This window comes from Devosia submarina (genome assembly GCF_003056345.1).
GTDB classification, from domain to species: Bacteria; Pseudomonadota; Alphaproteobacteria; order Rhizobiales; family Devosiaceae; genus Devosia; species Devosia submarina.
The window spans coordinates 1-110,176 of record NZ_PYWB01000008.1 but is presented as its reverse complement, the minus strand read 5'-3'; the positions used below and the strand labels follow the sequence as shown (position 1 = coordinate 110,176).

General features: G+C 60.5%; 111 protein-coding genes, 1 tRNA gene, 1 other RNA gene, 3 pseudogenes and 1 riboswitch (1 of these 117 cut by a window edge). Of the genes and pseudogenes, 59 read left to right on the top strand and 57 right to left on the bottom strand.

Annotated features, from left to right (window positions below; genetic code table 11):
- On the bottom strand, positions 1 to 965 hold the 5' portion of the coding sequence (locus DDE77_RS13235; protein ID WP_108397949.1) for a GH1 family beta-glucosidase. 352 nt of this gene lie to the left of the window's left edge; the window shows 965 of its 1,317 coding nt (coding positions 1–965); its start codon is at positions 963 to 965; its stop codon lies beyond the left edge, outside the window.
- Between the two features lie 161 nt (positions 966 to 1,126).
- Between DDE77_RS13235 and DDE77_RS19495 the strand changes: the two genes are divergently transcribed.
- The gene (locus tag DDE77_RS19495) at positions 1,127 to 1,384 is read left to right on the top strand and encodes a hypothetical protein (RefSeq protein WP_157959823.1); all 258 of its coding nucleotides are present in this window, start codon (positions 1,127 to 1,129) and stop codon (positions 1,382 to 1,384) included.
- A 42-nt stretch (positions 1,385 to 1,426) separates the two neighbouring features.
- On the opposite strand, the gene DDE77_RS13230 is transcribed toward DDE77_RS19495, so the two are convergent.
- On the bottom strand, positions 1,427 to 2,911 hold the full coding sequence (locus DDE77_RS13230) for a sigma-54-dependent transcriptional regulator (protein ID WP_108397948.1): 1,485 nt from the start codon (positions 2,909 to 2,911) through the stop codon (positions 1,427 to 1,429).
- A gap of 241 nt (positions 2,912 to 3,152) precedes the next feature.
- Between DDE77_RS13230 and DDE77_RS13225 the strand changes: the two genes are divergently transcribed.
- The 5 genes and pseudogenes from DDE77_RS13225 to DDE77_RS13205 all read left to right on the top strand — a co-directional run bounded on the left by DDE77_RS13225 (position 3,153) and on the right by DDE77_RS13205 (position 8,548).
- Entirely contained in the window at positions 3,153 to 4,955 is a 1,803-nt protein-coding gene (locus tag DDE77_RS13225) for a M3 family oligoendopeptidase (protein ID WP_108397947.1), read from the top strand.
- A gap of 49 nt (positions 4,956 to 5,004) precedes the next feature.
- Positions 5,005 to 5,172 (top strand): aa3-type cytochrome c oxidase subunit IV, encoded by a 168-nt coding sequence (locus DDE77_RS13220; protein WP_108397946.1) that lies wholly within the window; start codon positions 5,005 to 5,007, stop codon positions 5,170 to 5,172.
- 64 nt (positions 5,173 to 5,236) lie between these two features.
- Positions 5,237 to 6,478: pseudogene (locus tag DDE77_RS13215) on the top strand (Re/Si-specific NAD(P)(+) transhydrogenase subunit alpha); the annotation flags it as partial.
- 296 nt (positions 6,479 to 6,774) lie between these two features.
- On the top strand, positions 6,775 to 7,137 hold the full coding sequence (locus tag DDE77_RS13210) for a proton-translocating transhydrogenase family protein (RefSeq protein ID WP_108397944.1): 363 nt from the start codon (positions 6,775 to 6,777) through the stop codon (positions 7,135 to 7,137).
- Positions 7,138 to 7,141: 4 nt separating this feature from the next.
- Positions 7,142 to 8,548, top strand: a complete 1,407-nt coding sequence (locus DDE77_RS13205; RefSeq protein ID WP_425430754.1) for an NAD(P)(+) transhydrogenase (Re/Si-specific) subunit beta — start codon at positions 7,142 to 7,144, stop codon at positions 8,546 to 8,548.
- A gap of 8 nt (positions 8,549 to 8,556) precedes the next feature.
- Here DDE77_RS13205 and DDE77_RS13200 read toward each other — a convergent pair whose 3' ends face one another.
- Positions 8,557 to 8,763, bottom strand: coding sequence for a SlyX family protein (locus tag DDE77_RS13200; RefSeq protein ID WP_108397943.1), 207 nt, complete (start codon positions 8,761 to 8,763; stop codon positions 8,557 to 8,559).
- Positions 8,764 to 9,033: 270 nt separating this feature from the next.
- Between DDE77_RS13200 and DDE77_RS13195 the strand changes: the two genes are divergently transcribed.
- From DDE77_RS13195 to DDE77_RS13185, 3 genes are all read left to right on the top strand, one after another.
- Entirely contained in the window at positions 9,034 to 9,594 is a 561-nt protein-coding gene (locus DDE77_RS13195; RefSeq protein WP_108397942.1) for a hypothetical protein, read from the top strand.
- A gap of 77 nt (positions 9,595 to 9,671) precedes the next feature.
- Positions 9,672 to 10,310 carry a DsbA family oxidoreductase gene (locus DDE77_RS13190; RefSeq protein ID WP_108397941.1) on the top strand — a complete coding sequence of 213 codons (639 nt, stop codon included), beginning with the start codon at positions 9,672 to 9,674 and terminating at the stop codon, positions 10,308 to 10,310.
- Positions 10,311 to 10,367: 57 nt separating this feature from the next.
- On the top strand, positions 10,368 to 11,177 hold the full coding sequence (locus DDE77_RS13185; RefSeq protein WP_108397940.1) for an alpha/beta hydrolase: 810 nt from the start codon (positions 10,368 to 10,370) through the stop codon (positions 11,175 to 11,177).
- A gap of 23 nt (positions 11,178 to 11,200) precedes the next feature.
- On the opposite strand, the gene DDE77_RS13180 is transcribed toward DDE77_RS13185, so the two are convergent.
- Together DDE77_RS13180 and rpsU are read right to left on the bottom strand one after the other, a co-directional pair.
- Positions 11,201 to 11,470 carry a hypothetical protein gene (locus DDE77_RS13180; RefSeq protein WP_157959822.1) on the bottom strand — a complete coding sequence of 90 codons (270 nt, stop codon included), beginning with the start codon at positions 11,468 to 11,470 and terminating at the stop codon, positions 11,201 to 11,203.
- 68 nt (positions 11,471 to 11,538) lie between these two features.
- Complete coding sequence (gene rpsU, locus DDE77_RS13175; RefSeq protein WP_108397938.1) at positions 11,539 to 11,811, bottom strand: 30S ribosomal protein S21; 273 nt, start codon at positions 11,809 to 11,811, stop codon at positions 11,539 to 11,541.
- Between the two features lie 223 nt (positions 11,812 to 12,034).
- Here rpsU and DDE77_RS13170 point away from each other — a divergent pair, with 223 nt between their 5' ends.
- On the top strand, positions 12,035 to 12,721 hold the full coding sequence (locus tag DDE77_RS13170; RefSeq protein WP_108397937.1) for an alpha/beta fold hydrolase: 687 nt from the start codon (positions 12,035 to 12,037) through the stop codon (positions 12,719 to 12,721).
- 158 nt (positions 12,722 to 12,879) lie between these two features.
- On the opposite strand, the gene DDE77_RS13165 is transcribed toward DDE77_RS13170, so the two are convergent.
- The 3 genes from DDE77_RS13165 to DDE77_RS13155 form a co-directional block, all read right to left on the bottom strand.
- Positions 12,880 to 13,968 (bottom strand): 5-(carboxyamino)imidazole ribonucleotide synthase, encoded by a 1,089-nt coding sequence (locus tag DDE77_RS13165; protein WP_281261305.1) that lies wholly within the window; start codon positions 13,966 to 13,968, stop codon positions 12,880 to 12,882.
- Between the two features lie 3 nt (positions 13,969 to 13,971).
- Positions 13,972 to 14,436, bottom strand: coding sequence for a 5-(carboxyamino)imidazole ribonucleotide mutase (gene purE / locus DDE77_RS13160; RefSeq protein ID WP_425430757.1), 465 nt, complete (start codon positions 14,434 to 14,436; stop codon positions 13,972 to 13,974).
- 104 nt (positions 14,437 to 14,540) lie between these two features.
- Complete coding sequence (locus tag DDE77_RS13155; protein ID WP_108397934.1) at positions 14,541 to 14,756, bottom strand: YdcH family protein; 216 nt, start codon at positions 14,754 to 14,756, stop codon at positions 14,541 to 14,543.
- A gap of 152 nt (positions 14,757 to 14,908) precedes the next feature.
- On the opposite strand from DDE77_RS13155, the gene DDE77_RS13150 reads away from it, so the two are divergent.
- On the top strand, positions 14,909 to 15,082 hold the full coding sequence (locus DDE77_RS13150) for a YdcH family protein (protein ID WP_108397933.1): 174 nt from the start codon (positions 14,909 to 14,911) through the stop codon (positions 15,080 to 15,082).
- Positions 15,083 to 15,142: 60 nt separating this feature from the next.
- Here DDE77_RS13150 and DDE77_RS13145 read toward each other — a convergent pair whose 3' ends face one another.
- The 4 genes and pseudogenes from DDE77_RS13145 to DDE77_RS13135 form a co-directional block, all read right to left on the bottom strand.
- Positions 15,143 to 15,910 carry a sulfite exporter TauE/SafE family protein gene (locus DDE77_RS13145; protein WP_108397932.1) on the bottom strand — a complete coding sequence of 256 codons (768 nt, stop codon included), beginning with the start codon at positions 15,908 to 15,910 and terminating at the stop codon, positions 15,143 to 15,145.
- A 195-nt stretch (positions 15,911 to 16,105) separates the two neighbouring features.
- A pseudogene (locus tag DDE77_RS20225) lies at positions 16,106 to 16,195 on the bottom strand (DUF1013 domain-containing protein); the annotation flags it as partial.
- Between the two features lie 116 nt (positions 16,196 to 16,311).
- Positions 16,312 to 16,834: pseudogene (locus DDE77_RS13140) on the bottom strand (DUF1013 domain-containing protein); the annotation flags it as partial.
- A 131-nt stretch (positions 16,835 to 16,965) separates the two neighbouring features.
- Positions 16,966 to 17,979, bottom strand: coding sequence for an NAD(P)H-quinone oxidoreductase (locus tag DDE77_RS13135; RefSeq protein ID WP_210204392.1), 1,014 nt, complete (start codon positions 17,977 to 17,979; stop codon positions 16,966 to 16,968).
- An 81-nt stretch (positions 17,980 to 18,060) separates the two neighbouring features.
- Between DDE77_RS13135 and DDE77_RS13130 the strand changes: the two genes are divergently transcribed.
- Complete coding sequence (locus DDE77_RS13130; RefSeq protein WP_108397930.1) at positions 18,061 to 18,243, top strand: DUF1192 domain-containing protein; 183 nt, start codon at positions 18,061 to 18,063, stop codon at positions 18,241 to 18,243.
- 306 nt (positions 18,244 to 18,549) lie between these two features.
- Entirely contained in the window at positions 18,550 to 19,068 is a 519-nt protein-coding gene (gene rcdA, locus DDE77_RS13125; RefSeq protein WP_245895248.1) for a protease adaptor protein RcdA, read from the top strand.
- 228 nt (positions 19,069 to 19,296) lie between these two features.
- Here rcdA and rpmE read toward each other — a convergent pair whose 3' ends face one another.
- Positions 19,297 to 19,518: a 50S ribosomal protein L31 gene (gene rpmE, locus DDE77_RS13120; protein WP_108397929.1), complete on the bottom strand. Its 222-nt coding sequence runs from the start codon at positions 19,516 to 19,518 to the stop codon at positions 19,297 to 19,299.
- A gap of 222 nt (positions 19,519 to 19,740) precedes the next feature.
- On the opposite strand from rpmE, the gene DDE77_RS13115 reads away from it, so the two are divergent.
- Entirely contained in the window at positions 19,741 to 21,558 is a 1,818-nt protein-coding gene (locus tag DDE77_RS13115) for an ABC transporter ATP-binding protein (RefSeq protein WP_108397928.1), read from the top strand.
- A 150-nt stretch (positions 21,559 to 21,708) separates the two neighbouring features.
- Here DDE77_RS13115 and DDE77_RS13110 read toward each other — a convergent pair whose 3' ends face one another.
- The 7 genes from DDE77_RS13110 to DDE77_RS13080 all read right to left on the bottom strand — a co-directional run bounded on the left by DDE77_RS13110 (position 21,709) and on the right by DDE77_RS13080 (position 28,328).
- Positions 21,709 to 22,734 (bottom strand): peptidoglycan -binding protein, encoded by a 1,026-nt coding sequence (locus tag DDE77_RS13110; RefSeq protein WP_108397927.1) that lies wholly within the window; start codon positions 22,732 to 22,734, stop codon positions 21,709 to 21,711.
- A 3-nt stretch (positions 22,735 to 22,737) separates the two neighbouring features.
- Positions 22,738 to 23,724, bottom strand: coding sequence for a flagellar motor protein MotA (locus DDE77_RS13105; RefSeq protein WP_108397926.1), 987 nt, complete (start codon positions 23,722 to 23,724; stop codon positions 22,738 to 22,740).
- Between the two features lie 205 nt (positions 23,725 to 23,929).
- Positions 23,930 to 24,724: an inositol monophosphatase family protein gene (locus tag DDE77_RS13100; protein WP_108397925.1), complete on the bottom strand. Its 795-nt coding sequence runs from the start codon at positions 24,722 to 24,724 to the stop codon at positions 23,930 to 23,932.
- A gap of 2 nt (positions 24,725 to 24,726) precedes the next feature.
- On the bottom strand, positions 24,727 to 25,293 hold the full coding sequence (efp, locus tag DDE77_RS13095; protein ID WP_108397924.1) for an elongation factor P: 567 nt from the start codon (positions 25,291 to 25,293) through the stop codon (positions 24,727 to 24,729).
- A gap of 118 nt (positions 25,294 to 25,411) precedes the next feature.
- Positions 25,412 to 26,545 carry a tetratricopeptide repeat protein gene (locus tag DDE77_RS13090; protein ID WP_108397923.1) on the bottom strand — a complete coding sequence of 378 codons (1,134 nt, stop codon included), beginning with the start codon at positions 26,543 to 26,545 and terminating at the stop codon, positions 25,412 to 25,414.
- Positions 26,542 to 27,144 (bottom strand): thiamine phosphate synthase, encoded by a 603-nt coding sequence (locus DDE77_RS13085; RefSeq protein WP_108397922.1) that lies wholly within the window; start codon positions 27,142 to 27,144, stop codon positions 26,542 to 26,544. The genes DDE77_RS13090 and DDE77_RS13085 overlap by 4 nt, the downstream gene beginning before the upstream one ends.
- A gap of 155 nt (positions 27,145 to 27,299) precedes the next feature.
- The gene (locus DDE77_RS13080; protein WP_108397921.1) at positions 27,300 to 28,328 is read right to left on the bottom strand and encodes a class I fructose-bisphosphate aldolase; all 1,029 of its coding nucleotides are present in this window, start codon (positions 28,326 to 28,328) and stop codon (positions 27,300 to 27,302) included.
- A gap of 181 nt (positions 28,329 to 28,509) precedes the next feature.
- Here DDE77_RS13080 and DDE77_RS13075 point away from each other — a divergent pair, with 181 nt between their 5' ends.
- Complete coding sequence (locus tag DDE77_RS13075; protein ID WP_108397920.1) at positions 28,510 to 29,340, top strand: aldo/keto reductase; 831 nt, start codon at positions 28,510 to 28,512, stop codon at positions 29,338 to 29,340.
- Between the two features lie 9 nt (positions 29,341 to 29,349).
- Here the strand turns inward: DDE77_RS13075 and DDE77_RS13070 are convergent, their stop codons facing one another.
- From DDE77_RS13070 to tkt, 4 genes are all read right to left on the bottom strand, one after another.
- Complete coding sequence (locus DDE77_RS13070; RefSeq protein ID WP_108397919.1) at positions 29,350 to 30,552, bottom strand: phosphoglycerate kinase; 1,203 nt, start codon at positions 30,550 to 30,552, stop codon at positions 29,350 to 29,352.
- Between the two features lie 68 nt (positions 30,553 to 30,620).
- Entirely contained in the window at positions 30,621 to 31,151 is a 531-nt protein-coding gene (locus DDE77_RS13065) for a putative glycolipid-binding domain-containing protein (protein ID WP_157959821.1), read from the bottom strand.
- Positions 31,152 to 31,200: 49 nt separating this feature from the next.
- Positions 31,201 to 32,208, bottom strand: a complete 1,008-nt coding sequence (gene gap / locus DDE77_RS13060) for a type I glyceraldehyde-3-phosphate dehydrogenase (protein ID WP_108397917.1) — start codon at positions 32,206 to 32,208, stop codon at positions 31,201 to 31,203.
- 45 nt (positions 32,209 to 32,253) lie between these two features.
- On the bottom strand, positions 32,254 to 34,227 hold the full coding sequence (gene tkt, locus DDE77_RS13055) for a transketolase (RefSeq protein WP_108397916.1): 1,974 nt from the start codon (positions 34,225 to 34,227) through the stop codon (positions 32,254 to 32,256).
- Positions 34,228 to 34,405: 178 nt separating this feature from the next.
- Here tkt and DDE77_RS13050 point away from each other — a divergent pair, with 178 nt between their 5' ends.
- Positions 34,406 to 34,696, top strand: coding sequence for a DUF4164 family protein (locus tag DDE77_RS13050; RefSeq protein ID WP_108397915.1), 291 nt, complete (start codon positions 34,406 to 34,408; stop codon positions 34,694 to 34,696).
- 1 nt (position 34,697) lies between these two features.
- Positions 34,698 to 35,075, top strand: coding sequence for a cell division protein ZapA (locus tag DDE77_RS13045; RefSeq protein ID WP_108397914.1), 378 nt, complete (start codon positions 34,698 to 34,700; stop codon positions 35,073 to 35,075).
- On the opposite strand, the gene DDE77_RS13040 is transcribed toward DDE77_RS13045, so the two are convergent.
- The gene (locus tag DDE77_RS13040; RefSeq protein ID WP_157959820.1) at positions 35,072 to 35,971 is read right to left on the bottom strand and encodes a lytic transglycosylase domain-containing protein; all 900 of its coding nucleotides are present in this window, start codon (positions 35,969 to 35,971) and stop codon (positions 35,072 to 35,074) included. The two genes, DDE77_RS13045 and DDE77_RS13040, sit on opposite strands and share 4 nt — an antisense overlap.
- Positions 35,972 to 36,093: 122 nt before the next feature.
- Here DDE77_RS13040 and DDE77_RS13035 point away from each other — a divergent pair, with 122 nt between their 5' ends.
- The 7 genes from DDE77_RS13035 (at position 36,094) to DDE77_RS13005 (ending at position 40,653) form a co-directional block, all read left to right on the top strand.
- Positions 36,094 to 36,351, top strand: a complete 258-nt coding sequence (locus DDE77_RS13035) for a type II toxin-antitoxin system ParD family antitoxin (protein ID WP_108397912.1) — start codon at positions 36,094 to 36,096, stop codon at positions 36,349 to 36,351.
- A gap of 19 nt (positions 36,352 to 36,370) precedes the next feature.
- Positions 36,371 to 36,628, top strand: coding sequence for a type II toxin-antitoxin system RelE/ParE family toxin (locus tag DDE77_RS13030; protein ID WP_210204391.1), 258 nt, complete (start codon positions 36,371 to 36,373; stop codon positions 36,626 to 36,628).
- A 35-nt stretch (positions 36,629 to 36,663) separates the two neighbouring features.
- Positions 36,664 to 36,820, top strand: a non-coding RNA gene (gene ssrS / locus DDE77_RS13025) — 6S RNA.
- Between the two features lie 23 nt (positions 36,821 to 36,843).
- A complete protein-coding gene (locus DDE77_RS13020) occupies positions 36,844 to 37,431 on the top strand; it encodes a 5-formyltetrahydrofolate cyclo-ligase (RefSeq protein WP_108397910.1) in 588 nt (195 codons plus the stop codon).
- Positions 37,428 to 38,252 (top strand): TIGR00282 family metallophosphoesterase, encoded by an 825-nt coding sequence (locus DDE77_RS13015; RefSeq protein WP_108397909.1) that lies wholly within the window; start codon positions 37,428 to 37,430, stop codon positions 38,250 to 38,252. The genes DDE77_RS13020 and DDE77_RS13015 overlap by 4 nt, the downstream gene beginning before the upstream one ends.
- A gap of 142 nt (positions 38,253 to 38,394) precedes the next feature.
- Complete coding sequence (locus DDE77_RS13010; RefSeq protein WP_108397908.1) at positions 38,395 to 39,810, top strand: alanine/glycine:cation symporter family protein; 1,416 nt, start codon at positions 38,395 to 38,397, stop codon at positions 39,808 to 39,810.
- A 96-nt stretch (positions 39,811 to 39,906) separates the two neighbouring features.
- Positions 39,907 to 40,653, top strand: a complete 747-nt coding sequence (locus tag DDE77_RS13005; RefSeq protein WP_108397907.1) for a YebC/PmpR family DNA-binding transcriptional regulator — start codon at positions 39,907 to 39,909, stop codon at positions 40,651 to 40,653.
- A 46-nt stretch (positions 40,654 to 40,699) separates the two neighbouring features.
- Here the strand turns inward: DDE77_RS13005 and DDE77_RS13000 are convergent, their stop codons facing one another.
- Complete coding sequence (locus tag DDE77_RS13000) at positions 40,700 to 41,482, bottom strand: GGDEF domain-containing protein (RefSeq protein WP_108397906.1); 783 nt, start codon at positions 41,480 to 41,482, stop codon at positions 40,700 to 40,702.
- A gap of 334 nt (positions 41,483 to 41,816) precedes the next feature.
- Between DDE77_RS13000 and ruvC the strand changes: the two genes are divergently transcribed.
- The 17 genes from ruvC (at position 41,817) to serA (ending at position 60,565) form a co-directional block, all read left to right on the top strand.
- Positions 41,817 to 42,323, top strand: coding sequence for a crossover junction endodeoxyribonuclease RuvC (gene ruvC, locus DDE77_RS12995; protein ID WP_108397905.1), 507 nt, complete (start codon positions 41,817 to 41,819; stop codon positions 42,321 to 42,323).
- Positions 42,320 to 42,940, top strand: a complete 621-nt coding sequence (ruvA, locus tag DDE77_RS12990) for a Holliday junction branch migration protein RuvA (protein ID WP_108397904.1) — start codon at positions 42,320 to 42,322, stop codon at positions 42,938 to 42,940. The genes ruvC and ruvA overlap by 4 nt, the downstream gene beginning before the upstream one ends.
- On the top strand, positions 42,937 to 43,980 hold the full coding sequence (gene ruvB, locus DDE77_RS12985) for a Holliday junction branch migration DNA helicase RuvB (RefSeq protein WP_108397903.1): 1,044 nt from the start codon (positions 42,937 to 42,939) through the stop codon (positions 43,978 to 43,980). The genes ruvA and ruvB overlap by 4 nt, the downstream gene beginning before the upstream one ends.
- Positions 43,977 to 44,783, top strand: coding sequence for a metallophosphoesterase (locus DDE77_RS12980; protein ID WP_245895246.1), 807 nt, complete (start codon positions 43,977 to 43,979; stop codon positions 44,781 to 44,783). Before ruvB ends, DDE77_RS12980 begins: the two co-directional genes overlap by 4 nt.
- Positions 44,780 to 45,178 (top strand): tol-pal system-associated acyl-CoA thioesterase, encoded by a 399-nt coding sequence (gene ybgC / locus DDE77_RS12975; RefSeq protein WP_108397902.1) that lies wholly within the window; start codon positions 44,780 to 44,782, stop codon positions 45,176 to 45,178. Before DDE77_RS12980 ends, ybgC begins: the two co-directional genes overlap by 4 nt.
- 213 nt (positions 45,179 to 45,391) lie before the next feature.
- Positions 45,392 to 46,093, top strand: a complete 702-nt coding sequence (gene tolQ / locus DDE77_RS12970) for a protein TolQ (protein ID WP_108398099.1) — start codon at positions 45,392 to 45,394, stop codon at positions 46,091 to 46,093.
- Position 46,094: 1 nt separating this feature from the next.
- Positions 46,095 to 46,541 carry an ExbD/TolR family protein gene (locus DDE77_RS12965; protein ID WP_108397901.1) on the top strand — a complete coding sequence of 149 codons (447 nt, stop codon included), beginning with the start codon at positions 46,095 to 46,097 and terminating at the stop codon, positions 46,539 to 46,541.
- A gap of 10 nt (positions 46,542 to 46,551) precedes the next feature.
- Positions 46,552 to 47,793, top strand: coding sequence for a cell envelope integrity TolA family protein (locus DDE77_RS12960; protein WP_108397900.1), 1,242 nt, complete (start codon positions 46,552 to 46,554; stop codon positions 47,791 to 47,793).
- Positions 47,794 to 47,853: 60 nt separating this feature from the next.
- Positions 47,854 to 49,164 (top strand): Tol-Pal system beta propeller repeat protein TolB, encoded by a 1,311-nt coding sequence (gene tolB, locus DDE77_RS12955; protein WP_108398098.1) that lies wholly within the window; start codon positions 47,854 to 47,856, stop codon positions 49,162 to 49,164.
- A gap of 352 nt (positions 49,165 to 49,516) precedes the next feature.
- Positions 49,517 to 49,972, top strand: a complete 456-nt coding sequence (gene pal / locus DDE77_RS12950; protein ID WP_108397899.1) for a peptidoglycan-associated lipoprotein Pal — start codon at positions 49,517 to 49,519, stop codon at positions 49,970 to 49,972.
- Positions 49,973 to 50,147: 175 nt separating this feature from the next.
- Positions 50,148 to 51,113 (top strand): tetratricopeptide repeat protein, encoded by a 966-nt coding sequence (locus tag DDE77_RS12945; RefSeq protein WP_157959819.1) that lies wholly within the window; start codon positions 50,148 to 50,150, stop codon positions 51,111 to 51,113.
- Positions 51,098 to 52,372 carry a tRNA lysidine(34) synthetase TilS gene (tilS, locus tag DDE77_RS12940; protein ID WP_108397897.1) on the top strand — a complete coding sequence of 425 codons (1,275 nt, stop codon included), beginning with the start codon at positions 51,098 to 51,100 and terminating at the stop codon, positions 52,370 to 52,372. The genes DDE77_RS12945 and tilS overlap by 16 nt, the downstream gene beginning before the upstream one ends.
- Before the next feature lie 856 nt (positions 52,373 to 53,228).
- Positions 53,229 to 55,157, top strand: a complete 1,929-nt coding sequence (gene ftsH, locus DDE77_RS12935; RefSeq protein WP_108397896.1) for an ATP-dependent zinc metalloprotease FtsH — start codon at positions 53,229 to 53,231, stop codon at positions 55,155 to 55,157.
- Positions 55,158 to 55,291: 134 nt separating this feature from the next.
- The gene (glmM, locus tag DDE77_RS12930; RefSeq protein ID WP_108397895.1) at positions 55,292 to 56,635 is read left to right on the top strand and encodes a phosphoglucosamine mutase; all 1,344 of its coding nucleotides are present in this window, start codon (positions 55,292 to 55,294) and stop codon (positions 56,633 to 56,635) included.
- 143 nt (positions 56,636 to 56,778) lie between these two features.
- The gene (locus DDE77_RS12925; RefSeq protein WP_108397894.1) at positions 56,779 to 57,519 is read left to right on the top strand and encodes an outer membrane protein; all 741 of its coding nucleotides are present in this window, start codon (positions 56,779 to 56,781) and stop codon (positions 57,517 to 57,519) included.
- Between the two features lie 191 nt (positions 57,520 to 57,710).
- Positions 57,711 to 58,892, top strand: a complete 1,182-nt coding sequence (locus DDE77_RS12920; RefSeq protein ID WP_108397893.1) for a phosphoserine transaminase — start codon at positions 57,711 to 57,713, stop codon at positions 58,890 to 58,892.
- An 89-nt stretch (positions 58,893 to 58,981) separates the two neighbouring features.
- Complete coding sequence (gene serA / locus DDE77_RS12915) at positions 58,982 to 60,565, top strand: phosphoglycerate dehydrogenase (RefSeq protein WP_108397892.1); 1,584 nt, start codon at positions 58,982 to 58,984, stop codon at positions 60,563 to 60,565.
- A 46-nt stretch (positions 60,566 to 60,611) separates the two neighbouring features.
- Here the strand turns inward: serA and DDE77_RS12910 are convergent, their stop codons facing one another.
- Positions 60,612 to 61,556, bottom strand: a complete 945-nt coding sequence (locus DDE77_RS12910) for a DMT family transporter (RefSeq protein ID WP_170116521.1) — start codon at positions 61,554 to 61,556, stop codon at positions 60,612 to 60,614.
- Positions 61,557 to 61,710: 154 nt separating this feature from the next.
- On the opposite strand from DDE77_RS12910, the gene DDE77_RS12905 reads away from it, so the two are divergent.
- Both DDE77_RS12905 and DDE77_RS12900 read left to right on the top strand, forming a co-directional pair.
- Positions 61,711 to 63,000: an adenylosuccinate synthase gene (locus tag DDE77_RS12905; RefSeq protein WP_108397890.1), complete on the top strand. Its 1,290-nt coding sequence runs from the start codon at positions 61,711 to 61,713 to the stop codon at positions 62,998 to 63,000.
- Positions 63,001 to 63,048: 48 nt separating this feature from the next.
- Positions 63,049 to 65,001 carry a RodZ family helix-turn-helix domain-containing protein gene (locus DDE77_RS12900; protein WP_108397889.1) on the top strand — a complete coding sequence of 651 codons (1,953 nt, stop codon included), beginning with the start codon at positions 63,049 to 63,051 and terminating at the stop codon, positions 64,999 to 65,001.
- Here DDE77_RS12900 and DDE77_RS12895 read toward each other — a convergent pair.
- The 3 genes from DDE77_RS12895 to thiB all read right to left on the bottom strand — a co-directional run bounded on the left by DDE77_RS12895 (position 64,995) and on the right by thiB (position 68,309).
- Complete coding sequence (locus DDE77_RS12895; protein ID WP_108397888.1) at positions 64,995 to 65,633, bottom strand: ATP-binding cassette domain-containing protein; 639 nt, start codon at positions 65,631 to 65,633, stop codon at positions 64,995 to 64,997. The genes DDE77_RS12900 and DDE77_RS12895 overlap by 7 nt on opposite strands.
- On the bottom strand, positions 65,620 to 67,218 hold the full coding sequence (locus DDE77_RS12890) for an ABC transporter permease family protein (protein ID WP_157959818.1): 1,599 nt from the start codon (positions 67,216 to 67,218) through the stop codon (positions 65,620 to 65,622). The genes DDE77_RS12895 and DDE77_RS12890 overlap by 14 nt, the downstream gene beginning before the upstream one ends.
- A gap of 83 nt (positions 67,219 to 67,301) precedes the next feature.
- The gene (thiB, locus tag DDE77_RS12885) at positions 67,302 to 68,309 is read right to left on the bottom strand and encodes a thiamine ABC transporter substrate binding subunit (protein ID WP_108397886.1); all 1,008 of its coding nucleotides are present in this window, start codon (positions 68,307 to 68,309) and stop codon (positions 67,302 to 67,304) included.
- Positions 68,310 to 68,378: 69 nt separating this feature from the next.
- A riboswitch (TPP riboswitch) is annotated at positions 68,379 to 68,477 on the bottom strand.
- A gap of 26 nt (positions 68,478 to 68,503) precedes the next feature.
- Between thiB and DDE77_RS12880 the strand changes: the two genes are divergently transcribed.
- The gene (locus DDE77_RS12880) at positions 68,504 to 69,208 is read left to right on the top strand and encodes a thiamine diphosphokinase (RefSeq protein ID WP_157959817.1); all 705 of its coding nucleotides are present in this window, start codon (positions 68,504 to 68,506) and stop codon (positions 69,206 to 69,208) included.
- Positions 69,209 to 70,121: 913 nt separating this feature from the next.
- On the opposite strand, the gene rpoH is transcribed toward DDE77_RS12880, so the two are convergent.
- The gene (rpoH, locus tag DDE77_RS12875) at positions 70,122 to 70,991 is read right to left on the bottom strand and encodes an RNA polymerase sigma factor RpoH (RefSeq protein WP_108397885.1); all 870 of its coding nucleotides are present in this window, start codon (positions 70,989 to 70,991) and stop codon (positions 70,122 to 70,124) included.
- 278 nt (positions 70,992 to 71,269) lie between these two features.
- Entirely contained in the window at positions 71,270 to 72,298 is a 1,029-nt protein-coding gene (locus DDE77_RS12870) for an RluA family pseudouridine synthase (RefSeq protein ID WP_108397884.1), read from the bottom strand.
- Between DDE77_RS12870 and DDE77_RS12865 the strand changes: the two genes are divergently transcribed.
- Positions 72,297 to 72,647 carry a hypothetical protein gene (locus DDE77_RS12865; RefSeq protein ID WP_108397883.1) on the top strand — a complete coding sequence of 117 codons (351 nt, stop codon included), beginning with the start codon at positions 72,297 to 72,299 and terminating at the stop codon, positions 72,645 to 72,647. The two genes, DDE77_RS12870 and DDE77_RS12865, sit on opposite strands and share 2 nt — an antisense overlap.
- Positions 72,648 to 72,650: 3 nt before the next feature.
- Here DDE77_RS12865 and DDE77_RS12860 read toward each other — a convergent pair whose 3' ends face one another.
- Together DDE77_RS12860 and DDE77_RS12855 are read right to left on the bottom strand one after the other, a co-directional pair.
- A complete protein-coding gene (locus DDE77_RS12860) occupies positions 72,651 to 73,598 on the bottom strand; it encodes a hypothetical protein (RefSeq protein ID WP_157959816.1) in 948 nt (315 codons plus the stop codon).
- A 191-nt stretch (positions 73,599 to 73,789) separates the two neighbouring features.
- Positions 73,790 to 74,359, bottom strand: a complete 570-nt coding sequence (locus DDE77_RS12855; protein WP_108398096.1) for a DUF1134 domain-containing protein — start codon at positions 74,357 to 74,359, stop codon at positions 73,790 to 73,792.
- 108 nt (positions 74,360 to 74,467) lie between these two features.
- Here DDE77_RS12855 and DDE77_RS12850 point away from each other — a divergent pair, with 108 nt between their 5' ends.
- The 3 genes from DDE77_RS12850 (at position 74,468) to DDE77_RS12840 (ending at position 76,181) form a co-directional block, all read left to right on the top strand.
- Positions 74,468 to 74,965 carry a YHS domain-containing (seleno)protein gene (locus DDE77_RS12850; protein ID WP_157959815.1) on the top strand — a complete coding sequence of 166 codons (498 nt, stop codon included), beginning with the start codon at positions 74,468 to 74,470 and terminating at the stop codon, positions 74,963 to 74,965.
- A 94-nt stretch (positions 74,966 to 75,059) separates the two neighbouring features.
- Positions 75,060 to 75,752, top strand: a complete 693-nt coding sequence (gene chpT, locus DDE77_RS12845; protein WP_108397880.1) for a histidine phosphotransferase ChpT — start codon at positions 75,060 to 75,062, stop codon at positions 75,750 to 75,752.
- A gap of 69 nt (positions 75,753 to 75,821) precedes the next feature.
- Positions 75,822 to 76,181 carry a response regulator gene (locus DDE77_RS12840; RefSeq protein ID WP_108397879.1) on the top strand — a complete coding sequence of 120 codons (360 nt, stop codon included), beginning with the start codon at positions 75,822 to 75,824 and terminating at the stop codon, positions 76,179 to 76,181.
- Positions 76,182 to 76,316: 135 nt separating this feature from the next.
- On the opposite strand, the gene DDE77_RS12835 is transcribed toward DDE77_RS12840, so the two are convergent.
- The 3 genes from DDE77_RS12835 to ctrA all read right to left on the bottom strand — a co-directional run bounded on the left by DDE77_RS12835 (position 76,317) and on the right by ctrA (position 79,756).
- A complete protein-coding gene (locus tag DDE77_RS12835; RefSeq protein ID WP_108397878.1) occupies positions 76,317 to 77,597 on the bottom strand; it encodes an RNA polymerase sigma factor in 1,281 nt (426 codons plus the stop codon).
- 153 nt (positions 77,598 to 77,750) lie between these two features.
- Complete coding sequence (locus DDE77_RS12830) at positions 77,751 to 78,893, bottom strand: coiled-coil domain-containing protein (RefSeq protein ID WP_108397877.1); 1,143 nt, start codon at positions 78,891 to 78,893, stop codon at positions 77,751 to 77,753.
- A 155-nt stretch (positions 78,894 to 79,048) separates the two neighbouring features.
- Positions 79,049 to 79,756 carry a response regulator transcription factor CtrA gene (ctrA, locus tag DDE77_RS12825; RefSeq protein ID WP_108397876.1) on the bottom strand — a complete coding sequence of 236 codons (708 nt, stop codon included), beginning with the start codon at positions 79,754 to 79,756 and terminating at the stop codon, positions 79,049 to 79,051.
- A gap of 420 nt (positions 79,757 to 80,176) precedes the next feature.
- Between ctrA and fliI the strand changes: the two genes are divergently transcribed.
- Both fliI and fliJ read left to right on the top strand, forming a co-directional pair.
- Positions 80,177 to 81,505 (top strand): flagellar protein export ATPase FliI, encoded by a 1,329-nt coding sequence (fliI, locus tag DDE77_RS12820; protein WP_108397875.1) that lies wholly within the window; start codon positions 80,177 to 80,179, stop codon positions 81,503 to 81,505.
- A 52-nt stretch (positions 81,506 to 81,557) separates the two neighbouring features.
- Positions 81,558 to 81,971, top strand: coding sequence for a flagellar export protein FliJ (gene fliJ, locus DDE77_RS12815; protein ID WP_108397874.1), 414 nt, complete (start codon positions 81,558 to 81,560; stop codon positions 81,969 to 81,971).
- A 224-nt stretch (positions 81,972 to 82,195) separates the two neighbouring features.
- Here the strand turns inward: fliJ and DDE77_RS12810 are convergent, their stop codons facing one another.
- The 4 genes from DDE77_RS12810 to DDE77_RS12795 form a co-directional block, all read right to left on the bottom strand.
- Positions 82,196 to 83,128 (bottom strand): PRC-barrel domain-containing protein, encoded by a 933-nt coding sequence (locus tag DDE77_RS12810; RefSeq protein WP_170116520.1) that lies wholly within the window; start codon positions 83,126 to 83,128, stop codon positions 82,196 to 82,198.
- A gap of 75 nt (positions 83,129 to 83,203) precedes the next feature.
- Positions 83,204 to 83,893, bottom strand: a complete 690-nt coding sequence (locus tag DDE77_RS12805; RefSeq protein ID WP_157959814.1) for a PRC-barrel domain-containing protein — start codon at positions 83,891 to 83,893, stop codon at positions 83,204 to 83,206.
- A gap of 315 nt (positions 83,894 to 84,208) precedes the next feature.
- Complete coding sequence (locus DDE77_RS12800; protein WP_108397871.1) at positions 84,209 to 84,664, bottom strand: GNAT family N-acetyltransferase; 456 nt, start codon at positions 84,662 to 84,664, stop codon at positions 84,209 to 84,211.
- Between the two features lie 46 nt (positions 84,665 to 84,710).
- Positions 84,711 to 85,769: a zinc-binding metallopeptidase family protein gene (locus DDE77_RS12795; RefSeq protein WP_108397870.1), complete on the bottom strand. Its 1,059-nt coding sequence runs from the start codon at positions 85,767 to 85,769 to the stop codon at positions 84,711 to 84,713.
- Between the two features lie 173 nt (positions 85,770 to 85,942).
- Between DDE77_RS12795 and DDE77_RS12790 the strand changes: the two genes are divergently transcribed.
- Positions 85,943 to 86,647 carry a glutathione S-transferase N-terminal domain-containing protein gene (locus DDE77_RS12790; RefSeq protein ID WP_108397869.1) on the top strand — a complete coding sequence of 235 codons (705 nt, stop codon included), beginning with the start codon at positions 85,943 to 85,945 and terminating at the stop codon, positions 86,645 to 86,647.
- A gap of 12 nt (positions 86,648 to 86,659) precedes the next feature.
- Here the strand turns inward: DDE77_RS12790 and DDE77_RS12785 are convergent, their stop codons facing one another.
- Genes DDE77_RS12785 through fliF form a run of 7 tightly spaced genes read right to left on the bottom strand, consistent with a single transcriptional unit; the run spans position 86,660 to position 94,188 of the window.
- The gene (locus DDE77_RS12785) at positions 86,660 to 86,959 is read right to left on the bottom strand and encodes a putative quinol monooxygenase (protein ID WP_108397868.1); all 300 of its coding nucleotides are present in this window, start codon (positions 86,957 to 86,959) and stop codon (positions 86,660 to 86,662) included.
- 2 nt (positions 86,960 to 86,961) lie between these two features.
- Complete coding sequence (gene flhA, locus DDE77_RS12780; protein WP_108397867.1) at positions 86,962 to 89,100, bottom strand: flagellar biosynthesis protein FlhA; 2,139 nt, start codon at positions 89,098 to 89,100, stop codon at positions 86,962 to 86,964.
- A 7-nt stretch (positions 89,101 to 89,107) separates the two neighbouring features.
- Positions 89,108 to 90,475 carry a sigma-54-dependent transcriptional regulator FlbD gene (gene flbD / locus DDE77_RS12775; RefSeq protein ID WP_108397866.1) on the bottom strand — a complete coding sequence of 456 codons (1,368 nt, stop codon included), beginning with the start codon at positions 90,473 to 90,475 and terminating at the stop codon, positions 89,108 to 89,110.
- Between the two features lie 11 nt (positions 90,476 to 90,486).
- Positions 90,487 to 90,792, bottom strand: coding sequence for a flagellar motor switch protein FliN (gene fliN, locus DDE77_RS12770; RefSeq protein ID WP_108398095.1), 306 nt, complete (start codon positions 90,790 to 90,792; stop codon positions 90,487 to 90,489).
- 38 nt (positions 90,793 to 90,830) lie between these two features.
- Positions 90,831 to 91,490 (bottom strand): FliH/SctL family protein, encoded by a 660-nt coding sequence (locus DDE77_RS12765; RefSeq protein WP_108397865.1) that lies wholly within the window; start codon positions 91,488 to 91,490, stop codon positions 90,831 to 90,833.
- Positions 91,487 to 92,554, bottom strand: coding sequence for a flagellar motor switch protein FliG (gene fliG, locus DDE77_RS12760; RefSeq protein WP_108397864.1), 1,068 nt, complete (start codon positions 92,552 to 92,554; stop codon positions 91,487 to 91,489). The genes DDE77_RS12765 and fliG overlap by 4 nt, the downstream gene beginning before the upstream one ends.
- A 5-nt stretch (positions 92,555 to 92,559) precedes the next feature.
- The gene (fliF, locus tag DDE77_RS12755; RefSeq protein ID WP_108397863.1) at positions 92,560 to 94,188 is read right to left on the bottom strand and encodes a flagellar basal-body MS-ring/collar protein FliF; all 1,629 of its coding nucleotides are present in this window, start codon (positions 94,186 to 94,188) and stop codon (positions 92,560 to 92,562) included.
- A 160-nt stretch (positions 94,189 to 94,348) separates the two neighbouring features.
- Here fliF and DDE77_RS12750 point away from each other — a divergent pair, with 160 nt between their 5' ends.
- The gene (locus tag DDE77_RS12750) at positions 94,349 to 94,966 is read left to right on the top strand and encodes a glutathione S-transferase family protein (protein WP_108397862.1); all 618 of its coding nucleotides are present in this window, start codon (positions 94,349 to 94,351) and stop codon (positions 94,964 to 94,966) included.
- A 243-nt stretch (positions 94,967 to 95,209) separates the two neighbouring features.
- Here the strand turns inward: DDE77_RS12750 and sciP are convergent, their stop codons facing one another.
- From sciP to DDE77_RS12735, 3 genes are all read right to left on the bottom strand, one after another.
- Positions 95,210 to 95,488 carry a CtrA inhibitor SciP gene (gene sciP / locus DDE77_RS12745; RefSeq protein ID WP_035102845.1) on the bottom strand — a complete coding sequence of 93 codons (279 nt, stop codon included), beginning with the start codon at positions 95,486 to 95,488 and terminating at the stop codon, positions 95,210 to 95,212.
- A gap of 190 nt (positions 95,489 to 95,678) precedes the next feature.
- Complete coding sequence (locus tag DDE77_RS12740) at positions 95,679 to 96,365, bottom strand: flagellar hook assembly protein FlgD (protein WP_108397861.1); 687 nt, start codon at positions 96,363 to 96,365, stop codon at positions 95,679 to 95,681.
- Positions 96,366 to 96,377: 12 nt separating this feature from the next.
- Positions 96,378 to 97,877 carry a flagellar hook-length control protein FliK gene (locus tag DDE77_RS12735; protein WP_108397860.1) on the bottom strand — a complete coding sequence of 500 codons (1,500 nt, stop codon included), beginning with the start codon at positions 97,875 to 97,877 and terminating at the stop codon, positions 96,378 to 96,380.
- A 268-nt stretch (positions 97,878 to 98,145) separates the two neighbouring features.
- Between DDE77_RS12735 and mnmA the strand changes: the two genes are divergently transcribed.
- Positions 98,146 to 99,297: a tRNA 2-thiouridine(34) synthase MnmA gene (mnmA, locus tag DDE77_RS12730; protein WP_108397859.1), complete on the top strand. Its 1,152-nt coding sequence runs from the start codon at positions 98,146 to 98,148 to the stop codon at positions 99,295 to 99,297.
- 125 nt (positions 99,298 to 99,422) lie between these two features.
- Here the strand turns inward: mnmA and DDE77_RS12725 are convergent, their stop codons facing one another.
- Positions 99,423 to 99,623, bottom strand: coding sequence for a hypothetical protein (locus tag DDE77_RS12725; protein ID WP_108397858.1), 201 nt, complete (start codon positions 99,621 to 99,623; stop codon positions 99,423 to 99,425).
- Positions 99,624 to 99,730: 107 nt separating this feature from the next.
- Between DDE77_RS12725 and DDE77_RS12720 the strand changes: the two genes are divergently transcribed.
- Both DDE77_RS12720 and DDE77_RS12715 read left to right on the top strand, forming a co-directional pair.
- The gene (locus DDE77_RS12720) at positions 99,731 to 100,285 is read left to right on the top strand and encodes an RNA polymerase sigma factor (protein WP_108397857.1); all 555 of its coding nucleotides are present in this window, start codon (positions 99,731 to 99,733) and stop codon (positions 100,283 to 100,285) included.
- Positions 100,282 to 102,309 (top strand): vWA domain-containing protein, encoded by a 2,028-nt coding sequence (locus tag DDE77_RS12715; protein ID WP_108397856.1) that lies wholly within the window; start codon positions 100,282 to 100,284, stop codon positions 102,307 to 102,309. The genes DDE77_RS12720 and DDE77_RS12715 overlap by 4 nt, the downstream gene beginning before the upstream one ends.
- On the opposite strand, the gene DDE77_RS12710 is transcribed toward DDE77_RS12715, so the two are convergent.
- Together DDE77_RS12710 and DDE77_RS12705 are read right to left on the bottom strand one after the other, a co-directional pair.
- A complete protein-coding gene (locus tag DDE77_RS12710) occupies positions 102,302 to 102,613 on the bottom strand; it encodes a hypothetical protein (RefSeq protein ID WP_108397855.1) in 312 nt (103 codons plus the stop codon). The genes DDE77_RS12715 and DDE77_RS12710 overlap by 8 nt on opposite strands.
- Positions 102,614 to 102,679: 66 nt before the next feature.
- A complete protein-coding gene (locus DDE77_RS12705) occupies positions 102,680 to 103,630 on the bottom strand; it encodes a ring-cleaving dioxygenase (protein ID WP_108398094.1) in 951 nt (316 codons plus the stop codon).
- A gap of 216 nt (positions 103,631 to 103,846) precedes the next feature.
- Here DDE77_RS12705 and DDE77_RS12700 point away from each other — a divergent pair, with 216 nt between their 5' ends.
- The 3 genes from DDE77_RS12700 to DDE77_RS12690 all read left to right on the top strand — a co-directional run bounded on the left by DDE77_RS12700 (position 103,847) and on the right by DDE77_RS12690 (position 106,689).
- Positions 103,847 to 105,082: a putative DNA modification/repair radical SAM protein gene (locus DDE77_RS12700; protein ID WP_108397854.1), complete on the top strand. Its 1,236-nt coding sequence runs from the start codon at positions 103,847 to 103,849 to the stop codon at positions 105,080 to 105,082.
- The gene (locus DDE77_RS12695; protein ID WP_108397853.1) at positions 105,082 to 106,533 is read left to right on the top strand and encodes a UdgX family uracil-DNA binding protein; all 1,452 of its coding nucleotides are present in this window, start codon (positions 105,082 to 105,084) and stop codon (positions 106,531 to 106,533) included. Before DDE77_RS12700 ends, DDE77_RS12695 begins: the two co-directional genes overlap by 1 nt.
- Before the next feature lie 79 nt (positions 106,534 to 106,612).
- Positions 106,613 to 106,689: transfer RNA gene (locus DDE77_RS12690), tRNA-Met, on the top strand.
- A 757-nt stretch (positions 106,690 to 107,446) separates the two neighbouring features.
- On the opposite strand, the gene DDE77_RS12680 is transcribed toward DDE77_RS12690, so the two are convergent.
- Together DDE77_RS12680 and DDE77_RS12675 are read right to left on the bottom strand one after the other, a co-directional pair.
- Positions 107,447 to 107,818: a hypothetical protein gene (locus tag DDE77_RS12680; RefSeq protein ID WP_108397851.1), complete on the bottom strand. Its 372-nt coding sequence runs from the start codon at positions 107,816 to 107,818 to the stop codon at positions 107,447 to 107,449.
- 574 nt (positions 107,819 to 108,392) lie between these two features.
- Positions 108,393 to 108,683, bottom strand: coding sequence for a hypothetical protein (locus DDE77_RS12675; RefSeq protein ID WP_108397850.1), 291 nt, complete (start codon positions 108,681 to 108,683; stop codon positions 108,393 to 108,395).
- 394 nt (positions 108,684 to 109,077) lie between these two features.
- On the opposite strand from DDE77_RS12675, the gene DDE77_RS12670 reads away from it, so the two are divergent.
- Positions 109,078 to 109,776 carry a hypothetical protein gene (locus DDE77_RS12670; protein ID WP_157959813.1) on the top strand — a complete coding sequence of 233 codons (699 nt, stop codon included), beginning with the start codon at positions 109,078 to 109,080 and terminating at the stop codon, positions 109,774 to 109,776.
- Positions 109,777 to 109,922: 146 nt separating this feature from the next.
- Here the strand turns inward: DDE77_RS12670 and DDE77_RS12665 are convergent.
- Positions 109,923 to 110,176: rhodanese-like domain-containing protein (locus DDE77_RS12665; RefSeq protein WP_281261304.1), on the bottom strand; the 254-nt coding region annotated here is incomplete at its 5' end.

The window sequence follows — 110,176 nt, the reverse complement described above, 5'->3', positions numbered from 1 at the left end:
TCGGTTTTTTCGAGATCGCCCTTGACCTGTTCCACAACGTGACCGCCCGGGGTGGTCGGCGCACGATAAAGGCTGCGTGTGTAATAGTTGATGCCGAGCCAATCGAGCGGGCGGGACACGACAGCCATGTCGTTCTGGTAGTTAGCCGGCAGGTGATCGCCAAGCCAGGCAGTCACTTCCTCCGGGTAGGCGCCTTTTAGGACGCCGCCCAGATACCAGCGGTTGAATATCGCATCGCCCATATTCATAGCCGCAATGTCTTCGGGTGCGTCCGAAGCTGCTTCAGCCTTTTCGAGGTTGAGAACAATGCCCAGATTTCTCGCACCATTGGCCCGCAGGGCGTCAATAGCAGTGCCATGAGCAAAGAGAACATGATGCATCGCGCGTGCCGCTGCGCGCATATCGCGATAGCCGGGCGCATGGATGCCAAGATAGTGGCTGAGGAAGGCGACGCACCAGGGCTCGTTGATCGTGGCAGTGGCCTGTAGACGATCGCCGAATTTTTGCGCAACAAGGGCCGCGTAATCAGCGAACCACCCGGCAATATCGCGGTTCATCCAGCCGCCGCGGTCCTGTAGAGCCGAAGGCAGATCCCAATGGTAAAGCGTGGCATAGGGTGCAATGCCGCGCTCCAGCATGCCATCGATCAGGCGATCATAGAAATCAACGCCAGCCTGGTTCACAGCGCCTGTTCCTTCGGGAAGGAGGCGTGGCCAGGCAAAGGAAAAACGATAGGCGTCAAGGCCGGCATCTCGAATAAGGTCGAGGTCCTGCGGCCAAAGTTCGTAGTGATTGCAAGCGATCGCGCCAGTGTCGGCGTTCTTGACGTTGCCGGGCGTGGCGGAGAAGCTGTCCCAAATGGAAGGACCGCGTCCGTCGCGCTGGCCACCCTCGATCTGATAGGCGGCTGTGGCGGCGCCGAAGGTGAATCCTGGGCCAAAATCCTTGCGATCAACAGTAAACATTTAAGCTCCTCCGCCCCGCCCTTTTCGCGCTCAAAGCGGGCAATACCGCAGGTTGTTAGTCAATGCAATCGATTGCATAGATGAGTATGGGTTGTAGCGGCTTAACTTAGTTAACGGCGGACGCAGCTGAATTTTGGTAGGAAAGGCGGTGGGGAGCCCACATGATCACCTCCCGCATAGTCGATTGCCAAAGCAGGATTATCAATCCCAGCAAAATCGTTATTTCGCGCGCGAGTTCGCCGGAGGATGCGGCTTTTAAGGCGTTGGGTGAAACGCTGGTTCGCAGTGGTAGACGAAGCGATCTGCGAGCGCGCGTCTATTTACAGCGTTCCAACCAGCCGCTGACCATGGTGCGTCTTTACGCCAACACGAACGACCCGAGCAGACCTGCCGGCCCCTCGCCATCTCTAGTTTTCTGAGCAGGTGGCTTGCCTAGACGAGCCGGGCAGTAACGCGGCTGGCTAAGCCGCGTCGTGAATCATTTCCTCGGCCAAGCCATATTCATGCAGCTTGCGGTAAAGGGTCGAGCGGCCGATCTTGAGGGCACGGGCAACGCGGGACATGCGCCCGCCATGGTGCTCGATGGCAAAGACGATCGCGGCGCGCTCGATTTCAGCAAGCGCTGCGATCTCCCCAGAGGGATCAAGGAACCGGTCATGGTGGATGGGTTGTTCCGCAGCCAAACGGGGGCGGGATGGCGCCGTGTCGATATGGGTCGGGGCGGTTGCGACGGGTACGTTCTCGATAGCTTTGGCGGCGATCTCGCGACCATTAGCCTGGGCCACGATCTGAGGGAAATCGACGGGCTCAAGAAAGGCGCTGTCGGTCAGCACGACGGCTCTATACACGGCGTTTTCGAGCTGGCGCACATTACCGGGCCAGCTATAGGCCATCAAAAGGGTAAGGGCGGCTGGGGAAATGCCCAACACGCGCTTGCCGACTTCTGCGGCGAAGCGGGCGATGAACATCGAAACCAGTGCCGGCACGTCTTCCATGCGTTCGCGCAAAGGGGGCGTGTAGATGGGGAAGACGTTGAGGCGATAGTAAAGGTCTTCGCGGAACTCGCCCGTTTTCGCCAGATTGAGCAGCCGCCGGTTGGTGGCCGAAATCAGCCGCACATTGATGCGCTCAGGGCGGGTGGCGCCGATCGGCACAATCTCGCCTTCCTGGATCACGCGCAAAAGCTTGGCTTGCGTGTCGAGCGGCAGTTCCCCAACCTCGTCAAGGAAGAGCGTTCCATTGTGCGCTTCGGCGAACTTGCCAGAATGGTCTGCAATGGCACCACTAAAGGCACCCTTCTTGTGCCCGAACAGCACGGATTCAATGAGATTGGGTGGAATCGCGCCGCAGTTGACGGTGATGAACGGCTTGCCGGCGCGTTCGCCTGAGCCCTGGATGATGCGGGCGATCAGTTCCTTGCCCACACCGGTCTCGCCTTCGATGAGGACCGGGATGTTGTTCTTGGCCGCCTTGCCGCAGAGCGAAAGCACGCGCGCCATGGAAGGGGCCCTGGCGATCATGTCGGCTGATGTGTAAGTGCCAGACTTGCGCGCATGTTCTGCACGTATCGCCGCTTCGAGTGCATCAAGCTTCATGGCGTTGCGCAGCGAAATAATCAGACGCTCGGGGGAAACGGGTTTGACGAAATAGTCGGCAGCGCCATTGCGCATGGCCGAGATAACCATTTCGAGCGAGCTATTGGTGGTCTGGACGATCACTGGCGTTGTCAGGCCTTCCCGTCGCATGATGTCCATCACGCCCATGCCGTCGAGGTCGGGCATGACAAGATCGAGAATCATGGCGCCGATGTTGCGATCGTCGCGCAGGATCGTCAGCGCCTGTTCGCCGCTCATGGCCAGCACCGGCTTGAAGCCGGCACGATTGGCCACCTCCGCGGTGAGGCGCAATTGAACCGGATCATCGTCGACTACGAGAACGCGCGTCATCCAAACTCCGAAAGTAATATTCACGGCACGATTCGTGTGCCGTTTTGGGAACAGCATGGGGGGACGGTCTTAAGACGGGATTAATCATGGAGATTTGTGTGGCCGAGACACTCGCCCGATACTCCATCGCAGCGAGAGGTTAGGTGGCGGCTTTCCCAAACAGCGATTGATCCAAAATGCTTTCCATCGCTTGCCTGCCTCGCTAATGTCCGCGCGCCCCTTGACCAGCCGGAGATTTGTGATGACCGAGACCGACCAGAGGAGCCACAACCAGTTCGGCGCCCTGCCTGTTTGGGACCTCAGCGACCTTTATCCCGGCAGGGATAGCGCCGAATTCAAGGCGGATCTGGACAAGGCCAAAGCGGATGCCGCCCGGTTCGAAGCGGCGTACAAGGGCAAGCTTGTTGAGCTGACTAGGGCCGGCAAACTCATCACGGCAATCAAGGACAGCGAGAAGCTGGGCGACCTTACCGGCAAGATCGGCTCGTTCTCGTTTCTGCAATATGCGCAGAAATCGACTGACCCGGACCGCGCCAAGTTCATGGGCGATACCAACGAGGCGCTGACGAACCTTTCAACCCGTGTGCTGTTTTTCGAGCTTGAACTCAATCGGATCGACGATGCCGATCTTGAAGCAGCCTTCTCGGCTGATCCGGAATTGGCGCGCTATCGCACGTGGTTTGCCGAGTTGCGCAAGGCCAAGCCGTACCAGCTCGACGACAAGCTCGAAGAACTGTTCCACGACAAATCTGTAACGGCCTATTCCGCCTGGAACCGGCTGTTTGACGAAACACTCTCGAGCCTTGAGTTCGAGGTGGATGGCGAAACGCTCAATATGGAAGCGACCCTCCACCTCTTGAGCGAAAAGGACGAGAAGAAGCGCGAGAGCGCCTTCAAGGCTCTAGGTAAAACCCTTAGGGCCAATGGGCGCCTGTTCACGCACATCACCAATGTGCTTGCCAAGGACAAGGAAATTTCTGACCGCTGGCGCGGCTATGAGGACATCGCCGATAGCCGGCACATGGCCAATTCGGTGGAACGCGAAGTGGTGGATGCGCTGCAAAAGGCGGTCACTGACGCCTATCCGCGCCTCAGCCATCGTTACTACACCATGAAGGCAAAGTGGTTTGGTAAGGATAAGCTTAACGCCTGGGACCGTAATGCGCCTCTACCAACGAGCGACGAGCGCGTTTGGGACTGGAGCAGCGCCGTGTCCACGGTAATGGAAGCCTATGGGCAGTTCTCGCCCAAGCTGGCGGAAGTCGCGGAGCCTTTCTTCAATTCGGGCTGGATCGATGCGCCAGTGGGCGAGGGCAAGCTGTCCGGCGCTTTTGCGCACCCAACCGTGCCCAGCGCCCACCCCTACCTCATGCTCAACTATATGGGCCGTTCGCGTGACATAATGACCCTAGCGCACGAGCTGGGTCATGGCGTGCACCAGCGGCTGGCGGCAGCGCAGGGACCCATCCTCAGCAACACGCCTCTGACGCTTGCCGAAACAGCGTCGGTATTCGGCGAAATGCTAACCTTCCGCTCGCTGCTCAACAAGACGACCGATCCGCAGCAGCGCTTTGCCCTGCTTGCGAGCAAGGTCGAGGACATGCTCAACACCGTGGTGCGGCAGATCGCCTTTTATACCTTTGAGCGGCGGGTGCATACTGCTCGCCGGCAGGGGGAATTGCGTACCGAAGAGATCAACCAGATCTGGCTTGATGTGCAAAAGGAATCGCTGGGCGACGCGATCGTGCAGAACGAGGGATATGAGACCTTCTGGGCCTATATCCCGCACTTCATACACTCGCCCTTCTATGTCTATGCCTATGCCTTTGGTGACTGTCTTGTGAACTCGCTATATGCACAGTATGAGAAGGCTAACGAGGGCTTTGCAGAGCGATATTTCGAGCTGCTCAAAGCAGGGGGCAGCAAGCATCATTCCGAACTTCTGGCGCCATTTGGCCTTGACGCAAAGGACCCGCAATTCTGGTCCCTCGGCTTGTCGATGATCGAAGGTTTGATTGATGAACTGGAAGCCACAAGCCCTTGATCGGCGTTGAACAAGCAACGCACGGAAAAGCAGATTTGACGAGGATATAATGGCCCATACAAACCAAGCTGAACACCATGCCGAACCTGTGCAGGAATCGCCCATGGATTATGCGCAGCACGAGCGGACCTATCGGGGGTTCCTTACCGGAGTAAAGTGGACGGCTATCTCGATGGCGGTGCTGATCGTCATCCTGTACTTCCTCGTCCAGCCCTGATCGCGGCACATAAGCAGGCATTCGAAACAAGCCTGTCCGTCTGACAGGCGGGCAGGAGAGTTCCATGAAAATCGCTGTTCTTCGCGAGCGTTTTGCGGGTGAAAACCGGGTTGCGCTTACGCCGGAGACAGCGGGCAAGCTGATCGCGCTCGGTGCTAGCCTCGCGGTGGAAACCGGCGCGGGTTCTGGCTCCCGGATCATGGATCAGGACTATATGGCGGCCGGTGCCAATGTCGTGCTCTCGGCCGACGCTGCGCTTGCTGGCGCCGAGATCGTACTTACGGTGCGGCGGCCCAGCGCCGCTTCACTTGCCGGCGTCGCTACCGGTGCCTTGGTGATCGGCGCCCTTGATCCTTATGGCAATGAAGCTGACATCCTGGCGCTTGCGCAGGCGGGTGTAACAGCCATGTCCATGGAATTGATGCCGCGTATCACCCGCGCGCAGGTCATGGATATTCTTTCCTCCCAGGCCAATCTTGCGGGCTATCAAAGCGTGATCGAAGCGGCCGCCGTGTTCGAGCGTGCCTTTCCCATGATGATGACGGCAGCCGGCACGGTGCGACCGGCCAAGGTTTTCGTGATGGGTGCCGGCGTGGCGGGTCTACAGGCGATCGCCACGGCCAGGCGCCTGGGAGCGGTTGTTTCGGCGACTGATGTGCGCCCCGCTGCCAAGGAACAGGTGGAGTCACTAGGCGGCAAGTTCATCGCGGTGGAAGATGACGAGTTCAAGCAGGCGGAAACGGCAGGCGGTTACGCCAAGCAGATGTCGGCTGAATACCAGGCCAAGCAAGCCGAGCTGACGGCGCAGCACATCGCCAAGCAGGACATCGTTATAACAACCGCGCTGATCCCTGGGCGCCCGGCACCGCGGTTGATCACCCGTACCATGGTCGAGTCCATGGCGCCTGGATCTGTCATCGTTGATCTAGCCGCCGAGCGCGGCGGCAATGTGGAGTTGACCCAACCCGACCAGATCATCGAGCACAATGGCGTTCGTATTGTGGGCTATACCAATGTCCAGGGCCGCATCCCTACGACGGCCAGCCAGCTTTATGCCCGCAATCTTCTTGCCTTTGTATCCACGCTGATCGATCCCAAGAGTAAGACCCTTGCTGTTGACTGGGATGACGAACTGGTCCGCGCTGTTGTCTTGACACGTGGCGGGCAGGTGGTTCATTCCAGCTTTGCTCAACTAGCCCAAGCTGAGCCAATTGGCGGTCCAGCCCCCATGGATACTGCTGAAGTCAAGCCCTTGCGCAAGGCCACCGCCCGCAAGACGCAAGTGCCCGCAATGGCTGATACCCCCAAGAAGGCCGCTCCAGGTGTCGAGCAGTCGATTCCGGCGGCGGCCGACCCCCAGCCTACGCCAGCCAAGAAGGCCGCCACCAAGAAGGCTACCGCCGTTATCAACGCAGCTCTCGCGGCCAAGAGTGACAATCCCAAGCTTTTGTCGACCTTGCCCGAGCCCGCCGTCGTCAAAGCGCGGTCGCGCACGCGAAGGGTGATCGAGGCCACTGCCTTGGCTCCCGAAGCTGGCCAGGGCAGTTCTGCAGCGGTGTCGCGAAAGGTCCGCAAATCCATAGCGCCAAAGGACCCAGAGTAATGGAAAGCACTGCCGAACAGAGCGCGGAAATCTTGGCTACAGCCGCGCATGCAGCCACAGGCGGCGCCATCGATCCCTTCACCTTCCGGCTGGCTATTTTCGTGCTGGCCATCTTTGTTGGCTATTTCGTCGTTTGGTCGGTTACTCCAGCCCTGCACACGCCCTTGATGAGCGTCACCAACGCCATTTCTTCGGTGATCGTCGTTGGTGCGCTGCTGGCCGTTGGCGTTCATCTTGCGACAGATGCGAGCTGGATCAGCAAGCTCTTTGGCTTCATTGCCCTGGTTCTGGCAAGCGTGAACATTTTTGGCGGGTTCCTCGTCACCCAGCGCATGCTCGGCATGTACAAGAAAAAGGGCTGAGCTGATGATCTCTGCAGAATGGGCAGCCCTGCTTTATCTGGTTTCCGGCGTCCTGTTCATCCTCGCCCTGCGCGGCCTGTCCAGCCCACGATCAGCCCGGCAGGGCAATCTCTTGGGCATGGTTGGCATGGGCATCGCCATTGTGACGACGCTGGCCGTCGCTGCGCCGTCCGATTGGATCAGCTGGCTCTTGATCATTGCCGGCCTGGGCATTGGTGGGGGCGTCGGCGCGTATATGGCACGCACGGTCAAGATGACCGACATGCCGCAATTGGTGGCCGCTTTTCACTCGCTTGTCGGCCTGGCAGCCGTGTTTGTTGCCGCAGCCGCACTCTATGCGCCTGCCTCGTTCGAGATCGGCGTTCCGGGTGATATTCATGCCCAAGCGCTGATCGAGATGAGCATCGGGGTGGCGATCGGCGCCTTTACCTTCACCGGTTCGGTAATCGCCGTCGCCAAGCTCAACGGCAATATGAGCGGCAAGCCCATCATCCTGCCGGCCCGTCACTTCATCCACATCGCGATAGGTATAGCTATCCTGCTGCTGGTCTGGGCATTCACGACCTCAGCCGATCCCTGGCTGTTCTGGGTCATTACTCTGTTGGCGCTGATCTTGGGCGGGCTCATGATCATTCCGATCGGCGGAGCGGACATGCCGGTGGTAGTGTCCATGCTCAATTCCTATTCCGGCTGGGCAGCGGCGGGCATCGGTTTCACGCTGGGCAATACGGCACTCATCATCACCGGAGCCCTGGTCGGCTCATCCGGCGCGATTCTGAGCTACATCATGTGCAAGGCCATGAACCGCTCTTTCGTCTCGGTGATCCTCGGCGGCTTTGGCGGTGACAGCGACGCTGGAGCAGGAGCTGCGGAAGATAATCGTCCGGTCAAGCAAGGCGCAGCAGACGACGCAGCGTTCCTGATGAAAAACGCGGGCAAGGTCATCATTGTGCCCGGCTATGGCATGGCCGTAGCGCAGGCCCAGCATGCCTTGCGTGAAATGGCCGATTTGCTGAAGCATGAGGGGGTGACGGTGAAATACGCCATACACCCGGTTGCGGGCCGCATGCCGGGGCACATGAACGTGCTGCTGGCCGAAGCCAATGTGCCCTATGACGAGGTCTTCGAACTTGAAGACATTAATTCCGAATTCGCCCAGTCCGACGTGGCCTTCGTTATCGGCGCCAATGACGTGACCAACCCCTCAGCCAAGACCGATAAAAGCTCGCCCATTTATGGCATGCCGGTACTCAATGTCGAAGACTCAGGAACAGTGCTGTTCATCAAGCGCGGCATGGCAGCTGGCTATGCGGGCGTACAAAACGAATTGTTCTTCCGCGACAACACCATGATGCTGTTTGGCGACGCCAAGAAGGTCACCGAGGAAATCGTCAAGGCGCTCGGGCACTAAGGCAGGCATCAGTAATGTGGTGGGGGCGGTTCTGTGCCGGGATCGGCGATATGCACGCCTGATCGCACCTGCTCTTCAACAATCTCGAGCTTGCGGGTCAGCAGATCAATCTGCCGCCATTGGGCAGTGATCGTTGCGTTAAGTTCTTCAATGGTTTGGTCCTGAAAGGCGATGCGTGTTTCAAGAGCTTCAAGGCGTGTGGCGAACTCTGTCATGATCAGCTCCGGGCATTGCTGAACGCCTTATAAAATCCGTCTTTACGGTTTGACCAGAGCCTGGCTGCAGCCAAGGCGCGCACCTCCCCACCAGCCGATGTCCTAAATACATAGCGCGACCACCCATTAAGGTGGGTGCGTGAGCGCTGCAATTGCATAGGTCAGGGCAACTTCCCCAGCGTCAATCCCCAAGTCGTGAATTAACGCTTACGGAACCGATGGGCCGCTCGGGCTCTTACTCCCACAGTTCTTCTAGTTCAGGTGCCGAAAATGGCGACCATCACTGCAGCAAGCTACGCTACAAAATCGCAGTCAGTTTTGGATGTCAACCGGCACGATGTGCTCGGTTTTCTTCTCAGTGCTGTGCTGCCAGTCGCTGCTTACATGGTGTTTAATGGTGTCGCTCAGCTCAACGCTGTGACGCCGCTGTTCTTTGCGCCATTTGGCATGCCCGGCTGGATGGGTGCTGCGCTGTACCTGATGGCTCTTCCATTGTTTGGCATTGCCCGCTGGATGGTTGCCCCAAAAGGTGAGGCTGGTGCCAATGCTGGTTGGTGGCTCGTGGCCCTGATGGCCGGAACAATCGTGTTCCCATTCATTGTTGCCCCGCTCGACTCATTGATGCTCAGCATCATGTCTATGAGCCTGCTAATCGTGGGTCTGGGCGCAGCCATTCGCACGGCCAAGGTGTCGCATCTGGCAGGCGTGGTCATGCTGCCAGGCCTTGCTTGGCTGGGGCTTAGCGCCTTTGTCGGCCTTAGCTTTGTTGCCGGCTGGACGCCGCCTTTTGGTCTCACCAATGCCAACGCCAATGTGAATGCACCGGCCTGAACCTAGGCCGGTTACTATCAGGTGCGTTCTTGCGATTACCGTTTGCGCGAGCCATGTGATGGCAAAGAGGATTTGCCATGACCAAACAGCTCAAGATCGACGTATTCACAGATGTGGTTTGTCCCTGGTGTGTGGTTGGTTCAGCCCGACTTGACGCCGCGGTCGCCAAACTGGCTGATGACATCGATGTGATCATCGAGAACCATCCCTTCTATCTCGATCCTAACACACCGCCTGAAGGCGTTGTTGTCGCGGATATGCTGCGCGAGAGATATGGCAATGAGCCCAGCGAAATGTGGGCGCGGGTAGAGGGCGAAGCCCGCAAGGCTGGTGTTGAGCTCGACCTATCCAAGCAGCCGCGCATGTTTCCAACCAAAAAGGCGCACACCATTACACGCCTTGCCAAGCCCCTTGGCATTCAGCACGAACTGGCCAATGCGATCGCTAACGCGTATTTCCTGGAACATCGCCAGATCAATGATGACAATGTCCTAGCTGACATCGCCGTCGAGTTCGGTTTCGATCGCGGCGATGCGCTCGACGCCATGAACGATGAGCATGAGTTGGCCATCACCGAACAATTGGCCAATGACGCAGCAGCCCAAGGCATTCGCGGCGTACCCTTCTTTGTATTCGGCGAGAAATATGCGCTTTCGGGCGCACAGCCGGCAGAAGTGTTTGATCGAGCCCTGGCGCAGGTCATCGAAGAGCTTTAGCAAGGCACCGGCTTGCCTTAAACAGGACGTTCTCCGTCCCACCTGCCGAGGTTATCGTTGAAGCTTATTGTTCGTCTTCTTGTTGGCTTGGCCTTGGTTGTGGCCGTTCTGTATGCGGCCGTCGTGGGGTACATGTACTTCAATCAGCGGGCGCTGCAGTACTTTCCCGAGGGCGAAATCGTCGCGCTTTCAGAAGCCAGCTTGCCGGGAGCTGTGGTTGTAAGCATCGTTTCCGGCGATGGCATGATCAACGGGTGGTACCAGGCGCCCCATCCTGGAATGCCGTTGATCATCTACTACAAGGGCAATTCAGGCAGTTTCAGCGCCGAGCATGAGCGGTTCGAGCAGTTTGTTGCGGACGGATACGGTTTTCTGTCCTTCGACTACCGCGGCTTTCCCATGTCCCCAGGTGAAATCACGCAGGACAATATTCTGGAGGATGCCGTCGCGGCTTTCGACTGGGCTCAAGCAAGGGGCGTCCCCATCATGATTTGGGGGAGGTCGCTGGGTTCAGGGCCTGCGGCGTATGTTGCTAGTGTGCGCGATGCAGAGGCCTTGTTGCTGGAAACCCCGTTTTTGTCGGCGGCCAATGTTGCTAGCGAGCGCTATCCTTATCTGCCCGTCAGCGCGGTGATGCAGGATCAGTTTCCAGTCAAGCAATGGATCGTCGATGTTGGCGAACCCGTGCTGGTGGCGCATGGCACGGCGGACACGATCATCGATGTCAGCAATGGCGAGCGCCTGTTTCCCCTGGTGCCCAACAAGGGCGAGCTCTGGATCGAGCCCGGTGCAGACCATGGGGATCTCTGGGCCCGCGGGATCTGGAGCCACGCAGCGTCCTTTTTCGCACAGGCCATGGCGCGTTAAGTCGGGCCCTTCAAACCACAGGATTACGGTGAAGGCTGCGGCTGATCCGGTGCTTCCCCGCCTACAGCATCAGGAGTTACTTCGGTCGCGCCTGCAGAAACATTGTCCACTTCTGTCTGACCGCTTCCAGCATCGGGTGTGTTGTTGATGTTGGTGAAGACAAGGACTGCCACCAACAGGCCGACAACCAAAATAGCAATGCCGATCAGGGTGCTTCTGTTTCTCATAAGGGGCTCACCAGTTTGCAGCGTGTGCCAGAACAACGAGAAACGGCGCGTTCGGTTCAACAGCAAGGCCTATGTTCCCTGAGCAAACAAAAACGCCGCCCCGAAGGACGGCGTTTTGATTGATTGCCGGAAGCTTAGCTGCGCGGTGCCGCTGCAGCCGGACGGCCAGCCTGGCCGGGACGTGCAGCCGGCGTTGGGGCGGGCAAACCGCCTTCACGCTGCGCACGCTTGCGAGCCAGCTTGCGGGCACGACGAACGGCCTCAGCCTTCTGACGAGCCTTCTTTTCGGATGGCTTCTCATAGTAGTTGCGCAGCTTCATTTCACGGAAGACGCCTTCGCGCTGCAGCTTTTTCTTAAGCGCGCGCAGCGCCTGGTCTACGTTGTTATCGCGAACGACTACTTGCAAAGGTCAACCGCCCTTTCGAAGCTTGGACATGTGGGTTTGGAACTAAGCGCCGGAGCCAAAAGGAACCGTCGCCGACCAGCAAAGCTAGTCACCGTGGCCCGCTCTATAGCCCAGCGCGGGGGCGGGGGCAAGAGAAAAACCACAGATCTCCCGGATCCGGGCTTGCTCGCTGCACCCGGGGATAAGAATGTCGCATCGGTCGATTTGTTGCGAGGGAGCGAAAATGGCTGATGATCTTATTCTTTTGCCCGGTTTGCTGTGCGACGCGCGCTTGTGGCGCGATGTTATGAGCGGTCTCGCGGTTCGCTCCCACATTGCTGACCTGACACAGGATCAATCCGTTCCTGCAATGGCCAAGCGCGTGCTGAAAACTGCACCGGCACGATTCGCCTTGGCTGGGCTTTCGATGGGCGGCTATGTAGCCTTGGAAATCATGCGGCAAGCGCCGGAGCGGGTGACGCATCTGGCCTTGCTCGATACCTCCGCCCGGCCTGACGATGACGCGCGAAAGGAAACAAGGCGCAAGGGCATAGCCATGGTGCAGCAGGGCCGCTTCATTGGCGTGTCACGTGGCCTACTCGGCACCCTCATCGCACCGCATCATATGGGCACGCCGCTTGCGGCAGAAGTGCAGGCCATGAGCGAGCGCGTGGGCGCGCAGGCCTATGTGCGCCAGCAGGCTGCGATCATGGGCCGGGTCGACTCCCGACCCATGCTTGGGACGATACAGGTGCCCGCGCTTGTTGGAGTGGGGGAGATGGACAAGCTGACACCGCCTGAACTGGCAGAGGAAATGGCAGGGGCAATTCAGGAAGCAGAGCTGGTGCGTTTTCCCGACAGCGCCCATTTGCCGACTATGGAGAATCCGGAGGTGGTGGTTGAGGCGATGCGGAGATGGTTGGAGCGGTAGGCTAGGCTAGGCTAGGCTGGTACCATTACCTCGTCCTTTGACGGATTCAGGATGAGATCTCCTTTGGCCTCTAGCGTGAGGTCTCTGGACAACCATTGACCGTCCTGCGCTCTCATGAGCCTAGCAAACTGAGGCGGCAGGCGAGTGGAGCCCCGTCTCTAAACCCGCCGGGTAATCCGGTTCACATGGCCCATCTTGCGCCCAGCGCGCGCTTCGGCCTTGCCATAAAGATGAGGCTGGCTATCTCCATCGAGATCCTCTGGCACCCTCATCACATCATCGCCGATTAAGTTCTCCATAACCACGTCGGCCATCCGTGCTGGGTCACCCAAAGGCCACCCCAGAACCGCACGAATATGCTGTTCGAATTGATCGGTAAGGCACACGGCTTCCGTCCAGTGGCCGGAATTGTGCACGCGTGGAGCGATCTCGTTCACCAGCAGGGCTGGTCGCTCGCCTGGTACCACAAAGAACTCGACTCCCAATACGCCGACATAATCCAGTGCCACCACAATGACCTTGGCCAGCATGGCAGCGTGCTTGGCGACGCCGGGCGGGACATTAGCCGGAACCGTACTGGTATGAAGAATATGGTGCCGGTGCACGTTTTCCGCCGGGTCATAGGCGCGCACTTCACCTGCGGCATTGCGCGCTACAACGACCGAGATTTCTGATTCAAACGGTACAAAGGCTTCCAGCACCAGGGGCTTGGGTTCAAGTGCCGCAAACGCCGATTCCGCATCGGCGCGCTCGCGAAGGACGCGCTGCCCCTTGCCGTCATAGCCCAGCCGGGTTGTTTTAAGCACCGCGGGTAGCCCAAGGGCGTCGATCGCAGTTTCGAGCTCTTGAAGGCTTGTGACGGCACGATAGGGTGCCACAGGAATGTTCTTGGACTCCAGGAACCCCTTCTCGGCCAAACGATCCTGCGAAATCGCCAGGGCATTTGCACTAGGGCAAAGGGGCTTGCGCGCTGCAAGAAAAGACGTGGTTGCCGCAGGAACGTTCTCGAACTCGTATGTGACCACATCAACCGCGTCAGCGAAGGCCGCTAGCGCCGTCTCGTCGTCGTAGGCAGCAATTGTCTTGTGTGGCGTCACCTCGAAAGCAGGGCTTTGCGGATCCGGGCAGAAAATGTGCGTGCGCATGCCCAGTCTGCTGGCGGCCAGCGACAACATGCGGCCGAGTTGGCCACCCCCAAGAATGCCGATCATGCTGCCTGGGGGCAGGGCGGATACGTCTTGGGGCAAGGCTTACTCTGTATCTGTTGGAAATTGCGGGACGGCGGCAGTCTGGCGCGCGCGAAACGCGTCGAGCCGATCGGCCAGATCATCATCGCTGAGCGCCAGCACGGCGGCGGCAAGTAGCGCCGCATTAATAGCTCCGGGTTCTCCGATGGCCAGGGTGCCGACAGGAACTCCCCCCGGCATCTGGACAATGGAAAGCAGGCTGTCCTGGCCGTTGAGCGCCTTGGAGCGGACTGGAACGCCAAACACCGGCAGGGGCGTCATGGCAGCGATCATGCCCGGCAGATGAGCCGCTCCGCCGGCGCCTGCTATAATAATCTTGAAGCCCTCGGAGCGAGCGTCGGTGGCAAATTCCACCAGCCGTTCGGGCGTCCGGTGAGCCGAAACAATGCGCGCTTCATATTCGATCTCGAGCGCTTCAAGCGTCTCAGCGGCGAGCCGCATGGTGGGCCAATCGGATTGGCTGCCCATGATGATGGCGACGACTGGTTTGGTGAGCACGGCCGATTCCCCCATCGGTCTTTGCAAAGCGCGGAACTAGCCCAATTGTTGCCACACATCAAGGCGCCTCAGCGTCATGCAATGATGTCGGGCAGCAAAATATTTTCCAGCTGAACGATGCGATCCTTGAGCGCCAGTTTGCGCTTTTTAAGCCGCTGCAGCAGCATGCGATCGGCCACATGCGACTGGGTCAATGTATCGATAGCTGCGTTCAGATCACTGTGTTCCTGGCGTTTTGTAGCCAGTTCCAGTCCCAGAGCAGCTTCCTCTTCCCTGGTGAGCGACATCATGATTTGGAGCGCACCCCACGCTTTTCCGTTAGCTCTGGTTAACCGATCGGCACCGGTTTTGCATCACATTTCCAGAGCTGTGTTTAAGGGCGTCGACAAAGCGTGAATTATTTGTGACGATACCGACGTCCACCAATCTTCTAGGAGTTGTTATGACGACTGAAGGCCATGTTGCGGCGCTTGAACGGCGCCATCAGGAGTTGGATCGGCAGATTCAGAACGCAATGCAGAACACGCGGAAAGACGATCTGGCGATAGCCGCCTTGAAGCGGAAGAAACTCGAAGTGAAGGACGAACTCTACAAATACTCGAGTAACACACAGTAGGCGTAAGTTCCCGGTGGGAATAGAAGGGTCTCAGCATAGGCTGCGGCCCTTTTTTGTTGCCTAGAGGCCGAGGAAAACACCGCGAACACCGTCCCAAACCAGCTTGAGGGCGAGCAGGAAAACCAGCCAATAGGCAATGCGGTAGAACCACTTCATGGAAATGCGGCGCACCAAATAGATGCCGAGGAACACGCCCGCGATCCCGACGGGGGTCATCGCTGCCGATAGCTGCAGATTGTGGACATTGAGCTGCCCCAGAAAGAAATAGGGGATCAGCTTTGCCGAGTTGACGATGGCAAAGAACACGGCCGAGGTGCCCGAATAGGTCGCGGGCGGCAGACGGCGGGGCAGGACATAGATCTGGAACGGTGGGCCGCCTGTGTGGCTGATAAAGCTGGTAAAGCCCGCAAAGCCGCCCCAGAACACGCCCCAAGGCTTCGACGGCGGAAGGCCCTCGAGTTTTTTGCGCAAGGGCAAGAGGGCGTCGAGGATAAACAAAAGGGTAATAACGCCCACAAACAGCAACACAGCTGCATCCGACACAAAGGCCCACAAGCCCCAACCCAGCAGCGTGCCTGCGGCCGCGCCGGGCAGCATGATACGGATAATGCCCCAGTCCACGTCCTTGCGGTAGGCGTAGACGGCGATGACATCCATGGCGAGCAGGACTGGCAGCATCATGCCTGCCGCGTCACGTGCCGGCATGACAAGGCTCAGCAGCGGCACCCCGACCATGCCCAAGCTCCCGAGCAGACCGGCTTTGCTCAGGCCAACAATAAGCACGGCGATCACGGCGATCGCGACAAAATAGGGATCAAAGATGGGCATGAAAACAGTCCGGGGGTAACGTACCCTTGGGTACGCCTTGTGGCGGACTTGTCAACTGGAATGGAAGACGAACGGCGCTATGCGGATTAAGGTAGACATCCTAAGCGCGTCAAAGGACGAGTTCGTGTCCCTGGCGACTGCCGGTGCGACCCCGTGGGGCGCAAAGCTCACCACGAGGTCATCAAAGCTGGTCGATTATTCGTCGTCGTTGTTCTTGAGCGACTTGAGCTTGGCAAACACTGAATCGGCGTCGAATTCGTCCTGCGCTTCGGCTGGACGATGATCGTTTGCCGCGAATTCCCCATCAGGGCCTTCGGAGTGGCCGCGAGCACCAGCGCGTTCAAGTGCCTCTTCGGCCGTCATCAGCGTGGTGCCTTCTGGAAGCTCGTCAACGCCTGGCCCGCCCTTGGAGGCGCGCTTCACCTCAAGGTCGAGGTCGATCTGGCTGCAGAGGCCCAAGGTCACCGGGTCCATGGCGGTAAGGTTGGCGGCGTTCCAGTGCGTTGATTCACGCACGGAATCGATGGTGGACTTGGTGGTGCCCACAAGACGCATGATCTGGGCGTCCTTGAGTTCGGGATGGTTGCGCACCAGCCATTTGATGGCATTGGGGCGCTCGTTGCGGCGCGAGATCGGAGTGTAGCGAGGACCCTTGCGCTTCGCGGCTGCAACGCGAACCTTGGGTTCGCTCAGCTTCATGCGATAATTGGGATCCTTTTCGGCCTTTTCGATCTCTTCCTTGGTCAGCTGGCCGTTCTGGATGGGATTCACACCCATGATGCCGCCGGCAACATCGCCATCGGCAATGCCCTGAACTTCAAGCGGGTGCAGAGTGCAAAAGGCAGCGATCTGCTCGAATGACAGCGCAGTGTTGTCGACGAGCCAGACGGCAGTAGCCTTGGGCATCAACAGGGGCTGGCTCATGATAAATTTCTCCTGCAGGCGCGGCCGGTTTTCCTCCGGACCGCTCCGCCTCTTTGCTTCATGCTGAGGGGGAACATGCTTAATATACGGCTTCGCCTGCCGATCCGCAATAACGATATGCGATTTGCCCCTTACTGTTCACGGCCGAAAGAGGTGACCAGCACCAGCTTTCCGCTGTGGCCGCGGCTCTCCATGAGAGCATGAGCCGAGGCTGCCTCTTCAAGGAGGAAGGTAGCGATCTCAGGCCTGGGGCACTCGGGATCATCTAAGGCGGGAAGTAGAGCGGAGCGGATGCGGCTAGCGATGCGGGCCTTGGTTGCGCCTGGCTGAGGACGCAGGGTTGAGCCGGAGAGCGTCAATTGCTTGGCCATGATGGTGCGGAGTGAAACCGTGGCTGTATTGCCGCCCAGCGTGGCGATCTGAACAATGTGCCCGCCGCGCGCCGACATTTCGATGTTGCGCGCCGCCATCTCGCCGCCGATCAGATCGACTACGCGATCGACGCCTCGCCCGTCGGTCAGTTTCATGATTTCTGCAACAAGGTCTTGTTCCCTATGATTGACCACCGCTGCCGCGCCAAGCCTGCGAGCATATTCGGCCTTTGCTGCGGAGGAGACAACGCCGATCGCCTTGGCACCCAGGATCGCGGTGATCTGGACAGCCGCTCCGCCAATGCCGCCAGCTGCGCCGTGGACGAGCACGGTCATGCCAGCCTCTAGTTCGGCGCGCATCACCAGGGTTTGCGTCACCGTGAACCATGTTTCAGGCAGAGCCGCTGCCTCGGTCATGCTCCAGCCGTTCGGCATCGGCAGCACCTGCCCAGCGGGAACGGTAACGAACTCGGCATAGCCGCCACCATTGACCAGAGCCATCACCGGGTCGCCCACCTGCCACTCCCGGACATCTGTGCCGATTGCTGCAATTTCCCCAGCCACTTCCAGGCCGGGCAGGGGAGAGGCGCTTGGCGGGGGATCGTATTGACCGCGTCGCTGCGCCAGATCGGGACCATTGACCCCTGCGGCTGCAACACGGATGAGCACCTCGTCGACGCCGCAATCGGGAACGTTCCACGACTGGGCTTGCAACACTTCGGGGCCGCCCGGTCTTGTTATAGCGATGGCTTGCATGCTGGCTGGTATGGTCATCTTGCCATGCTGCCTGCAACGGCCTTGCCGGGCAAGCCTGCAGCGCTAGGTTGTGTGTCGTGTTTGGTGCGGAGGCTTTAGATGGATGATGATCTGATCAAGAAACCCAAGGCTCATGAGGTCGGCATGCCGCTCTACGCGATGTCGGTTGAAGAGCTTGAGGGCCGCGTGCGCCTGCTGGAAGCCGAGATTGCCCGGATCCATGACGCAATCGAAGCGCGCGGCAAAACCAAGAAAGCCGCCGAGTCGGTGTTCAAGTTCTGACCGTTAGGGCGCTTCACGGAGCTGGAAAGCACAGGGTTAAGATTCTGCGTCCGCTTAACCCGCAATTAATACCTTGGCGGTAAGGTCTCATTATTCAGATTGTTCTGGATTTGGCAGAGCGATTTCTCCCTCTGTTTGACGCCTCCCTGTTGACTTCGAGAGCGGTCCCTGCCGCTCTCTTTTTCTTTATGGGTGCTGTTTCAGCCAGTGTGCTGTTCTTAAAGCTCTTTTCAGATTAGTCGCGGCGCGATGGTGACGCTGGTGCGAAATCAGCCTATTCTGCAAGCAGGGTAAGGAGCGCGTTCATTGTCCAATTGGAATGACACCGAAACGGCGATTGCCATTGGCCCGCGTATTGTGGCCTCGGGCGGGTTCGACCTGCTTTACCGTGAAGGCATGAGCCTGATCGAAGAGGTTGCCTCCTATCTGGACGGCGATGGGCGCGCTGAAAGTCGCATTCTCAGCCGCGAAGCTTCCTTCATCTACGCAACCGAATCGATGCGCCTGACCACCCGGTTGATGCAACTGGCCTCCTGGCTGCTGCTGCAACGCGCCGTTAACGAAGGCGAGATCACAAAGGAAAATGCGCGTTCGGAGAAGGAGAAGGTCAAATTCTCGGCGACCCCATCCGAGCGGGGCGGGCCGGGATATGATCAACTGCCACAAACCCTTCGCGACTTTATCGACAAGGGTGACCGCCTGTTTGACCGCGTGATGCAGTTCGATACGCTGGAGCGCGGCAAGATGCCGGTGCTGGATGCGGGTGTGGCCAATGGCATTGCGGACCAGTTGGCCCGGCTCAAGGCTGCGTTCGGGCGCGTCTGAGGCTCCCAAACGCCGCTGAACTTACCCGGAATCTCCAGTAGACCTCATGGTGAGCACGTCGAACTACGAGGTCAAACGAGTGGAGCTATTGTGCTACGCCCTCCTGGTTCGACAGGCTCACCATGAGGTCTATTGGTAGATCGCTCGAGCCGATCGGACGTGACCCTGCCCCAAAGCAAAAAACCCGGCACAGGGCCGGGCTTTTCGAATTCTCGCAAGAGGATCGGCTTAGATGCCGAGGCCCTTAAAGCGCTCCTTGAAGCGGGAAACGCGACCGCCGCGATCCAGCAGCTGGCCCGTGCCGCCGGTCCAGGCCGGATGGGTCTTGGGATCGATATCGAGCTGGAGGGTGTCGCCCTCTTTGCCGTAGGTCGAATAAGTCTGGTATTTGGTGCCGTCGGTCATAACCACGTTGATCAAGTGGTAGTCCGGATGAGTATCAGCCTTCATCGGTGTTCGCCTCAAATCAAACGGGCGCCGCAGCGCCCGGAGAGCATCTAAAACTGGTGTTGGCCGCTTCATACAGAAAGGTACGCCGGTCCGCAAGAGCATGGGCGCGGCAAATTCACGCCGGACAAAGCGGTTGCCCGCTGCTTGCGCAGTCCTTATATCGGGCGCGGAGCACGGCCCGGCTGATCCGGACCCTCTTAACGAGTGGCGAAACCCCGAGCGATGACAGACCAGGCCGTTCCGGTTCAGGCCGAATCCCCCAAGATTGCCCCCAAGGCCGAGCAACCCAAGCGCAAGCTGCAGCCCTTGCGGCGCCTTTTGCCGTTTGTGCTGCGCTATCCCGTCCGGCTTTCCCTAACGATCCTGTTCCTGCTGGTCTCGACCATTGCGTCGCTGGCTATTCCAGCGTTTTTAGGCGGGGCGATCGACCAGGGGTTCGTGGCGCGAAACCTGGAAAATGTCGGCCGATATGGCTGGGTGATCATTGGCATTGCGGCCGTGATGGGCCTTGCCAGTGGTGCCCGCTTCTACTTCATCTCCGTGGTGGGTGAGCGTGTCCTGGCCGATCTGCGACAAGCCGTGTTCGTGCATCTGCTGCAGCTCGATGCGCGCTATTTCGACACCAACCGCGTGGGTGAACTCACCAGCCGGCTTAATGGCGACGTCGGGGTGATCCGGGCCGCTGTGGGCTCGAGCTTTTCCCTTGCGCTGCGCTCGATCGTGACCATCACCGGCGCGCTGATCATGATGTTCTTGACCAGCCCGACGCTGACTTTGGCTGTGGTGATCATCGGGCCCTGCTTGGTGCTGCCGATTGTTGCTTTCTCCCGCCGCTTGCGCCGCATGTCCCGCCGCACGCAGGACGCCCTGGCCGATCTCTCCGCCATGGCAACCGAAATGCTGGGAGCAACGCGTACTGTTAAGTCCTTCACCCAGGAAGATGTGCAGGCGAGCATTTATGGCGCCCGCACCGAGGATAGCTATCAGGCGGAGATCAAGCGGCTGGGTGCACGATCCATCCTGGTTGGCATGGTCATTTTCTTGGGAACAGCCGCCATCGTGTTCCTGGTGTGGTGGGGCGCCCGTGCGGTGTTCGACGGCACGGTTACGGCAGGCCAGCTGGCACAATTCATGATCTATGCCCTGATGGCCTCGAGCTCGCTCACCAATTTCAGCGAAGTTCTTGGCATGCTGCAGACCATTGCCGGATCCACCGAACGGCTGACCGAAATCCTTGATACCGAAGCTACCATCAAGGATCCCGCTCATCCGGTTGCACTGCCAAACCCGCCCCTGGGCACCGTCACGTTCGAGCACGTGCACTTTGACTATGATACCGGAGGCTCCGAACAGGTGCTGACGGATCTAAGCTTTTCTGTCGGCTCAGGGCAAACCGTGGCCCTTGTCGGTCCATCGGGATCGGGCAAGTCGACGACCCTCTCGCTACTGCAGCGCTTCTATGATGTGACAAGGGGCTCCATCAAGGTTGATGGGGTGGATATCCGGGATGTCCGCCTACTCGATCTGCGCCAGCGCTTTGCCTATGTCGAGCAGGAGCCCACCATTTTCGCCGGGACCATTGCCGAGAACATCTTGTTTGGCAAACCCGGCGCGGGCATGGCGGAGATCGAAGCCGCGGCGCGGGCCGCGCTCGTGCATGATTTCGTAGTGGAACTGCCACAGGGCTATGACACGCTTGTCGGTGAGCGCGGCGTTATGCTCTCCGGAGGACAGAAACAGCGCCTCGCCATCGCCCGTGCCATCCTCAAGGATGCCCCAATCTTGCTTCTGGATGAAGCCACCAGCGCGCTAGACGCGCAAAGCGAGCGCCTCGTGCAGATTGCGCTGGAACATCTAATGCGTGGCCGGACGACCTTGGTGATCGCCCACCGCCTGGCAACAATCCGCGACGCCGACAAGATCCTCGTGCTCGATGCCGGACACATCATCGATCAGGGCACGCATGACGAGCTGGTCGCCAAGGGCGGGCGCTATGCGGAACTCGCGAGACTGCAGTTCCGGATGGATGATCTGGGCTAGATTTGCATTCGAACGCGGGTGGGTCGTGCCCTCATGGCGCGCTATCGCGCCACGAGAGCTAAGCGCCGGTTGTTGCCATCGCCTTGTCCTCCGACAAGCTCAGGATGAGGCGTGATTCACCTCTGAGCGAATGCGGCTAAAGCTCCTTGATCATCCCTCTGTCAACTTGAACTCGATGCGCCGGTTGCGCCGGTAAGCTTCTTCGGTCGTGCCCGGGTCGATTGGTGTGAATTCGCCAAAGCCTGCTGCAACCAGCCGGCTCGGCGCTACGCCCTTGCTGACCAGATATTGGGCCACCGAAATGGCACGGGCAGCTGACAGCTCCCAGTTGGAGGGGAAACGTTCATTGGAAATCGGGCGGCTATCGGTATGTCCATCAATGCGCAGCACCCAATTGATGTCCTCGGGAATTTCGTTTTCCAGTTGCAGAATGGCCTCCGCCAGAGCGTCGAGATCCGGCAAGCCGCCCTCCTGCACATCGGCCTGGCCGGGGTCGAACAACACTTCGGACTGGAACACGAAGCGGTCGCCGACGACACGCACATCAGCACGGCCTTCGAGGATTTCCCGCAAGCGGCCAAAGAAGTCCGAACGATAGCGCGAAAGATCCTGCACGCGTTGGGCGAGCGCCAGGTTCAGGCGGCGGCCGAGGTCTGCGATCTGGGTGCGAGACTGTGTGTCACGTGCCTCTGATGCTTCCAGCGCAGCTTCCAGGGCGCCAATTTGCGTGCGGAGCGCCGCCAGCTGCTGGTTCAGCAAGGCGACCTGCGCGTTAGCTTCGTCCGACAGTTCCTGGGCTTCGGCAAGATCGTTCTGAAGCCCGGCTATGGCTTGGTCCTTGCCGTCTATTCCGGCGCCAATGCCAGCCAGTTGTGAGCTCAGGCTAGCGTTTTCCTGCTGAGCGCTGCCCAAGGTCGCCGTGAGCTGCGCGATCTGGGTATTCAGATCCTCTGAATTGCTGCGCTCCAGCTGCAGCGATTCGGTTAGTTCAGCGATCTGGCTGTTGAGCCGCGCCAGCGCGGTGTCACGTCCTTCGAGTTCCTGCCCCAGGAAAAACTGGGTCAGCATGAACAGCGAGAGCATGAAGATGATGACGAGCAGGAGGCTCGACAGGGCGTCCACAAAGCCCGGCCAATAATTGGACTCGATGCGCCGCCTGGAACGCGCTCCGGGCATGGGCTAGTTCCGCCGCTCGGTATCGGCCTGGGTCAAAACGGCTTCTATCAACTCGCGCAGCTTTTTGTTGGTTTCGCCCTGCTCGTCGATATAGCGACGCAGATCGTCCTGCTCGGTTCGCATGTGCTTGACAAGACCGTCAATGCCACGCGCCAGTTCGGCCATGGCGCGGATGGCATTCTGGCTCGAGTTCTGATTCTGCATGGAATTGCCGAGCTTGTCGAACATGGCCTGCATGTCCGGTCCGCCCGCATTAGCCTGCATGGCCGAGACGGGATGATCGAGCTCAGTCATGGAAGTCATCCAGTCTTCAAGGTCGGTATAAAAGGCATTCTGCGCCTGGCTGGTCTGCAGGTCCAAGAAGCCCAGCACCAGTGATCCGGCGAGGCCGAACAGGGATGACGAAAAGGCTGTGCCCATGCCTGCCAGCGGCGCCGCTAACCCTTCGCGCAGGCTTGCAAACTGCGAAGCGGTGTCCCCACTTGAAACATCGAGCGTGTTGATAACTGCGGCGACGGAGGTAACCGTTTCGAGCAGGCCATAGAACGTACCCATCAGCCCAAGGAAAACCAAAAGGCCCGTCAGATAGCGGGACGTATCCTTGGCCTCGTCCAGGCGATTGCCGACGGAATCAAGAATGGAGCTCATTGAGGAAGGGGTAATCACCGCCTCCCCGATCCGCTCGCGCAGAAGGCCTGCCACCGGTGCCAAGAGAATGGGCGGCCGGACAGACGAGACATTGCCTTCCTGAAGCGAATTGACCCATTTCACCTCGGGAAACAGGCGGATGACCTGCCGGAAGCTGAGGAAAATGCCAATAAACAGGGCAAAAAAGATCATCGAATTGATGAACGGGTTCGCCCAGAAAAATGTCACGATGGTGCTGAACAAAATGGCGGCGACCAACGCCACCAGCACCAAAAAGATCAGGATTTTAATGAGGTAAACGAGAGGGCTGGCGAGGTGGTACGGGTCATAGCCTTGCGTCATCTTGCCTTAAACCTTGCCCCCGAACTTCAAATCACTCCGGCGCAGACTAAAGAGAGCGCCGTGCCAAGACAATCCCTAGGGTTAATGGGCAATAACGCCCAAATTCTCCTCAATAGCTCATCAAAAGCCGGGCCAGAATGGCCACCCGCGCACCGGCGCAGGCTCGGCATGTGGTCGCTTGAGCGCGCGGCATTGGCCGGCCACCTTAATTGATCGGGCGCAGTTCCTTGAGCAAGGCTGGCTGGAGAATCTCGTTGCCAGCAACAATCTGGCCGTTCCACACCGAGCCCGTGCTGCCCGCGAAATCGGAAACGAAGCCACCGGCCTCCTTGACAGCTAGGAGCCCTGGCGCCACGTCCCAAGGTGCAAGGCCGGCTTCCCAGAGGGCATCGAAGCGGCCGGCTGCGAGCCAGGCCATGTCCATGGAGATCGAGCCCGAGCGGCGAATGCCGGCAACGGCCGGATTGATATGGGCAAGCTGGCGCAACTGCAGGCCATCATTGGCTGTGCCCTGCGTCTTGATGCCGGTGGATATCACGGCCTCGGACAGCGAGCGGCGGCTTGCGACGCGCAGGCGCCGGCGATCGTTGAGCCAGGTGCCGCCGCCTTTTTCAGCGGTGTAGAGCTCGTCCAGCACGGGATTGTAGATCACCGAAGCAACGATCTCGTTGTTGCGTTCGAGCGCAATGGCTATGGCAAACAGCGGGATGGAATGGAGGAAATTGGTCGTGCCATCGAGCGGATCGATGATCCAGCGATGCTGTCCGTCGGTGCCGGCAACCTCGCCGCCTTCTTCCATGAGGAAGGCATAGGTTGGGCGTGCCTTTTGCAGTTCGCTGAACACGATCTGTTCGGCGCGCAGATCCGCCTTGGAGACGAAATCGGCCGGGCCCTTGCGGGACACCTGCAGATTTTCGACTTCGGCGAAATCCTTGGTCAGCGACTTGCCGGCCTTGATGGCCGCGTTGACCATCACATTGAGAAGTGCAGAACGTGCCATGATCAATCAGCCCGGCGCATGTAAGTGGCTTCAGTGGTGTCGACGACGATGCGCTCGCCCGTCGCGATGAAAGGGGGCACCATGACCCGCAAGCCATTGGCCAGAATGGCTGGCTTGAACTGGTTGGATGCCGTCTGGCCCTTGACCACGGGATCGGCCTCGGTGACTTCCAGAACCACGTTGGGCGGAAAGCGGATGCCCAAGGGCGTGTCTTCGTGCATTTCTAGCGTGATCTTCATGCCGTCCTGGAGGAACGCGGCGCGCTCGCCCACGAACTCCCTGGGAAGTTCCACCTGCTCGTAGCTGTCCTGGTCCATGAAAACGAGGCTCTCACCCTGCTCGTAGAGATAGGTGAAGTCGCGGAATTCGAGCTCCACTTGTTCCACCGTTTCAGCCGAGCGGAAGCGCTCGTTGAGCTTGGTGCCGCCCAAAATTGCCTTGAGTTCGACCTGGGCATAGGCGCCGCCCTTGCCGGGCTTGACGTGATCAACCTTTACGGCCACCCAGAGGCGGTCCTGGTGGTTGATGACGAAGCCGGGACGGATTTCGTTGCCGTTGATCTTGGCCATGAATGCTGCTTTCGATGTCGGCTGCAAAGCGCCGCTAGAAACTCACCACAAGAAGGGGCGTTGTGGTGATGCGCTGAACCGCGCTTGGCGGGCTTATTGCCTCAGAACGCCTGCCCGTTCAAGGATTTTCCGGGGGTGGTGGAGGCTCGACTACTGCGTTGGGCGGCGCCTCCCCAGCATCGGTTGGCGCCGGCAGAACATTCGGCTCGGCAACTTGGGGAGTGGTGGCGGGTAGTTCGACGTCCGCTTCAGCTGCCTGCGTGGGTGGTTCGGACGGCCAGAAACGGGCGCGCTCCTCGGCACGAGCTAGGCTCTCGGGCGGAATGGATACGAGTAACCGATCCAACGATGGGTCGGACAAGCCTTGTCGACGCGAAAGCGAGCGCCACATCGCGGCGGTTTCAAGGTCGAGGTCAACGCCTTCACCCACTGCAAGCAGCTTGGCATAGCGGTTCTGGGCAACGGCGCTGCCCGCTTCAGCGGCACGCTGGTACCAGAGGGCGGCATCTTCGACGTTTTTTTCGAGACCCTGACCCAAATAGAGGAGCGTAGCATAGTCCACCTGCGCCGCGACCAAACCCTGCTCGGCCGCCAGCCCGATATAGCGCGCCCCTTCGGCGGGATCGGGTGTGAGCCCCGCGCCTTCGATCAGCATGGTGCCATAATCATACTGGGCCTCTGGCAGCTCGGCATCGGCCGCCTCCTTCATCAGGGAAGCAGCATCCGTGAGGCTCGGCGACGCATAGACACCTTCAACATGAAGAAGCGCCATGTTGTACTTGGCGGGGGCATAACCGGCTTCGGCAGCCTTGCGGAACAGTTCGGCCGCCCGGGCGCGGTTTTTGGGAACGCCAATGCCGTCCTGATAAAACAGCGCTAGCGCAAAGGTCGCAAGGTGATCGCCATTATTGGAGGCGAGCTGGTACCAGCCAGCGGCTCGCTCGTCGTTCTGGGCGACACCGAGTCCCTTGGCATAGATCTCGGCGATCAAGGTTTGCGCTGCGGCATCGCCCTTTTCGGCTCGGGGCAGGGCGAATTCGAGCGCGGTCAGGAAATAGCCGCGCTGAAAAGCACCAAAGGCATAATCAGCAGGCGCACGAGGCCCAAGGTTCTCGGTGCTTCCTGGCTCGGCAGGTTCTGCGGTTTCTGACGGAGCTGGCACCTCATCGGCAGGAGGCGGGGCCTCCACCTCTTGGGCCAGGGTCGGGCCGGCGAGCAGCGCCAGCAGCAAAAGAGGGACGGACGCCTTCATGCCGAAACCTTGAGGGCATCAGCAATGGCACCCAAGGCCTCGCCGGGGGATGACGCAGACCAGATGCTGCTCGAAAGGCCAAGAAACTCGGCGCCAAGGCTGTCCGCGTTTTCGGCGCTGGCCCCCGGATCACTCAGCACGGCCGGGATCTCGAAGGTCGCCGCCCACCATTGCGCCAGTTCGGCGCCTTTCGGGTCGCTCGCGCCCTCAGTTGGGCCGAACATGAGGTAATCCACATCCATCTCGCCCAGCGTCATGGCATCGTGCCTTGTGGTGCCAGCGTTGGCACCCACGATCATCTTTGGCTTGAGCGCCGCGATGGCCCTGGCCACCGCTTCGGGCCCATCGGTGATGTGGACGCCGTCGGCGCCCAGCTTTTTGGCAAGTGCCGCATCGTTTTCCAGCAAAACGGCGCAGCCTGCCCCTTGCCCGATATTGATCACCTGCGAGGCCAGTTGAGAATAAGCGGCGTCGTCGGCCTGCCCCCGGCGCACCAGCAAAGCGGCTACTTCAGCGCTGTTGAGCACATTCATCAGCACGGTCGCGAACTTCGCAGGATCAGGATCAGCAGGGGTAACAAGATAGAGCTGGGGTGCCATAGGGGTCCGGGCAATAGCGAAGCGTGGGCTCTTCTGTCGTCCTATTTGGGCGACAAAGAGGAAGTTTGAAGCAATAGCGGGTGTGGATGGTGTGGCGCAAAGAAAAAGCGCGTCCTGCGGGGAGGACGCGCCTGATCTTGAGAGTTTCTGGGTCTTCAGGCGGCGCGGTCCAGTTCGCCGCTCCACTCGCCAAGGGCTGCCAGGGAGTTCATGTGCGCCCGGTGCGTAAATGCCGCCTGTGCTGCGGGGAAGTTCTCGCGCCGGCCTGCCCAAGTGCGCAGCGCGACATTTTGCAGCGCGCGACCGTAAGAGAAGGTGAGCGGCCAAGGCTTGCCTGGGATTTTGTTCATGGCCGATAGGTGCGCAGTGGCTTCCTCGTCGGTTTGCCCGCCCGACAGGAATGCAATGCCGGGGACGGCCGCTGGCACATGCGCGCGCAGCACTTCCACCGTGCGCTTGGCAACATCCTCAAAGGACGGGCGCTCGCGTGAATTGACACCGGGCAGCACCATATTGGGCTTGAGCAGCATGCCCGCAAGATCCACGCCAGCGAGGCGCAATTCCTTGAACGTGTTTTCCAGCACATCCCCGGTCACGGCAGCGCACCGCTCCATGGAATGGTTGCCTGGGTCACCATCGCCGACGACTTCGGGCTCAACCACCGGCACAATGCCCGCTTCCTGGCAGAGGATTGCGTAACGGGCGAGCGCATGGGCGTTGGCGCGAATATTGTTCCGGGTCGGGGCAACATCGTTGATGGTGATTACCGCACGCCACTTGGCAAAGCCTGCGCCCAACTGGGCATAGCGCTCGAGCCGCTGGCGCAAACCATCGAGCCCCTCGGTGATCTTTTCGCCGGAGTCGCCGGGCATGGGGAAAGCGCCACGGTCCACCTTGATGCCGGGGATGACATCGGCATCCGCAAGGATCGCGCGGAACGAAGTTCCGTCAGCGGCAGATTGTTCCAGCGTTTCCTCGGTGAGGATAACGCCCGAAATGTAGTGTGTCATGGCATGGGTGGAGCGGAACAGCATCTCGCGATAATCGCGGCGCAGATCCAGCGAATTGGGCAGGTTGATCTTGGCGAAGCGCTTGGCGATGGTGCCCTCGGATTCGTCTGCGGCCAGGATCCCCTTGCCGGGCTCCATGAGTTTCTGGGCGATGGCGTTCAGCGATTTTGTCATGGATCTGCCTCCTCAATGGGGTGTTAACCGGCAGATTAGACTTTCGTTCGCGGCGGATCGATTAGACCTGTGGTTATTAGACGAAAGACGGAGCTTGTATGGAAGATGAGGTGAGGGTGGGGAACACTTGCGCAGCACAGGACGTTCTCTTCGCTCCTTCCCCCCGATCGACGGATAGACCATGAGCAATCAGCCTCTCATCACCTTCAATGACGGCCATACCATTCCCCAAATTGGGCTGGGTGTATGGCAGACCCCCAACGAAGATACCGCAGAAGTGGTGAAAACAGCGCTGCAGGCAGGCTATCGCCACATCGACACAGCAGCAGGTTATCAGAATGAGCAGGGTGTTGGCGAAGGCATCAAGGCTTCAGGGTTGAAACGGGAAGACATTTTCGTCACCACCAAGGTGCGAAATGAAGACCAGGGTTTTGATACGGCGATCGAAGCGGTCCACAAGAGCCTAAAGCTGCTGGACACGCCCTATCTCGATCTGTGCCTGATCCACTGGCCTTCGCCCTGGCGCGACAAGTATCTTGAAACCTGGAAGGCGCTTGTTCAGCTCAAGGGCGATGGCAAGATCCGATCGATTGGCGTCTCCAACTTCGAGGCCGAACATCTCGAAAAGATCATCGGCGAAACCGGCGAAACACCGGTGCTCAATCAGATCGAGCTCCATCCCCGCTTCCAGCAAAAGGCCCTGCGCAAGGTCAATGCGCGCCTCGACATCGCAACGGAATCCTGGAGCCCATTGGGGCAGGGCCAGTTGCTAGAAAACCAGGTTATCACGGCGATTGCCAAAAAGCATGGCCGCAGCGCCGCGCAGATCATTATCCGCTGGCACCTCGACAGCGGCCTGATCGTCATCCCCAAATCCGTGACGCCAAGCCGGATCGTGGCCAATTTCGATGTTCTGGACTTTACTCTCGACGCCGAGGACATGAGCAAGATCGAGGCGCTGGATGAGGCAGGCGGCCGCATCGGACCGGACCCGATGACAGCCACCTTCTAAAACCCGATCCTATTTCTTGAGCGCATCGACGCCGGGGAGAGGCTTGCCTTCCATCCATTCAAGGAAGGCGCCCCCGGCGGTCGAAACATAGGTGAAGGCGTCCTTGACACCGGCATGGGCAAGAGCGGCAACGGTATCACCGCCCCCCGCAACAGAGACCAGCTTGCCGTCATGGGTGCGCTTGGCGACATGTTTGGCTACGGCGACCGTGCCAGCATCGAAGGGGTTCATCTCGAAAGCGCCCATCGGGCCATTCCACACCACGGTGTTGGCATCGTCGATGGCACCCTTGATGCGTTCGATCGAGGATGGACCGATATCAAGGATCATCCCGTCGCGGTCGATGGCATCAACACCATAGAGACGGGTAGGCGTGTCGGCCTTGAAGTGCCAGGCCACTACCGCGTCGATTGGAAGGATAATGGCGCAGCCGCTGTCGATCGCCTTGTCCATGATGCGCAGGGCGGTTTCGGCCAATTCCTTTTCGGCCAGCGACTTGCCGACGCCATAGCCTTGAGCATGAAGGAAAGTGTTGGCCATGCCACCACCGATCACCAGCGCATCGACCTTGGTTACGAGGTTTTCCAGCAGATCGATCTTGGAAGAAACCTTGGCGCCGCCGACGATGGCGACAACGGGCTTTTTGGGCTTGCCCAGGCCTGCTTCGAGCGCCTGAAGTTCGGCTTCCATGGCCAGACCCGCAGCTGCCGGCAGCAGGCGGGCCAGCGCTTCCGTCGACGCATGGGCGCGGTGGGCAGCAGAGAAAGCGTCGTTCACATAAACATCGCCAAGGCTTGCCATGCGCTTGGCAAGCTCGACGTCATTGGCTTCTTCGCCGGGATGAAAGCGCGTGTTTTCCAGGATCAGCACGCAGCCGGCACGCGCGGACTCGATTGCCCTCTGTGCGCCCGAAATGTCGGTCCAGTCGGTTGCCACAAAGCCCACAGGGTGGCCTGTGGCGTTCGCCACGGCTTCGCACACCTGCTCCAGGGAAAACTCGGGATCGACTTTGCCCTTGGGTCGGCCGAAATGAGAGAGCAGGATTGCTTTGCCATCCTTCTTGACGATCTCACGGATGGTGGGCACCAACCGCTCGATACGGGTGGCGTCGGTCACCTTGCCGTCTGCTACGGGAACATTGAGGTCGGCCCGCAGCAGTACCCGCTTGTTGGTCAGGTCGAGTTCATCAAGCGTCTTGAAGGTCGCGGTCATTGAAGGAGCCTCCCCGTGGATCTGTGTTCGCCGTGGCGTAGCAGAGAGGGCTGCCAGGGGGAAGGGGCTCAGTCGGCGCGTTCGAACAGGCCCGGGTAATTGAGGACGATCATATCGGCGTCAACTTCCAGAATGCGTTCGAATTCTGCAGTCTGGAAGCGGAAGTGCGTCAAATCGATCCTGCAATAGATCTGCTCCTGGCGAACAACGCTCATCTCATCAGCGTCGATCCAGGCCATGGCGAAACGCTGCGGCTGGTTATCACTCCACTCCGTGCGCCAGAGGGGTAGTGAATTGGTCAGTGGCGTTGGCCAGATATCAATATCACTGCAATTACGCAGGGCAGGCAGGGGCTCGGCCCGGTCATCCGACCAATTGCCGGCGCCATCAGAGAAAAGCTCCAACACTGCGCCGTCGGTGCGCTCAAGCTTGAGGGTGCGGATATGTTCCCGGTCATCAAGTTTGATGCGGTAGAACAGGCCATATTCGGGGGTGATGATCGTGCCACGGATACGCGTGTCGCGCTCGGTCGAGATGATGTGGCAATGCTCGAGCGTTATTGGATCAAGGCCGCGCCAGCGAATGGATCGATCAAGCACCTTTGCCCCCAAAGCAGAACCGGCGGGGAGTGCCCGCCGGTTCAGGAGATCAGAGCGTCTTGCCCAATGCAACGGCCGTATCGGCCATGCGGTTGGAGAATCCCCATTCATTGTCGTACCAGCTGAGCACTGACACGAAATTGCCGTCCATGACCTTGGTCTGGTCCAGCGCCATGGTCGAGGAATGCGGGTCGTGGTTGAAGTCGATCGACACGTTTGGATGCTCTGTGTAGCCCAGCACGCCTTTGAGTTCGCCATCGGCATAGCGGCGCACGGCATCGTTGATTTCCTGCGCTGTCACATCGCGTTTGGAAATGAACTTGAAGTCCACGCAGGACACGTTCGGCGTCGGTACGCGGATCGACACGCCATCGAGCTTGCCCTTGAGTTCGGGCAGCACAAGGCCGATGGCCTTGGCAGCACCGGTCGAGGTCGGGATCTGCGAGAGCGCTGCCGCGCGGCCGCGATAAAGGTCCTTGTGCATGGTGTCGAGCGTGGGCTGGTCACCGGTATAGGAATGGATGGTGGTCATCATTCCCTTTTCGATGCCGAACTCCTTGTGCAGCACATAGGCCAGCGGCGCCAGGCAATTGGTGGTGCACGACGCGTTGGAGATGACGACGTGATCCTTGGTCAGCTGCTGGTGGTTGATGCCATAAACCACCGTCAGATCGGCGCCATCGCCGGGGGCCGAAATGATCACCTTCTTGGCGCCGGCCTTGAGGTGGGCCGATGCCTTTTCCTTGGATGTGAAGATGCCGGTGCATTCGAGAGCGATGTCGATGCCCATCTCGCCATGCGGCAGTTCTTCGGGGTTGCGGACGGCCGTAACCTTGATCGGACCGCGGCCCACATCGATGGTGTCGCCGTCAACGGTCACAGTGCCGGGAAAGCGGCCATGCACGCTGTCGAAGCGCATCAGGTGGGCATTGGTCTCGACCGGACCGAGGTCGTTGATCGCAACGACTTCGATGTCGGTGCGGCCGGATTCGATGATGGCGCGCAGGATGTTGCGGCCGATGCGGCCGAAACCATTGATGGCGACGCGGACTGCCATTGGAGGCTCCTTGAAATGGGAGGAGGGAGGAGGGCTGGCGCTCTCTTACAACTGTGCGGTGACCGCTTCAACAACGGCCTTTGCCGTAATGCCGAAGTGGGCATAAAGGTCATCGATCGGGCCTGAGGCACCAAACGAGCTCATGCCAACAAAGCGGCCCTTGTCGCCAAGGAGCTTGTTCCAGCTCATTTCGATGCCGGCTTCAACCGCAACGCGGGCCTTGGCCGAACCCAGCACTTCGGCCTTGTAGGCATCGGACTGCTTGGCAAAGAGCTCCATGGACGGAACCGAAACAACACGCGCCGAGATACCCTTCTCGGTCAGCTGCTTTTGCGCCTCGACAGCGATGGCAACTTCCGAACCCGTGGCGAAGATGATCGCATCGGCATTGCTTTCACCCACAAGGGTATAGGCACCCTTAGCCGACTTGTTCTCGGATGTATACTCGGTCCGGACGGTCGGCAGGTTCTGGCGCGACAAGGCGAGGATCGACGGATGGTTCGCCGTTTCCATGGCGATCTGCCAGCACTCGGCGGTTTCCACCGCATCGGCCGGGCGGAACACGAGAAGGTCCGGAATGGCGCGCAGAGCCGACAGGTGCTCCACGGGCTGGTGCGTCGGGCCGTCTTCGCCCAGGCCGATGGAATCGTGTGTCATGACATAGATCACGCGCTGGCCCATGAGCGCCGATAGGCGGATCGACGGACGGGCATAATCGGTAAAGACCATGAACGTGCCGCCATAGGGGATCAGCCCGCCATGCAGCGCCACCCCGTTCATTACGGCAGCCATGCCATGCTCGCGAATGCCGTACATCATGTAGCGGCCGGAACGATCATCTGCGGTGAAGGGCTTGGTGTCGGGCGTATTGGTCAGATTGGAATGCGTCAGATCAGCCGAGCCAGCCAGTGCCTCGGGCACCGCCTTGGTGATGACTTCGAGCGCCAGCTGCGAGGCCTTGCGCGAAGCGACCTTTGGCTTTTCCTCGCTCAGCTTCTTTTTATGCGCATCCATGGCGGCGGCGAAATCGGAGGGCAGGGTGCCGGCCATGCGACGCTCGAACTCGGCACGGTTCGGAGAAGCGGCCAGGCGCGACTGCCATTCGCCACGCACGTTCTGCGAACGGGTGCCAGCAGCGCGCCATGCGTCCAGCGTTGCCGCGGGGATCTCAAAAGCCGGGTAGGTGATGCCCAGGGCGGCCTTGGCGCCGGCCAGTTCCTCGGCACCGAGCGGAGCGCCATGCACTTTTTCGGTGCCGGCCTTCTTGGGCGCGCCGAAGCCGATCGTGGTCTTGGCAGCAATCAGCGTCGGCTTGTCGGAATTCTTGCTGTCGAGCAGCGCCTTTTCGATCGCGGCCTGGTCATGCCCGTCGATTTCCACGGTGTTCCAGCCAGAGGCCTTGAAGCGGGCGATCTGGTCGGTGGAGTCGGAGTTGGACACCGCGCCATCGATGGTGATGGAATTGTTGTCCCAGATCAGGGTCAGCTTGTTGAGCTTGAGGTGACCGGCCAGCGCGATAGCTTCCTGGGAGATGCCTTCCATCAGGCACCCGTCGCCAGCAAGGCACCAGGTGTGGTGGTCAACAATGTCCGAGCCGAATTCGGCGGCGAGCTTGGCTTCGGCAATCGCCATGCCCACGGCATTGCCGACGCCCTGGCCCAACGGACCGGTGGTGGTTTCAATCCCTTCGGCGTAGCCAAATTCGGGGTGGCCAGCAGTCTTGGAGCCGAGCTGGCGGAAGTTCTTGACCTGGTCGATGGTCATGTCCTTGTAGCCCAAGAGGTACAGGGAAGAATAAAGCAGCATGGAGCCGTGGCCGGCCGAAAGCACGAAGCGGTCGCGATCAGCCCATTTGCTGTCGGCGGGATCAAACTTCATCACCTTGGTGAACAGCACGGTGGCGATGTCGGCGCATCCCATGGGCAGGCCCGGGTGACCAGAATTGGCTTTTTCGACCGCGTCCATCGACAGCGACCGGATTGCGTTGGCCAGTTCGTTTTGCTCAGCTGTGTTGGTCATCGGATGCGCTTTCTCGGGCTGGTATCTGGGGAGAAGAGGCTCTCAAACCCTGCTCCCAAAGGCGAGTTGGAGGCATAACAGGTTCGGATTGCCTGTCAATGACGGCAGGTTGCATTCACCTGTCTGGTAAGGCACCCTGAGGCGCCGCAGGTGTTCGGCATGAAGGACCGTAAGTGCAATGAGTGACACGGAACCCCAGGATGGGCTGGCCGCGGCGCAGGCGCGGTTCGAGGCTGCCATGGCGCGGCTCGATCGCAGCGTGAGAGATCTGGGTGCCCGCATGCGCCAGCTCAACCGCATTGAGGTCGATACCCAGCGCCTCGTGCATGAACGGGCACGCCTTGCCACTGAGCTGGACAAGACAGCTGCCCGGGCCAAGCGGCTCGACGACAGCGCCCATGACGTGTCGCGCCGGCTGGTCGAGGCGATGGAAACCGTGCGCGAAGTTTTGGCCAAAGCGGAGAGCTGACATGCCTGAAGTCAATGTCGAGATCAATGGCCGCAAATACCGCATGGCCTGCGAAGAAGGCCAACAGAAGCATCTGATCGGCCTTGCCGAGCGTTTCAATGCACAGCTCGAGGGTCTCAAAGGCGCCGTGGGCGAGATCGGCGACAATCGTCTGACCGTTATGGCCGGCATTGCCGTTGTAGACGAATTGGCCGAAGCCGAGCGCCGGATCAAGGAGCTAGAAGACGAGGTTGGCATGTTGACCCGTGCCGGTCAGGAAGTTGCTGCCGAGATCGAAGCGCTCGAAACCAAGTTCGCTGACAGGTTCAACAGCGCCGCCCAGACGCTGGAGAGTGTCGCGGGTATCCTGGATGAGACGGCCCCGCTACCACACAGCTAGCCGCCGTTTTTCTGAACAATGCAATTGCCGCCTGCGGCGAGGAGCTTGTTGCAGAATTCTTGTGCGGCCTTCCTTTCGGGAAAGCCGATCTGCGCCGAGTAGCGCGTGCGCGTGCCAATGCTCAAATTGCGCGTGGTGATCAGCAGGAGGTCTTTGCCCTCCAGCAAATCGGGAAAGCGCCCTTGCGCCCGCACGAAAGCGGCACGCGCGATGTCGGGCGAGAAATTCTGCGCGAGGAGCACGCCCCAGGGCTGCCATTGAGCAGCCTTGGGCCCAAAGGTTGGCATTGGAACGGCCCTGGCCATGTCAACGCAGGCGTCCTGGAACGGCTCTTCGGGGTTGAGCGCGTAATCGGCGGGCTCGATCTCTTCGCCAAGCCAGTAATCTACCGGTCGGCCCGTGATGATCGAAACATAGGCCCGTGTTTCTCCCGCAACGCCTCCGCCAGTGACAAAGCGAGCGACACGGCCCTCGCCTCCATTGTAGGCAGCAGCCGCCAACCCCAAATTGCCGAATTTTTGTTCCAGGAAGCGCAGATATTCCGCAGATTTTGCCAAGGCTTCTGCCGGATCAAATGGATCGCCGAGTTTACGCAAGCGGGCGGTGCCGGGCATGAACTGAGCAATGCCTTGCGCCCCCACGGGGCTGATGGCGCGTGGATCGAAGCGGCTTTCCTGCCAGATCAGGCGCGCGAAAAAGCCTTCGGGCAGGCTGAAATGCTTGGCATAGGTCTCGATCGCGGCGCAGACATCCTCCGTGTAGCTGGCTTCGCTGATACAGATCTCCTGTTCGCCAAGCCGGTGGCAGGTCGTGGCTGGTTCCTCCTCCTTTTCTTGAGCGATCACCTGCAGGGGATGAAGAAACAGGATTGCCACCAGGGCGATCAGCCATCTCATGATTTTGTCCCGTGCGTTCGGCATGTTGCTTGCAACAAACCTCCCATGACGCGCCGGTTCCTTGAGGATTGTTGGCAAAGTTTGCCAAAGGTGTAAGATCGGGGCATCAAGGGAGTTCCGCCATGGCTACAATGAATGTCTCGCTACCCGATCAGATGAAAGAATGGGTCGAGGAGCAAGTCAAAACGGGGCGATATGGCAACAGCAGCGACTACGTCCGTGATCTCGTACGCAAGGATCAGGAGCGCGCCGAAGCAGTCGAGGAGTTCGACCAACTCATACAGGAGGGTTTGGACAGCGGGATAAGCGAGCTAACAGTGGAAGAGGCTTTCACTCAGGCGCGTCAGCGCGCCATGAAGGGCCTCAAGAATGAGGATTAGGCTCACCTCAAGGGCTGCAGTGGATATCGAAAGGATCTATCTGGAGAGCGCAAGGCAGTTTGGCGTTGCACAGGCTGACTTGTATCAGCGCGGATTGATGGATAGCATCGCGGTGATTGCTGATCATCCTTTTCTGGCGCATGAACGAACCATGTTCCGCAAACCAGTGCGCATCCACACCTATCAGTCCCACGTCATCGCTTATCTGGTGGACGATTCAGGCGTGCTCATTGTGCGTATTTTGCACGCTCATCAAAATCTTCGCAGAATACTCTGAGCGGCTTTGCACTAGCGCACGAACACCCTATATTAGCCTTGCTGCCCGGTGCGTGAGGATACCAATATCCCCGGGGCCTTAATCGATCCTAAGGGAGCTGTCCCTGACCGGACCCGTGGGTCCGGACACACGGCGCCCACCTACGTGAGTAGGTTCCCGGGATCGTCATCCCACGGCCAGGGTGGCACCTTATTTTACGCAGGTAGCGACACTGCATGGTGGACGTCGACATCGGGCAAGCCAAATCAGCCTTGCGCCTCCAGGCTCATGCTGCCCGTGCGGCGCTATCGCCGACAGAACGGGCCGAGGCCTCTGCCGCAGTAGCCCGTTTGTTTTTTGATAACATCAAGCCGTATCCCGAGGACGTTATTGCGGCCTTTTGGCCCATTCGAGACGAACTCGATTGCCAGCCCATCATGGTGCGCCTCATGGAGGCCAATTACACATTGGTGTTGCCTGCTGTGCTTGAGCGCGAGCAGGCGCTGGAGATGAGGGTGTGGGAGCAGGGCGCTTCGCTCTATGCAGCTGGCTTCGGGACGCTTGCGCCTTCCCCCTTGGCTCCGACGGTGGTGCCCGATGTAGTTCTGCTTCCGCTGCTCGGATTTGACGCTTTGGGCACGCGCCTGGGATATGGTGGGGGTTATTACGACAGGACACTGGCGTCATTGCCAAAAAAGCCTAAGCTTGTTGGCCTCGCCTTTGCCGCACAGGAACTGCCCTTGATCCCGCGTGAACCGCATGATGTAGCCCTTGATATTGTGATCACCGAAGCCGGTGTGCGCCAGTTTGGCCCCTCCGCATGAGGCTTTTGTTTCTGGGCGATGTTATGGGCCGCGCCGGCCGTGATGCCGTTGCCGAGCGACTGCCGGGCATTATCGAGCGCTATGGCTTTGATTTCGTGGTGGTGAACGGGGAGAACGCCAGCCATGGCAAGGGGCTGACCGAAGCCCATTTCAATGCCATTCGTGCTGCCGGCGCTGATATCGTGACCCTTGGCGATCATGCGTTCGACCAGCGCGAGACCATTTCCTTTATCGAGCGCGAAACGAGCCTGGTCCGCCCCATCAACATGCCGCCGGGCACGCCAGGGCGCGGGGCCATGTTTGTTGAAAGCCGCGGCGGCTATCGCGTCCTTGTCATCAATGCTCTGGGCCGGGTGTTTATGCCACCCATGGACGATCCCTTCCGGGCCGTTGAAGCGGCCGTTGCCGCTTGCCCCCTGGGTGAGCAGGCTGATGCGATCATCGTTGATTTCCATACCGAGGCTACTTCGGAAATCCAGGCCATGGGCCATTTTCTTGATGGCAAGGTCAGCCTTGTTGTTGGCACCCATACCCATATTCCGACGGCCGACCAGCGCATCCTCCGCGGCGGAACGGCTCTAATGGCGGACGCCGGCATGTGCGGCGACTTCGACTCTATTATCGGCACCGATACCGAGGAGCCGCTCAACCGTTTCCTGACCGGTATTCCCAACAGCCGCTTCAGCCCAGCCGATGGTGAAGCGACCCTTTGTGGGGTCGCGATTGAAACTGATCCGCGCACCGGCCTTGCGCGCAAGGTCCTGCCGGTTCGCCTCGGCGGCTCCTTGGCCCAGGCGGAACCCGATTTCGACCAAGCCTAGAACAAGCGGCAAGAATCCCCTGCCGGTGGAACACCTTCCGCCTCTTACGACTTAGGTTGACACGTCGACCGGCTCAGTGCAGTTCCAACACCCGCCTCACCCGAGCATTGTCGTGCGCACAAGCCTCGGGAGTTGGCACGCCATGGACAGCATCATCAATTTCATCAATGAAATTTTGTGGGGCTATGTCCTGATCTATGGCCTCCTGGCGGTGGGCCTGTTTTTCACCATTCGCCTCGGCTTCGTGCAGTTCGTGCACTTTCCCGAAATGTTCCGATCCGTGCTGGGATCCAAGCAGAACGACAAGGCCGGCATCACCCCGTTCCAGGCCCTGTGCACCAGTCTTGCCTCTCGCGTCGGCACTGGGAATCTGGCTGGCGTTGCGGTGGCACTTTACCTGGGGGGACCTGGCGCCCTGTTCTGGATGTGGGTCGTGGCCTTGGTCGGCATGTCGACGGCCTATGCTGAATCCACCCTTGCCCAGCTCTACAAGATCAAGAACGAGAATGGCGACTATCGCGGCGGCCCCGCCTTCTATATCGCGCGGGGCCTCAGGGCGCCCTGGGCCGGCGCTGTATTTTCCGTTTGCCTGATCCTGGCCTTCGGGCTCGTGTTCAATGCCGTTCAGGCAAATTCCATAGCCGATGCGTTCCAGGGGGCCTTTGGCGTCGACAAGCTCTGGGTCGGCATAGCGTTGGCGGTGGTCACTGCCGCCGTGATCTTTGGCGGTATCAAGCAGATCGCGCGTGTCGCTGAATTCATCGTGCCCTTCATGGCGGCCATCTATCTGCTGGTCGCGCTCTATGTTGTTTTCACCAATATTGCCGAAGTCCCCGCGCTGCTCGGCATGATCGTACAGGAGGCGTTCGGGCTGGGTGCAGCGACCGGCGGCATAGCGGGCGCCATGCTCAATGGGGTCAAACGAGGCCTCTTCTCCAACGAAGCTGGCATGGGCTCGGCGCCCAATATCGCAGCCGTCGCGACGCCCCAGCCGCATCATCCATCCTCGCAAGGCTTTGTGCAGGCGTTGGGCGTGTTCATCGATACCATCCTGATCTGTACCGCCACGGGGCTGATGATCCTGCTCTCGGGCGTCATGGTGCCTGGGAGCGAGCTCACCGGCACGCCGCTGACCCAGGCAGCCATGACCGTTCATATTGGCGGCATGGGGCATTACTTCATTGCCATCGCCATCCTGTTCTTTGCCTTCACCTCCATCATTGGCAACTATTCCTATGCCGAGAACGCCATGACCTTCCTCAAGCTCGGCAACCGCGTCGGCCTTACGGTCCTCCGGATCGGCGTTCTCGTCATGGTGGTCTGGGGCGCCTATGAGAGCGTTGCCACGGTGTTCAACGCCGCCGATGCCTCGATGGGCCTCATGGCAACGGTCAACCTTGTTGCTATTGTCCTGCTGTCAGGCACGGTGGCCAAGCTAACCAGGGATTATGCGACCCAGCGACGCTCGGGCAAGTCACCGCTCTTTCATGCTGCCGATTATCCCGAGCTCAGTGGCAAGATCGATCTCGACATCTGGAACCGCAAGGACCCGGGTTAAGCAGCTTCGATCCGCGTAAGCCGCCGCTTCACAAGCGCCCTGCGCTTGCCTATAACGCGCCACCGATCCAGATTTTCATAGACGAAGGGGTGACCGATGGCCGGCCATTCACATGCCAAGAATATCATGCACCGCAAGGGCAAGTCCGACGCGGCGCGCTCCAAGGTTTTCTCCAAGCTTGCCCGTGAAATCACAGTGGCTGCCAAGATGGGCATGCCCGACCCTGCGTTCAATTCGCGCCTGCGCCTGGCTGTTGCCAATGCCCGCTCCCAATCCATGCCCAAGGACAATATTGACCGCGCCATCAAGAAGGCGATGGGCTCGGACGGTGAGCACTATGACGAAATCCGCTACGAGGGCTATGGCCCTGGTGGTGTTGCAATCATCGTCGAGACCCTGACCGACAACCGCAACCGCACCGCGTCCAATGTGCGCTCCTATTTTTCCAAGAATGGCGGCGCCTTGGGCGAAACTAATTCGGTCGGCTTCATGTTCGACAAGGTCGGCGAGATCACCTATCCGCTGAGCGCCGGCTCGGAAGACAAGGTCATGGAAGCGGCCATTGAAGCTGGCGCCGACGATGTCGAGAGCGACGAGGAGTGGCACTATATTACCACCTCTTTCGAGGCGATGGTGGATGTTGCGGCAGCCCTCGAGAAGGTTCTGGGCGAAGCCGAGTCGGTCAAGGCCGTATGGAAGCCGCAAACCAATACGCCGATCGATGCGGAAAAAGGCGCGACGCTGATGAAGCTGATTGCAACGCTTGAAGAAGACGATGACGTGCAGAACGTTTATTCGAACTTCGAAATGAGCGACGAAGACGCGGCCAAGCTCGACGCCTAAGTTCCGGCGCTCCAATCAAAAGGCAGCACGCGAGTGCTGCCTTTTTTCATGCGCTGTATTTGAGCTCGATATAGGGATGATCGTTCATGTGGACGATGGTGACGCGATTCCGGCCCGTTTGCTTGGCGCCATAGAGCCGCTGGTCCGCGACGCGGAACAATTCCGAAAAGCTCGCCGTGCCCTGGTAAACCGCGCCGCCAATACTCACCGAAAGGCTCCGTTTCCGCCCGTTTGGCGCAAAATCCGCAAGGCCCACGGCGCACCTGATCCGCTCGGCCACGATCTCGGCGTCCTGCCTATCGACGCGGGGCAGGTAAACCGCAAATTCCTCGCCACCCATGCGACCTACAAGATCGCCGGCGCGCAGGGTCGAGCGGATCGACTGGGCGATCAGGGTCAGCGCTTCGTCGCCGACATCATGGCCAAACATGTCGTTGATGGCTTTGAAATTATCGGCATCGATCATCAGGAGCGCGCCGGTGCTCTCCGGATCCTGTTCGGCCAGCAGGGCCGAAACCTTGGCGGTGAAGGCGCCGCGGTTCATGCACGAGGTCAGGCTGTCAGTCCGCGCCACCAGGCCCAACCGCCGATTGGTTACAGCCAGTCCCCGCATGCGCAAGCTGAGATAGAAAAACAGCGGCACGCCCATCAGCGTGGGCAGCACGACGGCGCTTACCAGGGACCGATGCAGCGCCTCCGCGCCAAGGTCGCCGAAATAAACAGCGTTGAATCCCACTGCGACAAGGATGCAGCCGAATGTTCCGAACAGCGTCCAGCGCGCCACGCTGGAGCGGCTCTGGAGCGAATTGATGGATTTGGCAGAGAGCATTGCATTCGGTACCTGTGGCTGAAACAATTTCTACCTCGCCCGAAAAGGCTAGGGGCGTTCCCGAAGAGGCTTCAGCTCTGTCCGACCGAGCCTCCGAAATGTTCTCCTGTCAGGATTGTTTCGATGTGTCGTATCGGCAAGCCTAGGGTCCATGAGCTGGCTGTCATGTTTATCTTCTCCTGCAATCCCGAGCGGCAAGCTACCCAGCCGTATTGAAGATGGCCTTGCCGCATCCCCTGCAATTTTAACGATCGGCTGTTATCCCCAGCTTCTTGTTGCCTTTTTGTTCACATATGGCTTTGTAGTTTCGGCGTCCTGGAGGTAAGGACACGGCATGAACGCAACAACGCGAATCATCGGGATCGACCCTGGGCTGCGCCGTTGCGGCTGGGGCGTCATCGAAACCTTGGGCAATCGGTTGAGCTATGTCGCCTCCGGCACGGTGACGCCGCCTCATGAAGGCTCGCTGGCCGAGCGGCTGGCCATTCTCTTCGCAGATCTGGGCGACGTTCTGGATCGGTTTGCGCCCTCGGAGGCCGCGGTCGAGGAAACCTTTGTGAACTCGGGTCCGCGCTCAGCGCTGATCCTGGGACAGGCGCGCGGCGTGGCGCTGCTGGCCCCCGCCGTCCGCCGCATCGATGTGTCCGAATATGCCACTAATCTTGTTAAAAAATCTGTGGTCGGAACGGGCCACGCCGACAAGACGCAGATCCAGCTGATGGTGAAAACCCTGCTGCCTGCCGCTGACTTCAAGGGTGCGGACGCCGCCGACGCGCTGGCCGTTGCCATCTGCCATGCCCATCATCGCGTCGCCAATATGCGGCTGAAAGCTCTCACATGATCGGCAAGCTTAAGGGCCTGGTAGACAGTTTCGGCGATGATTGGGTGCTGATCGACTGCAATGGCGTCTGCTACGAAGCCTTTTGCTCCGGCCGCACCCTTCAATCCCTTCCGCGAGCGGGCGAGGCGGCGGTTGTGTTCATCGAAACCATTGTGCGCGAAGACATGATCCGGCTCTATGGCTTTGCCACGCAGAGCGAGAAGGCCTGGTTTAACCTCCTGATGACCGTTCAGGGCGTTGGCGCCCGGGTAGCCCTTTCCATTCTATCGGTCCTCTCGCCTACGGAATTGTCGAGCGCCATTGCCTTGCAGGACAAGGCCATGATCGGGCGCGCCAATGGCGTTGGCCCCAAGCTCGCCGTTCGCCTCATCACCGAGCTCAAGGGCAAGGTCCCCGAGGGCGGAGGCGCCATTGATGCTGGCACGCTTGGCTTGCAGGCAGCGCTTGGGGAGGGTGTTGCGCCCAGTACCGTAGCGGACGCGGTTTCCGCGCTCACAAATCTGGGCTATTCCAGCGCCCAGGCGTCGGCCGCGCTGGCGCGGATCGTGGCGCGGGACGGGGAAGGCATGCCAACCGAAAAGCTTATCCGGCTGGGCCTGCGGGAGTTGAGTAGTTGACCGACCTGACCTCCCCATCCGCCGGTCGCGACGAACCGCTCGACGTTTCGCTGCGCCCCTCCGGCTTTTCCGAATTCGTCGGCCAGGCCGCCGCACGGGCAAACCTTGAAGTCTTCATCAAGGCCGCCAAGCAGCGCGGCGCGGCGCTGGACCATGTGCTTTTCGTTGGTCCCCCAGGCCTTGGCAAGACCACGCTGGCGCAGATCATTTCGCGCGAGCTGGGCGTCGGCTTTCGCGCCACGTCGGGCCCGGTGATCGCCAAGGCCGGGGATCTGGCGGCGCTCCTCACCAATCTTGAAGATCGTGACGTCCTTTTCATTGACGAGATCCACCGGCTCAATCCCGCCATCGAGGAAGTGCTTTATCCCGCAATGGAAGACTTCCAGCTCGATCTGATCATCGGGGAGGGGCCTGCCGCCCGTTCCGTGCGGATCGACCTGGCGCGGTTCACCCTTGTGGGCGCCACCACGCGCGCGGGCCTGCTGACGACCCCCTTGCGCGATCGCTTCGGTATTCCCGTGCGGCTCAATTTCTACACGCCCGAAGAACTGGTGCAGATCGTTACCCGCGGCGCACGGCTCCTGGGCATGCCCATGGCTGCCGATGGTGCCCTAGAGATCGCCCGCCGCTCCCGTGGCACGCCGCGTATTGCCGGCCGGCTCCTGCGCCGGGTCACCGACTTTGCGCTGGTTGAAGGAGCAGGGGAGATCACCCGCGCCATTGCCGACAAGGCGCTCTTGCGACTCGATGTTGATGCTCGTGGGCTCGACCAGTTGGACCGCCGCTACCTCACTACCATTGCCGATTTCTACAATGGCGGCCCGGTTGGCATTGAAACCATTGCCGCAGCTTTGAGCGAGCCGCGCGACGCCATCGAGGAAATCGTCGAGCCCTATCTCATTCAGCAGGGCTTCATCCAGCGCACGCAACGCGGCCGTATGCTGACTGGGCTTGCCTTCCAGCATATGGGACGAATCGTGCCGCAGGGCTTTGTCGGCCTTCAGACATCGCTTTTTGAAGATGGGGAGAGTGACGCGTGAAGCCAGCGGTGCATGTCGCACGCTACGCTCCGCAAATCGGCCGCTGGGCGGATCAATTGCGCCTGCGCATCGTGATCCTGACCGATTTTCACCTGTGCGAGCCGTTCATGAACGCGCGGCGCCTTGGCGCCATCTGCGCCCAGGCCAATTCCTTGGGCGGCGATCTGATCCTGCTGCTGGGGGATTTCCTTTCCGGTCCGCGCTTCAGCAGGCCAGTCAAAGGAGATTGGACGGCCCCGCTCAAGACCCTGTCGGCGCCCCTGGGCGTTCATGCGATCCTGGGCAATCACGACTATGATCGCGAGGCTGAACGGGGCACCACCGCCGTCGAGCGCGCGCTCATTGCAGCCGGCATTCCAGTCTACGTCAATCATGCCAAGCGCATCGCACATGGTGGCCAAGGCTTCTGGCTGGCAGGCCTTGGCGATCAATACGCCTTCTTGCCCGAAGGTTCATCGCACCAACCCGGCTATGGCGCCGATGATCTTCCCGCCACCCTGGCGCAGGTTACAAGCGATGAGCCCCTTCTGCTGATGGCCCATGAGCCCGACATCTTTGCCGAACTCCCCGACCGCGTCGCCCTGACCGTGTCCGGGCATACTCATGGTGGTCAGGTGAAACTCTTTGGCCATGCCCCCGTGGTCCCTTCGCGCTTCGGCAAGCGGTTTCTGCATGGCCATATCGTGGAAGACGGCCGCCATTTGATTGTGTCAGCCGGACTTGGTTATTCCAACCTGCCGATCCGTTTCGGCGCACCTGCCGAGATCGTGGTCGTGGAACTGGGCGGCGGGAGAGGCGCATGAGCGCGCATAGCTTTCCTGTCCGCGTCTACTACGAAGACACGGATTTTTCGGGCAATGTCTACCATGCCGCCTATCTGAAATTCTTGGAACGTGGCCGCACCGAATGGCTGCGGGAAGCTGGGATCCACCATCACGAACTGGCTCAGAAAGGCATAGCCTTTGCCGTTCGCTCCATGGAGATCCAATTTGATGGCGCGGCCCATATCGACGATCTTCTTGTGGTACAGACTGTGATCAAAACCATCACCGGCGCTCGCCTGCTGCTCGCGCAAACCATCTTGCGCAGCGACAAGGTGCTCACCCGCGCCGAGGTTACGGTTGTCGCCATCAAGACCAGCGGCGGTCCCACGAGAATGCCGCCCGAGATCACGACGCGCTTTGCAAACCTGGCATAGCGCTCTGCCCGGCAGCGCATGCCTGCCGGAGTGGGTTTATTAACCTCTCCTTGACCATAATTGCGGCAAAGCGAACACGTGTCCGGCAACAGCCCCTTCAAGGGCCCTTCTGCGGGACATTTCTCTTAATTTTGACAGATTTCGACCCCATCGGCGTAAAGCTAAGGGGTCGGTCATGAGAACCGGGCCGAAAAGGATCACTTCATGGAAGCAATGGATGCTGTAGGAGCGGCCGCTCCGCATGCTGACTTGTCCATCTGGGGCTTGTTCTGGGCTGCTGACTGGATCGTGAAATCCGTCATGCTTGGCCTGTTGGGCGCTTCGATCTGGTGCTGGGCGATCATCATCGACAAGACCATCACCTATCGGCGTACCGCCGCCGAGATGAACCGCTTTGAGCGGACATTCTGGTCCGGTCAGTCGCTGGAAGAGCTTTATCAGCAGCAATCCGAGCGCACTTCAGGCGGTCTTGGTGCGGTATTTGTCGCTGCCATGAAGGAGTGGAAGCGCAGCCACGAGCAGAATGCGGCAAGCTTTGTGGGCATGCAGCAGCGTCTGGACAAGGTGCTTGATGTCGCCATCGCACGTGAAAGCGAAACGCTTGAAAAGCGCCTGGGTTTTCTCGCCACCATTGGCTCAGCCGGCCCGTTTATCGGCCTTTTTGGCACCGTGTGGGGCATCATGAATGCCTTCACCGCCATTGCGGCCTCGTCCAACACCAGCCTTGCCGTTGTGGCGGGGCCGATCGCTGAAGCGCTCTTTGCAACCGCGATTGGCCTTGTTGCCGCTATTCCTGCCGTTATCGCGTACAACAAGCTGAGCGCCGATGCCGGCAAGTTGATTGGCCGGCTTGAAGGCTTTGCCGATGAATTCTCGACCATTCTGAGCCGCCAACTCGAAGCCCGGAGCCGCTAGAATGGGGATGGGTGTTTCAACTGGTGGTGGCGGAGGCGGCGGACGTCGTCGGCGCGGCCGCAAGAAAGCGGTCATGAGCGAAATCAACATTACGCCCATGGTGGACGTGATGCTGGTGCTGCTGATCATCTTCATGGTCGCCGCTCCGATGATGACGGCTGGCGTGCCGATCGACCTGCCGACCTCCTCGGCCGCGGCGATGCCGAACCAGGCCGATCCGGTGACCGTCGGCGTAACGCCTGAAGGCGCGGTCTTCATTGGCGAGAACGCTGTGGCGGAAACAGAACTTGTGGCGCAATTGACGGCCATGGGCGTTGATGGCGCCGCGGATCGCATCTTCCTGCGCGGCGATACCAGTGCCAATTATGGTGCAGTGATGCGCGTCATGGGTCTGCTGTCGGCCGGTGGCTTCAGCAAGATCGGCCTCATCACGCAGCCGGACCAGTAAGGTCAGCCCGATGCGCACCGGCGTTACCGTTTCGATTGTTGCCCACCTTGCCCTGATCGGCATCGGCCTCGTCAATCTTGGCTTTGCCGAGCCGATGGTCACGGTGGAAAACGCAATCGCGGTGGATTTGGTGCCCATCAGCGATTTCAACAATATCCGCATGGGCTCGCTGAACAGCGAGATCGTGGAAACCGACACGCCCTCGATTGTGGAGGACGATCAACCGGCCGAGCTCGCCCAGCCCACGGGCAATACCGAGCAGGACCAGCCCGAGCCGTCTGAAGCCGATATCCCGACCCCCGCGCCCGTCACCAATTCCGCGCCAGAGCCGGAAGCTGCTCCCCCACCGGAGCCCGAGCCCACGCCCGAACCAGCGCCTGCTCCGGAGCCTGCTCCGCCACCCGAGCCGGCGCCTGAACCCGAGCCCGTGCCCCAACCAGCGCCGCCTCCTCCACCTGCACCCACACCTCCACCGCCACGCGAAGCACCAACGCCTGCTCCGCGGCCGGCCCCTGTTGCAACGCCCACGCCGGCGCCTGAACCCGCCCCCGCTCCTCCACCAGAACCCGAGCCGGAACCAGAGCCCGAGCCTGAGCCAGTACCAGAGCCCACCCCGGCAGAGCCCGAAACCCCTCAGGTTGCGGCACCGGCGCCTGCCGCCCGTCCCAGCAATCTTGCTCAGCTGCGCGAGCGCTTTGCTGCCGCCGAAGCCGATCGCAAGAAGCGTGAGGAAGAAGAGCGCAAGCGCGTGGCCGACGCCAAGGCTGCAGCGGAAGCTGCCGAGCGCAAAAAGGCCGAGGAAGCCAAGCAAGCCGAACGCACCGCCGAGCGAGCAGCACCGGCGCAGCTGGATGCCTCCCTGGCTGACGACATCTCCTCGATCATTAACCGGGACAACAGCACCGGCGCCACCACTGGGCAGGGGGGCTCCCCCACCCTGGGCGACACGTCCGGCGCTTCGGCTACGCTGAGCCAGACCGAGATCGGCGCGCTTGTTGCCAAGATCAAGCAGTGTTGGGCCCTGCTGCCCAACGAGCAGACCAGCGGCGTCGAGGTCACGGTCAATATGCGCCTCAACCAGGATGGTTCGCTCGCCGACGTGCCACGCCTGGTCTCGGTCAGCCAGCAGCCCGAGGCGATCACGATTGCCCAGAAGGCGGTCAGCGCCGTTGCCGGCTGCGGTCCCTACAGCATGCTGTCGGCCGCCAGCTACGACCAATGGCAGAACATCAACGTCACGTTGCGTCCGTGACTTATTGGAAGCACGTTCATGTGGCAGCAATGTCCGTGAATGGCAGGAATGGAGACTGAAATGACTCTTCTTACTCGGCGCAACGCCATCAAGCTTGGCCTTGCCGGCGGGATTGCCATGGCCGCGGCCTCCAGGGCCAGCGCCCAGCTCAACATCACCGTGGAAGGCGCCAATTTCCGGCCCCTGCCGATCGCCATCCCTGATTTTGCCTCTGCCGACCCAAGCTTCGGGCGTGAGATCGCCGAGATCGTGCGCAATAATCTACGCCGCTCGGGTCTGTTCCTGCCGCTCGATGCAGCGTCTCTCCCCATTCAGGTCGGCGACGTCAATGCAACGCCCGATTTTGCCACCTGGCGCACCGTCAATGTCGACGCCCTCGTGATGGGCAGCGTCGAGCGCGGCGGCACCATAGCTTCCTCCGTGCGCGTCTGGGACACGCGCCAGGGTGCGCAGGTCGTGGGCCAAAGCTACAACACCGATCCCAACTCCTCCCGCCGTGTCGCGCATATCATTTCGGACGCGATCTATTCCTCGCTGACCGGCGGCTCGGGCTATTTCGACACGCGCGTCATCTACACTGCCGAGAGCGGTCCCAAGGCCAATCGCGTGCGGCGCCTGGCCATCATGGACCAGGACGGCGCCAATGTGCAGTACCTCACCGACGGCAGCACCATGGCGCTTACCCCGCGGTTTTCGCCCAATGGCGACATGGTCACCTATATGAACTTCGCCGATGGCAATCCGCAGGTTTATCTGCTCCAGCTGTCGACCGGTCGCCAGCAGCGCCTCGCCAATGTTGGTGCCATGACCTTTGCCCCCCGCTTTTCACCCGATGGCGGCACGGTTGCCTTCTCGGTGGAGCAGGGCGGCGCGACGAATATCTATGCCGTAAGCGCCGGCGGCGGGCAGCCCTATCAGCTGACCTCGGGCGCCGCGATTGACACCGGCCCCTCCTATTCGCCCGATGGCTCGCGCATCATCTTCGAAAGCGACCGCGGCGGCTCGCCCCAGATCTACATGATGAGCTCGGGTGGCGGTAACGCCAACCGCATCAGCTTCGGCCAGGGCAGCTATTCTACGCCCGTTTGGTCTCCCAAGGGCGACCTCATCGCCTTTACCCGTCAGTCCGGCGGCCAGTTCAACATCGGCGTCATGAACCCCGATGGCTCGGGCGAGCGGATGCTGTATTCGAGCTTCCATGCCGAAGGCCCCACTTGGGCGCCCAATGGCCGCGTCATCATGTTCTTCCAGGATCCGGGTGGCAATGACGGCCCCAAGCTGCAAAGCATCGATATCTGGGGCCGCAACCTGCTCACCATTCCCACTGAAAGCTACGCCTCCGACCCAGCATGGTCAGGCCTGCGCAGCTAATCGCTCACACGAGATCTTCGTTTAGCCGTCACCACCCGGCTTGTCCGGGTGGTCCATCTGCACTGCAGAATGGATGCCCGGACAAGCCGGGCAATGACGTTCCTTCATGTCGTGTGCAGTGTGCAAGCTTAACCTTAACACCCACCTGTGGTCATCTGTTGCCCATCTGCATCAGCGGCAAAACTCCCGCATTTCCGCCACATTCCAGCCGCGTTGAGCAAACATTAACCACAACCGAAAACCCCGCCTTAAGATTAAGAGCGGTAAATACCCTCCCTAAGATTGTTGCCTTTCAGGAGCCTCCACCGTGGTCATCACCGCACCCCTTAACACTGTATTGCGCGCTGCCGCGATGCTGCTTTTCGTCGTGGTCGTGGCGGCCTGTTCGCGCACGCCCAACAGCAATGTCGGCATGACCGGCGTCGGCAATATTGGCCCGGGCGGCGGTGCCCCCGGCAGCCAGCAGGAATTCCTCGTGTCGGTCGGCGACCGCGTGTTCTTCACCACCGACTCCAGTTCGCTGACCCCCGAAGCTATGGCAACCCTCGACAAGCAGGCTTCCTGGCTCAACCAGTACCAGAACTACCGCATCATGATCGAAGGCCATGCCGACGAGCGCGGCACCCGCGAATACAATATCGCCCTGGGCGCCCGCCGTGCTTCGGTGGTGGTCAACTATCTGGTCTCGCGCGGCGTCAACCAGCAGCGCATCACCTCGCAGAGCTTTGGCAAGGAACGCCCCGTCGCGATCTGTAACGACATCTCCTGCTGGTCGCAGAACCGCCGCGCCGTCACGGTCGTGCAGTAAGGAAAACCCGGTGGCGCCCTCCCGCGCCGCCGCTACCAGCCAGCGCAAGCTGGACCCGAAGCGCCCGGAGCCACCAATTGGCCCGGGCGCTTTGTTTTGACCAAAATTTGCCGCTATTGGCTGGCTTCCACAAATCGGTGGCTCTCGCCCTTGCGAGATTGTCGGAGGCTCGTAATTGTTCAGCATGAAATTCGATGGCGGCCGCAAGGCGCTTGCGCTCGCCGCTGTATTGGCGCTCGGCGTGTCCATGCCTGCCCAGGCGCAATTGTTTAAGTTCCCGTCCACCGAGTCCGCGCCCGCCGCACAACAAGCAGGGCAGGGCGATGCCGCACAGCTCGTGGTTCGCGTCCAGCAGCTCGAGGAGCAATTGCGCAGCGTCAATGGCCAGGTGGAAGGCCTCACCTTCCAGCTCACGCAGATGCAGGAGCTGCTGACCAGTACCACGCAAGCCTATGAAGCGCGCCTCAAGGCCCTTGAAGGCGGCTCAAGCGCCCCCACCCCGGCGCAACCCGCGTCCACGCCACAGCCCCAGGCTGTCCCCGAAACGGAAATTCCACCTCAGGGCGTACAGCCCCTGCCGGGCGAGGCCGAGTTCGACCCCACCTTTGATGATGGCAGCGCACCGGCTGGCGACCTTGGCAATTCGGCCGATCCCCTGGTCGGCACGGGTGCTGCGGGCGGCGTTGACCTTGCCACCGGCCAGCCGATTGATCTCAACTACAATCCCCAAAGCGCAAGCAGCGGCGACGCGGATGCCGATGCACAATTCGCCGCCGGCGCCGATGCCTTGGCCAGTGGCGACTATGCCTTTGCCGAGGATCAGTTCAGCCAGTTCCTTTCGCTTTATCCAGACAATCCCCAGGCGCAGGACGCGGCAAATCTTCTGGGTGAGGCGCTCCTCCAGCGTCAGGCCTATAACGAAGCTGCCGATGTGCTGCTCAAGGCCTACCAGCAAAAAACCGACAGCGATGTGGCTCCCGAATTGCTGCTCAAGCTCGGTGTTTCGCTGGCCGGAGTAGGGGAGCGTGACGTGGCCTGCCGCACCCTGGCCCAGGTAGACGCCAATTATCCCGATCTCGAGCCGGAAATTTCCGCACGCCTCGCCCGGGAGAAGGCCAATGCTTCATGCCCACCCGCCTGAGCTTTGACCTCGAGAACCCCGCCGATCTCGAACGGCTCTTTGCGCCGGTCCGTAGCGCGCCCGCGCTTGCCCTTGCCGTTTCCGGTGGCGCTGATAGCCTCGCTTTGATGCTGCTGGTCAAGCGCTGGGCCGACACGCTTGCCGCCAAGCCGCGCCTCCATGTTTATTCCCTCGATCATGGCCTTCGTCCCGAGGCCGCCGGGGAGGTTGCCCTGGTGCTCCAACTTGCCCAACAATTGGGCCTTGAGGCGACGGGGTTACGCTGGTCCGGCAGCAAGCCTCACACCGGCGTGCAGGAAGCTGCCCGCAGCGCTCGTTACCGCCTGATTGGTCAGGCCATGGCCGCCGACGGCATTGGCGTCTTGCTCACCGCCCACCATGTGCAAGACCAGGCCGAAACGGTCCTTATGCGCATGGCCCATGGCAGCGGCATTGAGGGCCTAAAAGGCATGATGCCTTGGTCCGAGATCGACGGCGTCAAGATTTTCCGCCCCCTTCTTCCTGTGGATCCCGCAGCCTTGCGTAGCCTCGTGATCGATGCTGGCCTCACCCCGGCAGAAGACCCGTCCAATAGCGATCTACACTACGAGCGGGTGCGCTGGCGCCAGGCCATGCCCATGCTCACAGAACTTGGCCTCGACGCCGCAGCGCTGGCCTCGTTTGCCGAACGCATCGGCGAAGCGGATGCCGCCATCGCGCAAATGGCCGACCATTGCTTTGTTGAACTTGTTCGCCTTGACGGCTTTGGTTCGGCCCGCATCGAGCTGGAATCTTTCGCGGCCCTGAGCCCCGCCATTTCCACAAGGCTCCTCAGCCGGGTTCTTAACATCGTCGGCGGCCGCCAAAAGCCGCGCGCCCTGGGTCAGGTCGAACGGCTCCGCCAGCAGATTGCCGAGGGGAGCCTGCCCAAATCCACCACGGTTCTGGGCTGCGTCGTGCGCCTCAAGGGCAATGCCGTCGCCATTGCCCGCGAACCCGGCCGCACCGCGCCCCCCGACGCGATCTTGCGCCCCAATAGCGAACTCATCTGGGACGAGCGATTCCTGATCATCAACGGCTCCGACCACGCCGACCTTACCGCCAGCGTCGCCGACTACCTCCCCCGCCACCGGCTCGAAGATTTCCTGGGCTTCAAAGTCACCGCCCCCGCCGAAGCCATCCGCACCGCCCCCATCGTGCGTGATTCGGCTGGCGGCGTGCTGTCTCTCGGCGGCTGGTCATTTGATGAGCGCATCAAGGTGCAGCTGCTGATCGATTGAGGGTGGGGCCGGCCCAAGGGGGACCGGGCTATCGCACCATCTTGCCAACCCATCAATTGTCACTCTCGGGCTTGACCCGAGGGCTCTATACTTAACAATTGCTCCGCAAGTGCAGTCTCCTCGGGTCAAGCCCGAGGATGACGACCGGGGAAGTGGCACCATCTCACCCCACCCCCGATGTCACCCCGGGCTCGACCCGGGGCCCATCCCGAGTTCCCTCCCAGCCGCAACGTGGTCAGAACGGACCACCTCCACCAACGCACCATCTCAGGATGGATCCCGGGTCAGGCCCGGGATGACACGGTGCGTGTGGCTAATCCACCGCACCAGTCCCTCCCCCTCCCAGGGGGAGGCTAGGTGGGGGTCCTCTCCCACGCACAGGGACAAAGATATCCCCCTTCTCCCCCCACCATTCCCCTGCGCTAATCTCCCGTCACTGCCTTCACTAACCAGCGGGTCGCGCGAACCGGCTTGTGAAGGGGCAGATGGGGCGGGGATGTCGCGATCCCCGTAGGACGGCGGAAGTGATTGTGGGGGCTATTGACGCCTCTCGTCCAGAGTCGCGCCGGGATCAGCCTAAAATCCCATCTGATGTGGCGAGGCTTTGTCTCACTACACTATCTACCTCCGAGGCAGGGCCTCGCCACATCAACGCTGTTCAAAACGCACAAGGGGCGGCGCTTCTGCACGCCTTTGTGGAACCTCCGATTCCATCCCGTATTAACCCAAACGTGACAATAAGGCTGGACGGCAATGGCAAAGGACCGCAGGTCTTGCCCTTGTAACGCCCTATTGCCGGGCATACATTCGGCGCACGTACCGGCTTGTTGGCCGGCTTCTCCGGGACAGAATTTTAATGAACGGAAATTTCCGCAACTTCGCCATCTGGCTGGTCATCCTGTTTATGCTGATGGGCCTGTTCCAGGTCTTTCAGTCTTCGACCCGCTCGGTTTCCGTTTCTGACAAGAGCTATTCCCAGTTCGTCAACGACGTTGAAGCCGGCTCGGTCACCTCCGTCACGATCACCGACAATGTTGTTTCGGGTTCGCTGCGCGACGGTACGCGCTTTGAAACCGTGCTGCCCGATGGCGCCGACGTAATCTCGCGTCTCGAGGAGCGCAATGTTGCCATCACCGCTCGTGCACCCGAATCGAGCCCCTTCTGGTCGATCCTCCTTTCGTCCTGGCTGCCGTTTATCGTCATTATCGGCGTCTGGTTCTTCTTTATACGCCAGATGCAGGGTGGTGGCCGTGGTGGCGCGATGGGCTTTGGCAAGTCGCGCGCGAAGTTGCTCACCGAATCGCACGGCAAGGTGACGTTTGAGGACGTTGCCGGTGTCGACGAAGCCAAGCAGGATCTTGAAGAGATCGTCGAGTTCCTGCGCGATCCCGGCAAGTTCCAGCGCCTGGGCGGACGTATTCCGCGCGGCGTGCTGCTTGTCGGTCCTCCCGGCACCGGTAAGACGCTTCTTGCCCGTTCGGTTGCGGGCGAAGCCAATGTGCCGTTTTTCACCATTTCGGGTTCGGATTTCGTTGAAATGTTCGTCGGTGTCGGCGCGTCCCGCGTCCGCGACATGTTCGAGCAGGCCAAAAAGAACGCCCCCTGCATCATCTTCATCGACGAAATCGACGCCGTCGGTCGCCAGCGTGGCGCCGGCCTTGGCGGCGGTAACGACGAACGCGAGCAGACCCTCAACCAGCTGCTGGTCGAGATGGACGGCTTTGAGGCCAATGAAGGCATTATCCTGATCGCTGCCACAAACCGTCCCGACGTCCTTGACCCGGCCCTGCTGCGTCCCGGCCGTTTCGACCGTCAGGTTGTTGTGCCGAACCCCGACGTGTCGGGCCGCGAAAAGGTGCTCAAGGTCCATGTTCGCAAAGTGCCGCTGGCTCCCGATGTGGATCTCAAGGTCCTGGCCCGGGGTACGCCCGGTTTCTCCGGCGCGGACCTCATGAACCTCGTCAACGAGGCGGCCCTGATGGCTGCACGCAAGAACAAGCGCTTCGTCACGCACCAGGAGTTCGAAGACGCCAAGGACAAGATCATGATGGGCGCCGAGCGCCGTACGATGGCCATGTCCGAGGACGAAAAGAAGCTGACCGCCTACCACGAGGCTGGCCACGCCATCATCGCGCTGAAAGTTGCCGGCATCGATCCGATCCACAAGGCCACTATTATTCCCCGCGGCCGTGCGCTGGGCATGGTGATGACCCTGCCGGAAAGCGACAGCTATTCGTTCTCCAGGGAAAAGGCCCTCGCGCGTCTCACCATGTTGTTTGGTGGCCGTGAAGCCGAGATCATCAAGTTTGGTCCCGAAAAGGTCACCTCTGGCGCCTCGGGCGATATCCAGATGGCCACCAATCTGGCCCGCTCCATGGTGATGGAATGGGGCATGAGCGAAAAGCTCGGTCGCGTGCGCTACAAGAGCAATGACCAGGAAGTATTTTTGGGTCATTCGGTGACGCAGTCGCAGCACATGTCCGACGATACCGCGCGTATTATCGATCAGGAAGTGCGCAAGCTGATCGAGGATGGTGAAGCTTCCGCCCGGGAAATCCTCACCACTTACCATGACCAGTGGGAAGCCATCGCCCAGGCGTTGCTCGAATACGAGACCCTGACCGGCGACGAATTGCGTGCCCTCATGGAAGGCAAGCAGCCGGTGCGCCCCGACGACAGCGGCCCAACCACCAAGGCCAGTGGCGTTCCATCTGCCGGCAAGCTGGGCAAGAAGCGGCCCGACGCGCCACCCGAAGGTGGCCTCGAGCCCCAGCCCAATAGCTGAGCCCACGAGAAAGATTGAAAGGGTCGCCGCAAGGCGGCCCTTTCGTTCTCTCCACTTATCCGCTATTTCGCCGAAAATCCCTCTTAACGCTTCGGCGCTAAGCTAACGGGCAGCGGTCACAGGAGAGGCTCACCATGGCCAGGAAATATTTCGGCACCGACGGGATTCGTGGACTCGCCAATGGCGACAAGCTGACGCCCGAACTCGCCATGAAAATCGGCATGGCCGCCGGCAAGAGATTTGTTCGTGGCGAGCATCGCAATCGCGTGGTGATCGGCAAGGATACGCGCCGCTCCGGCTACATGATCGAAACTGCCCTGACCGCTGGTTTCACCGCCGTAGGCATGGATGTTTACCTCCTCGGCCCTATGCCCACCCCCGCCGTTGCCATGCTCACCCGCTCGCTGCGTGCCGACCTCGGTGTGATGATTTCGGCCTCGCACAATCCTTATGACGACAATGGCATCAAGCTGTTCCGTCCGGATGGCTACAAGCTTTCGGACGAGGTCGAAGCCGATATCGAGCGACTGATCGATGGCGACAGCCGTTCGCTTCTGGCGCATGGCATGCAGATCGGCCGCGCTCATCGCGACGAGGAAGCCCGCACGCGCTATATCGAATATGCCAAGCGCACCTTGCCACGAAACATCGACCTGTCCGGGCTGCGCGTCGTGCTCGATTGCGCCAATGGCGCTGCCTACAAGGTTGCGCCCATCGCATTGTGGGAACTGGGTGCCGAGGTCATCACCATCGGTGTCGAGCCGGACGGCTACAATATCAACCACAAGGTGGGCTCTACTGCCCCCGAAGCCGTTTCCGCCAAGGTGCGTGAGATGCGTGCCGATATCGGCATTGCCCTAGATGGGGACGCTGATCGCGTCATCATCATCGATGAAAAAGGCAATGTAGTCGATGGCGACCAGTTCATGGCGGTGATCGCCGAAAGCTGGTTACAGCGCGAAATGCTGCAGGGCGGGGGCATTGTCGCTACTGTCATGTCCAATCTGGGCCTTGAGCGTTATCTGAGCTCGTTGGGGCTCACCCTGGAGCGCACCCAGGTTGGTGATCGCTATGTACTCGAAGCCATGCGCGCCAAAGGCTTCAATGTTGGCGGCGAGCAGTCGGGCCACATCATCCTGTCCGATTTCACCACAACGGGAGACGGGCTGGTGGCGGCGCTGCAGCTGCTGTCCGTGCTCAAGCAGCAGGAACGCCCGGTATCGGAAATCTGCTCGCGCTTCGCCAAGGTGCCGCAATTGCTTCGCAGTGTGAAGTTCAAGGCCGGCAAGCCGCTCGAGCACAAGCAGGTCATCGCGGCCATCGCCGACGCTCAAGCCATGCTAGGGCAGGGTGGCCGGCTCGTGGTTCGCGCCTCAGGGACCGAGCCCGTGATCCGGGTCATGGGCGAGGCAGATGATGCTGCACTTGTCTCAACAGTTGTTGGCCAGATTGAAGCTGCAATCTTGGACGTTGCTTGAGCAACTTGCCGCTTAGGCAAAGCGGCAAGTAAAACGCTGAAGAAGGTTATTAGGGTTAAGCGTTTAGGTTAAGCGGGCTTTAAGGAACTAGGCGCATATTCGTCCCCAATCGACTGGTGTCGTGGCAACCAAAGGACTTATTCATGCGCAAGCTCATCGCTGCGGTTATGGTGGCAGGAGCCACTCTCATCGCCGGTCAGGCAATCGCCGCCGACTTCCCCAAATACCCACCGGTAATCGAAATCCCGGAAGTCGACTACGGCGTCCAGGGCTCTTTCTACCTGCGCGGCAGCGCTGCATTCAACGGCCTGTGGACGGAAGAGGGCGAAGGCTACGAATGTATCGGTTGCAGCCCCGTCGAAACCACGTTCCCCTTTGAAGAAATGGGGTATGGCTATAGCGTTGGCGCCGGCTTCGGCTATGAAACCGGAACCGGTCTGCGTGCTGACGTGACCGTCGACTACATCAACAATGAAGGCATTGAGCTCTCCAGCCCCTCTGGTCTCGGCAACTATTCGGCCAATCTGCGTTCAACCATTGCTCTTGCCAACGTCTACTATGACTTCTCGCTTGGCGGCGAATACGGCTATGGTGCTGCCGGTGGTGCATTTGGCTATGTTGGCGCTGGTGCCGGTGCGGCCTTCAACCGGATCGAAGTCTCTGCACCCACAGGCGACGATGTTCCGTCGGGCACCAATACAAGCTTAGCTGCTGCAGCAATGGCTGGCGTTGGCTATGACTTTGGGTCGGTAGTCACCGACATTGGCTACCGCGGCGTCTATATTGCCGAAGTCAGCAATGGTGCGGCAGCCCCTGGCTCGGTGTCGGCTGACAACAACTGGCTGCACGAAGTGCGCGGCACCGTCCGCTACCGCTTCAACTAAGCAATATCCCCGCTTGCTCATCGATCGGCGCCCTGGTGGCGCCGATTTCCTTTTCACGCATGAGGCCGCAAGGACTTTCTTTACGGTGCTCGTTCCGCACCCATTGACGGGAATGGGCCTGTCGCTGTATTTCCCATCTCAGGACATCTCGCCCTAACGCGAGACGCATAGACCTGGGAGGGTCGCTGAAGATGGCTGATACGCCCCAAACCGCACCGGCGGTAAAACCGGCTAACCCCAATTTTTCGTCGGGCCCATGTGCCAAGCGTCCCGGATGGACCGTTGAAGCGCTGAGCAATGCGCTGGTCGGCCGTTCGCACCGCTCCAAGCCCGGCAAGGCGCGCATCCAGCAAGCAATCGATCTTACACGCGAATTGCTCCAAGTCCCCGCTGACTACCGGATCGGTATTGTGCCGGCTTCGGACACAGGTGCGGTGGAAACGGCCATGTGGTCCATGCTGGGAGAGCGGGGCGTCGACATGCTGGCTTGGGAGTCATTTGGGGAAGGGTGGGTTACCGACGTCGCCAAGCAGCTCAAGCTCCAAGACGTCCGCATCATCAAGGCACCCTATGGGGAGCTTCCCGACCTTGCGCAGGTCGATACCGACCGTGACGTAGTGTTCACATGGAATGGTACTACATCGGGCGTGCGCGTCCCCAACGCAGACTGGATCAAGGCTGACCGTAAGGGTCTGACCATCTGCGATGCGACTTCTGCCGCCTTCGCTCAAGATCTCGATTTCCCCAAGCTCGATGTGGTGACCTTCTCCTGGCAGAAGGCGCTGGGTGGTGAAGCGGCTCATGGCGTGCTGATCCTGTCCCCCCGAGCTGTGGAGCGGCTAGAGACTTTCAAGCCCGATCGCCCCTTGCCCAAGATCTTCCGCCTCACCAAGGCCGGCAAGCTGCTCGAGGAAGTGTTCCAGGCCGCAACCATCAATACGCCCTCTATGATCTGTATCGAAGACGCGATTGATGCCATGGAATGGGGCAAGTCCATTGGCGGGCTCTCGGCCATGCAGGCGCGGGCCGATGCCAATTTCAAGGTGCTCGCTGATTGGGTCGCCAAGACCGATTGGGTCGATTTCCTTGCAAAGGACCCGGCCAACCGCTCCAACACATCGGTTTGCTTCTCGATTGTTGATCCGGCGGTCACCGTGCTGGACGATGCTGCACAGGCCGCGTTCGCCAAGGCTATGGTTTCGCGCCTCGACAAGCTCGGCGCGGCCTATGACATCGGCGCCTACAAGGACGCCCCTTCGGGCCTGCGCATCTGGGCAGGGTGCACGATCGAAGCATCCGATCTCGCAGCGCTGATGCCATGGCTTGATTGGGCTTTCGCTGAAGAGCTCCAGGCGCTCAAGGCAGCTGCCTAGGCCATTTTGAATGGCGCTGCCGCGCCATTCACTTCACCCAAATTCCATTCGCAAGCCTTTACAGGCGCAGCGAACACAAGGAGGGCGCTATGCCCAAGGTTCTCGTTTCCGACAAGCTCAGCCCAACTGCCGTCCAGATCTTCAAGGACAACGGCGTTGACGTCGACTACCTTCCCGATCTTGGAAAAGACAAGGACAAGCTTCTTGAAGTCATCGGCCAATATGATGGCCTGGCTATCCGCTCGGCTACCAAGGTGACCGAAAAGATCATCGCCGCTGCAAGCAATCTCAAGGTCATTGGCCGCGCCGGCATCGGCGTCGACAATGTCGATATCCCCGCCGCCACCAAGAAGGGGATCATCGTGATGAATACCCCCTTTGGTAATTCCATCACAACTGCGGAACACGCCATCGCCATGATGATGGCCCTGGCACGCCAATTGCCCGAAGCCGATGCTTCGACCCGCGCTTCGAAGTGGGAGAAGAACCGCTTCATGGGCGTCGAGGTCACCAACAAGACGCTGGGCCTGATCGGCGCAGGCAATATCGGCTCGATCGTGGCCGACCGGGCCCTTGGCCTGCGCATGAAGGTTATCGCCTTTGATCCATTCCTTACGCCGGAGCGGGCGCAAACGCTGGGCGTGGAAAAGGTTGAGCTGGACGAACTTCTGGCGCGCGCCGACTTCATCACGCTCCATACGCCGTTGATCGACGCTACCCGCAACATCATCAATGCCGAGGCTCTCAAGAAGACCAAAAAGGGCGTACGCATCATCAATTGCGCCCGCGGCGGCCTGATCGATGAAGCAGCCCTCTATGACGCGCTCAAGTCCGGCCAGGTTGCGGGTGCTGCGCTCGACGTGTTCCTGGAAGAGCCAGCGCAGAACAATCCCCTGTTCGAACTGCCCAACGTGATTTGCACGCCGCATCTGGGTGCCTCGACCACTGAGGCGCAGGAAAATGTGGCCCTGCAGGTTGCCGAGCAGATCTCGGCTTATTTGATGACTGGCGAGATCACCAATGCGCTGAACTTCCCATCCATCTCTGCCGAAGAAGCGCCCCTGCTCACGCCATGGGTGAAACTGTCCGAGGCACTTGGCTCCTTTGCCGGACAACTCACCGAAACGGCGATCACCGGTATCCGGGTTGAGTTCGAGGGCAATGTCGCCCAGCTCAACGTCAAGCCAATGATCGCGGCTGCGATCAACGGCGTCTTGAAGCCTTTGCTGGGCGACATCAACATGGTTTCGGCGCCGCAGATCGCCAAGGATCGGGGCATCGTGGTCGAGACGACCACGCGCAACCAGCAGGGTGCCTATGAAGGCTATGTGCGACTGACGGTAACAACGGAACGTCAGGAGCGCAGCCTTGCCGGAACGCTGTTCGCCAATGGCAAGCCGCGCATCATCCAGGTCAAGAACATCAACATGGAAGCGGAACTGACCCCGTCCATGCTTTATGTCACGAACGAGGATAAGCCCGGCCATATTGGTCGCCTGGGCACGCTTTTGGGCAAGCTTGGCATCAACATTGCCAACTTCAATTTGGGCCGTGCAGATATCGGCGCGGACGCCATTGCCTTGGTCTCCATTGACGGTACGCTGACCGAAGCACAATTGGCCGAAATCGCGGCGCTGGAAGGCGTCAAGCAGGCCAAAGCCCTGCGCTTCTAAGGCCGTAAACATGCCGAGAGGGGCCGGTGCGCTGCGCCGGCCTTTTTTATTTAAGTCGCCGCGCAGCCCATTCGGCAAGAACGATGCCGCCGATGATGATGGCGGCTGCAGCGTAATGATACAGATGCAAGCTTTCACCGAGGATGATCACCGAGCCGAGCGCGCCGAAAACCGGGATTAGATTATGGCTGGGCGCAGCACGATTGGGCCCCACCAGCTCCACCCCACGGGCATAGAAAACCTGGCTGAACATGGATGGAAAGATCATCACATAAACCAGCACGGCCCACACGCGCGGCGACATGGCCGGAAGTTCCGCGAAGCTGCCAATACCGGGTCCGAACATCTGCAGCATGACGACCCCGGTGATCGCCGCACCGGTGAATGCCACGGCCATGAAGCTCATCATATGGATCTGCGGGCGAAATTTCAGGGCCAGGGTATAGGCGGTATAGGTGAGGCAGGCGAGCAGCACGAAACCATCGCCAATGTTGATGTCCAGGGTCAGAAGCCGCGCCGGATTGCCATGGGTCGCTGTAAGCATGACCCCCGAGATGGCGATGATCACGCCCAGGATCTGCAGCCAGTTCGCCCGCACCCGGAACACGATAAAATTGGCCAGCAGAATCATCATGGGCAGGGCGCCCGTTTCAATGGACGAATTGACGGCGGTTGTGGTGGTGAGGCCGACATAAAGCAGAACATTGTAAAGCGCATAGCCGAGCGCGCCATACCCCATCACCAAGGGCCATGTACGCCGGATCACTGGCCAGTCGGCGGCAAGGAACCGCCAGGAAAAGGGCAGGATGAAGAGGGTCGCGCCGACGCAACGCGTTGCCAGCAAGAGGAAAGGGTCGATTTCCCCAACCACGAGCTTTGCGGCGACCACGTTTCCACCCCAGAACAGGGGCGCCAGGATCAGCAGCAAATAAGGTTGATTGAGCAGGCGGGCAATTAAGCCGTGATTTTCGGCCACGAGCGGCTTGGTCATATCGGCCTTGGTGATGTAAGGACAGTCGGACTTAGCAGTTATTCGGCCCCGATCCAACATTCCCGGAGCGGGCCGGGAAGGCATTTGTCCGATTTAAATAGGGTGCGGCACCATCGCCGGACCTCTATGTCGCGCCTGTCTGGAGAGAAATTATATGGCTAACGTGGTTGTCGTCGGCTCGCAATGGGGTGACGAGGGCAAGGGCAAGATCGTTGACTGGCTCTCGGAGCGCGCCGACGTTGTGGTGCGCTACCATGGCGGCCACAATGCCGGGCACACGCTGGTCATTGATGGGGTAAGTTACAAACTCGCCTTGCTGCCGTCAGGCCTTGTGCAGGGCAAACTCTCGGTTATCGGCAATGGCGTAGTTGTTGATCCTCACCATTTCGTTCAGGAAATGGCCAAGCTGCGCGGGCAGGGGGTAGAGATTACGCCCGAAATCCTGCGCATTGCCGACAATGCGCCGCTGATCCTGTCGCTGCATCGGGAGCTAGATGCCATCCGCGAGGATTCAAATTCAGGCCTCAAGATTGGCACCACCAAGCGCGGCATTGGTCCGGCTTATGAGGACAAGGTTGGTCGCCGCGCCATTCGGCTGATCGATCTAAGCGAACCAGACACACTGATGGTCAAGATTGAGCGTCTGCTCACCCACCATAATGCCCTTCGTCGCGGCATGGGGCTGGTCGAGATCGAAGCGCAGAAGATCTATGACGAGCTTACGGAAGTGGCCGACGAGATCCTGCCGTTCATGGATCAGGTTTGGAAGGTGCTCGACGACAAGCGCAAGGCTGGTGCGCGCATTCTGTTCGAAGGAGCCCAGGGCGCCTTGCTCGACAACGACCATGGCACCTATCCCTTTGTGACCTCGTCCAACACTGTTGCGGGGCAAGCCGCGGCAGGTTCGGGTTTGGGACCGACGGCTATCGGCTATGTGCTGGGCATCACCAAGGCCTACACAACCCGTGTGGGTGAAGGCCCCTTCCCCTGCGAACTCGATGATGAAATTGGCCAGCATCTCGCCAGCGTTGGTCGCGAAGTCGGCGTCAACACAGGTCGTCCGCGCCGCTGTGGCTGGTTCGATGCCGTGCTGGTTCGCCAGACGGTCAAGACCTCGGGCATTTCGGGTATCGCCTTGACCAAGCTCGACGTGCTGGATGGCCTCAAGGAGATCAAGGTATGTGTCGGCTACGAGCTTGATGGATCACGCATAGATTATCTGCCTGCCTCAATGGGAGCACAGGCCCGGGTTAAGCCGATCTATGAAACGCTTGAAGGCTGGTCGCAAACGACAGCCGGAGCGCGTAGCTGGGCGGATCTTCCGGCCCAGGCGGTCAAATATGTCCGCTATATCGAGGAGCAGATCGGGGCGCCGGTGGCCATGCTGTCGACGAGCCCGGAGCGGCTCGACACCATCCTCGTGGTTGACCCATTCCAAGACTGAATTTTTTTGTTACAACACGTCGCTGAAATCGTGAGTATCAAGTAACCAATGGCGGACTACAAAGAGCTGTTGCGCCGGGCCATCTCCGCGCTGCCGGAAAATAACGGGGCTGCACGTCGTGCAGTTTACGAGAAGGCGCGTTCAGCTCTGGTCGGGCAATTGCGTGCGATTCAACCGCCACTGCCGGCGCGGGATATCACGCAACATCGGCTGCAGCTCGAAGATTGCATCCGCCAGGTTGAGCAGGAAGCGAGCGAAGCGATCATTTCGCTCGGCCGGGACGCAGGTCTTACGCAGCGCTTTGCCGTAAAGCCCCCAACCAGCCCGTCTGAGACGCTCAAGGCTCCCTTGATCCCGCCCGTGACGGCCAGCGCAGAACCTGCACCGCAAGAAACGGAGGCAGTTGCGCCGGCTGAGCTTCCGCAAGCAGACGCACCGGCCCCGGAACCTGCTCCCGCGCAGGCCGAAAAGGTCGTGTCGATCGAAGACATCATTGCTCAAGCCGCCGAGGCGTCTGGAACAAGCGTGGTTGCGGTCGACGAGCCAGTCCAAGCGCCGCCTGAGCCGATTATTGGTCCGAAGACTGAGCTGCGTGGACCGATCAGCGTCGTCAAGAGCGGTCCGACCTCGCTGATTGCTGCCAAACCTCGAAGTGCCGATGCACCGGCAAATGTTCCAGCCTTTGAGCCGCGACGCGATTTGCTGCAGCCTGCGGTCGGGCGCAACCAGGCCGTGGCGCGGCAACAGGATGTTGTTCCCCTGATCTTGCCGGGAACGCAACCTGCGGAAACGGCTCTGTCTACTGTGCGAGAGGTGGAGCTCGAAAGCCCGCAACCTGATCCGAGCGAAGCAGAAAGCGTTATTGAGCGCGCTATTGAAACTCTGGACCGCGAGGCCCGGGGAGAGACAAGCGAGCCAACTGAAAGCGCCCACGAGGCCGCCACCCGCATGTTTGCGGCACCCAAGGCGCCCATACCTGCCGAGCCCGATGCGTCGGTGGTCGCCGCCGCTCCAACAGCACCACGCTCCGGCGCCGGGGTGACCATTTTCCTTATTGTTTTCGCCGTCTTGCTGCTGGGTGCTGGTGGCGCTGGATTCTGGGCCTGGCGCGAAGGCTATATCAATCTGGACCAGATGTTCGGGCAGGCGGAACCCGTCACCGAAACTGCTGCGGTATCTCCCAGCACAACTCCCACCCTCGATCCAGCCCAGCCGGAAGACTCGGTGCCAGTGGATGGTCCAGGCAATACGGCCACCGCGCCCGAGCCTACACCTGCATCCACACTTGAGAGCCTCCAGACCGAGGAGCGCCTGGCACCCACGCCGCAGCCGGCGCCGCCTGGAGCCGTACCAAGCGTGTTGCCCGATATTAGCGCCTCGAGCGATCCCAAGGGTGAGGAGCGTCTGCCCGGCGGCGATGCCGCCTTGGTTGATGCGGCCGACCCTGCGGCTTCCGTTGATCCGGCGGTTCTCGCCGGTAGCCAGTCTCTGTTGCTCGAGGCCAGCGCTGATGGCCGCACGGGTGCTGTGCCTTTCTCGGGCACGATTGAATGGACCAAGGGCGAGGATGAATTAGGTCTGCCTACCATTGTAGGCGATGCCAGTATTCCTGCGCGCAATCTTGGGGTGCAGGTCACCATTCGAAAAAATTCAGACCCGAGCTTGCCCGCTAGCCATTTGATGGAAGTGGATTTCGACGTCAGCGATACCTTTATCGGCGGCACCATCGCCAATCTGCCTGGGGTGTTGCTCAAGGACGAGGAATTGGTGCCCGGAACGCCGCTGGTTGGTGCTTCGGCGCGCGTCGTCGGCAATTCGTTCCTGTTCGCCCTCAGTGCTTCACCCAATGATCTGGCTACTAATGCCGATCTGCTCGGGAGCCGGAAGTGGATGGATCTGGCCGTGGTTTATGGCACAGGCCGGAATGCGATTATTACGCTGGAAAAAGACGAAGAAGCTCAGACCATGTTTGACGAGGTGTTCACGGCTTGGGCTCAGTAGAGTTCAAGCCGTCCCTCGTCGAGGCGGTAGCGCCTTTGAGCGAGTTGCTCCACATCGTCGGCATGATGGCTTACCAGAATTGTGTACCAGCCATGACTCCGTGTGAGTACGCCAACCAAGTCCCGGATCGTGCCGCGAGTCTCGTCGTCTAGCGCTGAAAACGGCTCGTCCAGCAGCAGAACGGGCCGATCGCGCAACAGCGTGCGCGCCAAGGCTACACGTTGCTTTTGCCCGCCCGAGAGAGTCGCAGCGATTTGATGCTCAACGCCGCTCAAGCCGACTTCTCCAAGCGCCTGGTCAACCTTCTGGCGGATGATCTCCTTGGCTGTGCGAGGTGGCAGGCCCAAAGCAATGTTGCGACCGGCACTTAAATGTTCAAAAAGGCTTTCTGACTGGAGCAGGAGCGAGATCGGGCGCCGCTCGGGTGGAAGCGACGCCAGGTCAGCACCGTCGAGCTTGATCTGGCCCGATCGAGGTTCGAGGAAACCGGCGATAAGATCCAGCAAGGTCGATTTTCCCGATCCGCTTGCGCCCGAGATGGCGGTCACTTCACCAGCCTGGCCAGTGAAGTTGAAACAATACTCCAAGGGCTGACCGGGGTGGATAAATCGGAGATCTTCAACGTGCAGCATCGGCGATTTTTCCAAAGAGTTTAGGCAGGCCGGCAAAGGCCAGGACGGTGCCGATCAGCAGGATAGCGGCGATCGCTCCGGCATCATTGTTGCGGTAGGAGCCCATGGCGCGGAACATCATCAGTGGCAGGGTCTGTAAATCCTGCGTGCCGAAGAGTGCAATTACGCCAAGGTCGCCGAGCGAGAAGCAGAAGGCAAGCGCCAGCATGACCCCGAGGTCCCGGCCAATCAGGGGCAGCTCCACCAAGCGGAACTGCCGCCAGCCGGAAAGACCAAGCGAGCGCATGAGCTTGCCCCGGCCGCGCGTAATGGCCTCAAGCGGAGGCCCCAGGGTCGCTATGGCAAAGGGGAGGGCGAGGAGGCTGTTGGCCACAATCACCACGAAGGGTGCGGCTTGTGCGGGGGCAGCGCCCAGGGAGCGGACCAGCAGGAAAAAGCCAAGCGAGAGCACCACGGCGGGAACGGCGAGGTAGGCGAAGGCGGGCATGCCCAAAAGCGTCCGCAGCGGTTTGTTTCCTGTTGCCCCCCGGCCCATGGCCAGAGCCAGCGCCAGCACCAGGGTGAGGAGGGCGGAAGCGCTGCCGACGGCGAGACTGGTCACGGTGGCCCACCAGAATGTCGGCTGTGCAAGAACGCGACCTATGCTGCCAAATCCATCGATCAAAACGGATAGAAGCGGCGCGACGAAGCCCAGGGTCGCAATGGCGAGGACCAGGGATTGCAGCATCCGGGCCGCGGTTGAGTCGCGCCAGAGTGGCGACGCCGAAGCGCCGAAGCTTGTTGGCACCGGAGCAAGGGCCGAGGCGATGAGAATGACGACAGAGCAGACCGCGATCTGCGTTGCTGCCAGGCGAACAGCGCCACTGAGGTCGAAGTCCTGGCGGACGGCGGCGTAGATAGCCACCTCAAGCGTCTGATTGGCGGGCCCGCCACCCAGGAGCAACACGATGGGAAAGCTTGTAAACGCCAGGAGGAAGATGATGGCGCCAATACCCGGAATGCTGCCGCGCAGGGCAGGCCAGTCGATCAGGGCGAACCGCTGCCAGGCCGTAAGGGCAAGGGACTGTCCGGTCTTGAGCCGGTTGGTCGGGATAGCATCAAGACGCGCCAGGAGGATGCGCGCGGCGAAGGCCGCGTCGAGGACGACATGGGCGAAGAGGATGCCAGAAAGGCCGAAGGCTGGATTGCCGATGGAGACACCAAACAGGGCATTGCTGGCCTGGTTGATCCAGCCATTGCGACCCCAGATGGCAAGGAGCCCGAAGGCGACCACCATGCCGGGGGTGACGATGGCAGAGGCGAACAGTCCGACCAGGAGGTCGCGTCCTGGGAAGCGAAGGCGGTTGAGGGACCAGGCGAGGGCCGTGCCGACTGCGAGGGAAAGTATCGTGGTAAGACCGGCCTGAATGGAGGTCATCCGCAGCAAATGGGGAATGTCGACGCGTGAAGTGCCGCTGGCTTCGGTTGCCGCGGCGAGGATGGCCCAGAGCACCAGCGCGATCAGGACGGTGATGGCGACGGCGAGAGCGACGGCAGCGGCGATGCGGAATGGGCGGTGGGGAAGGGTCAGCATGCGACCTGCCATGATGTCGTGGCTCTCGCCAGCTCCTCCCATCCTCCCCCTACGAGGGGGAGGTGCCGTTTTGTGCATGCCGACATTCTTGTGCCTTACTGAACGGCTGTCAGCATTTCGTCGATCCAGCGCTGGGAATTGGCGGCGATCTCTTCGTCGCTGACCGTGAGGGTCTTTTCGGGCTGTGGCAGGCCAGCAAAGGCCGGGTCCAGATCGGCGCCGAGGTCGGTTACCGGAAACATCCAGTTGGTGGTGGGGATGATCTTTTGACCCTCGGCCGAGGCGAGATAGTCGAGGAACTGGCGAGCCAATTCCGGCTGGTCCGAGGACTTGAGCATGCCGGCAACTTCGGTCTGGGCGAGGTGGCCCTCCTCAAACAAGGCGGCGTGGATGGTTTGATCGTCCTCCGAGACGATGTGGTAGGCGGGCGAGGTCGTGTAGCTCAGCGCCATGTCGGCCTCCCCTTCAAGGAAGAGGTTGTAGCTCTCGCTCCAGTCGCGTGTGACGGTGAGGATATGAGGCTTGAGGCCAGCCCAGATTTCAGGAGCACGGTCGCCATATGCAGCGGCGATCCAGAGCACGAGCCCAAGGCCGGGGGTGGCCGAGCGTGGGTCCTGCACAACGATCTTGAAGTCCTCGGGGAGGGCGATCAGCTCTTCGAACGATTTGGGCGGGGTCGTGACCGTGTCTGTATCGTAGACAAAGGCGAAGTGGGCGTAGTCAACCGGCACGAAGGTCGCGTCCGTCCACTCGGTCGGCAGGGTCAGGCCGGTGAGATCAAGCCCGTGCTCGGCAAAGAGGCCGGTGGCGCGGGCTTCGCCGGCAATGGCGGTGTCGAGACCGACAATGAGGTCGGCTTCGGTTGTTTCGCCTTCGAGCTGCACGCGGCGCAGGGTGCCGATGGAGCTGTCGGCCGCAATGAAATCCACCGTGCAGCCACCGCAAATGGCTTCAAAGCCTGCCTTGAGGCCAGGGCCGGGGCCCCATTCGGCGGCAAAGCCGTCATAGGTATAGATGGTGAGCTTGGGTGCGTCCTGGGCGACAGTTGGCGCAGCGAACAATCCAAGAAGGACCGCAAGCGCAATGGATCCAGATTTGACCATGGGTCAATCCCTTCAATGGTTGCGGTCATGAGTGAAGGGCTGGTGTCAATGGCCGGGCGCATCGAGACGCACTTGCCATCTCGAACTTCCTCCGCCAGCATGACCTGGTTCAGGTTCAATGGGTAATTCTCAGCTCCGCACATGTGCGGAACACCCCAGCGAGACGCCCCACATCTAATGAGAGCTGTATTGCAGTGCAAGAGACTTCCGTAGCGGCAGCGGATGGGCCGATCCTCGCTTTTGACACACCGCTCGCCATAGTGGGCGGTGGCGCTGTGGACCAGGCGTTGCTGGTGGAACTCGACCAGCGCGGCGTGGCGTTGGTGGGCGCCGATGGCGGCGGAGACACGATCGGGGCCGCAGGTCTTGTGCCCAAGGCGATCATCGGGGATCTCGATTCGCTGGTCGACCGCATGGCCTGGGAGCGGCGGACGCAGGTGATCCACCTTCCAGAGCAGATCACGACCGATTTCCAGAAGGCGCTTTATTCCACAAAGGCGCCGGTGACGCTGGCTTTGGGCATGACCGGCAAGCGGCTGGACCACACGCTGGCGGCGCTGAGCGCAGTGCTGCAGTACGCGCCTAAGCGGCGGCTGTTGCTGGTGGATGAGGTGGATGTGGCGCTGGCTGTGGTCGGCCCGATAGTCTTCGGAGCTGACCAGCGCGAGCGGGTTTCGATCCACCCCCTCCAGCCGATCCGGTTCGAGCGTTCACATGGCTTGTTTTACCCCATGGACGGATTGACACTGGAGCCGGGTGGGTTGATCGGCACGTCTAATGAAGGGGTAGGCGGACGGGTCGAAATCTTGCCGTCGGACCGAACGCCATGGCTGCTGATCCTGCGCCGCGAGCGGCTCTGGGATTTGATTGAGGCGAGCCAAAGCGCCGCCTGGGCATGAAGCCGTGCGGTGATCAACAGCGTTGATGTGGCGAGGCCCTGCCTCGGAGGTAGTTTAGTGTAGTGAGACAAAGCCTCGCCACATCAGATGGGATTTTAGGCTGATCCCGGCGCGACTCTGGACGAAGGGCTTCAATAGCCCCCACAATCACTTCCGCCGTCCTACGGGGATCGCGACATCCCCGCCCCATCTGCCCCTTCACAAGCCGGTTCGCGCGACCCGCTGGTTGGTGAAGGCAGTGGGGAGAGATTAGCGCACGGGAATGGTGGGGGGAGAAGGGGGATATCTTTATGCTGTGCGTGGGGATGGGACCCCCACCTAGCCTCCCCCTGAGAGGTGGAGGAACATCAGTTCACCGGATCAGCCACAGCCTCGGTGTCATCCCGGGCTCGACCCGGGATCCATCCTGAGGTGGTTGGGTGGGTGGAGGTGGACCGTCTGAACCACCTTGCGGCTGGGGTGGGATCTCGGGATCGGCCCCGGGTCGAGCCCGGGGTGACATTGTGGGTGGGGTGGGATGGTGCCATACCTCCGATCGTCATCCTCGGGCTTGACCCGAGGGGACTGCCCTTGCGGGACGCTGGTAAAGTGCAGAGCCCTCGGGTCAAGCCCGAGGGTGACAATGAGTGGGTGAGGGCTTCGGTTACGCAGTGGCCCTTATGGTAAGCCTGTCGAACCAGGAAGGCGTGGCACATGAGGTTGCTACTCGTTCGGCCTCGTAGTTCGACAGGCTCACTATGAGGCCTTGAGGAAGCTTGGCGGCGGCGAAGGGCAGAGCCCTCGGGTCAGGCCCAAGGGTGGCGATTGGTGGCGGGGCGAGATGATGCCGGCCCTCTCGTGAGTGGTCCGCACTAGCCTCTCGCAACAAAAAAGGCGGGCACTGGGCCCGCCTTCGGTATCATTTAATCCCGGCCTAGTTGGCGCGGGCGGCTTCCTTGACGGCGTCTTGCACTTTTTCAAAGGCGCGCACTTCGATCTGGCGAATGCGTTCGCGGCTGACGTCGTATTGCTGGGCCAGTTCTTCCAGGGTTGATGGATTCTCCTGGAGGCGACGGGCATGGAAGATGGCGCGTTCGCGATCGTTCAGCACGTCCATGGCGTTGTTGAGCAGGCCCATGCGTTCGCTGTATTCCTCGCTCTCGCCCAGCCTGGTTTCGGCGCTCGGCGTGTCATCCACGAGCCAGTCCTGCCATTCGGAAGAGCCTTCGTCGGCTCGCATGGGCGAGTTGAGCGAGGCGTCACCGGACAGGCGCGCGTTCATAGAAACAACGTCGTCTTCGGTGACGTTGAGCGTAGTCGCGATCTGCTTGATCTGGTCTGGATGGAGCGATCCGTCGTCCAGGGCAGCAATCTGGCCCTTCACCTTGCGCAGGTTGAAGAACAGACGCTTCTGGGCGGCAGTCGTGCCGATCTTGACCAGGCTCCAGGAGCGCAGGACATATTCCTGGATTGCAGCGCGGATCCACCACATGGCATAGGTTGCCAAGCGGAAGCCCTTATCAGGCTCGAAGCGCTTAACGGCATGCATGAGGCCGACATTGCCCTCCGAAATGACTTCAGAAATAGGCAGGCCATAGCCGCGATACCCCATCGCGATCTTGGCCACGAGACGCAAATGCGAGGTGATCAGCTTCTGGGCAGCGCCCGGATCGGCGTGTTCCTTGTAGCGCTTGGCCAGCATGAATTCTTCATCCGGTTCCAGCATCGGGAACTTGCGGATTTCCTGAAGATAGCGGCTGAGGCCGCCTTCGGCTGAGAGGACTGGAAGATTGGTCTGGGCCATTTATTGCACCCCTTTCATGTTCCCCCAAGCAGGCCGGTCAAGGAACGGCAGTACCCCACAGCCGCTCCGGTACCCCTCGAGGGTAGCTAGCTTCGCCGCGGTCCATCCAACCCATCGGCAAACTACGATGAATATATAATCGGCAATTTGGCGAATGTAAGAGCACCGGATCGCCAAAATGGTTACAAATACGCAAGGCTTGCTCAGGGCCTTAGCGTGCACTCAATACACTCTACGCCCATGTAGACCCTCGGGTTCATTCACCATGCGGTGAATCGCTAGCGGGCAAAAGCCTTGTTGTAGCCTTCAAGCGCATCCTGGAGTGCTTGAAGGTCCGGCGGCAGGGGAGCCTCGAAGAACATTTCTTCTTGCGTGACAGGATGTTCGAAGCCCAGCTCGGCCGCATGAAGGGCTTGGCGACCGAGCGACTGGATAGGCCCGACGACATCAGGAGGCAATTTGTTGATCTTGGTAGCGTAACCTGAAGCATAAACGGCATCGGCCACCAGGGGATGGCCGATATGGGCCATGTGGACGCGGATCTGGTGGGTGCGGCCGGTTTCAAGGTGACACTGGACGCGCGTAATGTCCCAGCCGGCATCACCGAAACGCTGCTCGACAAAATAGTGGGTGATGGCTTCGCGGCCATCCTTGCGCACGGCCTGCTTGAGGCGATTGTTCTGGTCGCGCCCGAGCGGGGCGTCGATACTGCCCTTGCCGGTTTCGGTGGAGCCCCAAACAAAAGCGATATAGGCGCGATGGAGTGGGCCGGTGCGGCCATGGTCGGCGAATTGCTCGGAAAGGTGCCTATGCGCCGTCTCAGTCTTGGCCGCCACCATGACACCGGATGTGTCGCGATCCAGGCGATGGACGATGCCGGGGCGCTTGACGCCACCAATGCCCACGAGGCTATCGCCGCAATGATAAAGCAGCGCATTGACCAGCGTACCGTTGGGCGAGCCGGGGGCAGGGTGAACAACCATGCCGACAGGCTTGTTGACGACGATCAACTGGTCGTCCTCGTAAAGGATGTCGAGCGGGATATTCTCGGGATGGGGCTCGGCATCTTCAGGCGGCGGGGCAAGAAGAATGATTGTCTCGCCGGCGTTAAGCCGGTATTTGGGCTCGCTGACGGTTTGGCCGTCGATGGTGACGGCGCCGGACAGGATCAGATCCTTGATCCGGTTGCGGCTTAAAACGGTGTGGGCCTTTGCCAGGGTGGCGTCGAGCCGACCGCCGGCCATTTCGCTATCGACGACGAGTTCAACTTCGTCGCCCTCGAACTCCAATGCGGTATTTTCGGCCATGAGCAATCCTAACGAGACCGGGCCCGGCGGCCCCAAAGCGGACGAGCCTTTATCCCCCGAGGCGCTGGCCGTGTTCAGCAAGGCGCGCCGTTCATTCGGGATATCGATCGGCATCCTGTTGCTGGGCTTTATGGCGATTGCCTTCGCCCTTGTCTATCGGGTGATGCGCGACGCACCGCCGCCTGCGGTGGCGGAGATCGTTTCGGTGCCCGCCGGGGCGGAAGTGATCTCGGCCGTGGTCAGCGAGGGGGCGATCAACGTGACCTATAGCATGAACGGGGTGACGACGCTTGCTTTGTTTGACCAGGCCAGTGGCGAGCTGACGCGCAGTGTGGTGATCGGGGAGTAGGGGCTAACGCCCCTGAATTTCCCGGATCGCGGCCATGCGGTCCGAAACGCCGCCCTTGCGTTCGCTCCGGGCGGGTTTGGCTGGGACGTCGGTGAAATCACCCGTATCGGCAAAGCGCTGCACGCGGTCAAACAGACTTTCGCCTTCGTTGGTGTGGACGGGCGTTTCGGTTTCCGCGGCATAAACCAGCCGGCTAACGCTGCCGGCGATGTCCTTAAGCCTGTCGCGCATAGCGGCTTCTTCTAGCCGGTCGGTGTCCCAATCGGCCAGGATGGAGCTTTCCACATTGGCGACCTTATTGCGCAGGCTTTCGAGCTCGGCTTCCTGCGTCAGCTTGTCAGCGAGGGGCTGTTCGGCGCCGCCGGCGCTGATCTCGACCGTGCTTCCGGTTTCGGAGAGAAGGGCATTGAGGCGGCTTTCGGCGCTGGCGATGCGCGCCTGGGCAATCACAAGATCATCGCCGTCGACGTTCTTGGCTCCGTTTTCCCCATCAGCCGCTTCGGGCATGTCGGCCAGGGCCACCGCATTTTCGGCGCTCGCCTGGTTGGCGCCTTCCAGCTGTTCGGCAGCTTCTCGCTCCAGTTGGGCGACGCGGTCGCGCAGTTCGCCATGCTGCTTTTCAAGCTCGGCGATCTGGCGCAAATGCCCGTCGCGCTCGGCCTGTAGCGTGGCAATGTCGGCGCGCTTCTGGTTGACCTCGGCGAGGCTTTCGGTGAGCTTGGCGCGCAGGGTCTCGATGTTGACTTCAAGGCGCCGGGTGGTGAGGGCGAACTCGGCGCGGAGCTGATCCTTGTCGGCCCGGAACTCGGCCATGGTGATGGGAGTCGCGGCTTCGATGCGGCGCTTGGTCAGGCGCACCGCCCGCTTCCAGACGGCCGGCAGGATGATCAGGGCCAGAAGCCCCGCCACCAGCACGCCCATCGCGAAATACATCATGTTTTCGATCAGCATCTGCCGAACTCCAGCACCGCGCAGCAGACAGGCGCGGGTTTTGCAATTTTCCGGCAGCTCAGGCGGCCCATCGCCGTCTTCGCCAGCCACTATCCCTAACGCATGAGCAGGCCAGATCGGGCCAAATCCTATGCGTGAGCGCGGCTGTTATTTCACAGGCGTGTCAACAATGCATCAATGGCTTTTGAGGCCTAGAAGGGGTTCCAGGTGGGCTCGTTGGTGAAGTTGAGGTAGCCGATATTGACTCCAAGGCGGGCGCCGACGCCCGAGCGGATGGGGACCATCACGACCGGGCCGCGCTTGATCACCGTCATGCCAAAGCCACCCACCACATAAGCCGAACCATTGACGCCGGCATAGCGGCCCAGGACGTCGCCGATCTGGTTGAGATTGTAGACCAGCATCATGACCTTGGAGCCATCGCCGCCGACGTCGAAGCCCAGGGACGGGCCCTGCCAGTAAACGGCATATTGGCCGGCATTGCGGGTATAAACCGTGCCTTCGCCATAGCGAGCACCCGCAAAAAGGGCGCCGCCGGCATCTTCGCCCAAGATATAGCCATTGGGCAGCCCGAATTCGCTCACCGCGCGTTCAACGAGGGACGCCAGGCCCTGCGAGGCGCTTCCGAAGAATTCGCGGCCACTTTCGACCAGCTCTTCGCCCGAATAGGTTTCGCTCAGCGAGCCTTGGGCAAAAGCCGTGGGCAGGGGTGCAACAATGGCTGCCAGCAGCGTGACGAGAATGGCAAGGCGCTTGATCATCTGGATCTCCTCCGGCAGCAAGGCGGTGGTTACGGGCTCGTTAAGGCTTGGCGACTAGCTTTGCCCCGGCAAATCCCGATGCCCGTCCTGCCGATCATTGGATCAATGATGACGCAAACCTCTAAACAAATCTTAACCATGCTCGCCTTTGTTTTGCCCGTTTTTGGCATGGTTTGTGCCGCAATCGCGCCGGTGCGGGCGCAATCGGTGGTGACGTTGATCGTCACCGACCCGCTCACCGGCATTGCCATTTCGGGCTATGATCCGGTGAGCTATTTTACCGAACCGGCGCCGCTTCCCGGCCGGGCTGATTTTGAATTGGTTTGGCAGAATGTGCCCTGGCATTTCGCGAGCGCGGCCAATCGCGATGTGTTCCAGCGAGCGCCCGAAGTTTATGCCCCTCAATATGGTGGGCATGACGGGATGGGCGTTTCGCGCGGTTTTGTGGCCGACAGCGATGCGCGGATCTACGCTGTGTTCAAGGAGCGGCTTTATCTGTTTTATTCAGCCGCGAACCGCGAGGCGTTCCTGCTTGCGCCTGATGCTGCGGCGCGCACGGGAGCGGAGAAGTGGCCCGAATTGTCCAGGCAGCTATCGGTGAACTGACGGGTCGGGTTTTTTAGGCTCACTTTAAACCATGTGCCTTTAAGGTCGGACCCAAATTGATTCTGGCGGTGCACCGCCCTACGGAGATTTTCCCATGGCCGATATTATCGAGCTCCAGGCAACCGATCTTGCGGCGATGCTGTGCAGCCGGGTTTGCCACGATCTGATCAACCCCATTGGTGCGATCGGTAATGGCCTTGAAGTTCTGGCTGACCCCAACCAGGGCGAAATGGCCGAGGGCGCGCGCGACCTGATCGCCAGCGCCGCCAAGCAGAGCCGCGCCAAGCTCGAATTTGCGCGCCTGGCCTATGGCGCCTCCTCGACAGCCGGTACCGACATCGACACGCGTGAATGCGAGCGCGTGGCGCGCATCCTGTTCGAGATCGAAAAAGCCGATCTTGAATGGAATGTGCCGCTTATCCTTCTTCCCAAGCACAAGGCCAAGCTCTTCATGAACATGCTGCTGATTGCAGCCATGTCCGTGCCGCGCGGCGGGCTGGTGACGGCGTCGATTTCGGGCGAGGCGGGGAGCGAAAAGTTTGAGTTCAGCTCCAAGAGCGATCCGGAAAAGCGGCAAAAAACGCTTGTGCCATCGGGTGCCGCGGGCCTTTTGTCGGGAATGCCCGAAGAAGGCGCCGTCGACGCGCGGGGCATACAGCCGTTCTATACGGGGCTGCTTGCCCGCATGACAGCAATGGAACTCGCCATTGGGATCGAAGACGGCAAGTTCTTTTTCACGGCCAATCCCAAGGTGGCCGAAGAGAGTGCTGTCGAAGTGTCTGCTTGACGCTAACCAATCCGTAGGATGTCGCTGGTATGATCGGTTCCTGCGTCAGCCTCTGCGGAACCGGGTACGATGAAATCCTGCTTGATCGTCGATGACTCCACCGTCGTGCGCAAAGTCGCACGGCGCATCCTGGAAGACATGGACTATATTGTCGAGGAGGCCGAAGACGGGCAGGAAGCGTTCGATAAATGCCGCCAGGAAATGCCCGACGCCATCCTTCTGGACTGGAGCATGCCCATCCTGAGCGGGCTGGAATTCCTCAAGCTCCTGCGCGGCTATGTCGGCGGGGAAAAGCCCTGGGTCGTTTATTGCACGGTTGAAAACGACATCGGCACCATCGCCATGGCGCTCAAGGCAGGCGCCAGCGATTATATGATGAAGCCGTTTGACCGGGCTATTCTGGAAGCCAAATTCGAGGCTGCCGCTTAGAGGCGAGGCTTGCCCGGTTTCCGCGGACTTGATCCGCGCGTCCTCCTCCACACGGCACAAGCGGAGCGTAACCCCGGATCAGGTCTGGGGCAATTGTGGTGGGGCGGGCTCGAGCGGATAATCTACCTAGCGGCTCTAGGGCGCTGGTTGATCCCTGCTATTTTCCTCCGCTCGCGCGGTGAGATACGCCCGCTCACGCTGGTTGCGGGTGAGTTCTGACGCGCGTCTGAATTCCTGTGACGCTTCGGCATAGCGGCCCAGCTTGCTCAGCAAATCACCACGGACGCCATAGAGCAGGTGATAGTTTCTGAGCGCGGAATTGTTTTTGATGCCGTCGATCACAGCAAGCCCAGCGGCCGGACCTTGGGCCATGGATATCGCTACGGCACGGTTGAGCTCGACCACGGGGGAGGGGGTCTGCTGGTTCAAGCGGGCATAAAGCCCCGCGATCCGGTTCCAGTCGGTCTCGGCCGTGCTCCTTGCCCGCGCATGACAGGCCGCAATGGCTGCCTGAAGGGCGTAGGGCTGATCCTCGCCGCCGCGCCTTATGGCCTCGTCGAGGGCCGCCAGGCCAGAACTGATTTGCGCGTGGTCCCATCTGGAGCGATCCTGATCGCCCAAAAGAATCGGTTGGCCCTCCCGATCGGTTCGCGCCGCATTGCGGGAGGCCTGGATTTCCATGAGGGCAACAAGGGCATGAACCTCGCTGTCATCGGGGGACAGCCGCATCAGGATGCGGCCGAGGCGGATAGCTTCGTCGCAGAGCTGTGGGCGGATCCAGTCATCGCCCGATGTCGCGGAATAGCCTTCGTTGAAGATGAGGTAGAGCACGCCCAGCACGGACGCGAGACGCTCGGCACGTTCAGGGCCGCGCGGCACTTCAAAGGGGATGCCGGCTTCGGCAATGGTTTTCTTGGCACGCACGATCCGCTGGCTGATCGTGGGTTCGGCAGCAAGGAAAGCGCGGGCAATTTCTTCTGTGGTAAGCCCGCCAAGCAGGCGTAGGGTCAGCGCGACCCGGGACTCGGCCGGCAGGATCGGGTGGCAGGCGGTGAAGATCAGGCGCAGGAGATCGTCACCGACGTCATCGTCGAGGGCGTCGTGCAGATCGGCTTCGTGGTCGAGCCTATCAGTTTCGATGATGTGGCCGACCTGCGCGAGCTTCTCGGCCGCCATCTTGCGGTGACGAAAGAGGTCGATTGCGCGGCGCTTGGCAGTTTGCATGAGCCAGGCGCCAGGATTGTGCGGCACGCCGGCTTGGGGCCAGTTCTTGAGCGCGATGACCAGCGCGTCCTGCGCCAGCTCCTCGGCCAGTGTGATATCGCGCACCATGCGCGTGAGGCTAGCGATCAGCCGAGGCTGCTCGGTTTTCCAAACATCGGTGATGGTGCGTTGGACATTGTTTGCTGCGGCCATGGCAGCAGAAAAGCAGGGCCGTGGCGGAAAGGCAATGGTTCTGCCTCCCAGGTGGTGTTCGACGGGCCCGGTGGGCGGCGACATCTCGGGATGGGCCCCGGCTCAAGGCCGGGGTAACATCGCGTGTGGGTGAGGTGGTCCGGGACGCCTAACTTACGGGGCGCGGTCGAACTGCAGGCCGGACAGGGCGCAACCAGGGGCATCGCCTATGGTGAAGCCGTTGTCGTTATTGGCGATGGGGCAGGTCATGGGGAATTGCGCATTGCCCACCGCGCCTTGCGCATTAGTGAGCTGCAGCTCGGTTTCGGTCAGGACGTAGTCGCCGGAAACCGAACGGTTGCCGCGACCTGTGAGGGTGAACTTGCCGGCAGGGTCCAGGCTCAAGGCCAGCCCTTGAGCCTCGCCTTCGCCCGCAACCGTGTAGCGGCCCATGGTGTCGGCGGTGGCGATTGCGCCAGCAATGCGCTGTTCAAGGGCCGTGAGTTCTTCACCGCGCTGGGTAATGGTGCGGCTGAGCTCATCAACCTGGGGCTGCAGCTGGTTGCGCTGGTCCTGATAGTTCTGCACTTCGGCGGTCAGCTGGTCCCGGCGGGTCTGCAGGTCGGCGACCTGTTGCTGGAGAGTCTGGAGGTCAGCGCCCGCCGCCTGCGTCTGGGCGGCAAGATCGGTCATCTGCCCCTGGGCGGTGGTCAGCTGTTCGCGTGTGCTTTGCAGCCGGCTCTGAAGATCGGCCAGATTGCTGGTTGCCGTTGCTGCCTCGCTGGTCAGCTGGGCTGCATTGGAAGCTGCTGCGGCTTCGATCTGGCGGGCTTCTTCAAGGCGAGCGCCAATATCGGTCAGCTGCTGGTTGGCAGTGTCGATTTGCGCTTGCAGCTCCTCTTGCCGTCCGGTGAGCTCGGCTGTCTGCTGGGTGGCGGCTTCCGCCTCCTGCTGCAGCGTGGCTGTTTCGGTGCGGCGGGCCTCGAGGTCGCCGGTCAGGGCTTCAAGTTCAGCCTGGCGTGCTGTTAGGTCATTGCGCACGGTTTCCAGCGATGCCGTATTGGCGGCAAGGTCCTGCTGGGCAGTGGCGATCTGTGCCTGCAGGTCAGTTAACTGGCCTTGCGCCTCTTCCTGCGCGGCAAGGCGCTGGGTAACATCATCGCGCTCGGCGGTAAGGGTTGCGATGGTCTCCTGTTGCTGTCCCGATTGGCTCGCCGAATTGATCCACATGGCGAAAAAGGCCAGCCAGCCGGCCACGGCGATCACGAGAATGATGATCACGAGCGGCTCGCGCAGGCGCTGCGACAGGTCTGACATGGCTGATTATCCCCCAAAATACCTCGCATCGATAACGCCTGTGCCCGGGGTCAGTTCCGGGCTCTTGCGCAGCCTGTAGAATGGGGAAAACGAAAGCCCCGCGTGACGGTGTCACGCGGGGGCAAATGGTTGATGACAAAGGGTCCTGAAGGGGATCAGGCGACGTTGTCGGCGTAGACTTCGCTTTCGTCGGGTTCACGCAGGACGTAGCCGCGGCCCCAGACGGTTTCGATGTAGTTCTTGCCACCCGTGGCCACCGAAAGCTTCTTGCGCAGCTTGCAGATAAACACGTCGATGATCTTGAGTTCGGGTTCGTCCATACCGCCATAAAGGTGGTTGAGGAACATTTCCTTGGTGAGCGTCGTCCCCTTGCGCAGGGACAGCAGCTCGAGCATCTGGTATTCCTTGCCCGTGAGGTGCACGCGCTGGGACTGCACTTCAACGGTCTTGGTGTCGAGATTGACCGTGAGTTCGCCCGTGGTGATGACCGACTGGGCGTGACCCTTGGAGCGGCGCACAATGGCGTGGATGCGAGCAACCAGCTCGTCCTTGTGGAAGGGCTTGGTCATGTAGTCGTCGGCGCCGAAGCCGAGACCGCGCACCTTGTCCTCGATGCCGGCGAGGCCGGACAGGATCAGGATTGGCGTCTGAACCTTGGCAACACGCAGGGTGCGAAGCACCTCGTAACCGCTCATGTCGGGCAGGTTCAGATCGAGAAGGATAATATCGTAGTCGTAGAGTTTGCCGAGATCGACGCCTTCCTCACCAAGATCGGTGGTGTAAACGTTGAAGCTCTCGGACTTGAGCATCAGTTCGATGCTTTGCGCTGTTGCGCTGTCGTCCTCAATAAGGAGTACCCGCATTTTATTCCCCTTGTCATTCGTTCCTGCTGGAACCGTGGGACCTGGCCTGCCCACGCCAACCCTACTGGATATGACTGAACCCTAAGTCCAAATAGTTAACAAAGTTTAATTCAGTTGGGCAATACGCAAACGACGTTAGGATGAATTAAGTCTAACACATTGAAAAATAACGGTTAATCTTATTTATTTTTCTTAAGAAAATGGTTTAAGTTGGCCGCATAAACGACTCTGCGGACTCAGGCAATGCAATGTCTGGCAAGGGTTTGGAGCAGGGTCGGCGCAAAGCAGCGGACGGAGTGCTCCAGTGCCTGGAATAGCGCTTTTACCTTAAGGATCGGTTACCATCTGATTCGAGATTGTTCCCGATAATGGCCGTCGGGAAACCATAGTTTAGCCATTGCAGTAAACGGATGCTGACCGATGAAGGCGCTTATATCGGCAATCGAGGCGATCGACGATGTGGAGGTCTATGGCCGCGTCAAGTCGGTGCAAGGGCTGCTGATCGAGATCGTGGGTCCGGTGCGCGAGCTTCGCGTGGGCGGCCGCGTGCAGATCGATACGGTCAACGACGAGCAGGTCGCGGCCGAGATCATCGGCTTCAAGGACGGGCATGCCCTGTGCTTGCCATTCGGGCAATTGGGCGGGGTGCGGCTGGGCTGCAAGGCGGTGTTCCAGCGCAATGACGGCTCGGCCTTTCCTTCGGAGGGTTGGCTCGGGCGTGTGGTCAATGCCAATGGCGAACCGATCGATGGCAAGGGGCCATTGCCGCGCGGCGCGACGCCTTACCCCTTGCGGCAGAACCCTCTGCTGGCGCATGACCGGGTCCGCGTGGGCGATCCGCTGGATCTGGGCGTGCGGTGCCTTAATACCTTTACCACCGTGTGCGAGGGGCAGCGCCTGGGCATCTTTGCCGGCTCGGGCGTGGGCAAGTCGGTGCTGATGAGCATGCTGGCGCGCAACACCAATGTGGATGTGGCCGTGATCGGGCTGATCGGCGAGCGCGGCCGCGAGGTGCACGAGTTCATCCAGGAATATCTCGGTGAGGCGGGGCTCGCCAATGCCGTGGTGGTGGTCGCGACCTCGGACGAGGCGGCGCTGATGCGGCGGCAGGCGGCTTACATGTCGCTGGCTTTGAGCGAATATTTCCGCGACCAGGGCAAACGCGTTCTTTGCATGATGGATAGCCTGACCCGCTTTGCCATGGCGCAACGCGAGATCGGCCTCGCCATTGGGGAGCCGCCGACTGCAAAGGGCTATCCGCCAACCGTCTTTACCGAGTTGCCGCGCCTTTTGGAGCGTGCCGGACCTGGAACGCCTTCTACCGGTTCTGTTACCGGACTTTTTACCGTTTTGGTGGAAGGTGATGACCACAATGAGCCCATTGCGGATGCCGTGCGCGGGATTCTTGACGGGCACATTGTGATGGAGCGTGGCATTGCCGAACGGGGACGTTACCCCGCCGTCAATGTGCTCCGGTCCATTTCGCGCACCATGCCTGGGTGTGTGCCGGTTGATTTCCGGCCCACCTTGCAAAAGGCGCGAGAGCTCATGTCCATCTATTCGGACATGGAGGAACTGATCCGGCTGGGGGCTTACCGGAAAGGGTCAGATCCGAAAGTGGACCGCGCGATCGCTATCAACCCGCAACTTGAGGCTTTTTTAAGCCAGAGCCGGGAAGAAACGACAACGATCGCCGAGGGCTATAAAATGCTCGAGGCGATCGTGGCCGAGGCGGGCGCGGCAGGCTGATGGGGCCGTGTATGGGCCCCGGAACTGACTTGGTGTGTAAGGAGTACAGGTCTTGAAATCGCGCAGCGAGAGCCTCATTCGGCTCAAGAAGTTCCAGGTGGACGAGAAGCGCCGGCAGGTTGCGCAGATCGAAATGATGGTCCGTGATTTCGAGCGCATGGCAGCCGAACTCGACCAGCAGATCGAAATCGAGCAGACCAAGACCGGTATTTCGGACGTGGCGCATTTCGCCTATTCCACCTTTGCCAAGGCCGCGATTACCCGGCGCGATAATCTGCTGGCATCAGCCAATGACATGCGCAGCAAGCTCGAGACAGCCCAGGATGCGCTGGCCGAGGCGCTGGAGGATCTCAAGAAGGTGGAATTGCTAGACCAGCGCGAACATCAGCGCGACCGGGACGAGCAGAACAAGGCCGAGCAGGCCGACTACGACGAGATTGCCCGCTTGAGGTTTTCGCGGCAGTAGAATGCGGGCCATTTGGCCTTGCGGCACAGAACGTGAGGCGCCCGCGGGTTGACCCCGGGGTGACGATTGGAACCAATTGTCCGCCCACAGCCGCTTCCCGCGGACTTGATCCGCGGGTCACTCTTCATCTGGCACAAGCGGCAAGAGACCCCCGGATCAAGTCCGGGGGAGGCGCCGGTGTTTGTTGGGCGGCCTTAGGCTCCCTTGGGGCACGCGCCAATCCCTCAGGGGCTAATCACCATACGCTGCTGGTTCCGCTCCGCCTGATAGGTCTGCGGGTCGTATTCCGTTTGCGCTTCGAGCTGCTCGCGCGTGGTGTTGAGGAATAAATAGCGGTTGCCGAAGGTGTCGGCTGAAAAGGTGAGATTGTCGAACCCCACCGCAACGGGCTTGGCGCCCAGGCCAAGGAAGCCGCCAACGTCGACGATTACGGCATCGAAGCTGCCATCCTGGTTGGTCAGGACATCACCGATGCTGCCGATCAGCTCGTCATTGATGCCATAAACGCCAATGCCGCGCAGTTGTTCGGCCGTGAGGCCGGTTTCGTCGAACTCGGAAAAGCCACTCCGGTCAAGTGCGGAAGGAGTACCCTGTGCTTCGGGCTGGTCGGTCGTGAGGGCCGGATCGATCGGGGCGGCATTGGGGTCACCGTCGACGAGCTGTTCTTCTTCCTCTTCAGGCGTAAGAGCTGGTTCGCCCGTAGTCTCTTCGCTTTCGCCCCAGATAAAGGCCGGGGCATCGGCGAGGGATTCGGCGGTAGCCGCAAGCACCCAGCGGCGCGAGCCATCCTCGCGTTCAGCCCATTCGAGTTGGCTGAAGTCGACCGCAACGTCCTTGGAGCCAACGCCCAGAAAGCCGCCCACGCCGATTACCACGGCTGAAAGCCCTTGGCCCGCAGTCACGACCATGTCGTTGATGGTGCCGATTTCCTCGGCGTTATCGGCGGTGGACGAATAAACGGTCTGCCCCAGCAATTGGGTGACCAGGATATCAGTGCCGTCGGCCGTAAAGCCTTGCGAGAGCACGGTGGGAGGCGTGAGGCCGCTCTGCTCCAATTGCGTTGATCCCCCGCCTGTGCCGACGCCCGATGTGCCCTGCCCTAGGGCAGGTGCTGCAGCCAAAAGCGCAAGGGTTGAAAGGAGGGTGAATAGCCGCATCATGGATCTCCGGAAGTCGTACATGCAAAAAAGGCCAGCCCTAAGGCTGGCCCTCGTTGTGGCAATCCTTGCGGATTAGTTGGTTGCGGGAGCCATTGCGCCGCCCTCAGCCGGGGCCATTGCCCCACCCTCAGCGGGAGCCATCGCGCCGCCATCGGCCGGAGCCATGGTGTCGCCTGCGTCAACCGGTTCATCTTCTTCCCAGACGAATTCCGGCGCGCCTTCAAGAGCCTCTGCGGTGGTTTCGACAACCCAACGTTCAGTGTTGTCGGCAGCGATCACGAACTGGAGCTCCTCAAAGGGAACGGCCACGGACTTCTCGCCAAGGCCCAGGAAACCGCCCACGCCGATCACGACGGCCGTCATCTGGCCTTCCTGGTTGAACACGACGTCCGTGATATTGCCGATTTCTTCGGCATCATCGCCAGCAGACGAATAGACGGGCTGATCGATCAGCTCGGAAGCAAGATTGTCGCTGTCGACGGCGGTGTAGCCGGCGGACATCTCAAAACCCTGAAGCTGGGCCTGAGCTGCACCTGGCTCGGCTTCCACAGGCTCTGGTGCCTCAGCAGTAGGGGCAGGAGCAGCTGGAGTCGCCGTTTCCGCGGCAGGAGCTGCTGGAGCAGCCGGAGCGTTGGGATCAGCTGGCGCCATTTCGGTTGTTGCAGGTGCATCGGTGTCCTGCACAGGCGTAGCGTCCTGAGCGATGGCGCCCGTGGACATCAGAGCTGCAATAGCTGTAGTAGCCAAGAGTGTGCGGATCATTATAGGCTCCATTGGTTCATTGTTCTTATGGACGGGACTTGCGGTACAAAACTTTGCCGGTCGCGCACCGCACGGTCCTGATGAACTGGTAACGCCATGGTGTGCGAACCGTTCCGCGAAGGTTTCGCGACATCACATTTTTGGCGCAAATAAAAGGCCGGCTCTCGCAGAACGAGGCCGGCCTTTCCCGCCTCCCTGGCGGATTATTATTCTGGGCACCGCGCCAATTTACGTCGCGAACTGCCCAGTGTGGGCGACAATATCGTACCTATCGTGGTCGTCCAGATGGTGCACCGAAATAGGCTTAAGCACAGGCTAATTGGTTAACTCGGCGCTTTCACGGTCATAGCTGCGCATGGCACGGTGCGGCATGCCGCCGTCGGTGAATTCGGGGCCAAAAGCTGCAAAGCCGAGCTTTTCATACATGGCCAACTTGTCCGATTGCGCTGTGAGGTAAAACCGGTCCTGGCCCTGCGCGCGGGCATGGTCCATCGCTGCTTCGATCATGAGCCTGGCGATGCCCCGGCCACGAAAAGTTTGCCGGACAGCAACCCGGCCGATCTTGACATGCTCGGGCTTGAAGATGAGGCGCAGCGTACCCACCACTTCGCCTTCGGCAACAGCCACGAAATGGGTGGCCGTGAAGTCATCCGCATCGTGCTCTTCAGCCTCGGGAACTTTTTGCTCCCAGACAAAGACTTCCCGCCGCAAGGCAAAGGCAGCGTTGCAGAGGGTGGAAAAGGAGGGGACCTGAAGGATGGTGATAGGCATGGGAGGAGGATAGCGGAAGGAGACAGTGCTTGGGAAGGACCCTCACTTAGGCCCGGACCCCATGCACCAGCTCGTGAATAAACCCCAGCTTCTCCACTACGGCCGGCGACAGCACGAAGGGGTAAGCGTCAGGATGCCCCATGGCGCGGTTGAGATTGTTGAGCATGGAGGCCAGCGGGATCCAGTTGTTGACCAGGGTCTGCGCATCGGACGCCGTATAGGGGTCGAAGTTCACCCGGACGGACAGGCTGCGATCACCGGTGCTGGGGCGGGCCTGCACGCCAAAGGCTGCCGCCATTTCCACTGTGTCGGTGATGTGAAGATAATGGGCAAAGGTTTCGGCGAAATCTTCCCAGGGGTGCGAGGTGGCATAGGCGCTGATGAAGTTCTGCGGCCAGCCGACCGGAGCCCCATTGGCGTAGTGATTTTGCAGAGCCTGCCCGTAATCTGCCGTTTCGTCGCCAAACAGTTGGCGGAAACGCTGCAGCGGTGCTTTGCCTTCCACCAGCAGATCCCAATAATGATGGGCGATTTCGTGTCGAAAGTGGCCGAGCAAGGTTCGGTAGGGCTCGCCCATGCTGGTGCGGCGGCTTTCGCGCTCTGCATCGTCAGCTTCCACCAGGGCAATGGTGATGATGCCGTTTTCGTGGCCCGTCATCACCGCACCCCCTTGCTCCGGCTCATCCGCCAGGAAACGAAAGGACAGGCCGTGCTCTGGGTCTTCAATGCGGGTCTGGAGCGGCAGGCCAAGCCGCAGAAGGGAATAGAACAGGCGCTTTTTGGCCCGCTCTATGGTCTGCCAACGTTCCAGGTTCAGCGGATGGCCTAAGGCAGGAATGGTTTCATTGTGCCGGCACGCGGCGCAGAAGATATTGCCCCCCGGTTCGGCGGAGACCAGCCAATTGCAGGCTGCATGCTTGGCATTGTCGCAAAATACATAGTTCTCTCCGGGATATGCCGGCGAGGACCATGTCTGCCCATCGCACACCAGGGAAACCAGGGCATTCTTTTCGGGAATATAGCCGAGCTGGTGGCCGCAGCGCTCGCAGAGGGCGTTCTCGAAGTAAATCGTGTTGCCGCAATGATCGCAGACAAATAACTTCATGATCAGCCCCGTGGTGGATTGAGACAATGCACGAAAGCTGGCGCTGTTCCTTGGCTTGAATAGAGGACAGTGCGCCGCCATGTTCAGCCGCGGCGTCCCATCCCGATTTGAGTGCGCCGCCGATTTGCCCGCCCGAGTGCCGGCGGCAGGCTTTCTCTTTTGGAGCAAAATCAATGGCCGATTTTTCCCAGTTTCCCGTCGCCCAGCGCTGGCCGGCGCAGAATCCCGAAATCATTCAGCTTTATTCCTTCCCGACGCCCAATGGCGTCAAGGTTTCGATCATGCTGGAGGAAACCGGCCTACCCTATGAGGCCCATCTGGTGAACATCACCAAGAACGAGACCTGGGGGCCGGATTTCCTGGCGCTCAATCCCAATGGCAAGATCCCCGCAATCATTGACCCCAATGGTCCGGGTGGGAAGCCGCTGGAGTTGTTTGAATCAGGCGCGATCCTGATCTATCTCGCTGAAAAATCAGGTCAGCTTCTTTCGGCTGATCCGGCCCGGCGCTACCAGACGATCCAGTGGGTCATGTTCCAGATGGCTTCCATCGGGCCGATGTTCGGGCAGCTGGGGTTCTTCCACAAGTTTGCCGGCAAGGATTACGAAGACAAGCGGCCGCGCGACCGCTATGCCGCGGAATCAAAGCGGGTGCTGGGTGTTCTGGAAACCCGACTTGAGAGGCGCGAGTGGCTGATGGACGAATATTCCATTGCTGACATAGCGTGCCTTGGTTGGGTGCGCGCTATCGTGGAATTCTATGGCGCGGCCGATCTGGTGGATTATAGGAGCCTCAAGGCGGTACCGGCTTGGCTGGAGCGGGGCCTTGCCCGCGCCGCTGTGCAGCGCGGGCTCGATATTCCTAAACGGCCGGAATAGTCGGGGTCGAGGTCAGCCGGTTGCGTTGCCGTCGTCGCTGCAGCGGATGTTGTAGTGGCGCGGCATGCCGGCAGTGACCTTAGCCCAGTCAGATGCGCGGGCCCGCTGTTGATGGGCGTCAAAGGCGTCTTCGGCGATAAAAATCTCCGAGACGAGAAAGCGGGTGGGATCCTCGCTGCTCTGCCTTACCTCGAAGTGCAGGCAGCCCGGTTCGGCGCGGGTGAGCCGGGTATGCTCGGGCAATGCTGCAAGGACCGCTTCGATGCTTTCGGGTGGCACTTGGAGATGGCCATCAAGAAAGACCTTGCCCATGGCTAGACACTGCCCACCGTCTTGAGGCGGACGCGGGAATGGACCTCGTTCTGGCTCATCACCACGGTCTGGGGCCGGAAGCGCTCGATGATGGAGCGCACATGGGGGCGGATGCCGGGAGAGGTGATCAGCACGGGCAGTTCGCCCATCTGGGCGGCGCGCTCAAAGGCCTGTTGCACGGCGCTGATGAATTGCTGCAGGCGCGATGGCGCCATGGCCAGGTGCCGGTTCTCGCCATCGCCCACCATGGCTTCAGCAAAGTCGCGCTCCCATTGGGGCGAAAGGGTCAGGAGCGGCAGATTGCCATCTGGCCCCAGATTTGCGGCGCAAAGCTGGCGCGCGAGGCGCGAGCGGACGTGTTCGGCAATGGTCTGCACGGATCGGCCGGGCGCCGCGATCTCGGCCATGGCTTCAAGAATGGTCGAGAGGTCGCGGATGGAGATGCGCTCATTGAGCAGCGCCTGCAGCACGCGCTGCACGCCCGATACGGTGATCAGGCCCGGCACGATGTCTTCCACGAGCTTTTGCTGCTCCTTGGGCAGGCCGGAGAGGAGCGATTGCACGTTGGAATAGCTCAGCAGGTCCGCGACATTGGTTTTGAGCACTTCGGTGAGGTGCGTGGAAATAACGGTCGAGGGATCAATGATGGAAAGGCCGCGCAGTTCGGCTTCGTCGCGCAGCGCCGGTTCGATCCAGGTAGCGGGGAGGCCGAAAGTGGGCTCAGTGGTGTGGTGGCCCGGCAGGTCGATCTTGTTGCCATAGGGGTCCATGACCATCAGCAAATTGGCATAGATCTCGCCGGCACCGGCTTCCACTTCCTTGATGCGGACCTTGTAGGCATTAGGCTCGAGCTGCATGTTGTCGAGGATGCGCACGGGCGGCATGATGAAGCCGAGTTCGGTTGCCAGCTGGCGGCGCAGCGCCTTGATTTGCTCGGTGAGGCGGTCGGAGCCGCTTTCGTCTTCCTTGACCAGCGCCAGCAGGCCATAGCCCAGTTCGAGCTTGAGTTCGTCGATCTTGAGCGAATCGGTGATGGGAGCCTCGCCGGGCGGTGTGGCGCCAGGCGTGCCGGGTTGTGTCGCGGCCTTGGCGAGGGCTGCGACGGCATCGCTGGCCTTGGTTTCGTCCTTGGTGCGGGCAGCGCGCCAGGCGACATAGCCAACACCACCGGCCAGGGCCATGAAGGGAATAAAGGGCATGCCGGGAAGAAATGCCAGCGCGCCCATTACGGCCGCTGACATGCCCAGTGCCCGCGGATAGCCGGTGAACTGGGCCGAAAGGGCCTTGTCGGCCGAACCCGCCACGCCGGATTTCGAAACAAGGATACCTGCTGCCGTGGAAACGATCAGGGCGGGGATCTGGGAAACGAGACCATCGCCAATGGTGAGCAGGGTATAAACATTGGCCGCTTCGCCAAAGCTCAGGCCTTCCTGCATGACGCCGATCAGAATGCCGGCGGACACATTGATGAAGGTGATGATGAGGCCGGCAATGGCGTCGCCGCGCACGAATTTGGAGGCGCCGTCCATATTGCCGAAAAAGGCGCTTTCGCCTTCCAGTTCCGCGCGGCGCTTCTTGGCAGTGTCTTCGTCGATCAAACCCGCAGAAAGGTCGGCGTCGATGGCCATTTGCTTGCCCGGCATGGCGTCGAGGCTGAAGCGTGCGGCGACTTCAGCAATTCGGCCAGAACCCTTGGTGATGACGATGAAGTTCACGATCACGAGGATGATGAACACGACGACACCGATCACGAAATTTCCGCGCGTGACGAAATTGCCGAAGGCCTCGATGACGTGACCCGCAGCGGCGGTGCCATTGTGGCCCTCGCTCAGGATCAGGCGGGTGGTAGCAAGGTTGAGGCCCAGCCGCAGCATGGTGGCGATTAAAAGCACCGTCGGGAAGGACGAGAATTCGAGCGGCTTCTGGATAAACAGCGCCGTCATCAGGATCATCACGGAAAAAACGATCGAGATGGCAAGAAGCGCGTCCACCAGCAGCGCCGGCATGGGCACGATCAGGATGACGATCAGGCTCATCACGCCTGTGGCAAGCGCGATATCGCCGGAACGAAGCAGATCGACCACCGAAGCGGGGGTGGGGATCTTGAACTTGGCGTGCTGGCCGGTGGGGAGGTCGGTCATTTAGTGGTTAGGCCACGTTCCGGCGTTCGCCGGGCTCGGGGATGCGCGTGCCTTCATCGGCATATTGGTTGAGCTTGTTGCGCAGCGTGCGGATGGAGATGCCCAGGATATTGGCCGCATGGGTGCGGTTGCCCAGGGTGTGATCAAGCGTATCAAGAATCAAATCGCGCTCCACATCGGCCACGGTGCGGCCAACGAGCGCTGCCGACATGGTCTGGGCGGTTTGGGCCAACTGCGCCGAAAGCGAGCTTGCGGCGGCCACTTCGGAGAGCCCCATGCCGTCGGGGAGAACGATCGCGTCGGGGCCGATCACGGTACCCGATGACAGCAGCACGGCGCGGTGGAGCGTGTTTTCCAGTTCGCGCACGTTCCCCGGCCATGGCGCTTTCAGCAAAGCTTCGCAGGCGTCGGGCGAGAGCATGCGGCTCGGCAGGCCGTTGGCCTTGGCGTATTTGGCAACGAAATGCTCCGACAGCGCCAGGATGTCGCCGGGGCGATCGCGCAAGGCGGGGAGCTTCAGATTGATGACGTTGAGGCGGAACAGCAGATCCTCTCGGAAAGTCCCTTCGCGCACGGCTTCGCTGAGATTGCGGTTGGAGGTCGCCAGGATGCGGATATCCACCGGCACGGGCTTGCCGCCGCCGACGCGATCGATCAACCGCTCCTGAATGGCGCGCAGGAGCTTGGCCTGCAGGCGCACATCCATTTCTGAGATTTCGTCCAGCAGCAGCGTGCCGCCCGATGCTTCCTCGAACTTGCCGATGCGGCGCGCCACGGCGCCGGTGAAGGCGCCCTTTTCGTGCCCGAAAAGTTCGGACTCCAGCAGCGCCTCGGGAATAGCGGCGCAATTGACCGAAATGAACGGCTTGTTGGACCGCTTGGAGCGGGCATGAACGTATTTGGCAATCACTTCCTTGCCGGTGCCCGACTCGCCGGTGATCAGGATCGAGGCGTCGGATGGGGCGACCTGGTCGGCCATGCGGACCACGCGCTCCATGGCAGGGTCGCGGAACAGGAAGTCGGAGCTGTCGCGCGCAACGGCCGCGATAACGGCGGCGATCAGTTCGGCGTCGGGGGGCAGGGGGATATATTCCTTGGCGCCGGCGCGAATGGCGTTGACGGCAGCCGCGGCATTGGCCTCGACCCCACAGGCCACGACGGGAATGGCGATGCGCTCGGCTTCAAGGCCCGCAATCAGGGCGGCAATGTCCATCACCACATCGCAAAGAAGGAGGTCGGCACCGCGCCCGGCGCGCAGGGCGGCCAGCGCAATCTCGACGGATGGCGCATGGGCGACCTTGGCCCCGCCATTCATCGCCATCATGGTGGCTTCGCTCAGTTGACCCTCAAGGGCCCCGATGATCAGCAGACGCATCCTCGCCTCCCTTATTGTGGCTTGATGATTTCAGTCATGGTGACGCCGAGCTTGCCATCGACCAGCACGATTTCACCGCGCGCCACGAGGCGCTCGTTGATAAAGATTTCGACGGCCTCGCCAACTTGGCGGTCGAGTTCGATCACGGTGCCCGTATCGAGCTTGAGCAGCGCGCTGACCGGCATCTTGGTACGCCCAAGAACCACCGAGATGCGCACGGGAACATCGAACACAGCTTCCAGATCGGCGGCGGTCCGCTCGACATAGGTTTCAGGGGCAGAGCCGCGCCCGCCGGCGGTCATTTCTTCAAGATTCATGTCTTCACGCGTGGAAATGTCGTCGGGTCCGGAAGCGCTCAATGCTCGCTCTCCCCTAGTTCGGCTTGTCCGCGCGAAGCGGCAAGAAAGGCCGTGATCTTGCGATCGATGTTCTTTGAGATTTCGCCGATGTCGCGGACAAGGCCGCCATCGACCCATTCGAGCTTGCCATCGCCCAGCCGTATATCGGGGTCGCCCATGACAATCAGCCGGCCGGAAAAGCCAGAGGTCTGCATATGGGCAGTGGCGATATCGCGGATTTCGTCGGCAATATCGGTATGGCAGCGCACCACCAGATGCGGCACTCCCCCGATGCTTTGCATGCACTCGGCGATCAGGGCATCGAGTTCGGTGCTTGGATAACGGGCAAGAAGATGCAGGGCGAGCTTGCGCCCGATGCTGGCGGCCAGCTCGATCGCCTCGCGCTGGGCCTTGAGCGTTGCATCATCCAGCGCTGCTGCCATCTCGGCGGTTTGCGTCGCCAGCATGCCCGCCGCAGCCGCCAGGGTCTGGGCGGCCATGGAGGTTGCGTTGCGCTCACCGGCGGCCAGGCCTTCGGCATAGGCATCCTCGCGCGCTTGCGCAACGAGTTGGGCAACCACTTCCTCGGGCACGGTGGGCTTGGGCGGCGCGACGGGCACGGCGGTGCGCTCGCCCAGATCAAGATCAAAGGTGAAGCGTGCAATTTGCGCCATCATGCCACCATCTGATCGTCGGACTTGCTCTTGAGGATCATGATCTCGCCCTTGGCAGCCAGATCCTTGGCGGTAGACACCATGCGCCCCTGCGCCTCGTCCACGTCCTTGAGGCGGACGGGGCCCATTGCCTCCATGTCATCCCTGAGCAATTTGGCGGTGCGGGCCGACATGTTGCTGAAGAAGATTTCCTTGAGGCCATCATTGGCGCCCTTGAGCGCCATGGCGAGTTCCTTTTTGTCCATCTTGGTGAGCAGGGTCTGGATCGCGGAGGCTTCAAGCTTGCCCAGATCCTCGAAGGTGAACATCAGCGCCTTGATGCGCTCGGCATCGTCGCGATTGTGTTCTTCCAGCGTCGTGATGAAACGGGCTTCGGTCTGGCGATCAAAGCTGTTGAAGATTTCGGCCATCTGCTCATGGCTGTCGCGGCGCTTGGAGGTGTTGAGTGTCGACATGAACTCGGTGCGCAGCGTGGTTTCGATCTTCTCCAGAATTTCCTTTTGAACGGGATCAAGGCCCAGCATGCGCTGGACCACATCCATGGCGAGTTCCTCCGGCAGGACGGCCAGGACCTTGGAGGCATGTTCGGTGGCGATCTTGGAGAGCACCACGGCGATTGTTTGGGGGTATTCGTTCTTGAGATAGGCGGCCAGCACGTCGGCTTGGACGTTGGAGAGCTTCTCCCACATGTTGCGGCCAGCAGGCCCCCGGATCTCTTCCATGATGGAATCGACCTTTTCCTGCGGCAGGAAGCTGAGCAGCAGGCGTTCGGTGGAATCGGTATTGCCCGAAAGCGAGCCGTTGGACGAAATGGTGGTGACGAACTCGATCATCAGGTCGTCGAGCATTTCCTGGGTGATCGGGCCAAGGCGAACCATGGCGCGGCTCAGCTGCTTCACCTCGATTTCGTCCAGTTCGTCGAAGATGGGCTTGCCGTAGTCCGGGCCCAGCGCCAGCAGGAGCGCGGCGGCTTTTTCGTCGCCCGTGAGCGTGCGCTGGTTGGCGGCGTCGCCAACAACGAGCTGCTTGGCACTGGGATCTTGGGTGGATTGCGGGACAAGGGACATGGCGACTACGCTGCGTTACTGAGCCAGTCGCGCACGATCAGTGCGGCCTGGCGGGGGTTTTCTTCAACCAGCGTGCCAACGGTTTTGAGCGTCTGGAGCTGGGTTTCGCCCATGGATTTGGCGTTCGCGACCCAGGCAGGGGTCTTGTCGTGCGGCTCTTGCTCGCTTTGGTCGGCGATGACCTGACCGTCGGCGGAAAGGACGCCATGGTTGCCGAGCTCGGCCGCGGTGGGCAGGGCGAGGGGCTTGGGCTCGGGCGTCAGCACCTTTTTAAGCAGCGGGCGCATGACAAAGAACACCAGCGCCAGGGCGATCAGCAGGGTAACGGCCATTTCGGCGCCGTTCATGAGGTCGTCGCGGGTGAAATCAAGCAGACCGCCATTGGCGTCGGTGCCGGCCGCGGCCACATCGGGGCGCTCGGCAAACTGGAGGTTCACCACCTGGACAGAGTCGCCCCGATTTTCCGAATAGCCCACGGCCGAGCGCACCAGTGTCTGGATCTGTGCGATCTCTTCGGCGGAACGGGGGGCGTAGACGCTGTTGCCTTCCCCGTCAGTTGTGTAGACGCCGTCCACGACCACGGCGACCGAGAGGCGCTTGACGGCGCCCGCTTCGGTGACGGCGGTCTGCGTGGTCTTTGATATCTCGTAATTGGTGACTTCTTCGGTGGAGCTACCCTGGTCGGTTGGGCCAGCGCTGGCGTTTTGCGAGGCGCCGGGCAGTTCATTGGCCACGCTGACCTGGCCATCGGCACCATTGGTCAGGTTCTGCGATTCGCGCGTTTGGGTGGAGCGGACCACCTGGCCTTCAGGGTCGAAGCGCTCTTCGGTTGTGGTGGAGCGGTTGTAGTCGATCTCGGCGGCCACTTCGACGCGGGCGCGGCCGGCGCCGACGATATTGGCCAGCATGTCTTCCACGCGGGTGCGCAGGCGATTTTCATAGCCAAGCGTGCGCTCATCGGCTTCGCCGGCGAGGGCACCCTGCTCGTTTTCGGTGCCGGAGGCCAGCAGATTGCCCTGGTCGTCCACGATCGACACGCGCATGGGTGTCAGTCCTTCAATGGCCGAGGCCACAAGGTGCTGCACGGCGCGGATTTCGCTGGCGGACAGCTGGCCACGCACGGAAAGGACGATGGATGCAGATGGGTCCTTGCGTTCGCGACGGAACAGTTCACGTTCGGGCAGGACGAGGTGAACGCGCGCCGATTTGATGCGGTTGAGCGAAGTGATGGTGCGGGCGAGCTCGCCTTCGAGAGCCCGAACATTGTTGATGTTCTGCACAAAGCTAGTGGCGCCGAGCGTCGACTGTTCGTCAAAGATCTCGTAGCCGACCTGCCCACGCTGGGGCAGGCCGGAGCCGGCAAGGTTCATGCGCAGGGTGGTGATCTGGTCGCGGGGAACCAGGATTGTGTCGCCTTCGCCGCGCAATTCGAAGGGCACGTTCTGCGTTTGCAGCTCGGCGACGATCGCGGAAGAATCCTCCAGCGACAGGCCGGTATAAAGCGGGGCCAGATTGGGGGTCTGCGCCCGCAACATCAGAAAGGCGAAGAAACCCAGCATCAGCACCGCGACTACTGCCATCGCGGCCAGGCGCGGCAATCCAATGCGGTTGATGAGCTGGGTCAGATTGTCCACGCGGGGGTACTCGTTTCAGGTGTGGCCAGCGCGAAGCAGGGGAGGCTTCGGCTGGTGGGCAAAAATTACCTAGCATATGGTAAACATTGTCTTAACCTCCCGTTGCACTTTGCAAATTTGCGGCAGAAACTGCCTGGCAGGACAAAGAGGGAAACAGGTGATGCTCCAAATTCTGGGCCGTGTGACGTCGATCAATGTGCGCAAGGTTTTGTGGGCGCTCGACGAGTTGAACCTGCGCTACGAGCGCGAAGATTGGGGCATGCCGATCCGCGATCCCAAGGTGCCCGAGTTCCTCCGGCTCAATCCCAATGGACAGGTGCCGGTGCTGATCGAGGGGGAGTTCGTGCTTTGGGAAAGCAACGCGATCCTGGTTTACCTGGCCGAGCGCGAAGGCGTGCTCTTGCCCCAGCATCTGGAATCACGCGCGCTGGCGCTGCAATGGCTGGGCTGGCAGGCGTCCGAGCTCAATCCGCCCTGGGGCTATGCCGTCAACGCCCTGATCCGCAAGACGCCGGGTTATGACGATCCGGACAGGATCGCGCAATCCATGCAGCGTTGGGGCGCCAAGATGGAGATCCTTGAAGGGCAATTGGCTAAGGGAGCGCCGTACGTTGTGGGCGACGAGTTCACCATTGCCGACATCGCTCTGGGCTTGTCGATCCACCGCTGGATGAGCGTGCCGGCAGAGAAGCCGGATTATGCGGCGGTGCAGGCTTACTACGAGCGCTTGATGGGCCGTGAAGCGGGAGCAAGGTGGATGGGGGCGGAGACGCCGTAGGGGGCACGATCTCGTGGTTGGACAGGCTCACCATGAGGTCTGTTGCAGACGCGGTGAGCCGCTGAACCTCATCCTGGGCTTGTCGAAGGGTGAATGGCATTGCCCGCCAAACAAAAAACCCGCCGGCTTGCGCTGGCGGGTTTGATTTCTTGCTGGAGCTTACCGGCCCTTTGCTCGCGCTCAGGGCGTTCGACACTCAAATCGCTCCACTGGAGCGATTTGCCGGGCTAGGCCCGTCGTGTCTCACCCTTCGCGGTAATGCTGTATCCAGGTGGTCCGCAGACCGGCCAGGCCATGTTTGTCGATGGCGGCCTGCCAGTTGAGGAATTCATCGACGCTCAGCGTGTAGCGATCGCAGGCCTCTTCGAGGCTGAGCAGACCGCCGCGCACTGCTGCGACGACTTCGGCTTTACGGCGGATGACCCACCTCCGCGTATTGGCGGGGGGAAGGTCTGCAATCGTGAGCGGACTTCCGTCCGGTCCGATAACGTACTTAACGCGTGGACGCATTTGTACGGTCATTTTACTCTCTACTCAACCTGACCATATGAGGAAGAGAGTAGGGCAGCGGCCTTAAAATTCAGCTAAGGGGAAATGGACAACAGGTTAAGAATGACGTTGAATTTCAAGCAATTGGATTCAACTTCCTGAAGTAAAAAGCGCCCATGGGAGGGCGCCTGCCGATGTGGAAAACTGTGTCGTATCAGCCGGTTCAGCTGGCTGGACTTGCCGGCTCGGACGAGGGCACGCGCACATCGGTGACGTCCGTGATGGCGACCTTGCGATTGCCAACGGTCAGGATCGGCACATCGCCTGTGAAGTCGACGCCCGTCACCACGCCCACCGAGGAGGTGCTGACAGCGATGTTGTTGCCGCTCAGATTGGTGCCCTTGATCTCGATCGTATAGGTGCCGTTGGGAGCGACGTTGTTGTCGCTGGTCTTGCCGTCCCAGCGGAACGTGCCGGGGCCGGCATTGAGCGATCCGGTTTCCGTATACACTACGCTGCCGCTGGCATTCTTGATGGTGACGGTAGCATTGGCAACGGCGGCCTCGGCGTCATAGGCCCAGAACACGGCCTTGTCGTCGGTGAGCTCGCCCGTCCGGCCCGATGCCGTCACCTGCTTGCCGATATAGCTCACGGCCTCGGACTTGGCGGTGTTCTGGGTCGAGAGCATCAGCGTTTCCAGGAACTCATTGGTCTTGAGCTGCTGTTCCACACCCGTGAACTGCACCAACTGCTGGGTGAACTGGTTGGTGTCGAGCGGGTCCAGCGGGTTCTGGTTCTTCAGCTGCGTCGTCAGGATATTGAGAAAGGTGTCGAAATTGTCCGCAATGGTTGCGCGAGACTGGGCGACCTTGCTGTTGCTGGCAGCGGCGATGCTTTCGATCGTGGCCATGGCTGGTGCTCCCTAGGCGAGAATGTTGACGCCGCTGGCCGAAAGGCTCGCGCGATAAAGGTTGATGGTGGGCGGCACGTCGCTGCTTTCGGCAAGTCCGTTGTTGCCTTGCGCCTGGCGCCCATTGCCATTGCGGCCCTGCTGCTGCGAATCCCCGCCATTGTTTTGCTTGAGTGAGAATTCAAGATTGGTTTTCGCGCTGTCGAGCCCTGCCTGATGGAGCGCCTTTTCCAGCCCGCGCTGATCGCGCTGCATCAGATCCAGCGTTTCGGCTTTTTCTACCACGAGGCGAGCATTGACCTGGCCCGACTTGTCGATGTCGAGCTGCACATCGATCCGCCCCAGTTCTGCGGGATCAAGGCGGATCTGGAAGCGCGTATTGCCTTCACTTGTCTGCCGCGCCAGCTCAAATGCGATCTGAGGAAGGTTCAGCTGCTGCTGGCTGGTCTGGTACCCGGTCTGCACCACGCGCGGCGCTGCCACAATCTCGGCGCGAGCGGCGGGCTGCGGCCCCGGTGCCGATTGCGGCTCGGAATTGGCCTCAGCCGCACCCACTGCGATCACGGTGGCTGCGGCCTTGTGATCGGCCGGCTTGCCGTCATTCCTGTCGCCCGCGTTTGGATCCTGCCCGTCCGATGCAAGGACCGGCGGGGTTTCGAGGCTTGCTCCGGGCGCAGGCTCAACAGGGGCTTCCGAAGCCTTGCCGGTCAGCACGGGCTCGCTGAGCTGCAGCTCAGGCTTGGCGAGGACCGGCGTGGCCGGTGACGCGTCCGGCTTGTCCATTGTCGCCATCAATTTGGCGATGGCGAGCTTGAGGTTCGGATCAGCCTCGGCAGAAAGGCCAAGCTGAGCGAGCTTATCCTGCGGGATTGCGCCGTTTTCGAGAGCGGCCAGCAAAGCCCCCAGCTTTTCCCCCACTTGCTTGCCAAGGGCCGCTGCATGTGGCTCGGACGTCCCATTGCCCTCGATCAGCAAGCTTGCGAGCGGGGCGATACCGGCCGAAAGCCTGCTGGCAAGGCTTGCGTCCTCTGGCACAGGAGCCTTCAGCAGGGCCGCAAGGTCTTGAAGGGCAGGGACGGCAGCAAGGTCGATGCCGAGCGCCTCGCCCAGCGCATCCAGCTGCCCGTTAAGCTCCTCCAGAAACGCCGCATCAAGCGGCTCGCCGGCATCCAGCTTGGTCTTGAGATCGGTCAGGCTCGCCAGCAGCTCGTTGAGCAATTGCTTGGCGTCGGTCTCCGGAGCATCGGCCAGTGGCAGCACGGCGTTGAGTGCAGCAGCCAAGGCATCGGGATGTTCAGCGGGCAATTGCTCGGCGCCAGGCGCAACAGCAGAGAAGGGCTCAACGGCGTCGGCCGCGGGCGTTTCGCTCTCCATCCCGGCAAGACCCAGCAATGCGGCAAAGGCGTTTGGTGCTTCGGTGTCCTTATCCGAGCCAGGGGCCTGCCCATTGAATGGGCGCGCAGAACCAGTGCTTGGGGCCGCGCCGCTCGTGATCGTGAGATGTGATGCCAATTGCCTGCACCCGTCATAAGGATATTCCCCAAAGGGGATGCAAGCGCGGTGCCAAGTCAGACCCGCAGGAAAATAGCGCCTGTTCTCATGCCCTTAGCTTTACCCGTTAATGGCAAAAGCCCCTGCGCCCTATCAACTCACGGCAACAAAGGCGGGTTTGACCGGCAAGACTTGCCGGGTTGCGTCGCTGTTGCCCATAACTCCTTATCGGCGTAAAACGCCGCCATTCATCCGCTGGCCCTTGAACCCAACCGGATACAAAGGAAAAATGCTGAACTCGCTTGATATTGCCAAGCGCCCCGAAGACACGCGCATTGTTGTCGCGATGTCCGGAGGCGTGGATTCATCGGTCGTTGCCGGCCTGCTTGCCCGCCAGGGCTATGACGTGGTGGGGGTAACGCTCCAGCTTTACGATCACGGCGAAGCGACGTTCCGCAAAGGGGCCTGCTGCGCTGGGCAGGACATCCATGATGCGCGCCGGGTTGCCGCGACTCTGGGCATTCCCCATTACGTGCTCGATTATGAAGAGCGCTTCAAGAAGTCGGTGATTGCCCCCTTTGCCAATGCCTATCAGCAGGGCGAAACGCCAGTGCCGTGCATTGCCTGCAACCAGAGCGTCAAGTTCGTGGATTTGATGGCCGTGGCGCAGGATCTGGGCGCCGATGCGCTGGCAACAGGACATTATGTGCAGTCGCGCCTGGGCGAGAACGGAAGGCGGCAATTGTTCCGACCTGTCGATGCCGAACGCGACCAGACCTATTTCCTGTTCGCCACCACGCAGGAGCAGCTCGACTATCTGCGCTTCCCCTTGGGTGGCATGGGGAAGGCCGAAGTGCGTGCGCTGGCGCGCGAGATGGGCCTGGAGATCGCCGAAAAGCATGATTCGCAGGACATCTGCTTCGTGCCGCAGGGCAGATACGCAGACATCATCCGCAAGATGCATCCCGAGGCAGTCGCCACGGGCGAGATCGTTCACCTCGATGGCCGTGTGCTCGGCACCCACAATGGCATCGTCAATTACACGATCGGCCAGCGCAAGGGCCTGGGCGTTGCGGCCGCCGAGCCGCTCTACGTGATCAAGCTCGAGCACAAGACAAGCCGGGTCATCGTAGGGCCCCGCGAAGCGCTCAAGACCCACACCGTGCGTCTGCGCGATGTGAACTGGCTCGGCGCCCGACCATTGGCCGAAATGTCGGCGGGCAATGGTGCGCCGGTCGAGGTCAAGGTGCGCTCCACGCGCGGGCCACAGCCGGCGGTGATCCAGCAGCGCGATGGCGAGGTGTTCGTGACGCTGGTGTCAGGCGAGTATGGCATCTCGCCGGGGCAGGCCTGCGTCTTCTATGCGGATGATACCGCCACATCGGAGGTTTGGGGCGGCGGGTTCATCGCGGAAGCCGTGCCGCAGGTGTTTGCTGCTTAAGCACCAAGAGATCAGCCTTCATCAGATTGTCACCCTCGGACGCAGACCCGAGGGCACTGCACTTGCCCGGCGTGCATTAAGTAAAGAGCCCTCGGGTCTTCGCCCGAGGGTGACGAGCCAGGGCGCTACTCGGCCGGCGTTTGGCTGGCAGGGTTCTGCCCCGGTGCCGCAGTTGTCGCTTCCGCATTGGCCGCGCGCAGCGCCTGATAAGAATCAATGCCGCCATGCCACATGGATATGGTGATCAGCACGATCAACAGACCCAAGGCCAGGATCAGCACGCGGCCGCGGTTCAGCGCAAAGGGGCTTTGTTTGGGATCGTCCATGCTATTGGCCTTTAAATATTCTTCGCTCCAGCCAAAGGATTGGCCTGGCCGGCTCGTCTTACCACTAAGATCGGGCCAAAGGTAAGCTTGTGGTGCATGCGCCGGCGATGGATGGGACTGCCGCAGAAACGATCGACCATGCACAGGCCATCACGCAGGCGCTGGTGGTGCGCGCGCGCAATGGCGATGGGCAGGCTTTCGCCCTGTTGCTGGAACAGCATTACGAGCGCATTTACCGCACGGCCTGGAAATGGTGCGGCAATGGCGATGATGCCGAGGACGTGGCGCAGGATGTCTGCATCAAGCTGGGGCAGGCCATTGCGGGCTTTGATGGGCGCAGTGCTTTTTCGAGCTGGGTGTATCGCATCACGCTCAATGCCGTTCGCGATCTTCAGCGGTCGCGCCAGCGGCGAGGACGCCATGTTGATGCCTTGCGGCAAATAACACCCGACGAGCATCCAGCGGACCAGGAAGAAGCCGCGACCAGCAAGCAGCTCTGGGCAGCGGTGCGCCGACTGCCGGAAAAGCAGCGCGACGCGGTCTTGCTGGTTTATGCCGAAGAGCTGAGCCATGCAGCAGCCGCCGAAATCATGAACATCAAGGAAGCCACCGTGTCGTTTCATGTGCATGAGGCACGCAAAACCCTGAGGGGCTTGCTATGAGCAATGACATGCCCGGCGATCCGCTGAACCGCCTCAAGGACACAAGCGTGCCGCCAGCGCGAGCTGAAGCGCGCCAGGCCGCCTTGGCTGCGGGAATGGCAGCGTTCGAGAATTCAGCCGCAAAAACCGTCAATGCTCCCAAAGGAAATCCTTGGGGCCGGCGTCTTAAATCCATCATCAACTTCCCCGGAGGGAAAACGATCATGGATATGCGTCTGCCTATCGGCACAGCGGCTATTGCATTGCTTGTGCTGCCACTTGGCTATCAGCTTTATCTCACCACATCGATGACCCAGGTGCCCTCGCCGATCAGCGAAACGACTGCGCCAGCCCCCGCGCAGGTACCTCCACCTCGCCAGGACCTCGCCAAGCAGCCGCAGGACAGTCGGACCCAGGCACCCGCCGCGCCAGAGCCATTGGAAAGCGAGATTGGAACTGCGGCCGACAGCGCCGCGATGATGGAATCCATGCCGGCGCCACCACCTCCGGTCGCACCCGCACCCATGCTGAGCCAGGGTGGGGCGGCCATGGAAGTGCCAACGACCAGCTTTGCGCCAATGAGCGACATGGTGGTAGTGCCGCCCCTGCCTGCCGGCGATCAGTTCACCTCTTTTGAGGAACAGCGTCTCAAGCTCGTGGCCGAGGAGCCCGTCTCCACCTTTTCGATCGATGTGGATACGGCGAGCTATTCCTATATGCGCAGCATGCTGGAAGACGGCTTCTTGCCCGAGCCAGACGCCGTGCGCATCGAGGAGATGATCAACTATTTCCCCTATGACTATCCGGCTGCCCAAGACGCTGCTGTGCCTTTCCAGCCGACCATTGCGATCTATCCCACGCCGTGGAATACGCGGACGCAATTGCTGCAGATTGGAATCAAGGGCCATGTCCCTCCCGCTGGGGAAGACAAGCCGGCTAATCTGGTGTTCCTGATCGATACGTCAGGGTCCATGGATGAACCGGACAAGCTGCCGTTGCTGAAACGCGCCTTTGCGCTTTTGCTTGATCAACTCTCGGCCAATGACACCATATCGATTGTGACCTATGCCGGGTCGGCTGGCGTGGCGCTGGAGCCCACCGCGGCCACGAACAAGGCGACGATCCTCCAAGCGCTGGACAATCTATGGGCCGGCGGCAGCACTGCTGGCGCCGACGGGATCGAGCTGGCCTATCGCCTTGCTGAACAGCACAAGGTTGCTGATGGCACCAATCGGGTGATCCTGGCCACCGATGGCGACTTCAATGTCGGGATCGAGGACCCCGAACAGCTCGAGGACTTCATCAAGGCCAGGCGCGACAGTGGCATCACTTTGTCCGTACTTGGCTTCGGGCGGGGCAATCTGGGCGATGATACCATGCAGGCGCTGGCGCAGAACGGGAACGGCAATGCCAGCTACATCAGCGATTTCCGCGAGGCCCAGAAGGTGCTCGTCCAGGAGATTGGCGGCACGCTCGAAATGATTGCCAAGGACGTCAAGATCCAGGTGGAGTTCAACCCGGCAATGGTCAGCGAGTACCGGTTGATCGGCTATGAGACGCGGGCCCTCAACCGCGAGGATTTCAACAATGACAAGGTCGATGCTGGCGACATCGGTGCAGGCCACAGTGTCACCGCGCTTTATGAAATCACGCCTGTTGGATCTGGTGGCGAACTGGTTGATCCGCTGCGCTATGGTTCCGCCAGCCAACCCATTGCACGCTCGGGGGAATGGGCGTTCCTTCGTCTGCGCTACAAGCTGCCCCAGAGTGAGGTCAGCCAACTCATCGAGCAGCCCATTACGTCCGACATGGTCCATTCCGATATCGCTCAAGCAAGCGATGACATGCGCTTCGCTGCAGCCATTGCCGCCTTTGGGCAGAAACTGCGAGGAAGCAATTACAGCGGCGAAATGAGCTGGGACGCCATTGCTGCGCTGGCGCGATCTGGCCGCGGCACGGATGAAAGCGGCTATCGCAACGAATTTTTGCAATTGGTGCAAACGGCCAAGGCGCTGAAGCCCGATGCAGTGCCTGCCGTCAATTAAGGACGGCGTAGATGGCGATTGCCATGGCAAGTGCAAAGGCGCCGGCGCTGCACCAGAGCCCTAGCCTGATCCAGCGAAAAGGAATGGGGAGCCAGTTGAAGCGCGAAATAACGCCGAGCACGCCCAGAATGGCATAAACAGCGATAAAGAAGTTGATCCCGTAGAACCCGATATACCAGCCATCCGCATAGTCGGCATCTGGCGTGCCGGGAATGCCCAGCGTCCAGGGCACATAAAGCAGCAGGGCCGCCCCGAGCAGAAGATGGGGCACCGAGCCGATAATCGTTTTGATGATGGCGGCCATGATGCTCCCCAAGCATGAACGGCGCCGGGGTGGCGCCGTTCACGACTTCTAGGGATTACGCTCTTCTTAAACCAGAGGCTTGAGATTGGCCTCAATGCTGGCCCGGCGGCTTTCCAGGAAAGGCGGCAGGGACAGGGTTTCGCCCAGGGATTCCATCGGCTCGTCGGCGGCAAAGCCGGGGACGTCCGTCGCGATCTCGAACAGGATGCCATTGGGCTCGCGGAAGTAGAGCGAGGTGAAATAGAACCGCTCGACTTCCCCGCTGGAGCGGATGCCGAACTTTTGGGTGTGCCGGATCCACTCGCGCAAGCTGTCCTGGTCGGGCGTGCGGAAGGCGACGTGGTGCACGCCGCCCGCGCCGGGCCGCGCTGGCTTGACGCTGGGATCAACTACCACATGCAGCTCTGCAGCCGGACCGCCCGGACCCATCTCGAAGACATGGGTTTCTGCCATCCCGTTAGCTGCTGGATAAGAGCGCACCTTTCGCATGTTCATCACCTGCGTCAGCATCGCCTCGGTCGGTTCCAGCCGTGGCACGGCCAACGAAATCGGTCCAAGCCCGATGATCTGTCGCTCGGCCGGTACGGGCGACTTGGCCCAGGGCACGACCTTGTTGGCGCTGTCTGTCACCAGCCGAAAGCGCTGGCCCTCGAAATCCTCGAAGTCGAGGGAGAGATGACCATTGCGCTCCTTGATGGCCGAGGTGCCGACATTGTGCGTCTGCAAATGGTTCTTCCACCAGTTCAGGCTCTCTTCGCTGTCGACACGCAGACCGGTGCGGCTCACCGTGTGATTGCCACGCTGCTCGCGGGCGGCATCGAAGTCGAAGAAGGTGAGGTCGGCGCCAGGGGAGGCCACGCCATCACCATAGAACAGGTGATAGGCCGTGGTGTCGTCCTGATTCACGGTCTTCTTGATCAACCGCATGCCCAGGGTTTGGGTATAAAATGCCAGATTCTTCTTTGCCTCGGCCGTCACTGCCGTGAGGTGGTGAATGCCTCCAAGTTCGAGCGTCATGATCGTGTCTCCTGTCTGGCGCTGTGCGCCGTTGTTGAGAACAATGTAGTGGAAACGCATGGGGAGGAAGAGGTGGACAATAGCGACAAACTGGTGCGTTTAGCTGAACAATCCACGGAGAGCGGAACGCTTCACGATCTGTCGAGACATGTCTTTTTTGGTGTGCACTTTAAAGCGCTTAGGTTAGTGTCAAAGTGAACAATGGGTGAACACTTAATGACCGTTCTGTCACTCCGCCGCAAGCTCGCTATCCTGTCTGACGCTGCCAAATACGACGCCTCCTGCGCTTCAAGCGGGACGGAAAAACGCTCCAGCGCGGGCACTGGCGGCATAGGGTCAACCGAGGGCAGCGGCATCTGCCACTCCTATGCGCCAGACGGTCGCTGCATCAGCCTGCTCAAGATCCTGCTGACCAATTTCTGCGTTTATGACTGCGTTTACTGCGTCAATCGCTCGTCGTCCAACGTGCAGCGCGCTCGCTTTTCCGTGGAAGAGGTGGTGCAGCTAACCCTTGATTTTTACAAGCGAAATTACATCGAAGGCCTGTTCCTGTCCTCGGGCATTATCCGTTCGCCCGACTATACAATGGAGGAACTGGTCCGCGTCGCGCGCACCCTGCGCGAGGTGCACAAATTTGCTGGCTATATCCACCTCAAGCTCATCCCCAACGCCGCGCCCGAACTCCTTGCCGAAGCCGGCCGCTGGGCGGACCGGCTCTCCACCAACATCGAAATGCCCACCGACATCGGCCTTGCCGATCTCGCGCCCGAAAAAAACCCGAGCGAAATTCGCACCGCCATGGCTCGCGTCCGCGGCAAGCTGGATGAAGCCGAGCCGGAGAAAAAGGCCAAGGCAAAGCCGGAAAAATTTGCACCGGCAGGCCAATCCACACAGATGATCGTGGGCGCTGATGGTGCTGACGATGGCGCAATTTTGCACCGGGCTGCGGGGCTTTATTCGGGCTACAAGCTGCGCCGGGTTTACTATTCCGCTTTCTCGCCGATTCCCGATTCAAGCTCCCGCCTGCCGCTCAAGCCGCCACCGCTCATGCGCGAGCATCGGCTCTACCAGGCCGATTGGCTGATCCGCTTTTATGGCTTCGATGTGCCCGAGATTGTCTCGGGCGGGGAAGGGGGGCTGCTGGATCTGCAAGTCGATCCGAAGCTCGCCTGGGCGCTCAAGAACCGCCATCGCTTCCCAGTCGATGTTAATCGCGCCGATCGGGAAATGCTGCTGCGCGTGCCGGGGCTTGGCATTAAGAGCATCGACAAGATGATCCAGACGCGGCGGCACCATAGCTTGCGGCTTGATGATGTTGCGCGGATCGCTGGATCGATCGACAAGGTTCGCCCGTTCATCGAAGCGGTGGATTGGACACCGGGCGGGCTCACAGACGATGCCCGCCTGCGCGCCAGGCTGACGCCCCAACCGGAGCAACTTAGCCTGTTTTAATGCAAACCATCACCCTACAGGCGCTAAACGATTTCGAGGAATGGCGGAAAGCAGCGCGCGGTTTGCTGCAGGCGGGCATTGCGCCCGAAGATGTGGAGTGGCGCGATCCGGCCTCCGATGCTGGCCTGTTCGGTGGGGATGGCGAGCCTCCGAGTGGCAAGCAGCCTGTTGGATCGGTTCCGCCAGCCTTTATCGAGCTGGCCCGGACGGCCATCGCCAATTCCGATCCGGAGCGCTTCGCCTTGCTGTACCGCCTGCTCTGGCGGCTGCAGGCGGATCGATCTATTCTGGAAGTGTCGTCCGATCCTGATGTTACCCGCCTTGTACGGCTGGCGAGTGCCGTGCGCCGCGACAGCCACAAGATGAAGGCCTTTGTGCGCTTCCGATCCATTCGGGACGACACTGGGCTTGAGCGGTTCGCCGCGTGGTTTGAGCCAGAGCACTATTGCCTCGAGATGACTGCACCATTCTTCGCGCGTCGGTTCGCCGGCATGATCTGGGCCATTGTGACCCCCTATGCATCGGCGTTCTGGGACGGGGAAAGCCTGGCGTTCGGTCCCGGCGGCCAGAAATCCGATGTGCCCGAGGATGATGCAGTCGAGGCCGATTGGAAGACGTATTTCTCCTCCATCTTCAATCCAGCGCGGCTCAAGGTCGCGATGATGAAGTCAGAGATGCCGGTGAAATATTGGCGCAACCTGCCCGAGGCCGAACTCATTGCTCCCCTTATTCGCGGCGCACGAGAAGCAGAGCAGGACATGATTGAGCGCGTAGCCAGTTTGCCGCCATCGCGGCATGTGCGGCAAAAGGCCCGGGAGGATATAAGGCCCGAAGCCGAAAGCGAGATCGTTTCCTTGGCCGATGCCCGCGCCGCGGTGCAGGGTTGCCGGCGTTGCCCGCTTTACGAACATGCCACGCAGGCAGTGTTTGGCGAGGGGCCGGAACATGCCCAAGTCATGTTTGTGGGCGAGCAGCCTGGGGATCAGGAAGATCTGGCGGGCAAGCCGTTTGTCGGACCGGCAGGTAAGGTGCTGGACGCGGCTGTCGAAAAGGTCGGTATCAACCGCTCGCGCGTGTATGTGACGAACGCGGTCAAGCACTTCAAGTTCGAGCCGCGCGGCAAGCGACGTATTCACCAGAAGCCCGATGGGGGGGAGATTACCGCCTGCCGATTCTGGCTTAATCTCGAAATCGAGTTCGTCAAGCCCAAGGTGATCGTAGCGCTCGGTGCAACGGCGGCTCAAAGCCTTCTTGGCCGAACGGCAACCATCAGCAAATTGCGTGGTGCGCCAATCACCATGGACGATGGCACGACCCTTTACGTGACAAACCATCCTTCCTATCTCTTGCGCATTCCTGATCGGGAAAAGCAGGCGCTGGAGCGCGCCAAGTTCGAAGCCGATCTGGTGCTGGTGCGCGATGCGATCACAGCATTGGAAGCTCGGCATTGAAACAAGGCTCTAGCGACTTGACACGCACCCGTGGTAAAATTAGTAAGTCGCAGCGTTGGGTTCGCCCAGCTGCCTATGAGGCGGAGTAGCTCAGTTGGTTAGAGCAGCGGAATCATAATCCGTGTGTCCCCAGTTCAAATCTGGGCTTCGCTACCAAATTTAGGCCGGAAATCCTCAGGTTTCCGGCCTTGCCTTTTCCATCTCAATGTAGCATCGCGTGGATTAGGACGCGTTTAGGACGCAAGTCCAATCTTCCACGCCTGCACCGGTCGTGAAGGATTGGGGCTGTGGATAAGCTCTCCGATCCTTGCCGGAACCAATTTCGTCACGCGAATTGAGTCAGCCAGTATGTACACGAGTAATCCATGGCGGGCGTAAGCCCAGCCCCCGCAAAAAGGCGGACAGTCCGCGGACTCTGAATCTGCACTCGATTCCTCACCACTCAAGTTCATCCCCACAATGCAGCTCAAGCTGGTCGACACTCCGCCGGTTGAGGGCGGTTGGGCGACCAAACGGCTTGCCGAATGCCTGGGTCAACATGGTCTCCTGTTCGGATGGTGGTCGACGTTGTGGCCCACGAGCTCAGCCAGCCGCCGCGTCTTCTTGGCTTCCGTAAAAAAACGGAACGCCTCGCCATGGTCTTGAGTGTTTTGGAAGAAGCGCGCCTTTGCGAGATCATGGCCCAATACGTCGTGCCATGATGGGAGTGAGGCTCAGGACGCCTTTGCCTGCCTTCGCTCCAGCTGCCGTTGACCCTTTCGGGACAAGGAGTAGAGCCGCTTTGGATGTATACAGCTCCAGCGTTCGTGCGAGGTCTCGAGGCCGTAGTCTCGGATGATCTGAAACACCAGGATGGCAGACGGATCTTGCCGCACCGCCGATCCCCAGTCGCCGAAACCTTGACCCATACCCATCAGGGCACCGGCTTTCGCGGCCGGCCAGGCCGCTTGGCAGCGAAGGTCTGCGCTGCTGCAGCACGAGCTTCATCACGTCCGTCGCGGTCAAAAAGAATTTTGACCTTTGTCTTCACTTCGCCCAAGGCGTGAGTCAGGCTTGCTAAGCTGTCTTGAACTTTGCTGATACCTGCTTCCAAGCCTGTCTTTACGCCACCGAGCTCCGTGTGCAGGTCTTTGACGTCTTGCTCAAGATCGTCGACACGTTTCTTCTGCGGAGCTTCAGTGACCGCCATGGCAGATCGTAACTTTAGGAAGCCCCCGACTGCGACCAGTATGGACACAACAGATGCGGCAATTGCGATGTAGACCTTGATCTCGTCGGCGCTCATCGGCCGGCCTCCGGTGCTGTTAGTAACCGGCGAACGGAACCGAGGTTGGAGCGGCAATCTTGGCCGGCTGCAGCCAGATCGACGACATAGTTGGCGCCGTGAGTGTCCATCGCCGCGGCGTTTCCAGACGGGGATTTGGGCTGATCAAGGCATGTAAGGAGTGACGCCGGAGCGATCGGCGGCCGAGCACAGCCAGCCAGACAAAGGACAGCGGCAACAGCGAAAGTCAGAAGGCGCCTCATTGCAAATCTCCGATCCGGTCCGCAGCACGAAACGCTTCAATCATTGCTGGCGAAAGCGGCCGGTCCTGCCCTTTCGATGTTGCAGCAATGGCCGCTTTGCCTTCTGAAACAGCCGTCTGCCGTTCCGTGCGCTGCGCAGCGTTGCTCTCCAGCTCAGCAATTGCGGTGCGCAGGCCAGCATTTGCGGCTCGCTCCGATGCCAGCTCTGTTTGGGTTACGGTTAGCCGGCGCTCAAATGGCGTCTAGCTGGATGGATTGCACGGCGATGAAGGCCAGCAGCATGGCGATTGCTAGACCAGCCCCGTACATCAGAATGGAACGTATGCTGGGCATCACTCGCCCTGCTTAGTGGTGGGCGGTGTTGCCGTTGGCAGGTGCTTGCGTTTGTCTTTGTCGTCGCTGTTGGCGCCAAAGATGTAGGTCGTGAGGGTGGTGCCGCCGAGCAGGAAGGCAGATCCAGCCAAGTTAAGGACGGCTGTCATGTCGTTGGCAGCGATCGCAGCTCCCATGGCCGCAGCAATATGCAGGGCACAGAAAGCCAAGGTGACGTAGATGAGCAGCCGGCGCTTCGGCCAAGTGTCCTTTACGATCAGATCGACGGCTTTCTGTATTGCCTTTGGCATGGCTCAGAATCCCGGGAACCAGCGCCGTCGTTCCAGCTACGTGCCGGCCCAATGTCGATGTGCATGAAGTTCTGCTTCAGAAAAAATTGCCAACCCATACCGGGCCAGGATAACAACCACTCCATTCGAAACCCGCAGACCACCCTCTCGTGCGGCGGTGGATGCTTGGCAAAAGCGCGTTAAGGCGACTGAGGACGCGTTTATGGCGCTACTTAGTCCGGCTGAGCTCGAGCGATATCGAAGCGAGGCGCAAGAGAAGGTTATTCATCGGCCGGTAAGGACTAAGAAAAAGCCCGGAAATTCGGATCCGCGTAAGGCACAGCGCTGGGTTGGCAATAGGGCCTACCAGCTAGGCTGGACTGAGCGTCGACTCCTCAATGATCGGGCATCCGGCATGCGCTATTCACGCGACCGTCCGAGAACGGAGCGCATCGGAAAAAAATACCAGTGGCTTGCCCTAGATGAGCTACTGTGTCGACTTACCGATAACTTCTGGCTTGACCCTGATTATGGAAGCCTGCCGCGACACTACAAGTATCCACATGACATCGGATTCCATCGCGATATTGCCCCCACAATTCTCACGCCCGTTTTGAGCGAACCCACGCTGGAGCAAACAGGGGCAGAGAACTGGGTTGGCGCCCCATGGATCGCCCTCGTGAACGTGACGGAGTCGCAACTGCCCGACTGGCCCTTCTCGACAGACCCACACTCCGAATTCGCAGAGACGGTGCAGAGGACCGACGGCCAAGGTAAGAAATGGACGGTGCTTTACGAGCACCAGTCAACCGAGAACAGGTATGGTGAGGGTTCACCAGCCCTACACGGGCTGCGCCAGCAGGAATTCCGCTTTATCTACTCTGTACAGGTACGGAAATCACTCCTGAAGCGATTTGTTGACGAGATACTGGCCAAGAAATCCCTCGACGTATCTAGTTGGGAACCCAGAAGCTTCACCGATGAGCAGTTTCTTGGCGAGTCTCCATGGCGGTCGAAACGGCCTGCGGCACCGATACTTTCAGGTTGCCGCGCGTCGGGCCGAAGTGGCTTTCGTCCATTCGCCCAGGGAGGCCAAATTGAGCCTCCATTCTAGGTTGCACGTGTCTGACCGAAGGGCAGCTTTCGGGTAGATCGGTTAGGCCGCTGAACGGCGGCAATAGGGCGCACTGCAGACAGCACTCGGCAGGTGCATCAGGCACTCGTTCACAGGAGTCTCAAGCCTCAGGTTAGGAGCGAAGGTTATTTGGACACTTTCTCGACCTCGCCACCGCCATCTACCCAGTCCTTGAAGCCACCAAGATTGTAGACGTTCTTATAACCCATATCCTTGAGGGTCTTGCCGCCCAGAGCGGAGCGTCCACCTGAGGCGCAATGCAGGATCACGGGTCGATCCTGAGTCAGGTTCTTGTCGTGGTACTGTGTCGAGGCGTCCGCACGAAATTCCAGCATGCCGCGAGGAACGTGGACTGATCCTGGGATCTTACCGCTGGCCT

Excerpts from the sequence above, each read along its gene's own strand:
- DDE77_RS19495 (WP_157959823.1), top strand. The coding sequence starts at position 1,127 with ATGATCACCTCCCGCATAGTCGATTGCCAAAGCAGGATTATCAATCCC.
- DDE77_RS13230 (WP_108397948.1), bottom strand. The coding sequence starts at position 2,911 with ATGACGCGCGTTCTCGTAGTCGACGATGATCCGGTTCAATTGCGCCTC.
- DDE77_RS13225 (WP_108397947.1), top strand. The coding sequence starts at position 3,153 with ATGACCGAGACCGACCAGAGGAGCCACAACCAGTTCGGCGCCCTGCCT.
- DDE77_RS13220 (WP_108397946.1), top strand. The coding sequence starts at position 5,005 with ATGGCCCATACAAACCAAGCTGAACACCATGCCGAACCTGTGCAGGAA.
- DDE77_RS13210 (WP_108397944.1), top strand. The coding sequence starts at position 6,775 with ATGGAAAGCACTGCCGAACAGAGCGCGGAAATCTTGGCTACAGCCGCG.
- DDE77_RS13205 (WP_425430754.1), top strand. The coding sequence starts at position 7,142 with ATGATCTCTGCAGAATGGGCAGCCCTGCTTTATCTGGTTTCCGGCGTC.
- DDE77_RS13200 (WP_108397943.1), bottom strand. The coding sequence starts at position 8,763 with ATGACAGAGTTCGCCACACGCCTTGAAGCTCTTGAAACACGCATCGCC.
- DDE77_RS13195 (WP_108397942.1), top strand. The coding sequence starts at position 9,034 with ATGGCGACCATCACTGCAGCAAGCTACGCTACAAAATCGCAGTCAGTT.
- DDE77_RS13190 (WP_108397941.1), top strand. The coding sequence starts at position 9,672 with ATGACCAAACAGCTCAAGATCGACGTATTCACAGATGTGGTTTGTCCC.
- DDE77_RS13170 (WP_108397937.1), top strand. The coding sequence starts at position 12,035 with ATGGCTGATGATCTTATTCTTTTGCCCGGTTTGCTGTGCGACGCGCGC.
- purE (WP_425430757.1), bottom strand. The coding sequence starts at position 14,436 with ATGGGCAGCCAATCCGATTGGCCCACCATGCGGCTCGCCGCTGAGACG.
- DDE77_RS13155 (WP_108397934.1), bottom strand. The coding sequence starts at position 14,756 with ATGATGTCGCTCACCAGGGAAGAGGAAGCTGCTCTGGGACTGGAACTG.
- DDE77_RS13150 (WP_108397933.1), top strand. The coding sequence starts at position 14,909 with ATGACGACTGAAGGCCATGTTGCGGCGCTTGAACGGCGCCATCAGGAG.
- DDE77_RS13145 (WP_108397932.1), bottom strand. The coding sequence starts at position 15,910 with ATGCCCATCTTTGATCCCTATTTTGTCGCGATCGCCGTGATCGCCGTG.
- DDE77_RS13135 (WP_210204392.1), bottom strand. The coding sequence starts at position 17,979 with ATGACCATACCAGCCAGCATGCAAGCCATCGCTATAACAAGACCGGGC.
- DDE77_RS13130 (WP_108397930.1), top strand. The coding sequence starts at position 18,061 with ATGGATGATGATCTGATCAAGAAACCCAAGGCTCATGAGGTCGGCATG.
- rpmE (WP_108397929.1), bottom strand. The coding sequence starts at position 19,518 with ATGAAGGCTGATACTCATCCGGACTACCACTTGATCAACGTGGTTATG.
- DDE77_RS13115 (WP_108397928.1), top strand. The coding sequence starts at position 19,741 with ATGACAGACCAGGCCGTTCCGGTTCAGGCCGAATCCCCCAAGATTGCC.
- DDE77_RS13110 (WP_108397927.1), bottom strand. The coding sequence starts at position 22,734 with ATGCCCGGAGCGCGTTCCAGGCGGCGCATCGAGTCCAATTATTGGCCG.
- DDE77_RS13105 (WP_108397926.1), bottom strand. The coding sequence starts at position 23,724 with ATGACGCAAGGCTATGACCCGTACCACCTCGCCAGCCCTCTCGTTTAC.
- DDE77_RS13100 (WP_108397925.1), bottom strand. The coding sequence starts at position 24,724 with ATGGCACGTTCTGCACTTCTCAATGTGATGGTCAACGCGGCCATCAAG.
- efp (WP_108397924.1), bottom strand. The coding sequence starts at position 25,293 with ATGGCCAAGATCAACGGCAACGAAATCCGTCCCGGCTTCGTCATCAAC.
- DDE77_RS13090 (WP_108397923.1), bottom strand. The coding sequence starts at position 26,545 with ATGAAGGCGTCCGTCCCTCTTTTGCTGCTGGCGCTGCTCGCCGGCCCG.
- DDE77_RS13085 (WP_108397922.1), bottom strand. The coding sequence starts at position 27,144 with ATGGCACCCCAGCTCTATCTTGTTACCCCTGCTGATCCTGATCCTGCG.
- DDE77_RS13080 (WP_108397921.1), bottom strand. The coding sequence starts at position 28,328 with ATGACAAAATCGCTGAACGCCATCGCCCAGAAACTCATGGAGCCCGGC.
- DDE77_RS13075 (WP_108397920.1), top strand. The coding sequence starts at position 28,510 with ATGAGCAATCAGCCTCTCATCACCTTCAATGACGGCCATACCATTCCC.
- DDE77_RS13070 (WP_108397919.1), bottom strand. The coding sequence starts at position 30,552 with ATGACCGCGACCTTCAAGACGCTTGATGAACTCGACCTGACCAACAAG.
- gap (WP_108397917.1), bottom strand. The coding sequence starts at position 32,208 with ATGGCAGTCCGCGTCGCCATCAATGGTTTCGGCCGCATCGGCCGCAAC.
- tkt (WP_108397916.1), bottom strand. The coding sequence starts at position 34,227 with ATGACCAACACAGCTGAGCAAAACGAACTGGCCAACGCAATCCGGTCG.
- DDE77_RS13050 (WP_108397915.1), top strand. The coding sequence starts at position 34,406 with ATGAGTGACACGGAACCCCAGGATGGGCTGGCCGCGGCGCAGGCGCGG.
- DDE77_RS13045 (WP_108397914.1), top strand. The coding sequence starts at position 34,698 with ATGCCTGAAGTCAATGTCGAGATCAATGGCCGCAAATACCGCATGGCC.
- DDE77_RS13040 (WP_157959820.1), bottom strand. The coding sequence starts at position 35,971 with ATGAGATGGCTGATCGCCCTGGTGGCAATCCTGTTTCTTCATCCCCTG.
- DDE77_RS13035 (WP_108397912.1), top strand. The coding sequence starts at position 36,094 with ATGGCTACAATGAATGTCTCGCTACCCGATCAGATGAAAGAATGGGTC.
- DDE77_RS13020 (WP_108397910.1), top strand. The coding sequence starts at position 36,844 with ATGGTGGACGTCGACATCGGGCAAGCCAAATCAGCCTTGCGCCTCCAG.
- DDE77_RS13015 (WP_108397909.1), top strand. The coding sequence starts at position 37,428 with ATGAGGCTTTTGTTTCTGGGCGATGTTATGGGCCGCGCCGGCCGTGAT.
- DDE77_RS13010 (WP_108397908.1), top strand. The coding sequence starts at position 38,395 with ATGGACAGCATCATCAATTTCATCAATGAAATTTTGTGGGGCTATGTC.
- DDE77_RS13005 (WP_108397907.1), top strand. The coding sequence starts at position 39,907 with ATGGCCGGCCATTCACATGCCAAGAATATCATGCACCGCAAGGGCAAG.
- DDE77_RS13000 (WP_108397906.1), bottom strand. The coding sequence starts at position 41,482 with ATGCTCTCTGCCAAATCCATCAATTCGCTCCAGAGCCGCTCCAGCGTG.
- ruvC (WP_108397905.1), top strand. The coding sequence starts at position 41,817 with ATGAACGCAACAACGCGAATCATCGGGATCGACCCTGGGCTGCGCCGT.
- ruvA (WP_108397904.1), top strand. The coding sequence starts at position 42,320 with ATGATCGGCAAGCTTAAGGGCCTGGTAGACAGTTTCGGCGATGATTGG.
- ybgC (WP_108397902.1), top strand. The coding sequence starts at position 44,780 with ATGAGCGCGCATAGCTTTCCTGTCCGCGTCTACTACGAAGACACGGAT.
- tolQ (WP_108398099.1), top strand. The coding sequence starts at position 45,392 with ATGGATGCTGTAGGAGCGGCCGCTCCGCATGCTGACTTGTCCATCTGG.
- DDE77_RS12965 (WP_108397901.1), top strand. The coding sequence starts at position 46,095 with ATGGGGATGGGTGTTTCAACTGGTGGTGGCGGAGGCGGCGGACGTCGT.
- DDE77_RS12960 (WP_108397900.1), top strand. The coding sequence starts at position 46,552 with ATGCGCACCGGCGTTACCGTTTCGATTGTTGCCCACCTTGCCCTGATC.
- tolB (WP_108398098.1), top strand. The coding sequence starts at position 47,854 with ATGACTCTTCTTACTCGGCGCAACGCCATCAAGCTTGGCCTTGCCGGC.
- pal (WP_108397899.1), top strand. The coding sequence starts at position 49,517 with ATGCTGCTTTTCGTCGTGGTCGTGGCGGCCTGTTCGCGCACGCCCAAC.
- tilS (WP_108397897.1), top strand. The coding sequence starts at position 51,098 with ATGCCCACCCGCCTGAGCTTTGACCTCGAGAACCCCGCCGATCTCGAA.
- ftsH (WP_108397896.1), top strand. The coding sequence starts at position 53,229 with ATGAACGGAAATTTCCGCAACTTCGCCATCTGGCTGGTCATCCTGTTT.
- glmM (WP_108397895.1), top strand. The coding sequence starts at position 55,292 with ATGGCCAGGAAATATTTCGGCACCGACGGGATTCGTGGACTCGCCAAT.
- DDE77_RS12925 (WP_108397894.1), top strand. The coding sequence starts at position 56,779 with ATGCGCAAGCTCATCGCTGCGGTTATGGTGGCAGGAGCCACTCTCATC.
- DDE77_RS12920 (WP_108397893.1), top strand. The coding sequence starts at position 57,711 with ATGGCTGATACGCCCCAAACCGCACCGGCGGTAAAACCGGCTAACCCC.
- serA (WP_108397892.1), top strand. The coding sequence starts at position 58,982 with ATGCCCAAGGTTCTCGTTTCCGACAAGCTCAGCCCAACTGCCGTCCAG.
- DDE77_RS12910 (WP_170116521.1), bottom strand. The coding sequence starts at position 61,556 with ATGACCAAGCCGCTCGTGGCCGAAAATCACGGCTTAATTGCCCGCCTG.
- DDE77_RS12905 (WP_108397890.1), top strand. The coding sequence starts at position 61,711 with ATGGCTAACGTGGTTGTCGTCGGCTCGCAATGGGGTGACGAGGGCAAG.
- DDE77_RS12900 (WP_108397889.1), top strand. The coding sequence starts at position 63,049 with ATGGCGGACTACAAAGAGCTGTTGCGCCGGGCCATCTCCGCGCTGCCG.
- DDE77_RS12895 (WP_108397888.1), bottom strand. The coding sequence starts at position 65,633 with ATGCTGCACGTTGAAGATCTCCGATTTATCCACCCCGGTCAGCCCTTG.
- DDE77_RS12890 (WP_157959818.1), bottom strand. The coding sequence starts at position 67,218 with ATGGCAGGTCGCATGCTGACCCTTCCCCACCGCCCATTCCGCATCGCC.
- thiB (WP_108397886.1), bottom strand. The coding sequence starts at position 68,309 with ATGGTCAAATCTGGATCCATTGCGCTTGCGGTCCTTCTTGGATTGTTC.
- rpoH (WP_108397885.1), bottom strand. The coding sequence starts at position 70,991 with ATGGCCCAGACCAATCTTCCAGTCCTCTCAGCCGAAGGCGGCCTCAGC.
- DDE77_RS12865 (WP_108397883.1), top strand. The coding sequence starts at position 72,297 with ATGAGCAATCCTAACGAGACCGGGCCCGGCGGCCCCAAAGCGGACGAG.
- DDE77_RS12870 (WP_108397884.1), bottom strand. The coding sequence starts at position 72,298 with ATGGCCGAAAATACCGCATTGGAGTTCGAGGGCGACGAAGTTGAACTC.
- DDE77_RS12860 (WP_157959816.1), bottom strand. The coding sequence starts at position 73,598 with ATGCTGATCGAAAACATGATGTATTTCGCGATGGGCGTGCTGGTGGCG.
- DDE77_RS12855 (WP_108398096.1), bottom strand. The coding sequence starts at position 74,359 with ATGATCAAGCGCCTTGCCATTCTCGTCACGCTGCTGGCAGCCATTGTT.
- DDE77_RS12850 (WP_157959815.1), top strand. The coding sequence starts at position 74,468 with ATGACGCAAACCTCTAAACAAATCTTAACCATGCTCGCCTTTGTTTTG.
- chpT (WP_108397880.1), top strand. The coding sequence starts at position 75,060 with ATGGCCGATATTATCGAGCTCCAGGCAACCGATCTTGCGGCGATGCTG.
- DDE77_RS12840 (WP_108397879.1), top strand. The coding sequence starts at position 75,822 with ATGAAATCCTGCTTGATCGTCGATGACTCCACCGTCGTGCGCAAAGTC.
- DDE77_RS12835 (WP_108397878.1), bottom strand. The coding sequence starts at position 77,597 with ATGGCCGCAGCAAACAATGTCCAACGCACCATCACCGATGTTTGGAAA.
- DDE77_RS12830 (WP_108397877.1), bottom strand. The coding sequence starts at position 78,893 with ATGTCAGACCTGTCGCAGCGCCTGCGCGAGCCGCTCGTGATCATCATT.
- ctrA (WP_108397876.1), bottom strand. The coding sequence starts at position 79,756 with ATGCGGGTACTCCTTATTGAGGACGACAGCGCAACAGCGCAAAGCATC.
- fliI (WP_108397875.1), top strand. The coding sequence starts at position 80,177 with ATGAAGGCGCTTATATCGGCAATCGAGGCGATCGACGATGTGGAGGTC.
- DDE77_RS12810 (WP_170116520.1), bottom strand. The coding sequence starts at position 83,128 with ATGCGGCTATTCACCCTCCTTTCAACCCTTGCGCTTTTGGCTGCAGCA.
- DDE77_RS12805 (WP_157959814.1), bottom strand. The coding sequence starts at position 83,893 with ATGATCCGCACACTCTTGGCTACTACAGCTATTGCAGCTCTGATGTCC.
- DDE77_RS12800 (WP_108397871.1), bottom strand. The coding sequence starts at position 84,664 with ATGCCTATCACCATCCTTCAGGTCCCCTCCTTTTCCACCCTCTGCAAC.
- DDE77_RS12795 (WP_108397870.1), bottom strand. The coding sequence starts at position 85,769 with ATGAAGTTATTTGTCTGCGATCATTGCGGCAACACGATTTACTTCGAG.
- DDE77_RS12790 (WP_108397869.1), top strand. The coding sequence starts at position 85,943 with ATGGCCGATTTTTCCCAGTTTCCCGTCGCCCAGCGCTGGCCGGCGCAG.
- DDE77_RS12785 (WP_108397868.1), bottom strand. The coding sequence starts at position 86,959 with ATGGGCAAGGTCTTTCTTGATGGCCATCTCCAAGTGCCACCCGAAAGC.
- flhA (WP_108397867.1), bottom strand. The coding sequence starts at position 89,100 with ATGACCGACCTCCCCACCGGCCAGCACGCCAAGTTCAAGATCCCCACC.
- flbD (WP_108397866.1), bottom strand. The coding sequence starts at position 90,475 with ATGCGTCTGCTGATCATCGGGGCCCTTGAGGGTCAACTGAGCGAAGCC.
- fliN (WP_108398095.1), bottom strand. The coding sequence starts at position 90,792 with ATGAATCTTGAAGAAATGACCGCCGGCGGGCGCGGCTCTGCCCCTGAA.
- DDE77_RS12765 (WP_108397865.1), bottom strand. The coding sequence starts at position 91,490 with ATGATGGCGCAAATTGCACGCTTCACCTTTGATCTTGATCTGGGCGAG.
- fliG (WP_108397864.1), bottom strand. The coding sequence starts at position 92,554 with ATGTCCCTTGTCCCGCAATCCACCCAAGATCCCAGTGCCAAGCAGCTC.
- DDE77_RS12750 (WP_108397862.1), top strand. The coding sequence starts at position 94,349 with ATGCTCCAAATTCTGGGCCGTGTGACGTCGATCAATGTGCGCAAGGTT.
- sciP (WP_035102845.1), bottom strand. The coding sequence starts at position 95,488 with ATGACCGTACAAATGCGTCCACGCGTTAAGTACGTTATCGGACCGGAC.
- DDE77_RS12740 (WP_108397861.1), bottom strand. The coding sequence starts at position 96,365 with ATGGCCACGATCGAAAGCATCGCCGCTGCCAGCAACAGCAAGGTCGCC.
- mnmA (WP_108397859.1), top strand. The coding sequence starts at position 98,146 with ATGCTGAACTCGCTTGATATTGCCAAGCGCCCCGAAGACACGCGCATT.
- DDE77_RS12725 (WP_108397858.1), bottom strand. The coding sequence starts at position 99,623 with ATGGACGATCCCAAACAAAGCCCCTTTGCGCTGAACCGCGGCCGCGTG.
- DDE77_RS12720 (WP_108397857.1), top strand. The coding sequence starts at position 99,731 with ATGGATGGGACTGCCGCAGAAACGATCGACCATGCACAGGCCATCACG.
- DDE77_RS12715 (WP_108397856.1), top strand. The coding sequence starts at position 100,282 with ATGAGCAATGACATGCCCGGCGATCCGCTGAACCGCCTCAAGGACACA.
- DDE77_RS12710 (WP_108397855.1), bottom strand. The coding sequence starts at position 102,613 with ATGGCCGCCATCATCAAAACGATTATCGGCTCGGTGCCCCATCTTCTG.
- DDE77_RS12705 (WP_108398094.1), bottom strand. The coding sequence starts at position 103,630 with ATGACGCTCGAACTTGGAGGCATTCACCACCTCACGGCAGTGACGGCC.
- DDE77_RS12700 (WP_108397854.1), top strand. The coding sequence starts at position 103,847 with ATGACCGTTCTGTCACTCCGCCGCAAGCTCGCTATCCTGTCTGACGCT.
- DDE77_RS12695 (WP_108397853.1), top strand. The coding sequence starts at position 105,082 with ATGCAAACCATCACCCTACAGGCGCTAAACGATTTCGAGGAATGGCGG.
- DDE77_RS12680 (WP_108397851.1), bottom strand. The coding sequence starts at position 107,818 with ATGAGCGCCGACGAGATCAAGGTCTACATCGCAATTGCCGCATCTGTT.
- DDE77_RS12675 (WP_108397850.1), bottom strand. The coding sequence starts at position 108,683 with ATGCCAAAGGCAATACAGAAAGCCGTCGATCTGATCGTAAAGGACACT.
- DDE77_RS12670 (WP_157959813.1), top strand. The coding sequence starts at position 109,078 with ATGCGCTATTCACGCGACCGTCCGAGAACGGAGCGCATCGGAAAAAAA.